Here is a 114,561-nt window from a genome sequence, read left to right on the forward strand (position 1 = left end):
CAAGGCCGAGGAGGGAAGGCGGCCTTTTGAGCGGAGCGGCCGTCGACCGACGAGAACGCCGCCAGCGTGCGTGCCGGGCGACTCTGAGGTCAGGCGTTGATGTCGGAGGGGTGAGTGGCCAGGGCCGTCACCTTGATCTCCATGTAGGGGAACAGCGGCAGCGCCGAGAGCATCGTGTGCAGCTCGTCGGCGTCGGCCACGTCGAGAATGGAGATGTTGGAGTACTCCCCCGCGATGCGCCAGATGTGCGGCCACTTGCCGGCCTGCTGGAGCTCCTGGGAGTAGGCCTTCTCACGGGCGACGATGTCGGCCCGGACGTCCGGATCCAGGTCGTGCGGGATCCGGACGTCCATGCGGGCGTGGAACAGGGCCATCAGGCGGGGTCCAGGACGAAGTCGTACGTCGTCTGGTTGCCGTTGCCGGACTCGGCGGGCTGGATGTCGAGCAGCAGCTCAGGCTTGACGGCGGAGGCGATGTCGTCGTCGTTGTGCGGGTCGCCCGGGAAGTAGAGTTGGGTGGTGATCAGCTGGTGCTCCGGCGCGGAGACCTTCAGGTGCAGGTGGGCCGGGCGCCAGGCGTGCCAGCCGGCCGCGCCGATCAGCTTCCCGCAGGAGCCGTCGGTGGGGATCTGGTACGGCGCGGGCTGCATCGTGTTGATCCAGTAGCGGCCCTCGTCGTCGGCGGTGATCGTGCCGCGCAGGTTCCACTCGGGGATGCCGGGGGCGAACTGGCTGTAGAAGCCCGCCTCGTCGGCGTGCCACAGCTCGACCTTGGCGTTGGGGACCGGCTCACCGGCCAGGTTGGTGACCTGGCCCTGGAAGAGCAGCGGGGTGCCCTGCTCGTCGTCGCGCATGGGCATCGTCGCCTCGGCGCCGAGCTCGGGTGCGCCGGGCACGTAGTAGGGGCCCTCGATGGTGCCCTTGGAGCCCTCGCGGTCGGCGTTGGCGACCTCTTCGACGACGTGCTCGACCCACACGTCGAGGAACAGCGGCCATTCGCCGTCCCGGCCGACGCCGATCAGCCACGCCTTGAGGGCGTTGAACTCGTCGTAGGTGACCTCGTGCTTGCGGATCGTCTCGTGGACGGCGTCGAGCACCTCGCGGGCGAGCAGGTCGACCCGCTCCTTGGGGGTGTTCGCGACGCCGGCGAGCTTGTCGGTCGTGAACCGCTCCGTGGCGGACGCACCCGAGGCGGCTGCGGTGGCGGTCTCAGTAGCGGCTGACATCTCTGTCTCCCTCTCGTTCGCTGTGCCGATGCGGTTCCGCCGGGAGTGACGGGCACCGGAAGTCCCTTCGAGGCTAGGCCCGAAAATTGATTCAGCACAAGGACTTGTTCTCGGAAGACAAAGAGGTACGACGTCTCAATGGCACCCTAGGCCAGACCTAGGGCTTTGCCGGGTGTGGCTCCGCTCACGACCTGTCAGTGTCGAGGGACACCACCGCCCCACGGCACCTTCGTCCCCGGGGCATCCACCGATCCGGAGGAACCCCATGAGCGAGACCTTGGCGCACGTGCGCGACACCCTCTCCAACGCGGTCGTCGATGACCGTGAGGCCGGCATCTACCGGGCCAACCGGAGCATCTTCACCGACGAGGAGATCTTCGAGCTCGAGATGAAGCACATCTTCGAGGGCAACTGGATCTACCTCGCCCACGAGAGCCAGGTGGCCGAGGCAGGTGACTACTTCACCACCTACATGGGCCGCCAGCCGGTCGTCATCACCCGCGACAAGGACGGCGAGCTCCACCTCCTGATCAACGCCTGCGCGCACCGCGGCGCGATGATCTGCCGCAAGAAGACCGACAACCGCACCACACTGACCTGCCCCTTCCACGGCTGGACCTTCCGCAACGATGGCAGCCTGCTCAAGGTGAAGGACCCCGACGGCGCCGGCTACCCCGAGACGTTCAACGTCAACGGCTCGCACAACATGACGAAGGTGCCGCGCTTCGAGAGCTACCGCGGCTTCCTCTTCGGCAGCCTGAACGACGACGTCAGCACGCTGGCCGAGCACCTGGGCGACACGACCAAGGTCATCGACATGCTCGTCGACCAGTCGCCCGAGGGCCTCGAGGTGCTGCGGGGCTCGTCGACGTACACCTATGACGGGAACTGGAAGGTCCAGGCCGAGAACGGCGCCGACGGCTACCACGTGACCGCGACGCACTGGAACTACGCGGCCACCACCTCACGCCGCGACACCGGCGAGTCCGCCAACGCGACGAAGACGCTGGACGCCGGCAGCTGGGGCAAGTCCGGCGGCGGCTACTGGTCCTACCCGAACGGCCACCTGTGCCTGTGGACCTGGGCCGGCAACCCGCAGGACCGACCGCTGTGGGACCAGATGGACGTGCTCAAGGAGAAGTACGGCGAGGCCAAGGGCGAGTTCATGGTGAAGGGCTCGCGCAACCTGTGCGTCTACCCGAACGTCTACCTGATGGACCAGTTCTCCACCCAGATCCGGCACTTCCGCCCGATCTCGACCGACCATACCGAGGTCACGATCTACTGCATCGCCCCGAAGGGCGAGAGCAAGGAGTCGCGGGCCTGGCGGATCCGGCAGTACGAGGACTTCTTCAACGCGTCCGGCATGGCCACCCCCGACGACCTCGAGGAGTTCCGCTCCTGCCAGCTCACCTTCCAGGCCACCAAGGCACCGTGGAACGACATGAGCCGGGGCGCCGAACACTGGCTGACCGGCCCGGACGACGTCGCCAAGGCCCTCGACATGCCCGGCGTCATCTCGGCCGGGTTGAAGAACGAGGACGAGGGCCTCTATCCCGTGCAGCACGGCTACTGGCGCGACGTGATGGTCGCCGCCGTCGAGGCCGAGGAAGCCGCAGCCGCCCGACGTACCGCCGACCAGGCCTGAGGAGCAACGCCATGACCACCACCGACACCGAGGGCACGAAGCTCATCACGCAGAACGCCATCGAGCAGTTCCTCTACCGCGAGGCGCGCTACCTCGACGACCGCGAGTTCGAGAAGTGGCTCGAGTGCTACGCCGACGACTGCGAGTACTGGATGCCCGCGTGGGACGACAACGACAACCTCACCGAGGACCCGCAGACCGACATCTCGCTGATCTACTACGCCAACAAGGGCGGCCTCGAGGACCGCGTGTTCCGGATCCGCACCGAACGCTCCAGCGCGACGTCGATTCCCGAGCCGCGCACGAGCCACAACATCAGCAACGTCGAGGTCATCGAGCGCCGCGGCGACATCGTCGACATCCGGTTCAACTGGCACACGATGTACTTCCGCTACAAGACGATCGACCCCTACTACGGGACCTCCTTCTACACGATCGACTTCTCCGGTGACCTGCCGTTGATCCGTCGCAAGACCGTGGTGCTGAAGAACGACTACATCCACCACGTGGTCGACGTCTACCACTTCTGAGAGGGAGCACCATGAGCCACCAGGTTGCCCTGAGCTTCGAGGACGGCGTCACCCGCTTCATCACCGTCGCGGACGACCAGACCGTCGCCGATGCGTCGTACCGCGCCCGCATCAACATCCCGCTGGACTGCCGCGACGGCGCCTGCGGGACGTGCAAGGCGTTCTGCGAGTCCGGCGAGTACGACGGCGGCGCCTACATCGACGACGCGCTCACCGCCGACGAGGCCGCCAAGGGCTACGTGCTGCCGTGCAGCATGAAGGCGAAGTCCGACCTGGTGCTCCAGATCGCCAGCACCTCAGCGGTCGCCAAGACCAGCGCGGCGACGTACACCGCGACGCTGACGCAGTTCGAGAGGCTCTCCGAGAGCACGGTGTCGTTCACCTTGGAGACGCCCGAGCGGAGCAAGCTCGCGTTCCTGCCCGGGCAGTACGTCAACCTGGCCGTGCCGGGCACGAACGAGACGCGTTCCTACTCGTTCTCCAACGCCCCCGACGGCGAGGGGCTCACCTTCCTGGTCAAGCTCGCCCCCGGCGGCCTGATGTCGGAGCACCTCGCGAACAAGGCCGCGGTCGGCGACGAGATGACCTTCACCGGGCCGAACGGCAGCTTCTTCCTGCGAGAGGCCGACCGGCCGCTGCTGCTGCTCGCCGGCGGCACCGGGCTGGCGCCGATCCTGTCGATCCTGCGCAAGCTGCGCGACTGCGGCACCGAGCGCGCGGTGCACCTGGTGTACGGCGTCAGCAACGACACCGACCTCGTCGAGCTGGAGACGCTGGAGGAGCTGGCCGGCCAGATCCCGACGCTGACCTGGGGGCACTGCGTCTCCGACCCGGAGACCAAGGCCGCCAACCAGGGCTACGTGATGAGCCTGATCGAGCCCGAGCACCTGCACGGCGGCGACGTCGCGGTCTACGTGTGCGGTCCGCCGCCCATGGTGGAGGCCGTGCGCACGCACTTCGCCGACGAGGGCGTCGAGCCGACCGGGTTCTACTACGAGAAGTTCGCGCTCTCCGGCACGCCGACCGCGAAGGCGGCCGACCCTGCTCCGGTGGTCGAGGCGGTTCGTCCCTCGACTCCTCAGGAACCGTCTCGGGACCAGGCCGAGGATGCCGCTGGTTTCGAGACAGGCGCTGGCGCGCCTTCCTCAATTCCGCTGGTGGAGGAGGTTGCGCAGCAACCGTCTCGAAACCAGGCCGACGAATCCCTTGGTCTCGAGACAGGCGCTGGCGCGCCTTCTTCAACCAGCGGACCGGCTGGCGCGTCGAATCGCCTTGCAGGGCAGGAGATCTTCCCGGCCCGCGAGGTGACCCCGCTCCACGCGACCGCTGCTCGGCGTACGCCGGACGAGGAGGCCGCGACCGCGCGCAGCATCGCCGGCCGACAGGTCGCCAAGGTCGGCTCGGACGCCGCGCCGACCCCCTTCGAGGCCACCGACGACGAGGACCTGCTGGTCACCGGAGGGCGCGGCATCGCCAAGCAGGAGATGTTCGCCGCCCGCGAGATCGCCCCGCTGCACGAACCCGTGCAGGAGGTGCCGGCCGCGGCCGCCGCGCCCCCCGGCACCTACGAGATCGGCGAGGAGCACCCGTCGGTGCACGAGTCCGACGCCCTCTTCGAGGCGCGTGCCGCACTCGAGCTCGGCGCCCTCGAGCTGGTCATCGGGCGGCTCTCCTCACGCCAGGTCACCGGCTACCGGCTGCTCGCCGAGGCCACCGTGCCGTACGTCGAGGGCGACCGCTTCGTCGACGCCGCGGCGTACACCGAGACCAACGCAGCCTTCCACGACTACCTGTTCACGCTGACCGGCAACGAGCACCTGCTGCAGGCCTACCAGGCACTCGGGGTCCAGGGGCACATGGAGGACGTGCTCCGGCACGCCACCTGGTGCCACCCGAGCTGCACCCAGGACCACCTCGACATCGTCGACGCCTTCGAGGCCGGCGACCGGGTGCGCGCCCGCGAGCTGATCACCGCGCACGCGGACCGCTCCAAGGAGACCACTCGACGCGCCATGGACGAGGCCCGCACCCGGGCGCTGCCGAAGTTCATCACTCCGGGCCGCTTCGCCGGCAAGGTCGTGGTGATCACCGGGGCCGCCCAGGGCATCGGCGAGCGCACTGCCCGCCGGGTCAGCGCCGAGGGCGGGTCCGTCGTGCTGGTTGACCGCTCCGACCTGGTCGGCGAGCTCGCCGCCGAGATCGGCAGCACCGCACGGCCGGCGCTCCCCGTCGTCGCCGACCTGGAGAGCTGGTCCGGCGCCGAATCCGTCGTCGCCGAGGCGCTGCGCCGCTTCGGCCGGATCGACGTGCTGATCAACAACGTCGGCGGCGCGATCAACTTCAAGCCGTTCACCGAGTTCACCGACCAGGAGATCCGCGCCGAGCTCGACCGCTCGCTGCTGACCACGCTCTTCACCTGCCGCGCCGTGCTGCCCGGCATGGTGGAGCGCGGCCGTGGCGTGATCATCAACGTCTCGTCGGCAGCCACCCGCGGCATCCACCGGATCCCCTACTCGGCAGCGAAGGGCGGCATCAACGCGATCACCGCCTCCCTGGCCGTGGAGTACGCCGAGGCCGGCATCCGCGTCGCAGCCACCGCACCCGGTGGCACGGAAGCCCCACCGCGCCGCATCTCGCGCGGCACCCCGGAGGCCACGAACGAGCAGGAGCAGGCATGGTTCCAGGCGCACATCGACCAGACCCTCGACTCCTCGCTGATGCGCCGCTACGGCACTCTGGACGAGCAGGCCGCAGCCATCACGTTCCTGGCCTCGGACGAGGCGTCGTACATCACCGGAAGCACGTTGCCTGTCGCCGGCGGCGACCTCGGCTGAGTCGGACTAGCGTGACGGGATGATCTCTCATCTTCCGGGGCACGTGTTCGTCGGACGGGAGGCCGAGCTCGAGGCACTGGGCCGGTTGCTCACCGCCGATCCCGGCCGTCCGGCCATCGTCGTGGTCGAGGGTCCTGCCGGCAGTGGGAAGACCACGCTGGTCGACGAGTTCCTGGCCCGCCAGCCGGGGCTGACGGTCGCGCACGCCGGTGCCACGGCCTGGGAGTCCGGCCACCCGTACGCCGTACTCGAGCAGCTCGGGGTCAGTGTCGACCCGGACGCCGACCCGGTCGTCGCGGCCCGCGCCCTCCTGCCCGAGCTCCGCGACCGTGCGGGTGACGGCCGGCTGATCGTGATGGTCGACGGTGCCGACAAGGCCGACGCCGGTTCGCTGATGGCACTGCACTCCGCCGCCCGCCGGTCCCCGACGACGGTGCGGGCGATCCTGACCGCACGGGGCCCGGTGCGTGCCGACCTGCCCGACCTGAGGCGGTTGCACATCTCCGAGCTCGACCGCACCGAGGTGCGCCAGATCGCCCTCCAGGCGGGGGTGGCGCTCACCGACCGCGACGCGAAGGCCCTCCGCGACCACACCCGCGGGAACCCGGCCCTGGTCATCGAGCTGCTCACCGAGGCACCGGATGCCGTGTGGACCGACTGGCAGCAGCCCCTGCCCGCCACCCGACGCCAGGTGACGGAGGTGCGCACACGACTCGAGGGTGCCCCGCCGTCCGCCCGCAGGTTGGTCGAGGCGGTCGCCGTGCTCGGCGACCGCTGCAGCGAGGGTGAGGCGACCCAGCTGGCCGAGGTCACCAACGACCCGGTCACCGCGCTCGACACCGCGGAGACGACCGGCCTGGTCCGGCGCGACCTGCAGCTGGGCGACCACGTGCTCCGCTTCGCGGACCCGATGACCCGCTCCGCCGTGCTCGAGACGATGCCCGTGCGTCGTACCCACCGGCTGCACGGCAAGGCCGCCGACCTGGTCGGCGACGAGTTCCGTGCCCTGTCCCACCGGGTGCTCTCCGGTCTCGCACCGGGCCAGGAGCTGCTGGGCGAGCTGCGCGCGTACGCCGACCGCCAAGCCGCCGAGGGCGCCTGGGGCCGGGCCGCCCATGCCCTGATCCGGGCCAGCCGGATCGAGCGCGACCCGGCCCGGCGAACCGCCCTGCTCGTCGACGGGGTCGACGCCCTGGTCGGTGCCGGCGAGCTGCCCGAGGCCAACCTGTTCACCGACGAGCTCGAGGCCGCGCCGCGGTCGGCCCGCATCGACGCCACCCTCGCCTACGTCTCGATCCTGCGCGGCCGCCCCGCCGAGGCCGACCTGCTCCTGGACCGCGCCTGGCAGGACTGGGACTCCGCGCAGCCGGAGGTGCGGGTCCTGGTCAGCGTGCGCCGGGTGCTGCACGCGCTCGGCATGTGGGACCCGCAGGCGCTGGTCGAGTGGTCGGACCGGGCGATCGACACCGGCGACCCCGACAGCCCGGCCGGGCTCGAGGCGGCCGCGATGCGCGGCATCGGCCTCGCCGCCTGCGGCCGGTGGGACGAGGCCCTCCGCGCGTACGACGAGCTGGTCCGGCGAGTGCCGACAGGTCCACAGTCACAACGGATCCGGATGGGACGCGGCTGGGTCGACCTGGCGCGCGGCGAGCAGGTCTCGGCGCGCCACGACTTCGAGGGTGCCGTGCCGACCCGGTTCCGGATGGGCTCGACGCGCATCTCGCTGTGGGCCCAGGCCTGGCTGGCCCGGAGCCTCTTCCAGCTCGGGGACTGGGACGAGGCCCTGGCCGTGGTGGCACGGGCCGGCCGTGAGGTCGCGGAGTCCGAGCACCACCTGATCCGCCCACTCGTGCACTGGACCGGCGTACAGGTCAATGCGCTGCGCGGCGACCAGGCCGCCGCCCGCGAGCACCTGCGCCGGGGCGCCGCCGCGTCGCAGGACTACCCGATCATGCAGATCCCGGCGGCGATCGCCCGCGCCAACTTCGCCGAGGTGGCCGCCGACTACGAGGGCGTCGTCCGGGCACTCGAGCCGCTGCTGGTCCTCTTCGCCGATCGCCCCGACGAGCCCGGCTTCTGGCCCTGGCGCGCCCTCTATGCGAACGCCCTCGTGCTCACCGACCGGGCCGACGCGGCGCGCGACTTCGTCGCCCACCACCTCGCCCTCGCCGTCGAGCGCAACCACCGGTCCGACCAGGCCGCCCTGTTGGCCGTCTCGGGCCGGATCCGCTGCGGCGACGGCGACATCGACGGGGGCGTCGGCGACTTCGAGTCCGCGCTCGAGCTGCTCTCCGGGATGCCCCTGCCCTTCGAGCGCGCCCGGGTCAACTTCAGCTACGGCCAGGCCCTGCGCCGCGCGGGACGACGACGCGAGTCGGCGATCATCATGCGCGCCGCCCGCGACTCCTACGCGACCCTCGGTGCGACGTCGTACGTCGAGCGCTGTGACCGCGAGCTGAACGCGGCCGGCCTCAACTCCCGGCGTACCGACGGCGTCACCGACCTCACGCCGCAGGAGACCGCCGTCGCCGACCTGGTCTCGCGTGGGCTGAGCAACCGCGAGGCCGCCGAGCAGCTCTACATCTCGGTGAAGACCGTGCAGTACCACCTGACCCGCATCTACACGAAGCTCGGCATCCGTTCCCGCGCCGAGCTCGCGGCCCGGCACCGGCCCCGAGACCCGGAAGACGACACGTGACCCAACCCACCGCTCCCCACCGCCACACTCGACCCGGTGGATCATGGCCCAGCCTGCGCGGGCTGCTCGACGACCTCGGGCCCACCCAGGCAGCCAACGGCCTGGTCGCGCTGATCTTCGCGGCCACCGGTCCGGTGGCGGTGATCCTGGCTGTCGGCACGGCCGGAGGACTCAGCCGCGTCGAGATCAGCTCGTGGATCTTCGCGGTGTTCTTCCTCAACGGCCTGCTGACCATCGTGGCCAGCTGGGCCTACCGGCAGCCGCTGTCGTTCTTCTGGACGATCCCCGGCACCGTCGTGGTCGGCAAGTCGCTGGACCACCTGACCTGGCCCGAGGTGCTCGGCGCGTTCCTCGTCACCGGAGCCGTGATCGCCGTGCTCGGACTGACCGGCTGGGTCGGCCGGGCGATGGCGGTGATCCCGTTGCCGCTCGTGATGGCCATGGTCGCGGGGGTCTTCCTGCGCTTCGGCACCGACCTCGTCGGCGCGGTCCGGTCGGACGCCGCCATCGCCGCGCCCATGGTGCTGGCCTTCGTCGTCCTGAGCCGGATGAGGTCACTGGGCCGCTGGATGCCGCCGGTCCTCGGGGCGCTGCTGGTCGGCGCGGCCGCGGTCGGGATCGCCGGGTCGTTCTCGCCGGCCTCGGGCCCGGCGCTCGCCGCCCCGACGTTCCAGGCACCGGTCTTCACGACGGGGGCGCTGCTCGAGCTCGTCGTGCCCCTCGCGATCACCGTGCTCGTCGTGCAGAACGGGCAGGGCGTCGCGGTGCTGAACCAGGCCGGCCACCGCCCACCGATCAACGTGGCCACGGTCCTGTGCGGCATCGGGTCGATCCTCAGCGCGACAATCGGCGGCATCTCCTCGTGCCTCACCGGCCCGACCAGCTCGCTGCTGGTCGCCTCCGGGAGGAAGGAACGCCACTACGCCGCGGCCGTCGTCTGCGGAGCACTCGCCCTCGTGGTCGGCCTGTTCGCCCCGCTGTTCGTGCGGTTGATGCTGGCCACCCCGCCGGCGTACGTCGCCACGCTCGGCGGGCTCGCCATGCTCCGCGCACTGCAGGGCGCGTTCGTCGCGTCGTTCGCGCACCGCTTCACCCTGGGCGCGCTGGTGACGTTCCTGGTCACCATCACCGACGTGACGATCTTCAACATCGGTGGAGCGTTCTGGGGCATCGTGCTCGGCCTGGCCACCTCATGGATCCTCGAGCCGGCCGACTTCGACGACCGGGAGTGACCCGGCCGGGCTCAGCGGTCCTGGCGGTAGCGCTCGAGCTTCTCGTCGTCGATCTCGATGCCGAGGCCGGGACCCTGGCGCACCAGGAGCTCGCCGTTGGTGATCTCGAGCGGCGTGGCCAGCAGGTCGTCGCTCATGTCGAGGAAGTTGGAGAGCTCGCCGGCCCGCCGCGAGGTGAGCTTGTACGCCGCCCCGAAGGCGGCGCTGCACAGGGAGCCGACCTGGCCGTCGATCTGGTTGCCCATCACGACCTCGACGCCGAGCGACTCGGCGAGGTGGTGCACGCGCTGCGACATCGTGAAGCCGGTGCGGGCGGTCTTGATGCTGACCATGGTGGCCGAGCCGCCGAGGATCTCGCGGGTGACCTCGGCGGGGGTGGCGACGGACTCGTCGGCCACGAACGGGATGTGGCACTGCTCGACGAGCCAGCGGCGGCCGAGCACGTCGTCGGCCGGGTTGAGCTCCTCGGCCATCGAGAGGTCGAGGTCTTCCATCAGGCGCAGGGCCCGGGCCGACTCCGACGCGGTCCAGCCGCGGTTGCCGTCGATGTAGAGCTCGATGCGATCGCCCAGGCGCTCCCGGATCGCCCGGCAGACGGCGATGTCCAGCTGGATCGGGGTGCGCCCCACCTTCACCTTGAAGGTGCTGATGCCGTAGGTCTCGAGCATCCGCTCGGCCTCGTCGGCCATCTTCACCGGGTCGTCGAAGCCGAGCATGTGGGAGACCTTCATGCGATCGGTGTAGCCGCCGAGCAGCTGTGACACCGAGACACCGGTGGACTGGCCGATGATGTCCCACAACGCCATGTCGACCGCGCCCTTCGCGGTCGGGTTGGCCACCGTGCGGCCGAGCCGGGCGTGGATCAGCTCGCGGTCGAACGGCGACTCGCCGTCCATCGCCGGCGCGAAGATCGAGTGGATGACCTCCTTGATCGAGGCCTGGGTCTCGCCGTAGGTGAACGGGCGGGGCGGGGCCTCGGCGGTGCCGACCAGCCCCTCGTCGGTGTGCACGCGCACCAGGATGTGCTCGGCCACCCGCACCTCACCGCTCGCGAAGACCAGGGGCTTGCGATAGGGGATGGCAAAGGGAATCGCCTCGACCTTGGTGATCTTCATCGTGGCTGCTCCTGGTGTGGCGGCGAATGTCGTCCCTCTCAGGCTAAGGCGCGGATTGATACAACACAAAGACTTTGTACGGCGCCATTAGGAGTCCCTGCATCTCGACGGAGCCTCAGGTCCAGGCTTCCTCTTGACCAATACGTTAGTCGTGGCTAACGTATTGCTCATGACCGACGCACTGTCCGCCGCTGCCGAGCCGAACCGGCGACGCATGCTGCAGCTGCTCGGCCGGGGACCCCGCACGGTCAGCGAGATCGCTGCGGAGTTCACCTCGACCAGGTCGGCCGTCTCCCAGCACCTGTTGCTGCTGGCGTCGGTCGGTCTCGTCGAGGCGGAGAAGGTCGGGCGCACGCGGATCTATCGCGTCGTGCCCTCGGGACTCCGCCAGCTCCAGGCCGAGATCGACCGGTTCTGGACCGACGAGCTCGACCAGCTCGTCGCCGACGCCCATGCCCACAACGCACGCAAGGAAAGCCCATGACCTACTCCAGGACCGTCCAGCTGCCCGTCACTCCCGACGAGGCCTTCGCCCTGATCACCGAGCCGGAGCGGCTGCGCCGCTGGCAGGCCGTCTCCGCATCCGTCGACCTGCGGGTCGGCGGCGACTACCGCTGGACGGTGACCCCCGGCCACCTCGCCGGCGGCACGTTCCGTGAGGTCGTGCCCGGCAAGCAGGTCGTCTTCGGGTGGGGATGGGACACCGACACCGACCTTCCCACCGACGCCTCCACGGTGACCATCACCCTCGAGCCCAACGCCGACGGCACCGCCGTCACGCTGGTCCACGAGGGCCTGAGCCCCGAACAGGAGGTCGGCCACGCCGAGGGCTGGAACCACTTCCTCGAGCGGCTCGAGACGGTGGCCGCCACCGGCGACGCCGGCCAGGACGAGTGGGCCTGGGCTCCGGAGAACCTCGACCCGTTCGTCGCGGCCGAGGCCGTCCTGGCCGCGATCCAGCCGGTGCTGCGCGGGCTCACCGCCGAGGACCAGCCCAAGCAGACGCCGTGCGCGGACTTCACCTGCCACGACCTCGCCGAGCACCTCTTCCACTCCCTCCAGCAGCTCGGCGGAATGGCCGGCGGCACGGTCACGAACCCGGAGGCCGGCTCCCTGGAGAACCGCGTCTCGGTGATGACCGACCAGGCGCTCACGGCCTGGCGGGCCCGCGGACTCGAGGGCACCGTCGCCGGACCCGGTGGCCGCGAGTTCCCCGCGTCGTTCTTCGCCGGCATCCTCCCGATCGAGCTGCTGCTGCACGGGTGGGACCTGGCCCAGGCCAGCGGCCAGGAGCTGAGGGTCTCTGACGAGCTGGTCGGCTACGTCCGCGAGCTGGCCGAGACCGTCGTGCCCGGCGGGCGCGGCTCCTCGTTCGGCGACGAGGTGGTCGCCGCCGAGGGCGCCTCCCCCGTCGACCGGCTGGCCGCGTTCGCCGGCCGTACGCCGATCGCCGCCTGAGCCATCCTGAGAACAGCAAGGAGATCGCCATGAGCAGGTTCGTCTTCATCTACCGGGCCGCCGGTCGTGGGCAGTCAGGGCTCGACCTCCCGGCCGAGCAGCTCGACGCCATCAACCAGGAGTGGCTCGCATGGTCACAGCGGGTCGGCGACCGCATGGTCGACTTCGGCAACCCACTGGCGTCGGGCACGCGGGTCACACCGGAGAGTGAGTCACCGAGCAGTTCGGACGTGGTCGGCTACACCATCGTCGAGGCCGACGACCTCGAAGCAGCGCTGGACCTGGCACGCGACCACCCCCACCTCAAGACGCCGGGCGACTGCACGATCGACGTGCAGGAGGCGCAGCCCGTGCCGGGCACCTGAGCCTCGGTCCCACCCAGGTCAGTGTCGTTCGCGCAACCGGGCGTTCGGCAGCGTCGGGGCCGGGATGGGCTGGAGGTGGTCGTCGACGACGATGCCGAATCGCCCGTCGGCGACCACTTGCCCATCCGGGACGACGGCACCCTCACGGGTGATCTGGGCCTGCCACTCCTCGCGGAACTGCACGATCTCCTCATGGGTGCGGCCGACGAAGTTCCACCACATCACGATCGCCTCACCCAGTGGCTCGCCGCCGAGCAAGAGCAGCCGCGAGTCGTCGTACGCCGTGAGCTCGATGCTGCTGCAACCGGGGGCCAGGTAGGCCAGCTCGGCCGGCTTGAGGTCCTGGCCGGCGACCGACAGGGAGCCCGAGTCGAGCAGGACGCCGTGCTCGAAGCCGGCCTCGACGTCGAGGGTGAGCGTGGTGCCCTGCGCGAGGAGCAGCTCCGCGCCGAGCAGCGGGGTGTGCGTCGGGACCGGCGAGGTGTCGCCGAGCAGGGAGCCCAGGAAGACGCGTGCCTCCCAGCCGGGCCCGGTGACCGGGGTCGGCGCGTGGTGGGCGAAGCCGGGCTCGGCGTCGCGAGTGGCCGACGGCAGGGCCACCCACAGCTGGGCACCGTGCAGCGTCGTGGTGTCGGGGGTGGAGACCTCGGAGTGGCTGATTCCCCGCCCGGCGGTCATCAGGTTCACCTCGCCGGGGCGCACCATCGCGTGGTTTCCCGCACTGTCGCGGTGCTCGATCTCGCCGGTGAACAGCCAGCTGACCGTCTGCAGGCCGGTGTGCGGGTGCGGGGCCACCGACATGCCGCCGGTGTCGGCGACCCGGTCGGGCCCGTAGTGGTCCACGAAGCACCAGGCCCCGATCAGGGACCGCTGTCGTTGCGGGAGCGTGCGTCGTACCGGCATCGCCCGAAGGCCGCCCAACGGCACCTCGCGGGGGGTCAGCACCTCGACCGGCGCGTCCGGTGCGGACTCCCGCAGGACGACTTCTCCCGGGTCGCGTTCCTGGTTGCTCATGTCTCCAGTCTTGCGCAGCCGTCAACCCGCCGCTCACACCCCGTTCACGGCCCCGGGGCATGGTGGCCACCATGCGGATCGCCCAGCTCGCCAACTTCGTCGGTCCGGCCTCAGGTGGCATGAAGACCGCGATCGCGGCCCTCGGAGCGGGCTACGCGGCGGCCGGCGCCGAGCGGCTCCTGCTGGTGCCCGGCCCGTACGACGCACGCGAGCACACGGACTCCGGTGAGGTCGTGCAGTTCCGGGCGCCGAAGGTCGGTGGCGGCTACCGGCTGATCCTCGAGCCCTGGCGGGTGATCAGCGAGCTCGAGGCGTTCGCGCCCACCTCGGTGGAGATCAACGACAAGTCCACCCTGCTGCCGGTCACCCGGTGGGCCCGGCGCAAGGGCGTCGGGTCGGTGCTGTTCTCCCACGAGCGTCTCGACGCGATGCTCGGCCTGCGCACCGGCTTCGAGACCTCGGCGAAGGTCTCGATCGGCCTCTACAACCGCCTGTTGGTGCGCCAGTTCGACACCGTCGTGGTCACGTCGCGCTACGCCGAGCACGAGTTCGGCTCGGCAGCCGCCGCGGTCGGGACACCGCTCGTGCGGGTGCCGCTCGGCGTGGACCTCGACCTCTTCACCCCCGGCCCGGGCACGACTGCCGGGCCGCTGCGCCTCGTCCACGTCGGCCGGCTCAGCCGCGAGAAGAGCCCGCACCTCGCCGTCGCCACGGCCGTGGAGCTGCACCGCCGCGGCGTACCCGTCCGGCTCGACGTGTACGGCGACGGCCCGCACCGCGACGAGCTCGAGGCACTCGCGGGCCGGGCGCCGGTGACCTTCCACGGCCACGTCGCCGACCGGGTGCGACTGGCGCAGCTGATCGGCGAGGCCGACATCGCCCTCTCGGCCTGTCCGGGCGAGACGTTCGGCCTGGCCGTGCTCGAGGCGCTGGCCTGTGGCACTCCAGTCGTGACGGCCTCCACGGGCGGCGCCAGCGAGCTCGTCGACACGAGGTCCGGCGAACACGGGGGCGCGGACCCGGCCAGCCTCGCGGACGCCGTGCAACGCCTGGCCGCCCGGGACCCGGCGACCCGGCGCACGGCGGCGCGCACGCGGGCCGAGTCGTTCCCGTGGCAGGCCGCGGTCGACCACATGCTCACCGTGCACGCGGGGCTGTCGGCGGATCGGTCGCTGGCCACGGCCTGAACGCGGGCGCAGTCGTGAGGTACTCCTCACGGAATAGTGGAGTCGGGGCGGCGAGTTGCCCCCACATGACGTCTTTGTTCGACCCCCTCGACCTCGGTGCCACCCGCACCGCCAACCGTGTCTTCATGGCGCCGCTGACCCGGATGCGCGCGACCGCTCCCGGCGACGTGCCCAACGACCTGATGCGCGACTACTACCTGCAGCGGGCCGGCGCCGGACTGGTGATCAGCGAGGGCACCCAGATCTCCCCCGAGGGCAAGGGGTACGCCGACACCCCGGGCATCCACAGCGCCGAGCAGGTGGCCGGCTGGCGCTCGATCACGGACGCCGTGCACGCGGCCGGTGGCCTGATGGCCGCCCAGCTGTGGCACACCGGCCGGGTCGGCCACGAGTCGCTGCACGACGGGGCCCTGCCGGTCTCGGCGAGCGCCCTCGAGTTCCGCAACCGCACCTCCCTGAAGGACGAGGACGGCAACGTCGTGCGCGCCAACTGCCCGACGCCCCGCGCGCTCGAGACCGACGAGCTGCCGCGCCTGGTCGACGACTACCGACGCTCGGCCCGCAACGCCCGCGACGCCGGCTTCGACCTCGTCGAGGTGCACGCCGCCCACGGCTACCTGCTCCACCAGTTCCTCGCCGAGGGCAGCAACCAGCGCACCGACGGCTACGGCGGCTCCCTGGAGAACCGGGCCCGACTGCTGCTCGAGGTCGTCGACGCGATCATCGACGAGGTGGGTGCCGACCGGGTCGGCGTACGCATCTCCCCCATCGGCAGCTTCAACGGCCTCGACTCCGACGACGACGGCGAGGGCGGGCTGTTCGTCGCCCGCGCACTCGCCGAGCGCGGCATCGCGTTCGTGCACCTCTCGGAGCCCGACTGGGCCGGAGGCCCGTCACTGGACGACCACTTCCGCAGCCAGCTGCGCGAGGCGTTCCCGGGAGTGATCGTCGGCGCCGGCAACTACGACCTGGCCAAGGCCCAGCGCCTGCTCGCCGCCGGGCTGGTCGACGCCGCCGCGTTCGGGCGCTCGTTCATCGCCAACCCCGACCTGCCGGCCCGGCTCGAGGCCGGCCTCCCTCTCAACGCGCCGGTGCTGGAGACGTTCTACGGCGGCGGCCACGAGGGCTACACCGACTACCCGGCCCTGGCCGACGCCTGATCCGTGAAGGGCCGTCCAGCGTCCCATGACCGGACACATGTGTCCGCTGTCACGGTCCTGCGCTAGCCTCCGAGCGTGTCCGACTCAACCGCTGTCCCCGTCCCACCGAACCTGTCCCCCGCCTTCACCGGACTGCTCGACGACGCCGCCATCTTCCCGCCCGGCAACAGCCCCCTGGAAGACGCAGTGCCGGCCTTCTTCGGCCGTCGCACCGAGCCCTGGGCCGACCTGGTCGGCTCGTTCGTGGTCAGCGACCACAAGATGCCCGACCTGCGGCCACTCGTCGGCGCCGAGGAGCTGCCGGTGAGCGTCGTGATCGGCGCGGGCGCCGGCGGCATCGCACCCGCGGCCAGCGCGGTGGACCGGCTCGACGGCCTCCGACTGGCCGGACTCGAGGTCGCCCTGCGCGACCCCTCCGACCTGGTCGGCAACGCGCGACGCGTGATCGCCGGCCTCGACCAGGCCCGCGACCTCGGCCTGGTCGACGACGAGGTGGTGGTCTGCGTCGAGCTCCCGCAGGAGGCACCGGGCGCCGGATGGCTGGCCGCTGCCGACGAGATCGCCGCCGCGGACCTGCACCTGAAGTTCCGCACCGGTGGCGTGGAGGCGCACCTCTTCCCGTCCCCCGACGTGCTCGGCGCGTGGATCACTGCGGCCCTCGACCGCGAGTGCGCGTTCAAGTGCACGGCCGGGCTGCACAACGCGGTGCGCCACACCGACCCCGAGACCGGCTTCGCCCACCACGGGTTCCTCAACGTGCTGCTGGCCACCCGCGCCTCACTCGACGGCGACGACCCGGTCGCCGTACTCACCGAGGACGACCCGGCGGCCCTCACGGCCCGCTTCCACGAGCACGGTCACGACACGATGGCCCGCACCCGACGCTGGTTCACCGGCTTCGGGTCGTGCAGCGTGGTCGAGCCCCTCGACGACCTGCACGCGCTGGGCCTTCTGACCAAGGAGTCCGCATGAAGACCTGGGTGCCCGGTGCCGCCGGCTCGGCGTACGACGTCGACAACCTGCCGTACGGCGTCTTCGTGGCCGCCGGCGAGCAGCCGAGGGTCGGCGTGCGCATCGGCGACCTCGTGCTCGACCTCGCACCCGTCGCTGCTGCGGCGATGCTCGAGGAGGCGCACGTCTTCGAGCAGTCGACGCTCAATCCCCTGATGGGGTTGGGGAAGGCCCGCAACGACGCGATTCGCCGGTGGATCGTGGGTCTGCTGGTCGAGCACGCGGGACGGGCAGACGTCGAACCGCATCTGGTACCTCTCGGCGACGTCGAGATGCGGATGCCGTTCGACGTCGGCGACTACGTCGACTTCTATGCCTCCGAGCACCACGCGTCGGCGGTCGGCAAGATCTTCCGCCCCGAACAGGAGCCACTGCTGCCGAACTGGAAGCACCTCCCGGTCGGCTACCACGGTCGCGCCGGCACCGTCGTGCCCAGCGGCACCGACATCGTCCGGCCGATGGGCCAACGGGTCTTGCCAGGCTCGACCACCGGCTCCGCACCCGCGCCGGTGTTCGGTCCCAGCGGCCGGCTCGACATCGAGGCCGAGCTGGGCTTCGTGGTCGGCACCGGTACGACACTCGGCGCGCGGGTGTCGACGGCTGCGTTCGCCGACCACGCGTTCGGCCTGGTCGGGGTCAACGACTGGTCCGCGCGCGACATCCAGGCCTGGGAGTACGTCCCCCTCGGCCCGTTCCTCGGCAAGTCGTTCGCGACCTCGATCTCCACGTGGGTCACTCCGCTGGCCGCCCTCGACGCGGCCTGGGTCGACCTGCCCGGCCAGGACCCCGAGCCGCTGCCGTACCTCCAGGTCGACGGCAGGGCCGGGCTCGACATCTCCATCGAGGTGTCGGTCAACGGCCACGTGGTCAGCCGGCCGCCGTATCGGTCGATGTACTGGTCCCCCGCGCAGATGCTGGCCCACCTGACCGTCAACGGTGCGTCAGTGCGCACCGGCGACCTGTGGGCCTCGGGCACCGTGTCCGGCCCGGTGCCCGAGGAGCGCGGATCGTTCCTGGAGCTCAGCTGGGGTTGGCGCGAGCCGTTCGCGGTCGGCGACCAGGAGCGCCTCGCGCTCGAGGACGGCGACGAGGTCACGCTCACCTACACGGCCCCCGGCACGCTCGGCGGCCGGATCGCGCTCGGCGAGGTGACCGGCCGGATCGTGCCCGCCCGCCCCTGACCCGGTCGGTCCGGGCGGTCGCGCCCGACCGAACCCAACCTGGCCGCCCCTAGGTAGTGCGGTCCGACTGGACCAACTCGCCTCGCCCACTCGGTCCGATCGGACGCAGTGCGAGGCCTACTCGGTCCAATCGGACCGAGTGAGGTCACCAGTTGGTCCGATCGGGCCCGAGCACCTAGCAGCGGCCGGGTCACTTCCTGGCCGACATTCCGTCGCACCGGACCTGCCATCGCCCGACCGGGCCGGCAGCGCTTGAGGCTTCGACCTGCCTGAAGCGCGGGGTCAGGTGCCGATGGTGGTGCGGACGGCGTACAGCTCGGGGAAGAACGTCAGCTCCAGGGCCTTCTTGAGGAACGGCGCGCCGCTCGAGCCGCCGGTGCCGGTCTTCATGCCGATGATCCGCTCGACGGTCTTGAGGTGCCGGAAGCGCCACAGCTGGAAGTTGTCCTCGAGGTCGACGAGCTCCTCGCAGGTCTCGTACGCCGACCAGTTGTGGGAGGCATCCGCGTAGATCGAGGCCAGGACAGGCACGAGGTCCTCGCGGAAGGTCCACGCCTTGGTGACGTCGCGCTCGAGGATGTCCGCCGGGATCGGGTAGCCGTGGCGCGCCAGGTAGCGCAGGAACTCGTCGTAGAGGGACGGCGCCTCGAGTGCCCGGCGGACGCCCTCCTGGGCGACGGGTTCGGCGTCGAAGACCTTGAGCATCGCCGCGTTCTTGTTGCCGAGGGTGAACTCGACCGCGCGGTACTGCCAGGACTGGAAGCCGCTGGAGTTGCCCAGCGCGTCACGGAACTCGGCGTACTCACTGGGTGTCAGGGTGGCCAGCACCGACCACTGCTCGGTGAGCGTCTTCTGGATGTGCTTGACCCGGGCCACGCTCTTGAGCGCCGGGGCCAGGTCGTCGTCGCGCAGCAGGGCGCAGGCCCGCTCGAGCTCGTGGAGCACCAGCTTGAGCCAGAGCTCGGTGGTCTGGTGCTGCACGATGAACAGCAGCTCGTCGGGGTGCACCGGATCGCTGACCGGGCGCTGCGCCGAGAGCAGGGTCGGCAGGTCGAGGTAGCCGCCGTAGCTCATCCGCTCGCTGAAGTCGGTGACGACGGTGTCCTCGATGGCGCGGGTGTTGGCGTCGACACCTCGGTCGGATTCAGTCATGTGGCTCCCTCCGCGAGCCACCGTAGCGGGTGGGAGCCCGGGCGTAGGCTGCCGAGCGTGAAGCCCCTCGGCCAGCACCCGGCACCCAGCCACGTGATCGCCCACCTCAGTGACCCGCAGATGCTCGCCGGCCGGCCGCTCTACGGCAAGGTCGACACCGAGGCCCGGCTCCGTGAAGCCCTCGAGCGGCTGCCCGCGCTCGACCCGCCGCCGCAGGCGATCGTGTTCACCGGCGACCTCGCCGACCGCGGAGAGCCGAAGGCGTACGCCGCCCTGCGAGCGCTGGTCGAACCGGTCGCGCAGCAGTGTGGCGCGCAGGTGATCTGGGTGATGGGCAACCACGACGAGCGGGCGGCGTATGCCGAAGGGCTGCTCGACCGCGCGCCCACCGACGAGACCCAGGACGAGGTGCACGACGTCGACGGGCTGCGGGTCATCTCTCTCGACACCAGCGTGCCGGGCTACCACCACGGCGAGATCAGCGCCGAACAGCTCGCCTGGCTGGCCGACGTGCTCGCCACTCCGGCGCGCCACGGAACCCTGCTCGCCCTGCACCACCCGCCGATCCCGGTGCCGATGCTGGAGGCGGCGGCGCTGATCGAGCTGCACGACCAGGCGGCCCTGGCCGAGGTCATCCGTGGCACCGACGTCCGCGGCATCATCGGCGGGCACTTCCACTACACCTCGTGGTCGACGTTCGCCGGCGTACCGGTCTCGGTCGCGTCGTCCACCTGCTACACCGAGGACCCGGCGGCGGTCGACCGGTTGACCTCCGGTGTCGACGGCCACCAGGCGTTCACGATGCTGCACCTCTATGAGGACGCCGTGGTGCACAGCGTGGTGCCGGTTCCGGGGGCACCCGAGATCGTCGGGCACCCCGCCGAGCTCGCCGAACAGCTCGAGGCGCTGGCCCCGGAGGAGCTGTTCGAGCTGGTGTCGAGCAAGCAGTCAGCGCTCTACGCCGACGGGCTCTGACGCCTCGGTCCGGACCGCCACACGGGTCCGTGCGAGGAGCAGCACCAGCGCCAGGGCGGCCCACAGGTAGGCGTTGCCGACCGCCCGCTGCAGAGGCGACCACGCCAGCTCGAGGTCGTCGCGGTGCGGTGGCCACCAGATGCAGCCGGACACGAACACGAGCGACCACGAGGCGGCCGCCCAGCTGCGACCCGATCGGGCCAGCACGATCGCGGTCGGCACGGCCCAGGCCCAGTGGTGGCTCCACGAGATCGGTGAGGCCAACAGCATCGCGATCGCCGCGACACAGGTGGCCAGGGCCGGGTCCCCGCGACGCCACGTGCGGGCGGCCAGCAGCAGGATCGGTCCCGCGATCGCGCCGGCGACCAGGAACCACACGGCGGTCGACGGCTCCCCGCCGGCCAGCCGGGTGAGCCCACCCATGACCGACTGATTGCTGGAGTAGGGCACCCCGCCGACCCGGCCCGGGTCCCACAGCACGTGGCTCCAGTACGCCGAGGACGCGAGCGGCAGCAGGGCGAATCCGAGTGCGACGGTGACCAGGAAGGTCAGCCCGGCGATCGCGGCCTGGTGCCGCCGCCCGATGAGCACGAGGAACACGACGAACACCAACGGGGTCAGCTTGATGCCGGCGACCAGCCCGATCAGGGCCCCGCTCCACCGACGCCCCGGGCCGAGCAGGTCGACCAGGATCGCGGCCATCAGCAGCAGGTTGACCTGGCCGAAAAGCAGGTTCGCCCAGATCGGCTCGAACGCCAAGGCGCCCAGCAACAGCCCCGGGACGACGTACGACGACCGCGGTCGACCGTGCGACGCAAGCACGAGGGTGATCGTGACGGAGAGGGCCAACACGCTGATGCTGGTCCACAGACCGACCGCGAGCGGGAACGGCAGCAGTGCCGGCCCGGTCATCAGCAGCGCGGCGAACGGCGGGTAGGTGAACGGCAGGCCGGTGCCGGCCTCGCCCAGCTCGTAGAGCGGCAGGTCGTCGAGCACGGAGAGCCCGCCGAAGCGGTAGACGGCCAGGTCGACGAAGCCACCGTGCTCCGCCGCGACCATGGCGACCATCCCGGCGAGCCAGGCCAGGCTGCCGACGAGCACCAGCGACCGCCGCTGCTGGACACCGAGGCCGGACCGCGCCGTCATGGGACCGGCAGCCACTCGGCGTCGGCGATCTTCTCGAGGCGCTCACGGGCCCGCCTGGTGAGGAGCAGGAGCGGCACCAGCAGCGCGACGTACGAGCAGCCCATCACGATCGCCAGGTAGGCGCCGTGCAGCGAGGAGTCGAGCGGGGCGACCAGGCCGAGGATCACCGAGACCGCGAGCAGCACGGTGGTGGCCAGCCGGGAGAGCTTGAGGCAGGCCAGGAAAGGCACCAGCCAGAGGAAGTACCACAGGTGCACGACCGGACTGAGCAGGATCGTGGCCGAGACCAGCACGACGACGGCCTGCACGGCCCCCTTGCGCCCGCCGGTCGGGGCCCGGAGGGCGACCCACGCGAAGGCGACGAGACTGAGCAGGGTGGCCAGGTGGCGCACCCGGTCCAGGAACCAGGCGGGCTCGAGGCCGAGTCCGAGTTGCTGCGCCGACCAGTCGAGGAAGCCGCCGAGCACGGTCGGTGCCGACAGCGGCGTGTTCACGGTGCCGGGCACCGAGAGCGAGTCGACCCAGCCGGCGCCCAGGCCCCAGACCGCACCGAGGCCGAACAGCACGCCGAGCGAGATCGCACCGACCCCGGCGAACCGACGCAGCCGGGCGACCATCGATGCGGCCACCGGCAGCGAGACCAGCACGACCGCGATGCAGACCAGGCCACCGGGCAGCTTGACCGCAGCGGCCAGACCACCCAGCAGGGCGCCCCACTGCCAACCGCGCTCGACGGTAACGACCAGGGCGGCGGCCATCAGGCCCACCATCAGCAGGTCGTTGTGCAGGCCGCCGACTCCGTTGGCGACCATCAGCGGCGAGGCCAGCACGACGACACTGGCCAGTGCCGGGTTGGCGCCGCACCACGAGGCCAGGCGCGGCACGGCCCAGGCCAGCAGCACGAGACCGATGACGGCGATGCCGCGGTGGGCGACGACCAGCAGCCACGGGTTGCCGGTGAACCGGGCGGCCAGATCGCCGAGGATCAGGGGCAGCGGGCCGTACGGCGTGGGCGTGTCCATCCAGCGCGGGTCGACGGCGTTCACGATCGGGCCGCGCAACAGCGAGGGCCCGTGGTCGTACGGCGACACGTCGAGCGCGGTCAGCATGCCCTGTGCGGCATAGCTCCACCCGTCACGGGAGAAGAGTGGCGGCGCGATCATCAACGGGGTCGCCCACATCAGGCCGGCGTACCGGACCAGGCCGAGGGCGCCCTCACGCTCGACACCCTCGGCGTGGGCGACGTACCGGCACAGCGACAGCCAGGCCGCCGCGAGCAGGCCGAGTCCGGTCATGACGAGGGTGAGGCCGGCCATCCGGCCGAGCATGTGCTCGCGGAGCTCGACGACCACGTCGAGGTAGAGCAGCCGCGCCGTGTCCGGGAGCGGGGACACCAGCAGGCCACCGAGAAGGACCAGGAAGGACCCGGTCAGACCACGCGCGATCATGCGGCCGACGCTAGGGACGCTCCGCTACGGCACGGGGTCACCCGGGCGAACGACACTCCAACTTCGGGAGATCAGACGCCCTCGTTGTCGGCGAAGCCCGGGTGTACGAACGGCTCGCCGCGCTGCATCTTCTCGACCGCGCCGGGGTGGACCCGGTGGAGATGCGCGATCGCCTTGCGCCGGTAGCGCAGGATCTGCGAGGCGCCGCCGATCCAGAAGACGTACTGCGCGCACAGCGCGACCCGGAAGTCCCCCAGGTCGTACGCCGAGGCGCCGCGCGGTTCGCGCCAGTCGAGGATCACCCCGATCAGCGCCATGGTCAGCAGGGAGGCGAGGAACCCGCCGATGTTGACCAGGCTGGTGGCCCGGCCGAGCGACTCCTCGGGGGTGAAGCTGCGGGCCAGGTCGAAGCCGACCATCGAGGCCGGGCCTCCGGAGCCGGTCAGGCAGACCAGGACGACGAGCAGGGGCAGCGGCGCCGGACCGTTCCAGAGCAGGACGACGGTCCACACGGTCGCCATCGCCGCAACGATCGACAGCACGATCCAGGAGCGGTAGAACGGGTAGCGCGTCACCAGCTTGCCGAGCACGATGCCGCTGACCACGATCCAGCCGGTCATCACGGTCAGGAGGGTGCCCGCCATCTCGGCGGACAGTCCCTGGCCACGCACGAGGAACGGAAACCCCCACAACAGGGTGAACACCGTCACCGAGAACTGCGAGGTGAAGTGCGACCACATGCCCAACCGGGTGCCCGGGTTGCCCCACACCAGCTGCACCGAGCGCGCGAGCGCCCGGACCTTGATGCGCACCGGCTCGGACCGCTGGTAGGGCGAGTCCTTGACCACCACCAGCACGCCGACCAGCAGCACCACGCCCAACGACGAGGCGAAGGCGAAGGTCTTCGTCCAGCCGAGGCTGTGCAGGGCCAGGGTCAGCGGAGCCGCGGCGACGATGGAGCCCATCTGCCCGATCTGGCCGGTCAGCTGGGTGATCATCGCGCCCTGCCTGACCAGGAACCAGGCGGTGACCAGGCGCAGCACGCTGACGAACACCATCGCGTCGCCGGCGCCGAGGATCGCCCGGGCCACCACGGCCAGGCCGAACGAGGTGGTGAAGGCGAACAGCAGCTGGCCCAGGGTCATCGTGACCAGGCCCGCGATCAGCAGGACGCGGGACCCGTAGCGGTCGAGCAGCACGCCGACCGGGATCTGCATGCCCGCGTAGACGACCAGCTGCAGCACGGTGAAGAAGGCCAGCTGGGTGCCGCTGATGTCGAACCGCTCGGTCGCGATCAGCCCGGCCACGCCCAGCGAGCTGCGGTGGAAGACGGCGAGGACGTAGACCGCCACCGCCACCGCCCAGATGCACCAGGCCCGCCGTCGGCCGATGTCGTGCAGCTGGACGCGTTCGGGAGTCATGGCACCCATCGTCCTCCGCTGCGGAATCGGCGGTGAATCACCCTCTCGGATAAAGTGCAGAAAGTCACGTGAGTAACGTTATTTCAACCGAACCTCAATCCAGGAGTGCGACATGGGTGCCAACCGACGTCATCGACCGACCGTGGTGATCGCCGGGGGCGGTGCGGCCGGATCACTCGTGGCGCTGCACCTGGTGCGCAGCGCCAACCGGCGCTCGGCCGGCCTCGACCTGGTCATGGTCGACCCCGTCGACCGCTGGGGCCGCGGCGTCGCATTCGGCACCACCCACGACCAGCACCTGCTCAACGTGCCCGCCTCCGGGATGAGCGCGCTTCCGGAGGACCCGGGCCACTTCGTCAACTGGCGGCACCGCGACGACCCGGAGGCCCCGCGTGCGGCGTACGTCTTCGCGCCGCGCAAGCAGTTCGGCCGCTACCTCGACGAGACCCTCACCGAAGCCTTGCAGGCCTCGCTCGGCGAGACCACGCTGCGCCACGTCCGCAAGCCCGCCACCGCGATCAGGCGCACCACCCTGGGTGCTGCCCTGGTCACCGGCGACGGCTGCGAGCTGTCCGGCGACGCCGTCGTCATCGCGACCGGGCTCCCTGCCGCCGGCCACGCCTGGGCGCCCGACTCCCTGCGCGACTCGGCGTTCTTCGTGCCCGACCCGTGGGCCCCCGGCGCGTTGGACGTCGTACGGCGGTCCGCGAGCGGTCCGGCCGACGTCCTGCTCGTCGGCGCCGGCCTGACCATGGTCGACGTGGCCCTGTCGCTGACCGGACCGGGCAACCGCGACGACCGGGTGCTGCACGCCGTCTCGCGGCACGGGCGGCTGCCGTCACCGCACGCCGCGGAGCTGCAGCTGGCGGCGATCCCCGACATCTCCGACTGGGGCAGCTCGCTTGCCGACCTGCGTCGCGAGGTGGCCCGGCACCTGGCCGAGGTCAGCGACACGACCGGCGACTGGCGCCCGGCGATGGACGGGCTGCGGTTCCGCATCTCGGCGTTGTGGGAGCGGCTCAGCGAGGCCGAGCGTGAGGAGTTCCTGGCCGACGACGCGGGCGCCTGGAACGTGATGCGCCACCGCATGCCGCCGACCAGCGCCTCGCACCTCGACGTCCTGCAGGCCGACGGCCGGCTCCGCGTGGGCACCGGCCAGGTCGTCTCCGCCGAGGCGCTCCCGACCGGCGGGCTGCGGGTGGGCCTGGCCGACGACGGGGAGACGCGTTTCGTCGAGGTCGGCTGGGTGGTCAACTGCACCGGCCCCCAGGCCGACATCCGGCTGCTCGGCAACCCGCTGCTCGACGACCTGCTCCGCCCGCGCGGCGGTGGCGCCCTGGCGGTGGCGGCCACGGCGGGCATGGGCGTGCGCACCGAGCGCGGCCGGATCCTCGACTCCTCCGGCAACGCCGACGCGCCGCTGTGGACGCTCGGCGCGCTGCGCCGCGGCGAGCTCTGGGAGTCGACCGCGATCCCCGAGATCCGCACCCAGGCCCTGGCCGTGGCGACCGCCGTCCTCGACGCGATCGCGCCGCTCCCCCGCCGCCTGTCCGACGGACGCCTGGTCAGCGGGCACCACCCGGTGGCCCGCCCGCGCGACCCGCTCGGCCTCCCGCTGTCGACCACCGCCGAGGCGGCGACGGCGTACAACGCCGGCCTGGAGCGGGTGATGAAGGTGCAGTCCGGCGGCGAGGAGCTGATCCGTGAGGCCGCCCTGCTCGACCCCGACTTCGCGTTGGCGCACGCCGCGCTGGCCATGCTGGGCCACGAGGCCGGCGCCGACGCCGACGTGAAGGCGTCGCTGGAGGCGGCCCGGAAGGCGGTGCGCAAGCGCGGCGACGACCGTGAGCGCAGCCTCGTCGACGTGGTCGGCCTGCGGGTCAAGGACGTACGCCGCACCGGCGCGCAGGCGTTGATGGCCCACATCAGCGAGCACCCGCGCGACGTGCTGGCGGTGTCTGCCGCCGTGCCGACGATCGCGTTCTCCGGCGTCACCGACGTGCAGCAGGAGGCGTGGGATCTCGTCGATGGCCTCGCCCCCGCGTACGGCGACCACTGGTGGTACATCTCGCTGCTCGCGTTCACCCGACAGGACCAGTCGCGCTTCGACGAGGCCGGACTGCTCGCGGAGAGCGCCCTGTCGTGCGAGCCGTCGTCGGGCCACGCGGTGCACGCACAGACGCACGTGCTCTACGAGACCGGGCAGCACGAGACCGGTCGGGTCTGGCTCGACCACTGGGTCACCGAGAGCGGCCGGTCGGCCAGCCACGGCGCCCACTTCTCCTGGCACGCCGCGCTGCACGAGCTGGCCCTGGGCGACACCGAGGCGGTCCGGCGTCGCTACTACTCGCAGCTCGCACCGCCGACGGTGTGCGGCGTACGGTCCCTGATCGACGCGGCGTCCCTGCTCTGGCGCTGGCGGGTGACCACCACCGAATGGGACGCGGCGGTCGCCGCCGGGCTGCCCGACCGGGCGGGCTCGGCGTTCGCCGGCGAGGCCGCGCCGCCGCCGATCGAGCCAGTCCTCGAGGCGCTCGACCACGACCTGCTGGCGAAGCCCCAGACCCCGTTCGTGGCGCTGCACGCCGCCATCGCGTTGGCCGCCGCCGGCGAGCGCCAGCGTCTGGCCGACCTCGGACACCACTGCCGGCGCTCACGCGACAACACCGTCCGCACCATCGTGGTCGCGGTCTGCGACGCCCTCGGGGCAGCCGTGGAGGCGCGATGGGCCGAGGCCGCCTCGCTGATCGCCGACGTGCTGCCGGTGCTGGTCAAGGTCGGCGGCTCGGCGGCCCAGCGCGACGTGATCGAGGAGACCATGCTGCTGTGCCTGGTCAACGCCGGTGATGCGGCGCGGGCCACGTCGGTGCTGAGCGGCCGGCTGGACCGGCGTACGTCGCCGATCGACCAGCGCCGCCTCGACTCCCTCACCCTCCACCGACCCGTCGTGAGTTCCAGTTGACCTGTCGCCAGTTCTGATCGACCTGTCGCCAGTTCGCGAAACTCACGACGGGTCGCCAAGAACTGGCGACGGGTCGATCGGGCGTAGGCTCCGACGCTGCACCGCAAGACAGCAGGCCAACGAGAGGGCACACCATGGTCGCCAGCCGGGCAGCGCGTGAGAAGAAGGCCGCCGCACAGGCGGGCCCTCTCGCACGGGTGAAGATCGACCTCGACGACGACGACCAGTTCGTCTACAAGATCACCTGCACCGAGTGCACGGCAAAGGGCCACCGCAAGTGGGCGGCGTACCGACCCGGCGGCGACAACGGCTTCATGGCCGCGATGGACCGCTGGATCTTCCACCTGCGCGAGAAGCACCCGGACGAGGACGCGCCCTGCCTCGAGTTCCTGCCGGCGGCGCAGGAGCGCCTGCACCAACGCCGCGGCTGAACGTTTCGTGCGTCTGGAGCGCCCCTGTTGACACTGTGCACCCGGCCGGTGGGGTGCAAAGCGTCATGGACAGCGCGTTACATGGGGCGAAATGACGAGGGGCCCGCACCCTGCTTGCGCAGGACGCGGGCCCTCGTGCTCACGTGGCAGATGAAGGATTCGAACCTTCGAAGGCGTAAGCCGACGGATTTACAGTCCGCTCCCATTGGCCGCTCGGGCAATCTGCCATGCTTCCCCGACTTGGCCGGGGCGCAGCAAGACGAAAGAATAGCGCAGCACCCGCACAGACGAAAAATGCCGTCGACCCACTCAGACCGACGGCCAACAGAGGAGAAGTCATGGCCGACTCGTCGTTCGACATCGTCAGCAAGATCGACCGCCAGGAGGTCGACAACGCCCTGGGGCAGGCGGCGCGTGAGATCGCCACCCGCTTCGACTTCAAGGGGACCGGCGCCACCATCGAGTGGCAGGGCGACGAGGCCATCGAGATCACCGCCTCGGCCGACGACCGGGCCAGTGCCGTGCTCGACGTCTTCCAGGGCAAGCTGGTCAAGCGCAACCAGAGCCTGAAGATCCTCGACGCCGGCGAGGTGCGCCAGTCCGGCCAGACCTCGAAGATCTCGATCACGCTCAAGGAGGGCATCACCTCCGAGGACGCCAAGAAGATCTCCAAGCTGATCCGCGACGAGGGCCCCAAGGGTGTGAAGGCGCAGATCCAGGGCGACGAGCTCCGCGTCTCCTCCAAGAAGCGCGACGACCTCCAGGCCGTGCAGCAGCTCGTGAAGAGCCAGGACTTCGACTTCGCGGTGCAGTTCACCAACTACCGCTGAGATGAGCCGCAACCCGGAGGCGTCGGTCGAGATCAACGCCTCGCTCGACGTCGTGTGGCGGGTCATGCTCGACACCGCGTCGTACGCCGAGTGGAACCCGTTCGTCGTACGCGCCGACTGCGCCGAACCGCGCGTCGGCGAGCCCATCGTGCTGCACGTGCGGTGGGCCAACGGCAAGGGCACCCGGTCGCCCGAGCGGATCAGCGTCCTCGAGGCACCGTCGACGCAGGACGACGGCACCACCCGGGCCACGCTGGCCTACGTGTTCGAGGGCTGGCCGGCGAAGCTCGGCCTCGTGAGGGGCACCCGGTTCCAGCGCCTGACCCAACGACCCGGCGGCCCCACGACGTACGAAACCGTCGAGGAGTTCACCGGGCCGATGGTGAAGTACGCCGGGCCCGGTCGCGTCGCCGAGGGCTTCCGCAGGCACGCGCAGGCCCTGAAGGAGCGGGCAGAGTCGCTGACCACCTGAGCCCCAGCACCTCCACGACGGGGGCCGACGACTGCTAGGTTCGCAGGACCAGCGATGAGGAGGCCACGAGATGCACCTGACTCCTTCGGACATCGACAAGCTGTTGCTCAGCGTGGCCGGCATGGTGGCCCGCGACCGACGCGAACGTGGTGTCCTCCTGAACCATCCCGAGGCCACCGCCCTGCTGGCGTGCTGGGTGATGGAGCGTGCCCGCGAGGGCGCCCGGGTGGCCGACCTGATGAGCGACGGGCGTCACGTGCTGACTCGCGACGAGGTCATGGAGGGCGTTCCCGAGATGATCCGCGACGTGCAGGTCGAGGCGACCTTCCCCGACGGGCGCAAGCTCGTCACGATCACGGAGCCGATCCAGTGATCCCCGGAGAGGTCCGCGTCTCGGCGGAGCCGCTCGAGCTCAGCAGCGGCCGCGAGCAACGCACCCTGGTGATCGTCAACGACGGCGATCGCCCGATCCAGGTGGGCTCCCACATCCACCTGCCCGACACCAACCCGGCGCTCAGCTTCGACCGCGACCAGGCCCAGGGCTTCCGCCTCGATGTCCCCGCCGGTACGTCGATCCGCTTCGAGCCCGGCGTGAGCCGCACGGTCGACCTGATCGCACTCGGCGGCACCGCCACCGTGCCCGGTCTGCAGATCCGCGAGCTCGACGGCGAGCGGCCGACCCACGCCCGAGAGCCCAAGCAGGTCGTGCCCTTCGGCACGCCCGGCACCCCCGTGGACAGTCCGAGCCGCGCCGGCGGAGTCGGCGTACGCCTCAGCGACGAACCGCCCCACCCGGAGCCCGGTGCAGCGAACGATCAGGACGAGGAGACATCGTGAGCCGGATCGATCGCCGCGAATACGTCCAGCTCTACGGCCCGACCGTGGGCGACCAGATCCGGTTGGGCGACACCGACCTGTGGATCCAGGTCGAGCAGGACCTCACCTTCGGTGGTGACGAGTCGGTCTTCGGCGGCGGCAAGAGCATCCGCGAGTCGATGGGCCAGGGCCTGACCACCCGCGACGAGGGCGCCCTCGACCTGGTGATCACCAACGTGGTGGTGCTCGACCACGGCGGCATCATCCGTGGGGACGTCGGCATCCGCGACGGACGCATCGTCGCGGTCGGCAAGTCCGGCAACCCCGACATCATGGACGGCGTCCACCCGAGCCTGCACATCGGTCCGAGCACCGACGTGATCGCCGGCGAGGGCAAGATCCTCACCGCCGGGGCGATCGACACCCACGTGCACTACCTCAACGAGACCGAGATGCTCGAGGCGCTGGCCACCGGCACCACCACGGTCGTCGGCGGCGGCACCGGGCCGACCGAGGGGTCGAAGGCGACCACCGTCACGCCGGGCGCCTGGTCGCTGGCGATGATGCATCGCGCGTTCGACCACATCCCGCTCAACGTGCTGCTCTTCGGCAAGGGCAACACGGTCAGCGCCGCCGCCCTCGAGCAGGAGGCGCTCAGCGGTGCCGGCGGCTACAAGGTGCACGAGGACTGGGGCGCCACGCCCGCGGCGATCGACGCCTCCCTGCGGGCCGCCGACGCGTTCGGCCTCCAGGTCGCCCTGCACGCCGACAGCCTCAACGAGACCGGCTACGTGCAGCACACCCTCGACGCCATCGCCGGACGGGGCATCCACCTCTTCCACTCCGAGGGCGCCGGCGGCGGGCACGCCCCCGACATCATCGTGATGGCCAGCGAGCCCAACGTGCTGCCCGCCTCGACCAACCCGACCCTGCCGCACACCGTCAACACCGAGGCCGAGCACCTCGACATGCTGATGGTCGCGCACCACCTCAACCCGCGCGTGCCCGAGGACCTGGCGTTCGCCGAGTCGCGGATCCGGGGTACGACGATGGCCGCCGAGGACATCCTCCAGGACATGGGGGCCATCTCGATCACGTCGTCCGACGCCCAGGCGATGGGCCGCATCGGCGAGCTGATCTCGCGCACCTGGCAGGTCGCCCACGTCATGAAGGCGCAACGCGGGTCGCTCGGCACCTCGATGCCGGCCGACAACGAGAGGGCCCGTCGCTACGTGGCGAAGTACACCATCTGCCCCGCGGTGGCACACGGCGTCGACCACGAGATCGGCTCGGTCGAGGCCGGCAAGATGGCCGACCTGGTGCTGTGGGACCCGGTCTTCTTCGGCATCCGGCCCTCCGCGGTGATCAAGGGCGGCGCGATCGTGTGGGCGCCCATGGGCGACGTCAACGCGGCGATCCCGACACCACAGCCGGTATTCATGCGCCCCGCCATGGCCGCCTCGCCCGGTTCGGCACCGCACCTGTCCACGTCGTTCGTCTCACCCCTCGCGGTCGACAACGGGCTCCGCGACCGGCTGGGCCTGCGACGCCAGCTGACCGGCGTACGCCCGACCCGGCATCTCACCAAGGCCGACATGCCCAACAACACCGCGCTGCCCGCACTCGACGTCGACCCCGAGACGTTCGCGATCACCATCGACGGCGAGCTGGTCCGCCCGCAGCCCGTCGACGAGGTGCCCCTCGCCCAGCGCTACTCGTTGTTCTGAGTGGTGCCCGTGTCTGCTGAGCTCGGCGCGCTGCTCCTCACCGACGGCAGGCTGCCGACCGGCGGCCATGCGCACTCCGCCGGACTGGAGCCGGCACTCGCGGCGGGGCTGCGCGCCGACCAGGTGCCTGCCTACATCGACGCCCGGCTGCGCACGGTCGGCCTGGTCGAGGCCGCCGCGGCGGTGGTGGCCCTGCGCATCGCCGTCGACGCACCCGCCCGTCTCGGCGACGTGCAGGCCGAGCTGATGGCGCGGACGCCGAGTGCCCCGCTGCGCCACGCGTCGGAGCTGCTCGGCCGCGGCCTGGCCCGGTTGGCGCTGCGGCTCTGGCCCGACCACGCAGCGGTCGCGGCCCTGCACGGGCTCGGCCAACCCCCACTGCGCCCGGTCGCCCTCGGGGTGGTCGGCGCCGCGCTCGGCATGAGCGCCGCCGCGATCGCCCGGGCCAGCCTGTACGACGACGCGCAGACCGTGGCCGCTGCCTCACTCAAGCTGTTGCCCGTCGACCCCGCCGACGCGACCGGCTGGTTGCTGGCCTCCGCGTCCACCATCGAGGCAGTCGTCTCACGGGCCCTGGCCACCACCGGCCCCGACGACCTTCCTGCCCTGACCGCACCCATGGTCGAGCTGTGGTCGCTCGACCACCACCACTCCACGAGGAGGATCTTTGTTTCCTGAATCAGGATTTCCTGAAGCATCAGCACCCGGCCCCGCCCGCCCCCTGCGCCTGGGCGTTGCCGGCCCGGTCGGCACCGGCAAGAGCACGATCATCGCGACCCTGTGCCGCGGGTTGTCCGCGCAGCTGGAGATCGCGGTGGTCACCAACGACATCTACACCGACGAGGACGCCCGCCAGCTGCGCGCGGCCGGCGTACTGCCCGTCGAGCGCATCCGGGCGGTCGAGACCGGGGCCTGCCCGCACACCGCGATCCGCGACGACGTGACCGCCAACCTGCTCGCCGTCGAAGACCTCGAGCGCGACTTCGCACCGCTCGACCTGGTGATCGTCGAGAGTGGCGGCGACAACCTGACGGCCACCTTCAGCCCGGCCCTGGTCGACGCCCAGATCTTCTGCCTCGACGTGGCCGGCGGCGGCGACGTGGCGCGCAAGGGCGGCCCGGGCATCGAACGCGCGGACCTGCTGGTGATCAACAAGACCGACCTGGCGCCGTACGTCGGGGTCGACGCGGAGCAGATGGTCACCGATGCCGGCGCCGTTCGCGACGGCCTGCCGGTGCTGCCGGTGAGCCAGCACGACCAGGCGTCGGTCGACGCCCTGTGTGCCTGGGTCAGCGCGCTGGCCGTCGCCCACCAGCAGGGCCAGCACGTGCCACAGGACCCGGGCCCGATGGCTCCGCACTTCCACGCGCCCGACCACGACCACGCGCACGGGTGACCACTGACGCACCGCTCCGGATCCTGGTGGAGCGCACTCCCACCCACCACCGGATCACCCGGCTCGACGCCAGCAGGTTCGTCCGCCCGCGTGCCGTGCACACCGAGCCGGACCGGGTGCGGGTGGCCCTGGTGGCCGCCTGCGCCAGCCTGCTCTCCGGCGATGACGTGCGCCTGGAGATCGAGGTGGGCCCGGGCGCGCACCTCGAGCTGGTCGAGCCTTCGGCCACCGTCGCCTACAACGCCCGCGGCGGCTCGTGCACGTGGTCGGCGGCGATCCGGGTGGCCGAGGGCGGCAGCCTGGTCTGGGGCGGCGCCCCGTTCGTGGTGTCGCACGGCGCCGACGTCGAGCGCCGCACCACGATCGAGCTGGACGCCGGCGCCGCGTTGCTGCACCGCGAGACACTCGTGCTCGGCCGGAGCGCGGAGGACGGCGGCAAGGTGCGCTCGACGCTGCGGGCGACGTACGACCGTCGGCCGTTGCTGGTCGAGGACGTCGACCTGCGCGACCTGGCCCTGCGGTCGGCGCCCGGAGTGCTGGGCGGACACCGCGTCGTCGCGACGACCACACTGCTCGGGCTGAGGCCCGGTCCGGAGCCGGCGCTGCACGAGACCCTGCTCGCCGGGCCCGGAGCCCTGGCCCGCTCGGTGGCCGACGAGGCGCACCTGACCGAGCAGGCGCTGGAGCCGACCTGGCAGCGGTGGCGGGCCGTCATGGACGAACACCGCACACCGCTGCCGGCCTGAGCCCGGTTGACCTCAGATCGCCGGGACTGCCCGCAGCGACGGCACGGTCAGGGCACCCTGCGCCGCACGCACCCACACCGTCTGGCCGGCCTGCAGCCCGAGGTGACGCGCGTGCGAGCGGGTCAGGACGACGGTGACCTCCTCGCCGTTGTCGGTGAGGACCTGGACACGCGCCTCGAAGCCGATCCGGAGCGAGCGCGACACCACGGCCTGGACCGCGTCGTCGTGCTGCGGCATGACGGTGATCTCGATGTCGTGCGGCCGGATCAGCTGGCCCTCGAGCGTGGTGACCTCGCCGAGGAAGCTCATCACGAAGTCGTTGGCCGGCTCGTCGTACAGCTGGTCGGGCGTGCCGATCTGCTCGACCCGCCCCTCGTTGATCACCACGATCTCGTCGGCGACCTCGAGGGCCTCCTCCTGGTCGTGGGTCACGAACACCGTGGTCACGTGCACCTCGTCGTGCAGCCGTCGCAGCCAGTCGCGCAGCTCCTTGCGCACCTTCGCGTCGAGCGCGCCGAACGGCTCGTCCAGCAGAAGCACCGAGGGCTCGACGGCCAGTGCCCGGGCCAGGGCGAGCCGCTGGCGCTGGCCACCGGAGAGCTGCGAGGGAAGCCGGTGTGCGAACTGGGAGAGGTGCACCAGCTTGAGGAGCTCGTCGACGCGCTCAGCGACCTCGGCCTTGGGACGCTTGCGGATCTCCAGGCCGAAGGCGACGTTCTTCGCGACGGTCATGTGCTTGAAGACCGCGTAGTGCTGGAAGACGAAGCCGACGTTGCGCTTCTGCGCGGGCAGCCTCGTGGCGTCGACGCCCTCGATGCTGACCGTGCCCGAGTCGGCGGTGTCGAGCCCGGCAATGATCCGCAGCAGGGTCGACTTGCCGCCACCCGACGGTCCGAGCAGCGCCGTCAACTGACCGGTCGGGAGCGAGACGTTGATGTTCTCCAGGGCGACGAAGTCGCCGTACTGCTTGTTGATTCCCTTGACTTCGATGCTCATGTTCGGTCCTCCGGACGGCGAATGAAGGTCACCACGACCAGTGCGAGGACAGCGGCGAGCACCAGCACGAAGGCTGCTGCGTAGGCCGTCGACTCGTCGTAGTTGTTGTAACGGTTCTGGATGAGGAGGGTGGCGGTCTCGCCGCGGAACTCGGCGCCTGGACTGACGATCTTGACCGCGCCGAACTCGCCGAGCGACCGGGCCAGGCTGAGCACCACTCCGTAGGCGAGGGCCCACTTGATGCTGGGCAACGTGATCCGGCGGAAGCTCTGCCAGGCGTTGGCCCCGAGGCTGCTGGCTGCCATCTCGGCATCGGTGCCGATCTCCTCCAGCACCGGGATGATCTCCCGGATCACCAGGGGCAGGCTGACGAACGCGGTCGCCATCACCATGCCCGGAGTCGAGCCGATGATGAAGATGCCGACCGACTCAAGCGACTCGCCGAACCATCCCGACCCGCTCGAGTAGGCGAGCACGAGCGCGAGGCCCACGACCACCGGCGAGACGGACATCGGCAGGTCGACCAGCACCGAGAGGATGCGTCGGCCGGGGAACTCGTAGCGCACCAGGAGCAACGAGATGCCCAGGCCGAACACGGTGTTGATCAGCACGGCCCAGAACGCGCAGGTCACCGTCAGCCCGAAGGCGTAGGTCACGCTGGGGTCCTGCAGTCGTTCGAGGAACGCGCCGAAACCACCGGCGGCGTTCGCCTCGACCGGCGCGAACGTGCGTTGCACGACCTCGCTCAGCGGCCACACCACCAGCACGAACAGGTAGCCGATCACGAAGAACCGCAACAGGTAGGTCACGACGCTCTTGTGCTGGCGAATCTCCTTGACCTCAGGCACGGCGAGCCACCCGCCTCGAGAGGATGTCGAGCGCCACGATCACCACGACCGCCACCAGGAGGAGCAGTACGGCGACCGCCGCGGCCCCGGCCTGGTTGTCGCCCTCGAGGAACTTGAGGATCTTCAACGAGGCCACCTCGGTCTGGTAGGGCGTGTTGCCGGAGATCAGCACGAGTGAGCCGAACTCCGAGATCGCGCGGGCGAAGCCGAGCGAGGATCCGGCGGTGATGGCCGGCACCAGGCTGGGCAGGATCACCCGCCGGAAGGTGGTGAAGCGGGAGGCGCCCAGCGATGCGGCGGCCTCCTCGGCCTCCACCTCGATCTCCAGCAGCACGGGCTGCACGGTGCGTACGACGAACGGAAGGGTCACGAACAACAGCGCGAGGAAGATTCCGGTGCGCGTGTTGACGATGTTGAACCCGACAGGACTGTCGGGGCCGTAGAGGCTCAGCAGCACGAGACCGGCCACGATCGTCGGTAGGGCGAACGGGATGTCGATGACGACGTCCAGCAGTCGCTTGCCGACGAAGTCGTCGCGGACCAGCACCCACGCGACGATCGTGCCGATCACCGCATTGACCACGGTCACCAGGACCGCCTCGACGACGGTCAGCCGCAGTGCGGCGAAGGTCTGAGGGTCGGTGAGCGTGCCGGCGAAGGCCGACCAGCCCCCTGCCGCGGCTGCACCCACCACGGCAGAGAGAGGCAGCAGCACCAGGACGCTGAACCAGACCAGGCCGATGCCGAGTCCGATGCCCGATGCCGTGGAGAGCCTGAACAAACCCCCGGAGGGCCGGCGCGTGCGCGCCGGCCCCGCGGATGGAGCGATGACGTTGGTCACTTCTTGGTGGCCGCGTCGTACAGCTTGTCGAAGCGGAGCTTCTTGCCGTCCTTGCCGAACCACTCGTCGCTGACCGCCGGCCAGCCTCCGAGGTCGGCGATGGTGTCGAGCGAGCTGGGCACCGGGAACGGGTTGGCCGGGTCGTTGGCGCCCTGGACCTCGATGCCGCTGATGTCCACGTCGCCGACCGGACGGAAGCCCTTCTTGACGAACTCCTTCTGGCCCTCGTCGCTGAGCACGAAGTCGAGCCAGTCGGTGGCGATGCTGTCGGCGTCCTTGAGCACGGCGCCGGGGTTCTCGATCAGGAACGAGTGGTCGGGCACGATGTAGTCGAGCTCCTCACCGTTCTGCTTGGCGAGGATCGCCTCGTTCTCGTAGGTGATCAACACGTTGCCGACACCCTTCTTGAAGGCCTCGGTCGCCTCGCGGCCGCTGGCGGCCCACGTCACGACGTTTCCGAAGACCTGCTTGAGGTAGGCGTCGGCCTCCGCCTCGGTCTTTCCCTGCGACTTGGCGTAGGTGTAGAGGGCCAGGACGTTCCAGCGGGCCGCACCGGACGAGGCCGGGTCGGCGGTAATGACCTTGACGTCCTTGCGGGTCAGGTCGCTCCAGTCCTTGATGCCGAGCGGGTTGCCCTTCTCGACCGCGATGACCGCGATGGAGGAGGAGACGATGCCCTTGTTGGGGCCCTTGTTCCAGTCCTCGGCGACCAGGCCGGCGTCGACCAGCCGGGTCACGTCGCCCTCGAGCGAGAAGTGGACGTAGTCGACGTCCTTGCCGTTGGTGTCGGCCACCTTGCGGCTCTGGTCGCCGGAGGCGCCGTACGAACCGGAGAGCCTGGCGCCGTCACCGGCGTCCGTCTCGGCGAACTTGTCGGCGATGGCGTCGTTGGCCGCCTCCGGAACCGCGAAGCCGACCAGGTTGATCGTCTTGTCGTCACCACTGCCGCCTGCACTGCTGCACCCAGACAAGGCCAGCACCCCGACCACTGAAGCGATCGCCAGAGCCTTGAACTTGTTCCTCATTGCCACTCTTTCCCCGCCCTCACGAGAAGGCGTGTATCTAAGTAATGTCGAGCAGTTTAGGCGAGATACTGTAAGAAGTGGGCATTTAGCCCGAATTGCGGGATGGTGAGGTGACTCACGAGCCTCCGGATGACCAGTCAGGGAGACGTGACGCGGGCTCTGCGACAGCGGACTAAGGTGGGGTGCGGCAGGCGTGTCCTCTCACCACGCGCCGGATTTCTGGAACGTGTTCCAGTTCTGGCATACGGTGAGTACGGACCCCACAAGACACAGGAAGCAGGTAGGTGAGGTGGCCAAGCAGGTCAGGCAGTTGGACCGGGTGATCATCCGGTTCGCGGGTGACTCCGGTGACGGCATGCAGCTCACCGGTGACCGGTTCACCCAGGAGTCGGCCGCGTTCGGGAACGACCTGGTCACCCTGCCGAACTTCCCCGCCGAGATCCGCGCCCCTCAGGGCACCATTCCCGGTGTCTCGTCGTTCCAGGTGCACTTCGCCGACCACGACATCCTCACCGCCGGGGACTCCCCCGACGTGCTGGTGGCGATGAACCCCGCCGCCCTGAAGGCCAACCTGGGTGACCTCAACAAGGGCGCCGCGATCATCGTGGACACCCACGACTTCACCGCCCGCAACCTCACCAAGGCCGGGTACGCCGAGAACCCGCTGGAGGACGACTCCCTGGCCGAGTTCGACCTCCACAAGGTGGACCTCACCGGCATGACGGTCGAGGCGGTCAAGGAGTTCGGGCTCTCCCGCAAGGACGCCGCCCGCGCGAAGAACATGTTCGCCCTCGGCCTGCTGTCGTGGATGTACGGCCGCCCCACCGAGACCACGGTGGAGTTCCTGTCGAAGAAGTTCGCCAAGGTGCCCGACATCCGCGACGCCAACATCACCGCGTTCAAGATGGGCTGGAACTTCGGCGAGACCACCGAGACCTTCATCGTCCAGTACGAAGTGAAGCCGGCCGCGATGCCGCCGGGGGTCTACCGCAACATCTCCGGCAACCTGGCCCTGGCCTACGGGCTGGTCGCCGCGTCGGTGCAGTCCGGGCTCCCGGTCTTCCTGGGCTCCTACCCGATCACCCCGGCCTCCGACATCCTCCACGAGCTCTCCAAGCACAAGAGCTTCGGCGTCACCACCTTCCAGGCCGAGGACGAGATCGCCGGTGTCGGTGCCGCCATCGGCGCCTCCTTCGCCGGCCACCTCGGCGTCACCACCACCTCGGGCCCGGGCATCGCGCTCAAGGGTGAGGCGATCGGCCTGGCGGTGATGACCGAGCTGCCCCTGCTGGTGGTCAACGTCCAGCGCGGCGGCCCCTCGACCGGCCTGCCCACCAAGACCGAGCAGTCCGACCTGCTCCAGGCGATGTTCGGCCGCAACGGTGAGGCCCCCGTCCCGATCGTGGCGCCGCAGTCGCCCGGTGACTGCTTCAACGCGGCGGTCGAGGCTGCCCGGATCGCGATCACCTACCGCACCCCGGTCATGCTGCTCAGTGACGGCTACCTCGCCAACGGCTCCGAGCCGTGGTCGATACCCGACGTCGCCGACCTGCCGGTCATCGAACCCAACTTCGCCACGGCCGACGACCTGGCCGAGGGCGAGGAGTTCGCTCCCTACAAGCGGGACGAGGCCACCCTGGCCCGTCCGTGGGCGATCCCCGGCACGCCGGGACTCGAGCACCGCATCGGCGGCCTCGAGAAGGGCGACGGGCACGGCAACATCTCCTACGACCCGGCCAACCACGACCTGATGGTCCGCACCCGGCAGGCCAAGGTCGACGCGATCGCCGATTCCCTGCCCCCGCTCGAGGTCGACGACCCCAGTGGCGCCGCGAAGGTCCTGGTCATCGGCTGGGGTTCGACGTACGGACCGATCGGGGCCGGCATCCGCCGGGTCCGCAAGGCCGGCTACCACGTCGCCCAGGTGCACCTGCGCCACCTCAACCCGTTCCCCAAGGACCTCGGCGACATCCTCGCCCGCTACGACAAGGTCCTGGTCCCCGAGATGAACCTCGGACAGCTCTCCCTGCTGCTGCGCGGCGAGTACCTCGTCGACGCCATCGGCTACAACCAGGTCCGCGGCCTCCCCCTCAAGGCAGCCGAGCTCGCCGGCGTCATCGGCGACCTCGTCTCCGAGGCAGAGGGCATCGAAGTGAACCTGACCCCCGTCCCCCAGGAGGCATCAAAGTGAGCACCGTCGAACTGCCCTTCCCCGGACTCCAGGGCGTCCCCACCACCGACGAGAAGCAGACCGGCAAGGACTTCACCTCCGACCAGGAGGTCCGCTGGTGCCCCGGCTGCGGCGACTACGCCGTGCTCAAGGCCGTGCAGAACTTCCTGCCCGAGCTCTCCATCAAGCGCGAGAACGTCGTCTTCATCTCCGGCATCGGCTGCTCCAGCCGCTTCCCGTACTACCTCGACACCTACGGCATGCACTCGATCCACGGCCGCGCGCCGTCGATCGCGACCGGCCTGGCCACCGCCCGCGAGGACCTCTCCGTCTTCGTGGTCACCGGCGACGGCGACGCCCTCTCCATCGGCGGCAACCACCTCATCCACGCGTTGCGCCGCAACGTCAACATGACGATCCTGCTGTTCAACAACCGCATCTACGGCCTCACCAAGGGCCAGTACTCCCCCACGAGCGAGACCGGCAAGGTCACCAAGTCCACGCCGATGGGCTCGCTCGACCACCCGTTCAACCCGGTCTCCCTGGCCCTGGGCGCCGAAGGCTCGTTCGTGGCCCGCACCATCGACTCCGACCGCAAGCACCTCACCTCGGTGCTGTCCGCCGCCGCGGCCCACCGCGGCACCTCGTTCGTGGAGATCTACCAGAACTGCCCGATCTTCAACGACGGCGCCTTCGACGCCATCAAGAACCCCGACACCAAGGCCGACGCGATCATCCCGCTGGTCCACGGTGAACCGATCACCTTCGGCGCCCGCGACGAGACCACCGGCCTCGGCGACAAGGCCCTGGTCCGCGCCGCGTCCGGTGGCGTCGAGGTCGTCCCGATCGCGTCCGTGGCAGCCGACCAGGTGCTGGTCCACGACGCCCACAACCCGGACCCGTCGACCGCCTTCGCGATCAGTCGGCTCACCGACTCCGGCTACCTCAACCAGTCCCCCATCGGCATCTTCCGGCAGGTCGAACGACCGGCGTACGACGACCAGGCCCGCGACCAGATCCGCACCGCCTCGCAAGCCGCCACCACGCCCGCGGCCGAACGACTCGCCGGCCTGATCAACGGCGGCGACACCTGGACCGTGGTCTGAGCGGACCCGGTCCGCTGCGAGCCGTTCGACATACAGTTCGCCATTCACTGGCCCGAGCCCACGCTCAGCGAGCACGACGTACCGCGAACTGCATGTCGAAACGAACATAGGCCTTCATGGCCAAAGAGATCGGCCCCCAGCCACTGTGGCTGGGGGCCGATCTCGTTGTGTGCTGCGCTCAGATCAGTGCTGGGTCAGATCAGCGCTGGTAGGTACGCCAGACACCGGTGACGGTGACGGCCCAACGCGGCGCAGTGGCCGGAACCACGGCGCGGTAGTACCAGTAGCCGGTGCTCGGCGCGGGGAGGCGCAGCTTGAAGCCGCCGTACCGGTTCGTGCGGGCGTAGCTCCAGACGCGGAAGGAGCCGCTCTTGCTGGCCTTGCGCTGGATGATGACGCGCTTACCGCCCCAGCCCGGGTCGATGTTGCCCTGCATGTAGACGCGACCGCGGCTGGAGTAGACGCGGGTGTGCGGGTGACGCGAGCCCTTGATCGTCTTGCCGGAGGACGCGGCCGGAACGCTGCCGACACCGCTCCAGACCACCTTGTAGGCCGCGGTGCCGAGGGACGGCGTCGAGAAGACGAAGTGCGACGACGAGTCCGTGGCGCGGTTGGAGACCAGCTGGTACGACGAGGTGCCGCCGATGCGACGGTAGAGCTTCACGCTGGTCTGACCGACGTGGCACCACTCGACGTCGCAGCTCGGGTTGGCGCTGTCGTGGGCCTGGACCTGGCCCGAGATGCGGATGCTGGTCTTGTACTTGTAGATGCCGAGGGCCTGGCGGGCCACCGAGAGGCGGCTGGTGTAGGCCTGGGCGGAACGGGCGTTGACGGTCGAGACCGTGATGCCGGTCGTGGCGTCGGAGGCCAGGTCCGTGCTCCGGGCGGCCGGGGCCTCGGACACCTCGGAGGCACGGTCGCGAGGAGCGTCCTGTGCCTGGGCAGTCGTGGAGAGTGCCAGCGGAGTGGCGACCACGAGGGCCGTTCCGATGGCGCCGACGAGAAGTCGCTTGATGCGCATGAGTGGGTAACCCCCAGGAAGATGAAAAGTGGATGAGTACTACGGGCACCTTCGTACCCCGGGACATTGTGCGGGAAACATCCGCCTCCTGCTCACGCGCCCTATTGTTTGACGCATGACTCGCGCATCCATGACGGAGTCGCGACTCGGCTTTCTCCTGGGCGTCGCGGCGTACGGCCTCTGGGGGGCATTCCCGCTCTACTGGCCGCTGCTCGAGCCGGCCGGCGCGATCGAGATCCTGGCCCACCGGGTGCTCTGGTCGATGATCACGATGGGGGTCCTCGTCGTGCTCCTGCGCAAGGGCACGCAGCTGGTCACGATCTTCCGCACACCACGCACCCGGCGTCTCCTCACCGTCGGGGCCGCCGTCATCGCAGTGAACTGGGCGACCTACATCTGGGGGGTCAACAACGGCCACGTCGTCGAGGCGGCGCTGGGCTACTTCATCAACCCGCTGGTGACGGTGCTGATGGGCGTGCTGCTCCTGCGCGAGACGTTGCGGCCCTTGCAGTGGATGGCGACCGGCGTCGCGGCCGTCGCGGTCGTCGTACTCACCATCGACTACGGCCGCCCGCCCTGGGTGGCACTCGTGCTGGCCTTCTCGTTCGGCACCTACGGGTTGGCGAAGAAGCAGGCGAACACCGGTGCCGTGGAGAGCCTCACCTTCGAGACCATCGTGCTGGCCCCGGTCGCGGCGGCGTACATCGCCTTCCTGGTGGCGACCGGGAACTCCGAGTTCGGTGCGCACGGCGTCGGGCACGCGCTCCTGCTGACCACCACGGGCGCGGTGACCGCGGTTCCCCTGATCTGCTTCGGGGCCGCGGCGATCCGGCTGCCGATGGTGACGCTCGGGCTGTTGCAGTACCTCGCCCCGATCATCCAGTTCGCCCTCGGTGTCCTGCTCTTCCACGAGGACATGCCGGTCGGCCGCTGGATCGGCTTCGCGCTGGTCTGGCTGGCGCTGTCCGTGTTCACCGTCGAGGCGATCCGCCACCGGCACCGCCAGCTCCGTCTGACCGCCGAGGCCTGCGCGGTCTGAGCCGGCCGGACAGCGTTCGCTGTCCGCCCACTGACCCCGCCTGCTCACCTGTCGTACGGTCCGCCAGCCTTGTCACGCGATACGTTGCTGTGGTGACCCCCGAGGAGACTGCCCGCAGGTCCGCGGACGCGATGTGGGCCGGCGACCGGGCCAGCCAGGCGCTCGGCATGACGATCACCGACGTCGGGCCCGGGCGGGCCACGGTCTCGATGCCACTCCGCGCCGACATGGTCAACGGCCACGCCATCGGCCACGGCGGCTTCACGTTCACCCTGGCCGACACCGCGTTCGCGTTCGCCTGCAACTCCTACAACCGCTCCACGGTCGCGGCCGGGGCCAGCATCAGGTTCCGGGCCCCGACTTGCGAAGGGGACCTGCTGGTGGCCGAGGCGGTCGAGCGGGAGCGCAGCGGTCGCGACGGGACGTACGACGTCACGGTGCGCCGCGGCGACACGGTGGTCGCCGAGTTCGAAGGACGCAGCAAGGAGATCGGCGGCACCCTGTTCGAGGAGGAGTCATGACCGGCGAAGTCCCCGAGATCGACCGGGCGGCACTCGAGGCACTCCAGCTGGAGAGGCTGCGCGAGACCCTCGAGCGCGCGTGGGCGCATGTCCCCCACCACCGTCGCGCCTTCGAGGCCGCGGGGGTGCAGCCGCGTGACCTGACCAGCCTGGCCGACCTGGCCCGGTTCCCGTTCACCACGAAGGCCGACCTGCGGGCCAACTATCCGTTCGGGATGTTCGCCGTGCCACGCGAGGAGGTGAACCGGATCCACGCCTCGAGCGGCACCACCGGCAAGCCCACCGTGGTCGGCTACACCAGCGACGACATCGAGACGTGGGCCGAGCTGATGGCGCGGTCCATCCGGGCCGCGGGTGGTAGACCGGGCGACGTGGTCCACGTGGCCTACGGCTACGGGCTGTTCACCGGTGGACTGGGCGCCCACTACGGCGCCGAGCGACTCGGCTGCACCGTCGTGCCGGTCAGTGGCGGCATGACCCCGCGCCAGGTGCAGCTGATCACCGACTTCGAGCCGCGCATCATCATGGTCACGCCGTCGTACTTCCTCGCCCTCCTCGACGAGATGGAGGCCCAGGGCATCGACCCGCGCAGCACCAGCCTCGAGATCGGCATCTTCGGGGCCGAGCCCTGGACCGACGAGATGCGCCGCGCCATCGAGGAGCGGGCCGGCATCAGGGCCGTGGACATCTACGGGCTGAGTGAGGTGATGGGTCCGGGCGTCAGCCAGGAGGCGGTGGCCACCCAGGACGGCCTGCACGTCTGGGAGGACCACTTCCTGCCGGAGGTGATCGACCCGGTCACCCACGAGGTGCTGCCCGACGGGAGCGAGGGCGAGCTGGTCTTCACCAGCCTCACCAAGCAGGCGATGCCGGTGATCCGCTACCGCACCCGCGACCTGACCACGCTGCTGCCCGGTACGGCATACCCGGCGTTCCGGCGGATGCGCAAGGTCACCGGTCGCACCGACGACATGATGATCGTGCGCGGGGTCAACGTCTTCCCCACCCAGGTCGAGGAGCAGATCCTTGCCGTGCCCGGACTGGCGCCGCACTACCTCTGCGTGCTGACCCGGCCGGGGAACCTCGACGAGCTGACGGTGCGGGTAGAGGCCGAGGGCGCCGTCGACCCGGCGCTGGGTGTGGCGCTGGGCGACCGGATCAAGCAGCACATGGGCGTCAGCGCGCGCGTGGAGGTGGTCGAGCGGCACGCCCTGGAACGGTCGCTCGGCAAGGCGAAGCGCATCGACGACCAGCGGCGGAAGTAGCTCGAGTCAGGCGGTGCGGGTGGCGACCACGTCGGCGAAGGCCTCGAGCGCGGTGCGCACCGGGCCCTCGGGGAGCACCTTGAGGAGGTCCTTGGCCTCGGTGGCCCGGGCCACGACGTAGGCACGGGCCTCGCCCATCGCCGGGTGCGCGCGCAGCAGCTCGAGCGCCTCGGCGAGCCGGGCGTCGTCGTCGAGGTCGCTGGCGAGGAGCTCCTGGAGCCGGGCGTCGGCGGGGTCGGTCGAACGCTGCACGAGCAGCACCGGCAGGGTCGGCACGCCCTCGCGCAGGTCGGTGCCCGGCGTCTTGCCGGACTCGTCGCTCTCGGAGGCGATGTCGAGGATGTCGTCGGAGAGCTGGAAGGCTGCGCCGACGATCTCGCCGTACGCCGCCAGGGCATCCTCGATCTCGCGTGGTGCACCGCCGAAGCGGGCGCCGTACAAGGCAGACGTGGCGATCAGCGAGCCGGTCTTGCCGGCCACGACGCGCAGGTGGTGCTCGATCGGGTCGGCATCGGGGGCCGGCTCGACGGTCTCGAGGATCTGGCCCTCGACGAGCTTGGTGAAGGTGCGGGCCTGGATGCGCACGGCGTCGGCACCGAGCTCGGCGGTCAGCTCGGACGACTTGGAGAACAGGAAGTCGCCGGTCAGGATCGCGACGTGGTTGTCCCAGCGGGCGTTCGCCGAGTCGGCGCCGCGGCGCAGGTCGGCCTCGTCCATCACGTCGTCGTGGTAGAGCGAGGCCAGGTGGGTCAGCTCGACCACACAGGCCGCGGTGACGACCTCGTCGGACCCGGCGTCAGGCCCCGTCTCGGCGGCCAGCAGCACCAGCAACGGGCGGAACCGCTTGCCGCCGGCATCCATCAGGTGGCGGGCCGCGGTCGTGACGAACTCGGCCTCGCTCCTGATGTGCCCGGTCAGGGCGGTCTCCACCTCGAGCATGCGGGCGCGGAGCCGGTCGGCGAGCTCCTCGTCGAGGACGGGGAGGGCGAGGGCCGGCGCGTTCTGGGCGGTCACCTGATGAATTCTCCCGCATGGGCCGCGAGATCGAGAACCGGGCCGGGTACGACGCCGAGCACGACCGTCGCGACGGCACCCAGGCCGATCGCCGTGGCGGTCATGAAGCTGGGCAGCGTGACCGCCGGACCGTCGCCGATCGGCTCGTAGAAGTACATCAGCACGATGACCCGGATGTAGAAGAACGCGGCCAGCGCACTGGTCAGCACCGCGATCACCACGACCGGCCACGCGCCGGCCGACATGGCCGACGCGAAGACCGCCCACTTGCCGACGAAACCGGCTGTCAGCGGGATGCCGGCGAAGCCCAGCAGGAACAGGGCGAACACCCCGGCGACCAGTGGCGACTGCTTGCCCAGGCCGGTCCACCGGGACAGGTGCGTCGCCTCGCCGCCGGCGTCACGGACCAGCGTCACGATCGCGAACGCGCCGACGGTCATCAGGCCGTAGGTGACGAGGTAGAACAGCACGGCCTGGGTCGAGGAGAGCTCGCCCTTGGCCAGGTCGGAGGCCGAACGGGCGCCGATCAGGCCGGTGATGATGAAGCCGGTGTGGGTGATCGAGGAGTAGGCCAGCATGCGCTTGATGTCGCTCTGCGCGATCGCCAGGACAGCGCCGACGACCATGGACAGCACGGCGATGACCCACAGCATCGGGGCCCAGCTCCAGCGCTCGGAGCCGAAGGCCACGTAGAAGAGCCGCATCATCGCGCCGAACGCCGCGACCTTGGTGGCCGCGGCCATGAAGGCCGTGACCTGGGTGGGCGCGCCCTGGTAGACGTCGGGCGTCCACGACTGGAACGGCACCGCGCCGACCTTGAACAGCAGGCCCACCGAGATCATGCCGATGCCGATCAGCAGCATCGTGCGGCTGCCGGTGGAGTTGGCGATCGCCTCGTTGATGCCGCCGAAGTCCATCGTGCCGGCGTACCCGTAGACCAAGGCGATGCCGTAGATCACGAAGCCGGAGGAGAACGCACCGAGCAGGAAGTACTTGAGCGCGGCCTCCTGGCTGAGCAGGCGGCGTCGACGGGCCAGCCCGGAGAGCAGGTAGAGCGGCAGCGAGAGCACCTCGAGGCCGACGAAGAGCGTGAGCAGGTCGTTGGACGCGGGGAACAGCATCATGCCGCCGACCGCGAACATCATCAGCGGGAAGACCTCGGTGTGGTCGAGACCCTTGGTCGACGCCTCCCGCTCGGCGTCGGTGCCGGGCAGCGCCGCGGCCTGTCCGGCGAACGCGGAGACGCCGCCTTCGAGGCGTCGCTCGGCGAAGAGCAGGATGCCGGCCAGCGTGATCACCAGCAGCAGTCCCCAGAGGAAGACCGTGGGTCCGTCGACGGCCAGCGCGCCCATGGCCACGATCTCGCCGCGGGCAGGTCCGTGGTCGTCGAGGTTGACCCCGACGTAGATGACGCCGCCGAGGGCGGCCGCCGTGCCGGCCAGGGCCAGCACGGTCTGCACGAGGTAGCGGCGGGCGCGCGGCAGGAAGGCCTCGACGAGTACGCCGGCGCAGGCGACGCCGAAGACCAGCAGCAGCGGCCAGAGGAGGTCGTATTCAAGCGTGGGCTTGGAGAACTCGATCACTTGTGGTCCTCCTCGGTCGCCTGGTCGTCATGGGTCTGGTCGGCATCGACCGGTGCCACGACCGGATCGTCGTCACTCACCCCGACATGGATCATGGTCGCCTCGACAGCCGGGTTGATGATGTCGAGCACCGGCTTGGGATAGAAGCCGAACAGCAGCATCGCCGCCACCAGCGGGGCGACCGCGGCGATCTCGCGCACGTTGAGGTCCTTCATGCCGCTGACTGCGGGGTTGGTCGGCCCGGTCATCAGCTTCTGGTACATCCAGAGGACGTAGATCGCGGCCAGCACGATGCCGGTCACCGCGAACGCGCCGGCCACCCAGTGGTGGGCGAACCCGCCGACCAGCACCAGGAACTCGGACACGAACGGCGAGAGGCCGGGCAGTCCGAGGGTGCCGAGACCGCCGACGAGGAACAGCCCGGCGAGCACGGGCGCGACCTTCTCGACGCCGCCGTGGTCGCTGATCAACGTCGACCCGCGGCGCCTGATCAGGTAGCCGGCGACCAGGAACATCACCGCCGTGGCCAGCCCGTGGTTGAACATGTAGAACGTCGAGCCGGTCAGGCCCTGGCTGTTCATCACGAAGATGCCCAGCACGATGAAGCCGAAGTGCGACAGCGAGGTGAGCCCGATCAGCCGGAGCATGTCGTCCTGGCCGATCGCGATCAGCGCGCCGTAGACGATCGAGATGATCGCCAGCACGACCACGACCGGAGTCGCCCACTTCGACGCCTCCGGGAAGATGCCGAGGCAGAAGCGCAGCATGCCGTAGGTGCCGATCTTGTCGAGCACGCAGATCAGCAGCACGCTGGTGCCCGGGGTGGCGGCTGCCGTGGTGTCGGGCAGCCAGGTGTGCACCGGGAAGAGCGGCGCCTTGATCGCGAACGCGATGAAGAAGCCGAGGAACAGCCAGCGCCCGGTCTCCTTGTCCATCTCGATGCCGGCCAGGTCGCCGATGAGGTACGACGGGTTGCCGGCCTGCGCGGAGACGGCGTACAGCCCGACCACGGAGGCCAGCATGATGAGCCCGCCGGCCAGCATGTAGAGCAGGAACTTCACCGCGGCCTTGGAGCGCTGGGCCCGGTCGACGTGGCCGAAGCTGCCGATCAGGAAGTACGCCGGGATCAGCGTGGCCTCGAAGACGAAGTAGAACAGGAAGACGTCCTGGGCCATGAAGACGGCCAGGGCCAGGCCCTCGAGGGCCAGCATCCAGCCGAAGTACGCCGAGGGCGACGTGTCGTCGGCGTCGTTCCACGACGCGAGGACCACGACCGGCACCAGTAGCGTGGTCAGCAGCACCAGGGTCAGGCCGATGCCGTCGACGCCGAGCGCGTAGTGGGCGCCGAACGCGGGGATCCAGTCGTGCAGCTCGATGAACTGCATGCCGTCGCCCGCGTCGTACTGGAAGGCGACGACCACCGACAGCACGAACGTGAGCGCGGCCGTGCCGACCGCCACCTGCTTGGGCAGCTCGGAGCCACCCTTCGAGGGCAGCAGGGCGGTGACCGCTCCGCCGACCAGCGGCACGGCGATCAGCAGGGTGAGCCAGGGGAAGTCGTTCATCCGAGGTTCACCGCCAGCAGGGCCAGGATGACCAGCAGGGCGCCGACCAGGACGGACAGCGCGTAGGAGCGGACGAAGCCGTTCTGCACCTTGCGGAAGACTCCGGCGAGACCACCCATGCCCGCAGCCTGTCCTTCGACGGCGCCGTCGATCACGGCTGCGTCGAAGGTCATCAGGCCGCCGACGAGCTGGCGTCCGGGGTTGACGACCAGGCCGTCGTTGATCGCGTCGCCGTAGAGGTCGGCGCGGGCAGCGCGGGTGAGGACGTTGACGTCAGTGGGTGCGGTGCGGGGCACCTCGGTCCTTCCGATCGTGAACCAGGCAAGGGCAACGCCGGCCGCGACGACCAGCACCACGATCGCGGTCATGGCCAGGGCGGGGAGCGGCGGCTCCTCGTGGGCGTGGTGGCCGACGACCGGTGCGAGCCAGTCGACGATCCAGTTGCTCAGCAGCAGGAAGCCGCCGAGCACGGAGAGCGCGGCCAGCACCATCAGCGGCACCGTCATCACCTTGGGCGACTCGTGCGGGTGCACCTCGGGCTCCCAGCGCTTCTGGGTGAAGAAGGTCATCAGCATCAGTCGCGTCATGTAGAACGCGGTGACGCCGGCGCCGACCAGCGCGCACAGGCCGACGAAGATGTTCTCGGTGAAGGCGACCTCGATGATCTTGTCCTTCGACCAGAACCCGGAGAACCCGGGGAAGCCGATGATCGCGAGGTAGCCCATCGCGAACGTCAGGAACGTGACCGGCACGGCCTTCTGCAGGGCACCGTAGTGGCGCATGTCGACGTCGTCGTCCATCGCGTGCATGACCGACCCGGCACCCAGGAACATGTTGGCCTTGAAGAAGCCGTGGGTGATCAGGTGGAAGATCGCGAACGCGTAGCCGGCGACACCGAGGCCGGCACCGAGCATCATGTAGCCGATCTGGCTCATCGTGGAGCCGGCCAGCACCTTCTTGATGTCGTCCTTGGCGCACCCGATGACCGCGCCCCACAGGAGCGTGACCACCGCGACGACCACGACCGTGGTCTGCGCGATCGGTGCGTTCTCGAAGATGAAGTTGGAGCGGGTGACCAGGTAGACGCCGGCGGTCACCATGGTGGCCGCGTGGATCAGGGCAGAGACCGGGGTCGGGCCCTCCATCGCGTCGAGGAGCCAGGCCTGCAGCGGCACCTGGGCGCTCTTGCCGCACGCGCCGAGCAGGAGCAGCAGGCCGATCACGTTCATCGTGGCCTCGTCGGCACCGCTCGCCGCGGCACTGACACCAGCGAACGCGGTGGTGCCGAAGGTGACGAAGATCAGCATGATCGCCAGCGACATGCCGATGTCGCCGACCCGGTTGATCACGAACGCCTTCTTGGCGGCCGCGGCCGCGGTGGGCTTGTGCTGCCAGAAGCCGATCAGCAGGTACGACGCCAGGCCGACGCCTTCCCAGCCGAGGAAGATGCCGAGGTAGTCGGCGGCCAGCACCAGCATCGTCATCGCGGCGATGAAGAGGTTGAGGTAGCCGAAGAAGCGGCGACGGCGACCGTCGTGCTCCATGTAGCCGATCGAGTAGATGTGGATCAGCGAGCCGACACCGGTGATCAGCAGCACGAACAGGATCGAGAGCGGGTCGACCAGGAGGTCCATCCCCACCTTGAACCCGCCGGCCTCGATCCAGGTGAACAGCTCGCGTCCGACACTGCGGTCACCGGAGTCGCGGCCCAGCAGGGCGATGAACATCGCCAGGCCGATCGCGAAGGACCCGAGGGAGGTCGCCGTACCGAGCAGGTGGCCCCAGCGGTCGGTACGTCGTCCGCCGAGCAGCAGGATCGCGGCACCGGCCAGCGGCAGCACGATCACCAGCCAGGCCAGCGAGAAGACACCGTCGGCGGCAGCGGGGTCGACCACGGGGATGTGGCTCTCCGCCGCGAGCCCCGAGAGCATGGCGATGTTGGAACTCAATGCAGTCACCTCAGTACTTCAGCAGGCTCGCGTCGTCGACCGAGGCCGAGCGTCGGGTACGGAAGATGGTCATGATGATGGCCAGGCCGACCACCACTTCTGCGGCGGCCACGACCATCACGAAGAAGGCCGCGATCTGGCCGTCGAGATTGCCGTTGGCCTTGGCGAACGTCACCAGCGCCAGGTTCGAGGCGTTGAGCATCAGCTCGACGCACATGAACACCACGATCGCGTTGCGACGCACGAGGACGCCGACGCAGCCGATCGTGAAGAGGAGCGCGGAGAGGATGATGTAGGGCTCGGTGCTCACTCTTCCTCCTCCCCGTCGGTGGTCGAGGCGGTGTTCTGTTCCTCGGTGGAAGCCGCGGCACCGGACTTGCCGGACACCTCGGGCGCCTTCTCGGGCGCCTGCCCCAGCTGGCGCTTGATCTCCTCGATGTCGTCGGCCAGCGCCGGCGCCGACCGCACGGTGCCGCGGGCGGCCAGCACGCGTGAGATCGAGTCCTGGGCGACGGTGCCGTCGGGCAGGAGGGCCGGGGTGTCGACCGCGTTGTGCCGGGCGAAGACTCCGGGGGCCGGCAGGGGGCCGGGGTGGCGGCCGGTCTCGGCGTACTCGCGCATGCGGCGGGCGGCGGCGTCGGCCTGCGACTCCTTGGGCTCGAGCCGCTCGCGGTGGGCCAGCACCATCGCGCCGATGGCCGCGGTGATCAGCAGCGCCGAGGTGGTCTCGAAGGCGAAGACGTACTTGGAGAACAGCAGGTTGGCCAGGGCCGGGACGTTGCCGCCCTCGTTGGCGTCGTCGAGGCCGATCACCGTGCCGAAGCTGATCTGCGAGATGCCGATGACCAGGGTCAGGCCGAGCAGCAGGCCGAACACGGTGGCCAGCACCCGCTGGCCGCGGATCGTCTCGACCACCGAGTCGGAGGCGTCGACGCCGACCAGCATCAGCACGAACAGGAAGAGCATCAGGATCGCGCCGGTGTAGACGATGATCTGCACCGCGAAGAGGAACGGCGCGTCGAGTACGGCGTACAGGACGGCCAGCGAGATCATCACGACCGCCAGCAGGAGCGCGGCGTGCACGGCCTTGCGGACGAACAGGATGCCGAGTGCGGCCAGCACCATGATCGGTGCGAGGATCCAGAACGCGGTCACCGGGCGTCCCCCTCGTTCGTGCGGGCCTTGAAGTCGCCGCGGTAGTAGTCGCCGTCGTCGTCACCGAGCAGCATGGCGTGGGGCGGCTGCTCCATGCCGGGCAGCAGCGGCGCCAGCAGGTCGGACTTCTCGTAGATCAGGTCGGCGCGGTTGTCGTCGGCCAGCTCGTACTCGTTGGTCATCGTCAGCGCGCGGGTCGGGCAGGCCTCGATGCAGAGGCCGCACAGGATGCAGCGCAGGTAGTTGATCTGGTAGACGCGGCCGTAGCGCTCGCCGGGGCTGAACCGCCCCTCACCGTTGGCGCTCTCGTCGTTGGAGGCACCCTCGACGTAGATCGCGTCGGCCGGGCAGGCCCACGCGCACAGCTCGCAGCCGATGCACTTCTCCAGGCCGTCGGGCCAGCGGTTCAGCTGGTGCCGGCCGTGGAAGCGGGGCGCGGTGGGCAGCTTCTCGAAGGGGTACTGCTCGGTGACCACCTTCTTGAACATGGTCCGGAAGGTCACCCCGAACCCCGCGATGGGGTCCCAGAACTGCTCCTTGAACCCGCGAGACTCCTCGCTGGGCCGATCATTCGGGGCCATCAGATCTCCTCACGAAAGACCAAGGGTTCGGCGGCGCCGCGGACGGCGCCTCCGGCAGGCATGGGCGGGACGGGGTAGCCACCGGCGGGCGGCTCGACCACCGGCTCCTCGGCGGCGTCCTTCTTCGTCTCCGGGATGAAGAGCACCACCAGGAAGGCGACCAGGAAGACCCCGATCACGATCATCAGCTGGCTGCGGTCGAGACCGTCGTCGAGGGTCAGCGCCCGCATCGTGGCGACGGCGACGATCCAGATCAGCGAGATCGGGATGAGCCGCTTCCAGCCGAACGCCATGAACTGGTCATAGCGCAGGCGGGGCAGCGAACCGCGCAGCCAGATGAAGAAGAAGATGAAGAGCATGACCTTGCCGAAGAACCAGATCAGCGGCACGTAGCCCTCGTTGGCGCCTTCCCAGATCGCCGAGATCGGCCACGGGGCGCGCCAGCCGCCGAGGAACAGCGTGGTGGCCAGCGCCGAGACGGTCGCCATGTTGATGTACTCGGCGAGGAAGAACAGCGCGAACTTCAGGCTGGAGTACTCGGTGTGGAACCCACCGACGAGCTCGCCCTCGGCCTCGGGCAGGTCGAACGGCGCCCGGTTGGTCTCGCCGACCATCGAGATCACGTAGATCACGAACGACGGCAGCAGGATCAGGGCGAACCAGCCGGGCACGGGCACGTCGAGGCCGAGCACGTCGAACGACTTGGGGCTGGCCTGTGCCGCGACGATCTCGGAGGTCGACATCGAGCCGGCGTAGAGGAAGACCGCGACCAGGGCCAGGCCCATCGCGACCTCGTAGGAGATCATCTGGGCCGACGAGCGGATCCCGCCGATCAGGGAGTACGTCGACCCGGAGGACCAGCCGCCGAGCACGATGCCGTAGATGCCGATCGAGGCGACCGCCATCACGAAGAGCACGGCCACCGGCATGTCGGTCAGCTGGAGCGGGGTGCGCTCGCCGAAGAAGTTGACCTCGGGGCCGAACGGGATCACCGAGAACGTGATGAACGCCGGGATCACCGCCAGCACGGGCGCGAGGACGTAGACGACCTTGTCGGCCGCCTTGGGGATGATGTCTTCCTTCAACGCCAGCTTCACGCCGTCGGCCAGCGACTGCAGCAGCCCGAAGGGACCGTGCACGTTGGGGCCGATGCGGTGCTGCATGCGGGCCACGACCCGGCGCTCCCACCAGATGTTGAACAGGGTCAGCAGCACCAGCACGACGAAGATGAGCACGGCCTTGACCAGCACCACCCACCAGGCGTCGTGCCCGAAGCCGCTGAGCTCGTCGGTCGCCATCGCGATCATGCCTTCACCGCCTTCACCGTCACCGCGGAGCCCGGCGAGGCGAGGTCCGCGAGCACTCCGTTGCCGTCGTTGTTGGCCGGCACCCAGACCGTGTCGTCGGGCAGGTCGGCGGCCTCCACCGGCAGGGTGACCTCGCCACGGTCACCGGCCAGCGTGACGTGGGTGGCTCCGGCTAGGACGTCGTACGTCGCGTGCGGGACGCGCGCCACGGCGGGACGTGCGGTGGCCGACAACGCGGTGTCGCCGTCGAGCATGGCGCCGTTGTCGAGCATCTGCTTCCAGGTGGCCAGCCAGAACTTGTTGCGGGCCAGCCGGCGCTGCTTGATCTTCGGTGCGGCTGCGGCGGGCGCGCGTGCGCCGTCCCACGGGCCGACCTCGTTCATCTGGCGCCGGGCCTCCTCGACGGTCCGGAAGCCGAGCGGGACACCTGACTCCTCGGCGATGCCGGAGAGGATGCGCAGGTCGGGCAGCGAGCCGGGGTTGCTGAACACCGCGTCGAAGGTGCGCGGGCGCCCTTCCCACGTGACGAACAGGCCGGCCTTGTCGGAGACCGGGGCGACCGGGAAGACCACGTCGGCGGCCCGGGTCACCTCGTTCTCGCGCAGCTCGAGGCTGACCACGAACTCCGCGGCGGCCAGGGCCTGACGTGCGGCCTCGGGGTCGGGCAGGTCGTCGAGCGCGACGCCACCGACGACGAGTCCGGTGAGCTCACCGGCGTTGAGCGCGGCGACGATGCCGTCGCCGTCACGGCCGGGCTGCTCGGGCAGGGACGTGACGCCCCAGGCGGCCGCGGCGTCGACGCGGGCGGTCGGGTCGGCGACCGGACGTCCACCGGGCAGCAGGTTGGGCAGGCATCCGGTCTCGACGGCGCCGCGGTCACCGGCACGGCGAGGCACCCAGGCCAGCCGGGCTCCCGTCGTACGGGCCAGGTCGACGGCGGCGGTGAGGGCACCGGGCACGGCGGCCAGGCGCTCGCCGACGAGGATCACCGCGCCGGCGTCGAGTGCCGCGTCGGCGTCGGCAGCGAGAGCGGCGAGGGCCTCGCGCTCGTCGCCGGCCGAGGTCGCGACCAGACGCCCCTTCAGCTTGCGCAGGCCGCGCGAGGAGTACGGCGCGACGGCGACGACCCGGGTGCCCGCGGCGACGGCCTTGCGCAGTCGCAGGAAGATCGACCCGGCCTCGTCCTCGGGCTCGAGGCCCGCGAGCACGACCACGGAGGCCTTCTCGAGGTCGGCGTAGGTCACCGGCATGCGCAGCACGACCTCGGAGGCCAGGAAGGCGGCCTCCTCGGCGGAGTGCGGCCGTGCCCGGAAGTCGATGTCGTTGGTGCCGAGCACCACACGGGCGAACTTGCTGTAGGCGTAGGCGTCCTCGGCGATCAGGCGACCACCGGTCAGCACGCCCACGCCACCCGACGTACGCGCTGCAGCGAGGCCGCGGGCCGCGACGGCGAACGCCTCGGGCCACGAGGCCGGGCGCAGCTCACCCGACGTGGTGTCGCGCACCAGCGGGTGCGTCAGCCGGTCGGCCTGGCGGGCGTAGTGGAAGCCGAAGCGGTCCTTGTCGGTGATCCACTCCTCGTTGACCTCGGGGTCGTTGCCGGCGAGGCGACGCATCACCTTGCCGCGACGGTGGTCCACCCGGATCGCCGAGCCGCACGCGTCGTGCTCGGCGATCGACGGCGTGGAAACCAGGTCGAACGGGCGCGAGCGGAAGCGGTAGTCGGCACTGGTCAGCGCGCCCACCGGGCAGATCTGGATCGTGTTGCCGGAGAAGTAGGACAGGAACGGGGCGTTGTCGGCGATGCCGATCTGCTGCTGCGCACCGCGCTCGACGAGTGCGATGAACGGGTCGCCGGCGATCTCGGAGGCGAAGCGCGTGCAGCGTTGGCACACGATGCAGCGCTCCCGGTCGAGCAGGATCTGCGCGGAGATGTTGATCGGCTTCGGGAACGTGCGCTTGACGCCGCCCGTGGCGGAGAAGCGGGACTCGCCGCGGCCGTTGGACATCGCCTGGTTCTGCAGGGGGCACTCGCCACCCTTGTCGCACACCGGGCAGTCGAGCGGGTGGTTGATCAGCAGGAACTCCATCTGGCCCTGCTGTGCCTTGTCGGCCACCGGCGAGGTGACCTGCGTGTTGACCACCATGCCCTCGGCGACCGGGATGGTGCACGAGGCCTGGGGCTTCGGCATGCCGCGGCCGTTGCCGGCGTCGGGGATCTCGACCAGGCACTGGCGGCAGGCACCGACCGGTGCCAGCAGCGGGTGGTCGCAGAACCGCGGGATCTGGACTCCGACCTGCTCGGCGGCCCGGATCACCAGGGTGTCCTTGGGGACGCTGACCTGGATGCCGTCGATGGTCAGCGTGACGACGTCTGTCTTCTCAGGAGTCGTGGTCATGCCAGGGCTCCTTCCTGCGCGAAGGCCGTCGAGGCGGCCGGGTCGAAGGGGCACCCACCGTGGGTGAGGTGCGCCAGGTACTCGTCACGGAAGTGCTGGATGGACGACGAGATCGGGCTGGTGGCGCCGTCACCGAGCGCGCAGAACGACCGGCCGAGGATGTTCTCGCACTGGTCGAGCAGGACGTCGAGGTCCTCCTCGCTGCCCTGCCCCTTCTCGAGGCGGGTGAGGACCTGCACCAGCCACCACGTGCCCTCGCGGCAGGGCGTGCACTTGCCGCAGGACTCGTGCTTGTAGAACTCGGTCCAGCGGAGCACGGCCCGCACCACGCAGGTCGTCTCGTCGAAGATCTGCAGTGCGCGGGTGCCCAGCATCGAGCCGGCCGCACCCACGGCCTCGTAGTCGAGCGGCATGTCGAGCTGCTCGGCGGTGAGCAGCGGCGTGCTCGACCCACCAGGGGTCCAGAACTTCAGCTCGTGGCCCGCGCGCATTCCGCCGCCGAGGTCGATCAGCTCGCGCAGCGTGATGCCGAGTGGGGCTTCGTACTGGCCGGGCGTCTTCACGTGTCCGGAGAGCGAGTAGATGACGTAGCCCTTGGACTTCTCGGTGCCCATGCTGGCGAACCAGTCGGCGCCCTTGTCGATGATGCTGGGCACGGACGCGATCGACTCGACGTTGTTGATCACGGTCGGGCTGGCGTAGAGGCCGGCCACCGCGGGGAACGGCGGGCGCAGGCGCGGTTGGCCGCGACGCCCCTCGAGCGAGTCGAGCAGCGCGGTCTCCTCGCCACAGATGTAGGCACCGGCACCGGCGTGGATGACCAGGTCGAGGTCATAGCCGGAGCCGTGGATGTTCTTGCCCAGGTGACCGGCCGCGTAGGCCTCCTGCACGGCGCGCTGCAGTCGTCGTACGACGTGGAGCACCTCGCCGCGCACGTAGATGAACGCGTGGTTGGCCCGGATCGCGTAGGAGGAGATGATCACGCCCTCGACCAGGGTGTGCGGGCTGGCCATCATCAGCGGGATGTCCTTGCAGGTGCCCGGCTCCGACTCGTCGGCGTTGACCACGAGGTACTTCGGGTTCGGGTTGTCCTGCGGGATGAAGCTCCACTTCATGCCGGTCGGGAAGCCGGCGCCGCCACGGCCGCGGAGACCGGAGTCCTTGACCGCGGTGATCACGTCGTCCTGCTTCATCTTCAGGGCCTTGGGCAGCGCGGCGTACCCGCCCTGCGCCTCGTAGGCCTCGAGGGTCCAGCTGCGGTCGGTGCCCCAGTTGGCGGTGAGCACCGGCGTCAACATGTCGGTCACGACTTGCCCTCCTCGGCCTGGTCTGACGAGGCCGCTCGGTCGCTCGCTCGTTCCTCGCTCGTCTCGGTCGCGACCGAGGTCTCGGACTCGGCACGCGACGTGGAGGCCTCGACCGACGGCGCGGTCCAGCCCATCGTGCGGGCGATCTGGACACCGGCCAGCGACGCCGGACCCGCGGAGGGGCCCTCGTCGGCGCGGTCGTCGGGGAATCCGGCCAGCACCCGCTCGGCCTCACGCCACGTGCACAGACGCGGACCGCGGGTGGAGTGGACCTCGTTGCCGGCCCGCAGGTCGTCGACCAGTCGTACGGCGGACTCCGGCGTCTGGTTGTCCATGAACTCCCAGTTGACCATCATCACTGGCGCGAAGTCGCAGGCCGCGTTGCACTCGATGTGCTCCAGCGAGACCTTGCCGTCGGGGGTCGTCTCGTCGTTGCCGACCTCGAGGTGCTCCTTGAGCCGCTCGAAGATCAGGTCGCCGCCCATCACCGCGCAGAGCGTGTTGGTGCAGACACCGACGTGGTAGTCGCCGACCGGGCGACGCTTGTACATCGTGTAGAACGTCGCGACACCCGACACCTCGGCCGGGCTGATGTCGAGGATCTCCGCGCAGGCCTGGATGCCCTCGGGGGTCACCTTGCCCTCGACGGACTGCACCAGGTGCAGCATCGGCAGCAGTCCGGAGCGCCCCTGCGGGTAGCGCGCGGCGATCTCCCTGAGCTCGTCGAGTGTCTTGTCGTTCATCGCGTCACTCCTGAGCTTGCGAAGGTGTGAGTCTCGCGAGGAGATCGAGTAGCCGCGCGGGCGACGGAGGAGCCCGCGACCGGCGTATCGAGATTCATCGGTCAACGCCTCCCATCACCGGGTCGATGCTGGCGATGGCGACGATGACGTCGGCGACCATGCCGCCCTCACTCATCACGCTGGTTGCCTGCAGGTTCGTGAACGACGGGTCGCGGAAGTGCGCCCGGAACGGCTTGGTCCCGCCGTCGGAGACGACGTGGGCGCCGAGCTCGCCGCGCGGCGACTCGACCGGCACGTAGGCCTGGCCGGGCGGCACCCGGAAGCCCTCGGTGACCAGCTTGAAGTGGTGGATCAGGGCCTCCATCGACTCACCCATGATGTGGCGGATGTGGTCGAGGCTGTTGCCCATGCCGTCGCTGCCGATCGCGAGCTGGCTGGGCCAGGCGATCTTCTTGTCGGCGACCATGACCGGTGCGCCCTCGAGGCCGGCCAGGCGCTCGGCGGCCTGCTCGATGATCTTGAGCGACTCCCACATCTCGTTGAGCCGGATCCGGAACCGGCCGTAGGAGTCGCAGGTGTCCCAGGTCTGTACGTCGAAGTCGTACTCGTCGTAGCCGGAGTAGGGCTGGGTCTTGCGGAGGTCCCAGGCGTAGCCGGTGGAGCGCAGCACGGGCCCGGTGATGCCGAGAGCCAGACAGCCGGCCAGGTCGAGGTGACCGACATTCTCCAGGCGGGCCTTGAAGATCGGGTTCGCGTTGCACAGGTCGGCGTACTCGGGGAGGCGCTTCTTCATCAGGGCGACGAAGTCGCGGATCTCGTCGAGCGCACCCGGGGGCAGGTCCTGGGCGACGCCGCCGGGACGGAAGAACGCATGGTTCATGCGCAGGCCGGTGATCAGCTCGAAGAGGTCGAGCACGAGCTCACGCTCGCGGAACCCGATCGTCATCACGGTCAGGGCGCCGATCTCCATGCCACCGGTGGCGATCGCGACCAGGTGTGAGGAGATGCGGTTCAGCTCGGAGAGCAGGACCCGCATGACGTTGGCCTTCTCGGGGATCTGGTCCTCGATGTCGAGGAGTCGTTCGACGCCCAGGCAGTAGGTCAGCTCGTTGTGGAACGGCGCGAGGTAGTCCATGCGCGTGCAGAACGTGACGCCCTGCACCCAGGAGCGGAACTCCATGTTCTTCTCGATGCCGGTGTGCAGGTAGCCGATGCCGCACCGTGCCTCGGTGACCGTCTCGCCCTCGAGCTCGAGGATCAGCCGCAGCACGCCGTGCGTCGAGGGGTGCTGCGGGCCCATGTTGACCACGATGCGCTCGTCGGCGCCCGCGTCGGAGCCGATGCTCTCGACCAGCGAGTCCCAGTCCTGGCCGGTGACCGTGAAGACCCGGCCCTCGGTGGTGTCGGACGCGCCGGCGTACAGGTCTTGTTCCGTCGTCATCAGTTGTACGACCTCCGCTGGTCGGGGGGCGGGATGGTCGCGCCCTTGTACTCCACGGGAATGCCGCCCAAGGGGTAGTCCTTGCGCTGCGGGTGGCCCGGCCAGTCGTCGGGCATCTGGATGCGGGTCAGGGCCGGGTGGCCGTCGAAGATGATGCCGAAGAAGTCCCACGTCTCGCGTTCGTGCCAGTCGGCCGTGGGGTACGTCGCGATCAGGCTCGGCAGGTGCGGGTCGGCATCGGGCACCGAGACCTCGACCCGCACGCGGCGGTTCCAGGTCATCGACAGCAGGTGGTAGACCGCGTGCAGCTCGCGGCCGTGGTCGTCGGGGTAGTGCACCCCGCTCACGCCGGAGAGCAGCTCGAAGCGCAGTGCCGGGTCGTCGCGCAGCTTCTTCGCCACCGCGGTGAGGTTGTCACGATGCACGTGGAAGGTGATCTCGCCGCGATGGATCACGACCTTCTCGATCAGCCCGTCGAGGCCGTCGGCGACCAGGTCGAACCAACCGCCGAACGGGCGCTGGGCCGCGGCAGGGAAGGCGACCGGGCTGACCAGGCCGCCGTAGCCGGAGGTGTCGCCGGTGCCCTTGACGCCGAACATGCCGGTGCGTACGCCGACCGTCTCGACCTGGCCGGATCCAGTCGGACCGGTCGGTGCCGGAAGGTTCTCCGGCGACTGCTCGACCGCTGGCTGGTCGGGCTTCTTCTCGTCGGTCATCGAAGCTGGCCCCTCATCTCGGAGGTCGGCAGCGCGTTGAGCGCCTCGGTCTCGAGGTCGACGATCTGCGCGGCACGGTTGGCGCCGAGCTTGGTGTTCTGCACCTGGTCGTGGAGCTTGAGGATCGCGTCGATCAGCATCTCGGGCCTCGGCGGGCAGCCGGGGAGGTACATGTCGACCGGGACGACGTGGTCGACGCCCTGCACGATGGCGTAGTTGTTGAACATGCCGCCGCTCGACGCGCAGACGCCCATCGCGAGCACCCACTTGGGCTCGGCCATCTGGTCGTAGATCTGGCGCAGCACCGGGGCCATCTTCTGGCTGACCCGGCCGGCCACGATCATCAGGTCGGCCTGGCGCGGGCTGGCCCGGAAGACCTCCATGCCGAAGCGGGCGAGGTCGTACTTCGGGCCGCCGCTGGTCATCATCTCGATGGCGCAGCAGGCCAGGCCGAACGTGGCCGGCCAGAACGACGCCTTGCGCATGTAGCCCGCGACGCCCTCGACGGTGGTGAGCAGGACCCCGCTCGGAAGCTTCTCTTCAATGCCCATGTCAGATCTCTCCCTCAAGCTGTGAGCGTCGTGCGCGCATGACGGCGGTCAATCCCACTCGAGACCACCCCTGCGCCATACGTATGCGTAGGCGATGAAGACAGTGGCGATGAAGATGACCATCTCGGCGAGCCCGAAGAAGGCCATCGCGTCGAAGTGCACCGCCCACGGGTAGAGGAAGATGATCTCGATGTCGAAGACGATGAAGAGCATCGCGGTGATGTAGTACTTCACCGGGAACCGGCCACCGCCGACGGGCTGCGGGGTCGGCTCGATGCCGCACTCGTAGGAGTCGAGCTTGGCGCGGTTGTAGCGGGCCGGGCCGGTCAGCGAGCTGACCACGATCGAGAAGATCGCGAAGCCGGCGGCCAGGGCTCCCAACACGAGCACCGGGGTGTAGAGCTCCATCAGTGCGCTCCTTCGCGCTCGTTGATCTCAAGCATTCGGCGCCACCTTGCTCAGGGCGTTGATGATGCGGTCCATCGCGTCGCCGTCACGCGGGTCGGTGAGGTTTGCCATCAGCTTCAGGGTGAAGCGCATCAGGCCGGGCCTCGGCAGGCCGTACTTCGTGGCCTGCTTCATGAAGGTCGGGTTGCCGACGAGGTGGGCGAACGCACGACCGAGCGTGAAGTAGCCGCCGTACGCCGCGTCGAGGGCGGCCGGGTAGCTCTCGAGCACCCGCTCGCGGTTCGCTCCGGGCAGCCGTCCGAGGGCCTGCACGACGATCTCGGCGGCCATCTTGCCGGCCTCGAGGGCGTAGTCGATGCCCTCGCCGTTGAACGGGTTGACCATGCCGCCGGAGTCGCCGACCAGCAGCATGCCGCGGCGGTAGTGCGGCTTGCGGTTGAAGCCCATCGGCAGGGCCGCGGACCTGATCGGCGCGGTGAGGTTCTCGTCCCTGAAACCGAGCTCTTCGGGAGTGTGCGCGAGCCAGCGGCGCATCGACTCCTTGTAGTCCATGTTCTGGAAGGCCGCACTGGTGTTGAGGATGCCGAGTCCGACGTTCGCCGTACCGTCGCCGAGCGGGAAGATCCAGCCGTAGCCCGGCAGCTTGTTGCTCTGGTTGGGCTTGCCGTCCCACAGCTCGAGCCACGACTCCATGTAGTCGTCGTCGTGCATCGGCGTCTCGTAGTAGGCGCGGCAGGCCACGGCCATCGGCCGGTTCTCGCGGCGCTCGATGCCCAGGGCGGTGGCCATGCGGGCGCTGACGCCGTCACAGGCGATCACGATCGGGGCGCGGAACTCGAGCTCGTCGCCGTACTTGCGGCCGCGCTCGTCGACCGACCTCGCGGTCACGCCGACCACCTGGCCGGTGCGTTCGTCGAAGACCGGGCCGGTGACCGACGTGCTCTCACGCAGCCGGGCGCCGGCCTTCTGCGCGTGCCGGGCCAGCAGCTCGTCGAGGTCCATGCGGGCGCGGGCCATGCCGAACGGCGGGTACGTCGTGAGGTCGGGCCACGGCAGCTCGACGCGGTGGCCGGCGCCGATGATGCGCAGACCCTTGTTCTTCTGCCAGCCGGGCTCGTCGAGGTCGAAGCCCATCGCCAGAAGCTGCTTGACCGCGCGCGGGGTCAGGCCGTCACCGCAGATCTTGTCGCGCGGGAAGGACGACTTCTCCAGCACCAGGACGTCGATGCCGGCCGCGGCCAGGTGGTACGCCGTCGCGGCGCCGGCCGGACCCGCGCCGACCACGATCACCTGTGCCTGGCGATCCGCTCCGGGCGTCATCGCGGCGGCGGTCATCGGATGTCTCCCTCACGTGCTGTAGCGCTGTCGGAAGCCGACGCATGTGAGATTGTGAAACACTTCACATGGTGGCGTGCGCCACAGTCTAGGACTCCCGTCCCGCCAGCGAAACCCGGGGGTGAGTTGCTCCGAAACCCCACCTGACCTGCGGAATTACGTCACATTTCCATGCCCTATTTCCGCGAACCGTGGATCGTTGATGCGCGAACCGTGGATCGTTGATGCGCGAACCGTGGATCAGGCGGTGGCGCGGTGCAGTGCCACGATGCCACCGCTGAGGTTGCGGATCTCGCAGCCGCCCCAGCCGGCCTCGGCGATCCAGCGGGCCAGGCCCTGCTGGTCGGGCCAGGCCCGGATCGACTCGGCGAGGTAGACGTAGGCGTCGGGCGCGGAGGAGACCGTGCGGGCGATCGCCGGGAGCGCCTTCATCAGGTACTCCATGTAGACCGTGCGGAACGGCTTGTTCGTGGGGTGGCTGAACTCGCAGACCACGAGGCGTCCGCCCGGCCTGGTGACCCGGCGCAGCTCACGCAGCCCCGCCTTCGGGTCGACGATGTTGCGCAGCCCGAACGAGATCGTCACCGCGTCGAAGGTGTTGTCGGCGAACGGCAGCTTCGTGCCGTCACCCGCCGTGAAGGGCAGGTGCGGCTTGGCCTTCTTGCCCACCTGGAGCATCCCGATCGAGAAGTCGCACGGCACGACCGTGGCCCCGAGGTCGGCGAACGGCTGGCTCGACGTACCCGTGCCGGCGGCGAGGTCGAGCACGAGCTCGCCCGGCTGCGGGTCGACCGCACGGATGACGTCCTTGCGCCAGCGACGGTCCTGCCCCATGGACAGCACGTCGTTGGTGAGGTCGTAGCGCCGCGCCACCGCGTCGAACATGCGGCGTACGTCGTGCGGGTCCTTGTCGAGTTCGGCTCGGGTCACGCGACAAACCCTATGCGGCCCCGGGTCCAGAGCCGCTTCCGAGGTCACGAGGTGGTGACGCCGAACAGATGACCGGAGAAGTTTCGGCAACCAAATGCCGAGTGAATGCGTCAACCCTTGTGACACTGGAAACTTCTCGGACCTTGGAGGACAGCATGAGGGCCCTGCGCATCATCTTGCTCACCGCACTGACCCTGGTGCTCATGTCGGCAACCGCGTACGGCGCCGGCATGGCCGTGCGCCACCTGAACAACGACGACCCCACCTCGAGCGCGAAGTCGCAGACCGGCCGCGAGGGAGCCTCCACCGACGACGGAAGCGAGGCACCGGTTGACGAACCTTCCGAGGACCCGTCCGAGGAGCCCTCCGAGACGGAGACCCCCGAGCCGCCGGCCGACGTGCTCTCCCCCGGAGACAAGGGCGAGCAGGTGCGCGAGCTGCAGCACCGCCTCTTCCAGATGCAGTGGCTCCCGGAGAAGACCACCGGGGTCTACGACAAGACCACGAAGGACGCGGTCGCCGGCTGGCAGGCCAAGCGCGGCCTCAAGGCGACCGGCGTGGTCGACCAGAAGACGTGGAACAAGCTGGTCAAGATGACCAAGCCCCCCACGCACGACCAGTTGTTCAACATCCTCAAGCCCGGCCCGGCGATCCTGGCCAGCGGCGCGACCGGCGACGACGTCCGCGACCTTCAGGCCCGCCTCAAGGCGATCCAGTGGTACGCCGGCCTGGTCACCGGCACCTACGACGCCAACACGGTCTCGGCGGTGAAGGGCTTCCAGGAGAAGCGCGAGATCCCCGTGACCGGCGAGGTCGACCAGCGCACCATGGACCGGCTGCACGCGATGACCAGCACGCCGACCCACGACGCGAAGCACAACGTCGCCCCCGACCCCGGCACCGCCACCAGCGCCGCGCTGGACCCGCGCTGCGCCACCGGGCGAGTGATGTGCATCGACAAGACCAGCAAGACGCTGCGTTGGGTCGTGGACGGCAAGGTGCTCAAGACCCTCGAGGTCCGGTTCGGGTCCACGCTCAACGACACACCCACCCGCGAAGGCGCCTTCAACGTCGGTTGGAAGGACATCGACCACGTGTCGAACGAGTTCGGCTCGGCGATGCCCTTCTCGATGTTCTTCTCCGGTGGCCAGGCGGTGCACTACTCCTCCGACTTCGCGGCCAACGGCTACGGCGGAGCCAGCCACGGATGCGTCAACGTCCGTGACTACAACGGCCTCGCGTGGCTCTACGACCAGGTCAACGTCGGCGACAAGGTCATCGTCTACTGGTCCTGACCCCGGGACCGGGTAGGCACTGTCAAGGAGTGGTGGTCGCGAGGTTCGGCGTAGGCTGACGCCTCGTGACCACCACTTCGACCGCGGCCGAGCGCATCGTCGTACGCACTTCACTCCTCGAGAAGGACGCGGTCGGGGCCCTGCTCGACGTCGTCCCGCCCGAGTCGCCGGTGAGCTGGATCCGCCGCCGCGAGGGCCTCGTCGGCTGGGGAGTCGCCGCCGAGGTGCGCACCTCCGGGCCGACCCGCTTCTCCGACGCCGCCAAGTGGTGGTCCGAGATGGTGGCCCGCGCCGACATCCGCGACGAGGTCAACGAGCCGGGCACCGGACCGGTCAGCTTCGGCAGCTTCGGCTTCGCCGACGATCCCGGCGACTCGGTGCTGGTGCTCCCCCGCGTCGTGGTCGGTCGCCGCGGCGACCTGGCCTGGGTGACCACGGTCGACTGCGAGATCCCCGACCTGGCGCCTGCCGAGCCCGCTCGCGCACCCGTGGTCAGCTTCGCCGACGGTGCCCGCAACGGCGACGAGTGGATGTCCGTGGTGGCCGACGCCGTCTCGCGCATCAACCGCGGGGACCTCGAGAAGGTCGTGCTGGCGCGTGACCTGATCGCCACCTCCGACGTCGACGTCGACGTGCGCTGGCCGCTGCGCCAGCTCTCCGAGACCTACCCGATGTGCTGGACCTTCCATGTCGACGGCCTCTTCGGCGCCACCCCCGAGATGCTCGTCCGCCGCGAGCGCGGCCTGGTCACCTCGAGGGTGCTGGCCGGCACCATCCGGCGGACCGGCGACGACGAGCGCGACCTCGCGCTGGCCGCCACCCTGGCCCGCTCCTCGAAGGACCTCGAGGAGCACGAGTACGCCGTCCGCTCGGTCGCCGAGGCACTGGAGCCGCACTGCTCGTCGATGAACGTGCCCGAGGCGCCCTTCGTGCTGCACCTGCCGAACGTCATGCACCTGGCCACCGACGTTGCCGGTGTGGTTCACGACGCCGAGAGCGTCTCGTCGCTCGACCTGGCCGAGGCGCTGCACCCCTCCGCCGCCGTGGGCGGTACGCCGACCGACGTGGCCACGGACCTGATCGCCGAGATCGAGGGCATGGACCGCGCCCGCTACGCCGGGCCGGTCGGCTGGATCGACGCGACCGGCGACGGCGAGTGGGGCATCGCGCTGCGGTCGGCCCACGTCGCGGGGCCGACGGTGCGCCTCTTCGCCGGGTGCGGCATCGTCGGCGACTCCGACCCCGAGGCCGAGCTGGCCGAGTCGCAGGCCAAGTTCGTGCCCGTGCGCGACGCGCTCACCGCCTCACGCTGAGGTTGAGTGCTGAGGTGGTTGCCCGGGCAGCCACCTCAGCACTCAACCCGGATCAACAGGAGTTCGCGCTGGCGACCCTGACGTTGCCGATCACCGCACGGTGGTCGGAGTGCCGCAGCGGCGCCACCCACGAGCTGACCTTGGTGACCCGTCGCGTGTAGAGGAAGTCGATGCGCGCGGTGCCGCGCTTGTTGGTGTCGCCGTCGCCAGTGCCGACTGCCTTCCAGAGATCGACCAGGTGGGTGTCGAGGACGTTGTGCTCCTGCTGCTCCGGGCCGGCGTTGAAGTCGCCGCCGAGCACCGTCGCGCACCGCGGCGTGCCGATGCGGTCCCGCACCGCCCGGGCCTGCATCAGCCGACCACGACCGGGCTGCAGGTGCGTCACCCAGACGTTGAGCTTCTTGGTGCCGACCTTGACCCGCGCGATCATCAGTCCGCGCCTCTCGGTGCCCTCGGGCTGCGGCAGGGTGAAGCGGTTGGTCGCCACGATCGGGTACTTCGAGATGACCGCGTTGCCCCTCCACCCGAAGGACTTGCGGCTGTTGGCGTCGTACGCCACGTGCCAGCCCAGGCGTCGGGCCAGGTTCTTGGCCTGGTGCACGCCGCCGCTCGCGGTGCGGTTGTCGACCTCCTGCAGGACCGCGATGCTCGCGCCGGTCTTGCGGATGTCGGAGGCCAGGTTGGCCAGGCCGAACTCGCCGAACCGGATGTTGTAGGTGATCACCCGCAGGCTGGTCGCAGCGGCACGAGCCTGCTGGACGGGTGCGGCGGCCTGCGTGACCTCGGCCGGGGTGGCCGGAGCCGCTCCCAGCTGAAGCGGTACGACGAGTGCGGCGGCGACAGCGGCGCCGGCGAAGGAACGAACGCGCATGGGAGCTCCTCGAGAAGGGGTTCGGTGCATCTCGTCGTACCCGCTGCGGACCGGCGTACACACATATCGTCCCAACGGGCTCGAGTGCTGAAGTGGTTCCCCGGGCAGCCACCTGAGCACTCGACTCCCGTCAGTGGGCCAGCAGCTGCTGCACGCAGGCGACTGCGGCCAGCTGACCTGCGGCCGCGGCGGCCAGCACGGAGGCCATCGGCATCGGGAACGACGACCGATGGGCCAGGTCGCCGGCCGCGTGGACACCCGGGAGCGACGTACGCCCGAAGTCGTCGACCGCGATGCAGCCGCTGTCCTGCAGGTCGAGGCCGAGCTGCTCGGCGAACGGGGCCGACTGCACGAGCCTGCCGGTGCCGACGAACAGTCCGGCGACGGTGAGGTCGTCGGCGCCGTCGAGCTCGACGCGCACCTCGTCGTCGGTGCGGGTCACGCCGAGCACGGGTTCCGCGTGCACGGTGGCGCCGAGGCTGTCGAGCAGAGCGGCGTCATCGGCCGACAGCTCGGCACCCTCGGTGAAGACGGTCACCGACGACCCGATCGGGGCGAGCAGCCCGACCAGGTGGAGCACGGCGGGCGGCCCGGCGAGCACGCCGATCGCGCGGCCGCTCAGCTCGTGGCCGTGACAGAACGGGCAGCCGTAGGCCAGCTCGCCCCAGATGTCGTCGAGGCCGGGGGTGGCCGGCAGCTCGTCGCGGACGCCGGTGGCGAGGATGACCAGCCGGCTCTCGAGCACGCCGCCACCCGTGGTCACGACGAACCGCTCGCCGTCACGGGCGACCGCGTCGACCGTCTCGTCGCGCACCTCCACGGTGTCGTACGCCGACAGCTCGGCGCGCGCCTGCTCGCGGAACTTCTCGGGCGGCGTTCCGTCGTTGGTGACGAAGTTGTGCATGTGGGAGACCCGGCCGTTGCGGTAGGAGCCGGAGTCGAGGAGCAGCACGGACTTGTGCATGCGGCCCAGGGTCAGGGCGGCCTGCAGGCCGGCGGGTCCGCCGCCGACAACGATCACGTCATACATGGTGTGGGTGCCTTTCTCTTGACGATGCACCAAGCCTGTGACTTCATGTCAACATGAAGTCAAGCCCTCACTCGAACGGACCCTGGTCCGTCGGCCAGGTCGCCGAACGGTTCGACCTCCCGACCAACGTGCTCCGGCACTGGGAGACGGTCGGCCTGCTCACCCCCGAACGCGATTCGGCGGACCGGCGTCGCTACGGCCGGGAGGACGTCGTACGCATCGCGGTGATCCAGCGCAGCAAGTCCGCCGGCATGAGCCTCGAGCAGATCTCGACCCTCCTCGACAGCGAGACACCCGACCGGCACAAGGTGCTCGAAGGGCACATCGCCGACATCGACCGGACCATCGAGGAGATGCAGATCTCGCGCGCCATGACCGAGCACGCGCTGCGCTGCCAGGCCCACGACATCGCCCAGTGCCCGCGCTTTCGTAGCCACATCGACGACCTGCTGGCAGGGTTCTGACCATGACCCGCACACGTGAAGCGATCGTCGTCGGCGCCGGCCTGGGTGGCATCGGCATCGCCATCCAGCTCAAGCGCCTGGGCATCGAGGACTTCGAGATCCTCGAGCGCAACGACGACCTGGGCGGCACCTGGCACGTCAACCACTACCCCGGCCTGGCCGTCGACATCCCCTCGGTGACCTACTCGTTCTCCTTCGAGCCCAACCCGCACTGGTCGCGGTGGTACGCACCCGGTGCGGAGCTGAAGAAGTACTGCGAGCACGTCGCCGAGAAGTACGACGTACGCCGGCACATGCGCTTCGACACCGGCGTCGAGAGCGCGCGCTGGGACGACGACTCGGGTGAGTGGCACGTTCAGCTGGCCGACGGCAGCACCGAGCGTTCGACGTACCTCATCGTGGCGACGGGCTTCCTGTCCCAGCCGAAGGTGCCCGACATCGAGGGCATCGAGACGTTCACCGGCAAGGTCATCCACAGCACCGAGTGGGACCACGACTACGACTTCACCGGCAAGCGGGCCGGGCTGATCGGCACCGGCGCGACCGGCGTGCAGCTGATTCCCGAGGTGGCCGAGCGGGCCGCCGAGCTGACCGTCTACCAGCGCACCGCGATCTGGGTGACACCCAAGCTCGACTTCGCGATGCCCGGCCTGGCCAGGCGCGCCTTCGGTGCGGTTCCCCTGACCCAGCGGGCGGCGCGGCTGTGGAACTCCACCGTGCTCGAGGCGCTGCTCGCCGGGGTGGTCAACTTCCGCCGCCTCAGGCCTGCGGTGAAGGCGGCCGAGCGGATCGGGCGGCGACACCTGGCCCGCAGCATCAGCGACCCCGAGCTGCGCCGCAGGCTGACACCCGACTACGACTTCGGGTGCAAGCGGCCGACGTTCTCCAACTCCTACTACCCGACGTTCAACAAGCCGCACGTGCACCTGGAGACCGGCGGCATCGCCCGCGTCGACGGCGACTCGATCATCACCGAGGACGGCACCCGCACCGAGATCGACGTGCTGGTGCTGGCCACCGGCTTCAGCCTCTGGCAGACGAACTTCCCGGCGTTCGAGGTGATCGGGCGTGACGGGGTGAACCTCGGCAAGCACTGGCGCAACACCAGGTTCGCGTCCTACCAAGGCATCACGGTGGCGAAGTTCCCCAACTACCTGCACCTCGCGGCGCCGTACTCCTATGCGGGCCTGTCGTTCTTCACCACGATCGAGGCCCAGATGAAGCACGTCGACCGGCTCTTCGGCGAGCTGCGACGTCGTCAGGCGACCCGCTTCGAGGTGACCGAGTCCGCCGCCGACGCGTTCACCGACAGGATGCAGCGTCGCATCGACGACTCCGTCTGGACGCTGGGCGACTGCGCCACCTCGCGCAGCTACTACTTCAACGAGCAGGGCGAGGCGACTCTGGCCCGGCCGACCACGACCTGGCAGAACCACCGCGAGCAGGAGACGTTCCCTCTCGACGACTACGACTACGCCTGACCGGCGCCGTCACACCCTAGGGATACCGCCGGTCAGCGAACGGGACGATCTTCGCCTGGCTCGGACCGAACTTGAGGTATTCGATGTTGTAGCCCCACCACCCCTCCGCGTTGCGGGTTTCCCTGGGCCCGACTCCTCGGTCGAGCTGCACGTTGGCGAGGGCCGAGTTGTAGTCGATGACGATCTCGTTGTCGCCATCGACCAGATATTCACTGATGTCCGCGACGGGGTCCATCCAGTTCACACCGCCAGTGAACTGGTTCTCGCCCACCAACGGGACCTGCCGTCCGGTGCCGTCGTCGATGGTCGACTTGCCGACTCCGCCGACGTCTCGCTTCACCTTCGTGGGGTTGGTGCTGACACGTCCGCCGACCTTGCGACCGTTGATCCAGACGTCCATGCTCTCCTCGAGCGAGTCACCGAAGTCGAGGTAGGCACCGCTGGCCGCATCCGCGTCCCAGTCGAATGTGGCCTCGTAGTGGCCGGTTCCTGAGACCGCCTTGCCCACCTCGGGAATGTCGTTCCAGGTCTTCAAGGTGTCCAACTCCACATTGATCGGGGTGGTGACCGTCGAGGTCTTCCGGTTGGTCGTCGTCACGCCGTCGACGGTCTCGGTGCGGACCAGGTCGCCGACGGTGGGGCTCGGTCTCCACGAGTTCACGGTGAGGTCCCAGTCGGTGATGTCGTAGGAATCCGGGACGATCACGGTGTCGCGATAGGTCTTGCCGTTGCTGAGCTCCGTGGTGACCTCGCCGCTCTTCGTTGCCCGCACAGTCACGCCCTTCGCAACGGCGTACGACGAGTCCGCGTCAGTGGAGACGATGTGGAGCTTCTCCTTGCTGACCTTCTCGAAGGCCATCAGGGCGATGTTGTTGTAGTCGAGGTCGACCGGAACGACAGTCTTGCCGTCCTGCCAGCGATACCCGGCCAACTCGGTGGCCTCGCCCGTCCACGCGTCGATCGTGTAGGGAACGAACGTGCCCTGCATCTCGATGTCGGTCTTGATGTTGGTGCCGGGGTTGGGAGAGTCCCGCACCTCGGGACGCAGACTCTTGTCCCGGTAGGAACCGTCGTCGTAGTTGTAGACATACAGATACCGGTTGCCCTCCTTGTCCTCGCGCGTCTGGCTGAGCAGCTGCTCATTGGGCTCCGAATATCCCGCGTACGGCGAGACACCGAGCTCCTGCAACTTCTCGAGGACGTTGTCGCTGTAGCCGCCGGGAGTGGTGCTGAAGTAGTCGATGTCGTCGTCGACCGTCGCCTGCCTGACCGTCGGCAGCTCCAACATCTCGTCCATGACCTTTTTCAGGGCGCGGTCCAAGCCATCGTTGAACGGCGTCCGCGATGCGGCGTCATCAAGGACGACGACCTTGAGACCCCTCTTGGCCCAGTTGAGCAGCCGCCTGGCCCCGTCCATGTCGAGCCAGTCCTGATAGAGCACGACGGCCTTGTAGCCGGCCTTCTCGATGGTCTTGGTCCGCTGATCGAAGTGGACGTCGTCGTCGAACAGGAACCTCGGGCTGAAGTAGTCATAGGTGTAGCCGTTGTCCTGCAGTTCCGTCGAGCGATAGTGGATGCCTTGGTGCGCACGCTGCCAGTTCATCGCCTGGTTGTTGCTCCCGGTGCCTCCACCAAATGCCAAGCCGTGAACGAACTTCTGCGTCACGAAACCGACGTCGGCGCGAGACTTGCCCGTCTGCATGAGCTGCTGGACGCGCCCAAGGTGCGCATTGAGCTCGTCGTAGTTCGCCGACGACGGCGCCCGTGTCGACACCAGGGTGAAGTCGCCACGAGTCACGTAGCCCGGCCACTGGTAGTTGCCGTACCCGAAACCGGAAGTCCAGATGTGCCAGATGGTCCGCTGCATGCCAGCGGCGAACTGCGAGTAGGCATCCTCGAGACGCAGCTGATGCGTGCCGTTCCACGCGAACTGCAGGGCAGTGGTCTCCGACGAGAGCACCTTGTTCTCCAACTTGGCGCCGCCCGTCCAATAGCGGAACATGTCGACCTGGTTGTACTGGTTCCGGTTCTCAGCCTCGGGATAGTCCACATCCATCGCCGGCTCTGACATCTCGATCGGCTGGCCGTACGAGATCTGCGCTCGGGTCTCGATGCCCACCGAGTTCAGCCACTCCTTCATGGGCTGCAGCATCCGCTCGCGGTAGAGCTGGGTCATGACGTCCTGCCAGTCGTTGATGATCCGCTGGCGGCGGTCTTCGTCGCCGTCCAGCTTGTAGGTTCCAGCGGTCGCGACCCGGTGGTAGGGGTTGCTCCAGACATTGCCCACACCGTTGACGAGGAACAGGTAGGGCGTGATGTCGTAACCCTTACGTTCCTTGAACTCCGCGGCCATGTCCTCGGCCCACCAGGTGAACCCGTCGCCCGTGCTCATCTCGAGCGAGTCCATGAACAGCTGCACGTCGCCGTCCAGGATCTTGCGCCGCAGTGCGGGGTCGGCGAGATAGGGCTCTTCCCAGAACCTCCGCAGGGCATCCACCCCTCGCTCGTCGAAGTAGTTGGTGGCATAACTGGGCTCCGCGGACGGGCTGGAGGACTGGTAGGTCCCCTGGGTCCACAGGCCGAAGACCCGGTAGGTGCCGTCGGGGGGAGCGGTCCAGTCGAGATTCTGCGTCCACACATCGGCGCCCTGGGTGAGCTCGGGCACCAGGTCGATGAAGCTGTCCGGGTCGACAGTGTTTCCGTTCACGACCTTGTATGCGTAGGCACTGACGAACGTGGCGCCGGCCTTTCGCGCGTTCTGCCCCGGCGCCGGTAGCGCCGTCAACTTCTGGCCGGGGGCGACCGTGCCGGTTCCGAGGGTCAGGTTCTGCATGGCCGACTGGCTGGCCGGGTCCATCCCGGGCACGTTCGAGGTTGACCAGTTCGTGCCGGACGTGAGGTAGACACCCATGCCCAGGTCGAGGAGCTTGTTCATCATCAAGTTCCACTTGTGGGTCCACATCTCGGTGCCGTACGCATACACGTCGTTCGGCGCGGCGGTGTCGTCCTGCATGCACAGTTCGACACCCCTGAACCCCGCGTCATAGAGGGCCTGGATCTCTTCGAGCAGGGTCTCGTCGGTGGCCGAGGCGTCGCCCAACCACCAGCGCACGTCGGTGCTGAACACCCGGTCAGGGTCGACGTACTTGCCCTCGAGTTGCTGCTCGAACGAACGGTCCCCGGCGGCTACCGAGGCACCCGCTGGTTGTCCACCATACGGCTGCGACACCGCCGCGGACGTTCGCTGCGGTTCCAGGGCGGTGGCAGTCAGGGGCGTCACCACCGTCAGCGCCAGTGCGGCGGCGAGGAGCCACCTGGACGCTGATGCCGGCCTCGTGTCGGGTGTCCTCATGATGGCTGACCACTGACCCTTCTTCTGCTGGTGGAATGTCTACGAAATGATTCGTTTCAATTCACCGGCACAGTAGGCACTGGTGGATGTCGACCACAAGCAGTTGGCCGACATCGGTCACCTACGTCGATCGTTTCAAGACCGACGACCACGCCTGACCCGGCGCCGTCACGGACAGGCGGAGGAGGAGGCCCGTGGCAGCGCCGGTCGGTCAGACGAGAACTTCCACCGGCGCGACCGACAGCGCGTGGCCGAACCCGTCTATCACCGCGGTGAGGCCGGGGAGTGCCTCGCCGCTGATCGTGGTCACGCCGTCGCGGTCGGCCTCGATGAACGAGTCGACCACCAGGAACCCTTGTACGACGTGGCGGGNCGCCCATCGACTGGAGCACCGGCCGCAGCGCGTAGTCGAGGGCGAGGGCGTGCGCCAGCGAGCCACCGGTGGCCAGCGGCAGCACCACCTTGCCGGCCAGTGCGAACTGCGGGAGCAGGTCCAGCCAGGCCTTGAGCAGACCCGTGTAGGCCGCCTTGTAGACCGGCGTCGCGATCACCACGCCGTCCGCCCAGGCCAGCTGCGCGATCGACTCGGCGATCTCCGGGTCCTCGGTGTTGCCGGCCAGCAGGGCATCCGCCGGCAGGTCGAGGACGCGCAGGTCACGAAGCTCGTGGCCGTCCTCCTCGACGGCAGCCGCGACGTGCGAGAGCAGCCGGGCCGACCGCGAGACCACCTTGGGTGAGCCGCTGACGGTGAGGATGCGGCTCATCGGGCTCCCCGCCCTTCCGGCCGGCGCCGCAAGGAGGCATCGGTGATCGCCGGGTGCTGCCAACCCTCGTCGGCCACGTTGTACGTCGTACCCGGCGGGACGATCTCGTCGATCCGGTCGAGGATGTCGTCGGTCAGCGTGATCTTGTCGGCGCCGAGCGCGGCCTCGAGGTGCTCGTGGGTGCGCGGTCCGATGATCGCCGACGTGACCGCCGGGTGCTGCAGCACGAAGGCGAGTGCCAGGTGGATCAACGTCAGTCCGTTCTCCTCCGCCAGGTCGGTCAGGTCGAGCACCGTCTCGAGCTTGCGGGCGTTGTCTGCCCGCGTCGGGTCGTGGCGGGCCGGCTGGCGACCGGCGCGCGTCGAGGTGGGTGCGGTGATCGCGTCGCGGTTGTAGCGGCCAGACAACCAGCCACCGGCCAGCGGGCTCCACGGCAGCACGCCCAGGCCGTACTGCTCGGCGACCGGCAGCACCTCGCGCTCGACGTGTCGCACCAGCAGGGAGTACGGCGGCTGCTCGGTCACGGGACGTTCCCTGCCCCGGGCGTGTGCGACGTGCTGCGCCTCGACGATCTGGGACGGCTGGAAGGTCGACGTACCGACGTAGCGGATCTTGCCCTGGTGCACGAGGTCGCTCAGCGCCCCGAGCGTCTCGTCGATGTCAGTGTCGGGCTCCGGGCGGTGCACCTGGTAGAGGTCGATCCAGTCCGTCTGCAGCCGGCGCAGGCTGTTCTCCACCTCACGGATGATCCAACGGCGCGAGTTGCCGAACTCGTTGACGTCCTCCCCCAGCCGGCCGTGGAACTTGGTGGCGAGGACGACGTTGTCGCGGCGACCCTTCAGCGCCTTGCCGACGATCTCCTCGGACTCGCCCTGGGAGTAGACGTCGGCGGTGTCGACGAGATTGATGCCCGAGTCCAGGGCCCGGTGGATGATCGCGATCGAGTCGTCGTGGTCGGGATTGCCGTGGCCGCCGAACATCATGGTTCCCAGCGTCAGCGGGCTGACCTTGAGGCCGGTGCGGCCCAGCGGTCGGTAGTCGGTCATGCGAGGTTCCTCTCGAGTGCTGTCTCAGCGGTGTAGAGGCTGTCCGGTCGGGACAGCCCGTAGTGGTCGCGCAGGGTGGTGCCGGCGTACTCACTGCGGAACAGGCCACGCTCGACCAGGATCGGCACGACGTGGTCGACGAAGGCCTCCAGCCCGGAGGGCAGGACGGCCGGCATGATGTTGAAGCCGTCGGCGGCGCCGGCGTCGAACCAGCCCTGGATCGCGTCGGCGACCTGCTCGGGAGTGCCGGTGAAGGTGCGGTGTCCGCGGCCTCCGCCGAGTCGCCCGATCAGCTGCCGCACGGTGAGGTTCTCACTGCGGGCCAGGGTGACGATCAGCGTGTAGCGGCTCTTCGCGCCCTCGATCTCGTCCTCGCCGGGGAGGTCGGCGGGCAACGGCCTGTCGAGCTGCAGTTGCTCCGGTGAGACGCGGAGGGTGCGGGCCAGCTGCGCGACGGCGTACTCGGGCACGATCAGCTCGTCGAGCTGCAACTCCTGGGCCAGCGCCTCGGCCTCGGTGGACCCGATCACCGGCACGATGCCGGGCAGGATCTTGATCGTGTCGGGGTCTCGGCCGGCGGCGGTGGTGCGCTGCTTGAGGTCGGCGTAGAACGCCTGCGCCTCCGAAAGGGACTGTTGCGCGGTGAAGACCGCTTCGGCGTACTTCGCGGCCAGCCCCTTGCCGTCCTCCGACGACCCGGCCTGCACGATCAGCGGGTGGCCCTGCGGGGAACGCGGGGTGTTCAGCGGCCCGCGCACCTTGAAGAACCGCCCCTCGTGGTCGATCGGGCGCACCTTCGCCTGGTCGCCCCAGACACCGGCCGCCTTGTCGAGCACGGCCGCGTCGTCGTCCCAGCTGTCCCACAGCTTGCGGGCGACGTCCAGGAACTCCGCGGCCCTTTCGTAGCGCTCGCTGTGCACCGGCTGGTCGTCGAGACCGAAGTTCTTCGCCGCCTCCGGCCCCGCGGTGGTCACCACGTTCCACCCGGCCCGGCCACCACTGGCGTGGTCGACCGAGGCGAAGCGACGGGCCAGGTTGTAGGGGTCGTTGTACGTCGTGGAGGCGGTGGCGATCAGGCCGATCCGCTCGGTGGCCGCAGCGATGGCGGTCAGCAGGACGGTCGGCTCGAGGGTGCCGCTCGGTCGTCGTCCGACCTGACCCCAGAGCACCGGTGAGTCGGCGAAGAAGATCGAGTCGAGCTTGCCGCGCTCGGCGATCTGCGCCAGCCGCTGGAAGTGCGCGATGTCGGTGTTGGACGTCGGGTCGCTCTCCGGCAGCCGCCATGACGCCTCGTGGTGGCCGGTGCTCATCAGGAAGGCGTTGAGGTGGAGCTGTCTTCTGGTCTGGCGGGTCATGCCGATTCCCTTCTCAGGTCGGACGCGGTGGTCTCGCCGACCCCGAGGGTGGCGAGCAGTTCCTTGCGGATCGCGGCGAACCGCGGGTCGGACGGGTCCCGGTCGCCGTCGAGGTCGATGACCTGCTCGACGGCGATGCGTCCGTGGTCGAGGACGACGACCCGGTCGGCGAGCTTGATCGCCTCGTCGACGTCGTGGGTGACCAGCAGCACGGAGGGCTGGTGGGCGCGGTGCAGCTTGCGCAGCAGCTCGTGCATCTTCAACCTGGTAAGGGCATCGAGGGCGCCGAACGGCTCGTCGGCGAGCAACAGCTTGGGGTCGCGCACCAGGGACCTGGCCAGTGCCGCGCGTTGCTGCTCGCCTCCGGAGAGCTCGTGAGGCCAGGCCCCCTCCCGCCCTTCCAGGCCGACCTCGCGGAGCGCCGTTCGACCGGCGTCACGGGCCGCCTTGCCGCGTTGGCCGAGGGTAGTGTTGTCGAGCACCCGGGCCCACGGCAGCAGACGGGAGTCCTGGAAGACCACGGCCCGCTCCGCCGGCACGACGATCCGGCCGCTGCCGGAGACCGCGCGGTCGAGGCCGGCCAGGGCTCGCAGCAACGTGCTCTTGCCGCAGCCGCTGGGGCCGAGGAGCGCGACGAACTCGCCCTCCTCGATGGTCAGGTCGACGCCGTTGAGCACGCCCTTCGGGCCGAAGCCGCGGACCAGGCTCTCGACGACCACGGGTGCGGTGGTGGGCCTCAGCCCAGAGTGCGCTGCCATCGCAGGGCCCTCCTCTCGATCAGGCGGACGGCGCCGTCGGAGAGCAGGCCCAGCAGTCCGTAGACGACGAGACCGACGACGATGATCTCGGTCTGTCCGTAGGTGCGGGCGAGCTCCATCATGTAGCCGATGCCGCTGGTGGCGTTGATCTGTTCGACGACGACCAGGGAGATCCAGGCGCCGGTGACCGCGAAGCGAAGGCCGAGCAGGAAGCCGGGCAGCGCACCGGGCAGGACCACACGTCGCAGGAAGTCGGTCCGCGACAGGTCCACGGTCTGGGCCAGCTCGACGTACCGCAGGTCGATCTTGCGCAACGCAGAGTGGGTCTGGAGATAGATCGGCACGAAGGCGCCGAGGGCGATCGTGTAGATCTTCATGTTCTCGCCGATGCCGAACCACAGGACCAGCAAGGGGATCAGGGCCAGCGACGGAATGGCTCGCTTGATCTGCACGGGCCCGTCGATGACCGCCTCGCCGAACCGGCTGAGCCCGCTCACGAGGGCGAGCAGCAGTCCGACGACCACCCCGAGGGCGAGGCCGTACGTCGCCCGCTCGGCCGAGACCTTGAGGTTGTCCTGGAGCCGGCCGTCGGCGATCAGCTCGCGAGCCGTCGACCAGACCGTCCACGGCTCGGAGAGGATGCGCGGGTCGAGGACGCCGGACCACGAGGCCAGGAACCACGCGCCCAGGAGGAGCAGCGGGCCGATCAGGCCCGAGAGCCTGATCGGAGCGCCGGGGCCCAGCTTGCGGGCGAGTGGCCGCTGGTCGACGGTGAGCTCGACCGGCTTGCCCTCGGGTGGCGCCACCTCGGGCGGGGTGATCACCGCGGTCACGAGATCTTGCCCGTCTCGTAGGCGGTGCCGCCGAGCTTCTCGAAGCGCCGGTCCCAGAGCACGGCGGCGTCGAACTCCTTCTGGTCGGTCTCGCGGGCCAGGAGGTCGACGGTGGCCTGGTGGTCCGTGATGTGCTGGCTCCAGTCCGTCGGGATCTCCGGGTGGCCGGTCGCCTTGATGAGGTACTCGCCGTCCTCCTTCGACAGGCCCTGGTCCTTCTCGTAGTAGCCCTCGAGCCATTCCTTGGGGTGCTCGTCGATCCACTTCTGCGCAATCGCCCACCGCTGCACGTACTCACGGATCGCGGCGGCCTTGTACTCGTCCTCGAGCGAGCTCTTCAGGACGTAGAGGTGGCTGGGATCGTCGCGCAGGCCATGGCGGATCGTGGTCGCGCCGTCCTTGCCGTAGTTGGCCAGGTAGCGCTTGATCTGGGTGCTGCCGAGCGGTGCCACGTCGACCTCGCCGGCGGCCAGCGCGGTCGCGTAGACGTCACCGGTGCTGGGCAGCTCGACGAGCTTCACGTCGTCCTGCTCGAGACCGGCCTTCTCCAGGACCCGCAGGATGAGCGCGCCCTGGGCCTGGCCCGGGCTGTAGGCGATCTTCTTGCCGCGCAGGTCCTCCAGCGTCTTCACGTCGGCGCCGGGCTTGATGCCGAGCTCGTAGATCGGGTGCTCGATGGGGTCCTGGCGGTACTTCGCGGCCACGATCTTCACGTCGAGGCCGGTCCAGTGGGCGTGGATCGGCGGGATGTCGGCCACCGCGCCGACGTCGAGCGCCTTGGCCCGGAAGGCCTCCGTGGTCTGCGGCCCGCCACTGATCTGGGCGAACTCGATGTCGAAGCTGAACTTGTCCTTCTGCCCGGACAGCTCGAAGGCGACCTCCGTGGTCGGGTCTCCGACGACCAGCTTGGTCTCCTTCGGCGCGCTGGTCGGCAGCGGCTCGTCGAGCCCGAGGTGCGGGCCGGCGGCGGCTTCGTCGCAGGCCCCGGTCAGTGCGAGCAGGGGGAAGAGTGCGGCCACGGCGATGAGGCGCCACGGGCGGATGGGTCGGGACATGGGTGTTCCTTTGCAGGTGCGTGCGGGAGAGGCGCCGTACGACGCCGGCGCGGGCGCCCTGCGTGAGTTCGCCCGTCGCCGGCGTACGGCGGAGAGAGGCCTGCGCCGCGACGGGTGCAGGCGGCCGGCTGACCAGTCGGAGTTGATGGTCAGCGGCGAGAGTGGACCGAGGGGTCAGCGACAGACCGCGCTGGCGACACCCATGAGGTCGACCGCGCGGCGCTGGGTGAGGAGAGCGCTGCGGTTCATGCCTCCATACAACAGTAAATTAGTAGTCTTTGTCGAGTTAAAGACCGGATCATGAGATCGACGTCCGGCATCCGACCCGGAATCCGTGCCGGACGGCGTACGTTGCACCGACATGACCACCCTCGCAGTGACCGGCTCGACCGGCGCCCTCGGCGGAACCGTCGCCCGCCTCCTCACCGATCTCGCACCGCGCCTGATCGTCCGCGACGCCTCACGGGCACCGACCCTCCCGGGCAGCACCGTCGCCGTGGCGTCGTACGACGACGCAGTGGCGGCCGAGACTGCGCTGCGCGGTGTCGACGTGCTCTTCATGGTCTCGGCGGCCGAGTCGTCCACTCGGCGCGCGGAGCACCGCACGTTCATCGCGGCGGCCGCAGCCGCCGGGGTGCGCCACATCGTCTACACGTCGTTCGCGGGTGCGGCAGCGGACGCCACGTTCACCCTGGGCCGCGACCACCACGACGCCGAGGCCGCGATTCGCGAGTCCGGCATGGACTTCACGCTGCTGCGCGACAACTTCTACCTCGACGTACTGCCATTCTTCGCCGACGATTCGGGCGCGATCCGCGGGCCCGCGGGGAACGGTCGAGTCGCCGCGGTGGCCCGCGCCGACGTGGCCGACGTCGCGGCCGTCGTGCTCCGCGCACCACACGAGCACCGCAACGTCGCGTACGAGCTGACCGGCCCGGAGGCGCTCACCCTCGACGAGGTCGCGGCCCGCGCCGGCATCGTGCTCGGCCGCGAGCTGCGTTACGAGGAGGAGACCCTCGGGGAGGCCTATGCCTCGCGGCGCGCGGCGTACGACGTCGGGCAGTGGCAGCTCGACGCCTGGGTGAGCACCTACACCGCGATCGCCGACGGCTCCACCTCACGTGTCACCGGCGATGTCGAACGGCTCACCGGCCACCCGGCCCGCACCCTCGAACAGGCACTCTCCTAGAGGTCCTCGCCGTCGGCGCGGCGCACGTAGCTGTGGCCGTCGGGCAGGAACTTCGCCATGTGTCCCTCGAGCATGCGGTGCGCGGCCTCGGTGTAGATGCGGTCGTGGATGGCCAGGTTGAGCGGCGCATCCACCGCGCGGGTGAAGTCGATCGCCTCGGACACCTTCAGCCACGGGGCACTCGACGGCACCAGCAGCACGTCGACCCGCTGGTCGGGCAGGGTCAGCGCGTCACCGGGGTGGTAGACCGACTGCCCCTCGGACTCCACGACGTAGCCCGAGTTGAAGAACCGCGGGAACTCCGGGTGGATCACCGCGTGCAGCTCCCCCACGGCGCGCACCGGCAGGCCGGCGTCGAACGACTGGCCGGGCTCCACCACGGTGACCCGCTCGGCGACATCGGGCGCGTGCTCACGGATCTGCGCGGCCACGGCCTCGATGGTGAAGATCGGCGCGTCGGTGGCCCTGAGCCGACTCGCGTCGTAGTGGTCGGCATGCTCGTGGGTGATCAGCACGGCGGTGGCTCCGTCGACCGCCGAGGGTTCGGTGAACATTCCGGGGTCGAACACCAGGGCCTGGCCGCCGGCCTCGAGACGGACGCAGGCATGACCGAACTTCGTGATGCGCATGGCCCCACATTACGACCGGCGGCGGCACGCTGACGGCCGAATCAATTTCGGCCCAGTGTCGATTTGCGCCGGGTTCGCGCGTCATCACGGTGACAGACTGACCAGCGGAGAGAGGATCACACCATGACCAGGTACGTCGTACTCCTGCCCGGCGACGAGGCCAGTTGGGAGAACGCCACCGAAGAGGCGCGCCAACAGGTCTACGGACTTCACGAGGAGTTCGCGAGGCAGCTGGCCGAGCGCGGGCACACGATCGTCTCCGGCGCCGAGCTGACGCACTCGCGGGAGGCCAAGGTCGTCCGCCGCAGCGGCGAGCAGGTCGAGATCACCGACGGTCCGTACGCCGAGAGCGTGGAGCAGCTGACCGGGTTCTACATGATCGACAGCGACGACCTCGACGACCTGCTCCAGGTGGTCGCAGTTCTCGCCCCGACCGGCGGCGACGAACCGGTCGACATGGCCCACGCGCCCATCGAGGTGCGGGCCACGACGCATGAGGCGTCGGAGTGAAGATCCTCGTGCTGCTCGCCGAGCGTGATCCCGATGCGTGGCTGACCGCCTCGGAGGCCGACCGCACGGCCGGCTTCGACGCGCATCGGGCGTTCGACAAGGCGATCAAGGAACGCGGCGAGATCGTCGCCGCGGCGGCACTCGACGCGACGTCCACGGCCCGCACACTGCGCGCCGGCGTGCTCACCGAGGGGCCGTACGCCGAGAGCGTGGAGCAGCTGACCGGCTTCTACCTGATCGACGTCCCGTCCGTGGAAGACGCCCTCGAGCTGACCCGCATCCTGCCGGAGAACTACACGATCGAGGTGCGGCCCGCCGTCAAGATCGAGGGCTACGACGAGGAGTGAACGACGTCCTGGCGCAGGTCTGGCGCGACGAGTGGGGCCGGTTGCTGGCCCTGCTCGTCACCCAGTACCGACGCCTCGACCTGGCCGAGGACGGTCTCGGCGACGCCTTCGAGGCCGCGGCACGCACCTGGCCGGGCGACGGCGTACCGACGAATCCGCCTGCCTGGCTGTTGACCGCAGCCCGTCGACGCATCCTCGACCGGCTGCGTGCGGAGGCCGTCGCGGCGCGCAAGCTGCCACTGCTGGCGGTCGATTCCGACGCGGAGGAGTTGGTGGACATGGACGAGGTGCCCGACGAGCGCCTGCGCCTCGTGTTGCTGTGCGCCCACCCCTCCCTGCCGCGCGAGGCGGCCGCCGCGCTGACCCTGCGGCTGGTGCTGGGCGTGTCGACCGCCGACATCGCCCGCCTCTTCCTGGTGAGTACGCCGACCATGGCCGCACGTCTCACGCGGGCAAGGAAACGGCTCGCGAACGAACGCTTCGAGGTGCCCGACGACCTGGCCGAGCGGGTCGGGGTCGTGGCCGACGTGGCCTACCTGGCGTTCACCGCCGGCTACGCGCCCGGGTCCGGCGCCGACGTGCTGCGCGCGGATGTGTCGGGTGAGGCGATCCGACTGGTGCGCGTGTTGCGCTCCCTGCTGCCGGGCTCGGGCGACTGGTCCGACCTCGACGCACTGCTGGCACTGATGCTGATCCAGCACTCGCGGCGCGACGCCCGGGTGGCCGACGGGGAGTTGGTGCTCCTGCCCGACCAGGACCGCACCCGATGGCACCGGGACGAGATCGCGGAGGCCCTGCAGCTGTTGCTCCCGTTGGCCATGCGGCCCGCCACCTCCTACCTGCTCCAGGGGTTGATCGCCGCCGAGCATGCGGTGGCGGCGACCGCGGCCGACACCGACTGGTCGCGGATCGCCGGCCACTACGCCGAGCTCGAGCACCTGACCGGGTCCCCCGTCGTACGCCTCAACCGGGCGATCGCCGTGGCCGAGGCGGACGGGCCGCTGGCCGGGTTGGCCGTGCTCGACGGGCTCGAGCTGCCCGGTCACCGCCTGCCGGGCGCGCGGGCCGAGCTGCTGTCCCGCGCGGGGCGGACCGAGGAGGCCCGCCAGGAGTTCGACCGGGCGATCGACCTGTGCGACAACGACGCCGAGCGCTCCCACCTCGTCGCACGTCGCGCAATGTCCGATACTCCCTGACGTTCCGGTCCACCGATCGGGATACTCCCTGACGTTTCGGTCCTCGCGTCAGGTGTGTCAGGCGGTGAGGCCACCGTCGACGACCAGCACCTGGCCGGTGATGTAGGTGTTGGCCGGGTCGGTCAGGAACAGCACGGCCCGCGCCACGTCGGAGGGCTCGCCGAGGCGGCCGGCCGGCGTACGACGCGTGATCTGGGTCAGCTGCGTCTCATCGAGGCCGTGGCTCATCTCGGTGCGCAGGTAGCCCGGCGCGACGCTGTTCACCGTGATGCCGCGCGAACCCAGCTCGCGGGCCAGGCCCCGGGTCATGCCGTCGAGGGCGGCCTTGGTCGCGCTGTACATCGAGAGCCCTCGGTAGCCCGACATCCCGACCACCGAGGACACGTTGACGATCGAGCCGGAGCGGCGGGCCAGCATCACGCGCGAGGCGGCGCGGGTGACGTACGCCGTGCCCTTGATGTTGAGGTCGACGACCTGGTCGATCTGGTCGTCGCTGAACAACGCGATCACGCCCTCGGGGGCGACACCGGCGTTGTTGACGAGCACGTCGATGCGCCCGCGGCGACGCGCGACGTCCTTCACCCAGGCGTCGGCGGCCGCGGAGTCGGAGACGTCGACCGAGGCGAAGCCGAAGTGGTCGGGGAACTCCTTGGCCCACAGGTCGACCTGGTCGGTGGCGGACCGCGAGCAGGTCTCGACGACGTACCCGGCGGCGAGGTAGGCCTCGACCAGCCCGGCGCCGAGGCCCTTGCTGCCGCCGGTGATCAGGGCGACGCGGGTCTCTTCGGGTGCGGTCACGGTTCCATCCTTCTCACTGTTTTCTGGCCCTGCGTGGCGATGGCCTCGACAAGGGTGATGCTGCGCGGGTGCCACGCGCGGGGCAGGTCGGCGACGGCGGCCTTGACCTGCCGTCGCAGTTCTTCCTCGTCGGTGCCGTTCACGGCGACGACCTCGGCCGCCACGATCGCACCGGTGAGCTTGTTGGCGCGACCGAACACCCGCGCCGCCGCCACCGAGGGCAGCGCGATGATCGCGTTCTCCACAGGCAGCGGGTGCACCTTGACCCCGCCGACGTTGATCACGTCGGAGTCGCGGCCACGGAACTCGACGCGGTCGCCGACGATCTCCACGAGGTCGCCGGTGGGCTTCCACGCGTCGTCGGCCGGGACGTCGGGGCGCCCCGCGTAGCCGAGCATTCCGGCCGTACGCCGGACGTGCAGCTCGCCGTCGACGATCTTCAGGTGGGCCTCGGGATTCTCGACGGAGACGAGCTTGTCGACGCCGAACCCGGCCCGGCCGTCACCGACCGAGACAATCGAGCCGAACTCGGTCGAGGCATAGACCTGCGAGATGCGCGCGGTCGGGAAGGTGCGCTCGAGGTCGGCCAGGAGGTCCGGTGGGATCGCCTCGCCGCCGAGGGTGATCTGCTCCAGCTCCGGGAGCTCGACGCCGCGGCTGCGAGCCTCGGTCAGCAGGAACCGCCAGTATGTCGGGGTGGCGCTCACACAGGTCACGTCGTGCTGCAGCAGCGCGTCGAGCCCGTCGCGCGGTTGACGCGGGAACGGCGCGACCAGGGTCGCCTGCGCGGCCACGACGTGCTGGAGCACCTGGATGCCGGCGAACTGCTGGGGCCCGTAGGCCAGCAGCCAGCGCTGGTGCGGTCGCGGGGCCACGGCCTCGACGGTGCGGGCCAGGATCTCCCAGTCGTGCCGGGCCGCCTTGGGCTCGCCGGTCGTGCCGGTCGTCCTGATCAACACCCGACCCGTCGCTTGTTTCGGTCGACCCGTCGCTTGTTCTGAAACTGGCGACGGGTCGATGAGAACTGGCGACGGGTCGATGAAGACTGGCGACGGGTCGGCGAGTTCGAGGAGGTCCGGGCGGCGGGTCACGACGAGCGTGTGGTCGAACGCGGCCAACTGGGGCAGGAGCTCACCGACAGGGGTGTCGGGCTGGTACTGGCAGGCCTCGACGCCGGCCAGCGCCGCGCCGGCCAGCAGCCGCAGGACCCACGCGGCGTCCGGCTCCACGATCGCGACCCGACGCACGCCTGCCAGACGAATTGGCGACGGGTCACCAACAACTGGCGACGGGTCGACACGAACTGGCGACGGGTCGGCGAAGGCGGCGGCCACGGCGTGGGCGTCACGCAGGAGCTCGGCATACGTCAGGGAACCCTCGGGCGTGACCACCGCGACCTGGTCGGGCGCGGCAGCCGCGGCACGCGAGAGGAGTCGGATCATGCGGGCGCAGCGACCTCGTAGAACGCCAGGATGTCGCCGACGGTCTGCGGCAGCTCATCACCGGAGGAGAACGGGTCGTTGCCGAACTCGTCCTCGAGCATGGCGGACAGCTCGGCCGCCTCGAGGGAGTCGAGCTCGAGCCCGTCGCCGTACAGGCCGGTGGTCGGGGAGACGTCGTCGGTGCTCTTGTCGGCACGCGTGAGGAACTGCGTGATCACCGCGAGGGTCTTGTCCTGATCGGTCACGGTCGGGCCTTCCTTCTGAGGGTCAAGTGTGTGGGTCACTGCGACGCCTTTGTCGCGGCGAGTATTCCGTAGCCGAGGGTGCCGTCGTTCCAGAACGCCTCGAGCACGTGCGTGGCCTGCACGAAGTCGGTGACGCCCTGTTCGCCGAGGAGGCCGGTGAGGGTGTCGGTGTGAGCGTCGACATTGGCACGCCACGCGGCGAAGGTGGGCAGGGTCTCGGCGGAGACGTCGGTCGCCTCCAGCACGGTCATGCCGAGCGCCTCGAGACGCGAGGCGTAGTCCTCGAGTGGCTCCATGTGCGCGTCGCCGAACGCGGCACGCAGGGTCGCGAAGTCGTGGCGCCGGTCGCGCACCTCGAGGAACGGGATCTCGCGCTTGCGGATGATGTCGCACAGCACCAGCCGACCCTCAGGGGCCAGCACGCGCACCGACTCCGACAGCAGGCCGGCCCGGTCACGCATCAGGTGCGAGGACTCCAGCGCCCACACCACGTCGTACGACGAGTCGGGCAGCCCGTTCGACGTCCCGTCACGCTGCTCGAAGCGGGCGTCGACACCGCGGGAGCGGGCCAGCGCGGTGGCCGCTGCGACTCCGCTGGCCGACGTCGTGATGCCGAGGACCTTCGCCCCGAGCTGCTCCGCCAGGTCGCACGACTGGCGGCCGGTGCCGCACCCGATGTCGAGCACGCGGTCGCCCTCGCCGATTCCGGCCAGCTCGAGCATCTCGGAGGTCAGCGCACCGGTCGCCACGTCGAGCGCGGTGGTCGGCGTCGCGAAGTGCCCGTAGTGGAACTCCTCGCCCATGATCAGCGTCCACGCCTCGTGCACGCGGTCATAGTGCGCGGCGGGCTGGGTGCTCATGCGGGTGCTCCTTGGCTGGTCGTGAGGCGGACTCTGGTTTCGAGATGGTCGCAGAACGACCCCCTCAACCAGCGGGGGTTTGTGGATATGGTGTCGCGGTGCGCCTCGCCCTTGCCGTCCTGATGATCGTGCTGCCCCAGCGCCTCAAGCACCTGCTGGCCCGTCATGTGCTGAAGTGGGACGTCGACCCCACGGCGTACATCGGGCGCAGCCTGGTCATGGTCCGCAAGGTCACCCTCGGGCCGGGCTCCAGCATCGGCCCGATGAACATCATCCGCGACCTCGAGGAGCTGCGGCTCGGGGAGGGCGCGAGCATCGCGACCCGCAACCGGATCGCCGGGATCCCGCTGGCCTCCACGGTGTTCAAGAAGCCGAACCGCAACCCGAGCCTGGTCCTCGGCGACTACGCGATGATCACGGTGGCCCACGAGCTCGACTGCTCCGACCTCATCGAGCTCAAGGAGTACGCCGTGGTGGCGGGCTTCCGCTGTTCGATCCTGACCCACAACCTGAACCTCGTGAAGGACCGCTTCGAGAGCAAGCCGGTGGTGCTCGGCGCGCGCAGCGTGGTGATGTCGAACTGCACCCTGCTCAGCAGCAGCGTGCCGGACCGCTCGATCATCTCGGCCGGCTCGGTCGTCACGACTCCGTTGACCACGAACCTGACGCTCTACCGCGGCAACCCGGCCGAGGCAGTCCGTTCGCTGCCGGAGAGCCTGAAGTTCTTCCACCGCGTGGGCCTGCAGGCGCAGATCGCCGACGAGGTCGCGGCGCTGAAGAAGGAGACGCTGCAGGGAGAGGTGTGAGTCAGCGGACAGCAAGCTGCAGGATCTCCTCGAACTTGTCGGCGCAGCCGTCGAGCGCGAACTCCTGCTCGGCCAGGAAGCGCGACTTCTCCCCGAGCTCGTCGCGCAGCTCCCGATCGGCGATGACCTCGCGCACCCACTCCGCAGCGGCCGGCAGCGACTCGGCATCGGGCGGCAGGACGCAGCCGTCGACCGACGCGATCATGCCGGCGGCCAGGTTCTCCGAGGGCATCAGGCCGAGCACCGGGCGTCCCGCACACAGGTAGGACAGCGTCTTGGAGGGTACCGAGAACGCGCCGGCGTCCTGCTCGAGCAGCACCACCAGAAGGTCGCCCGAGCCGAGCACCTCCGGCAGCCGGTCGTAGGGCTGGAACGGCAGCAGGGTCAGGGGGACGTCGAGGCGCGCCGCGGCGTCACGGAGCACGTCGACCGCGGGGCCCTCGTTGACCACCACGAGGCGCACCGGCTGGCCGCCGTCGATGACCTCACGGGCCAGGCCGACCAGCAACGCCGGGTTGTGCTTGAGGCCGAGCGTGCCGGAGTAGAGCAGCGTCTTCACGTCGTCGAGCTCGTGGTCGACGGCCCAGTCGTTCTTGCGGTCGACCGGGTAGATCTCGTCGAGCGGCGCCCAGTTGGGGATCACCGTCGTCTTGTCGGAGGTGCCCCACTGGCGGTGCACGTCGAGGAACGACTCGGCGATCACGACCACGGCTGCCGCGCGCCGGGAGCACCACTTCTCCCCGGCCTCAATCGCCTTGCCCACAAGGGCAAACCCACGCGAGAGCTGCTTGCCGGCGAACGACTTGATGGCCACCGCCTGCACGTCCTGGTGCCACAGCACCCACGGCGTGCGGCGTACGAGGAGGAACGCCGCGAAGACCACCAGGGTCGGGATGGGGGCGTTGGCCACCATCACCGTGTCGGGACGTTCGGCGCGGGCCAGCCGGGCCAGCTCGAGGCCGAACCGCAGCTCCTGGACGAGGCGGCGGGCGAAGGCGAGCTTCTCGATCTTCTCGCCCTGGCCGATCGGCCGGAACCGGAGCGTCTCCCCCGCCTCCGCGGCCAGGTGGCCCTTGCCCGAGCTGTAGGCGTCGCACCACGAGTGGGTCACGTCGTGGCCGCGCCCGGCCAGCTCGCGGCTGAGCTCGACCTGGAAGGGGTGTCCGGCGTAGTCGTGGACGAGGACGCGCATGATCAGCCGATCGAACGCTTCACCTGGTCGAAGACCCAGGCGTACGTCGAGGCGAGGCCGTCGGCCAGCGAGATCGACGGCGCCCAGCCGTAGGTCTCCTGGATCTGGGTGTTGTCACTGTTGCGGCCACGCACACCCTGCGGTGCGTCGAGCTTGTGGTTGCGCTCGCACCGGATGCCGGCGATGCCCTCGACGATGTCGACCAGCTGGTTGATCGAGACGAGCTCGTCGGAGCCGAGGTTGACCGGGGCGTTCGAGTCGCCGGCCAGGATCATCTGCGAGCCCTTGAGACAGTCGTCGATGTACATGAACGAGCGGGTCTGCTCGCCGTCGCCCCAGATCTCGATCTGGTGCTCGCCGGTGATCGCGGCGGTGGCGATCTTGCGGCACACGGCGGCCGGAGCCTTCTCGCGACCGCCCTCCCACGTGCCCTCGGGGCCGTAGACGTTGTGGTAGCGCGCGATCCGGGTGGTGAGCCCGAAGTCCTCTTCGAAGTGGCGGCACATCCGCTCGGTGAAGAGCTTCTCCCAGCCGTAGCCGTCCTCCGGCATGGCCGGGTAGGCGTCGGCCTCCTTGAGGGCGGTGATGTCGGTGTCGGTCTGCTTGTCCGCGGCGTACACGCAGGCGGACGACGAGTAGAAGTAGCGTTGCACGTCGTGCTCGCGGGCGGCCTGCAGCATGTGCGTGCTGGTCAGCACCGTCAGCATGCAGAGGGCCTTGTTGTTCTCGATGAAGCCCATGCCACCCATGTCGGCGGCCAGCATGTAGACCTCCTCGGCGCCCGCAGTCTGCGTCATCGCGGTGTCGAGCAGGGAGAGGTCGCCGACGACGTTCTCGGCGTCGGGGTGCACCTGGTACCACTCGGACTGCGGCTTCACGTCGACCGAGCGAACGGTCTTTCCCTGTCGCAACAGGTCGGCCACGAGGTGGCCTCCGATGAACCCGCCGCCACCGGCGACCAGGACATCCACGGGTTTCGACACGACAGCCCTCCAAGCGACTGGACAACGGTATGGAGAGGCCCCCGGCCCTCACGGAAGACTTCAACGACCCGGTTACCGGATGGTTATGCTTCTCGGGTTCACGAACCGGAAGGCTCCGTTCCCTGATGGCTGTCCAGACCTGCCCCGCCTGCCACTCGCGCGGACTGCACCCCTATCCGGTGTCCCGGCGCACCGGGCGACGCAACTTCCGCTGCACCTCCTGCGGCCTGGTCGGCTGGGGGCAGCGCGACGAGCTGGCGCCGGTCGAGACCGTCGGGCTCGACACGATCTCGGTCGAGCAACGCGAGGCGTGGTTCCAGCTCAAGCGCGACGGCGTCACCGCCGCCGCATGGGCCGAGACCCTCGACGAGCTGTCATCCCGCCTTGGTCTCGAGACAGGCGCCGGCCAGCCGAAGATCTACGACATCGGCGCCGGCGACGGAGCGTTCCTCGACTTCGCCAGGTCACGCGGGTACGACGTCGGGGGCAACGAGCTGCTCGAGGCGGCCATCGAGATCGCGCGTTCGAAGTTCGACATCGACCTCGACCTCGGCGACCTCTCGGCCCTCGACCTGCCTGCAGCGAACGACGCCGTGACCCTGTGGTGCGTGCTGGCCCACGTGCCCTCCCCCGACGAGCTCCTCGACGAGTGCTTCTCGCTGCTGAAGCCCGGCGGCGTGCTCTTCCTGCAGACGCCGTACCGCTGCACGATCGACGCGATGGCACTCGGCGCGCTCCGGGCCTCGCGCGGACGGGTCAGCCGCTGGGTCGACCGCCGCATCGCGCAGCACCACTGGCTCCTGCACACCCGCCGCAGCATGACCGTCGCGTTGGAACGCGCGGGCTTCGTCGACGTACAGGTCACGCCGCAGGCGCGCTACTCGCTGCAGGCCGCGCCCTACCTCGCCTCGCTCGGCCTCAAGGGACGCGGCGGCGAAGTCGTCTCCAAGGGCGTGGATCGCCTGCTGGACAAGGGATTGGCGCCACGCATCGTGCTCGACGTCTATGCCCGACGCCCGCTCGCGGCCACTCCCGGCCAGGCGCTGACCGCATGAAGCGGGCCTTCATCACCGGGATCACCGGCCAGGACGGCTCCTACCTCGCCGAGCTGCTCCTCGAGAAGGGGTACGACGTCCACGGGCTGGTGCGGCGCGCCTCGACGCTGAACCGCAGCCGCATCGACCACCTGCACGACAACCCGCACCTGACGCTGCACTACGGCGACCTGACCGACGGGGTCAGCCTGGTCAACCTGATCCACAAGATCGAGCCGCACGAGGTCTACAACCTGGGCGCGCAGAGCCACGTGAAGGTGTCCTTCGAGATGCCCGAGTACACCGCCTCGACCGACGCCGTCGGCACCCTCCGGTTGCTCGAGGCGATCCGCGCCGCCGGCATCGACTGTCGCTTCTACCAGGCCTCCACCTCAGAGATGTTCGGCGCGACGCCGCCTCCGCAGAGGGAGTCGTCGGCGTTCTACCCGCGGTCGCCGTACGGCGCGGCGAAGCTCTACTCGCACTGGGTGACGGTGAACTACCGCGAGGCCTACGACCTGTTCGCGGTCTCGGGAATCCTCTTCAACCACGAGTCCCCGCGGCGCGGTGAGTCCTTCGTGACCCGCAAGATCACGCTCGGCGCGGCCGCCATCAAGCTCGGCGTCAAGGACCGGCTCGACCTCGGCAACCTCGACGCGGTGCGCGACTGGGGCTACGCGCCGGAGTACGTCGAGGGCATGTGGCGGATGCTCCAGCGCGACGTGCCCGACGACTACGTCCTGGCCACGGGCGTCGGCACCTCGGTGCGCGAATTCTGCGCCGCCGCCTTCGCCCACGTCGGGCTCGACTGGGAGGAGCACGTCACCCACGACTCCCGCTACGAGCGCCCGACCGAGGTCGACGCGCTCATCGGCGACGCGTCGAAGGCCCAGTCGCTGTTGGGCTGGAAGGCCGCGACCCTGCCCGACGAGCTGGCGCGCATCATGGTTGACGCCGACCTGGAGAAGATGGCGCGGCTGATCGAGCGATGACCGGCCGCACGCACCTGGTCACCGGGGTCGGCGGGCAGGACGGCATCCTGCTGGCCCGGCACCTCCTTGCCGCGGGCGACCGGGTGATCGGCACGGTCACGACCCACGACGACCCTCGGCTGGCGGTCTACCTGCCCGGCGTCACCCTCGAGGAGCTCGACGTGCGATCGACCGCGTCCTTCGAGTCGCTGGTCCGCCAGCACCGCCCCGACGCCGTCCACAACCTGGCCGCACTGTCGTCGGTCGGCGCGTCCTGGGACTCCCCCGAGCTGACCGATGCGGTCAACCACCGGGCGGTGCTCGGGATGCTGTCGGTGATCAGCTCGTCCGGCATGGACTTCATCCAGGCCTCGTCGTCCGAGATCTTCGGCCCGGTCGAGGCCGGAGCCGTCACCGAGGACACTCCGCTCAACCCGGTCAGCCCGTACGGCGAGGCGAAGACACACGCCCACGTGGCCGTGGCCGAGGCGCGCACCGCCGGCGCCCGGGCCAGCAACCTGGTGCTCTTCGGGCACACCAGTCCCCTGCACGACGCGGGTTTCGTGCTGCCCACCATCGCCCGCCAGGCCGCCGAGGTCGCTCTGGGCCGGGCCGACGGGATCGCCCTGCGCGACCCGTCGGTGACCCGCGACTGGGGTGCCGCCGCCGACCACGTCCGGGCGTTCGCGCTGGCGGTGGGTGCGCCGTACGGCGAGTACGTGATCGCGACTGGTCGGACGCACCGCCTCGCCGACGTCGCGGCGTGGGCCCTCGAGGCAGCCCGCGCCGACCCGTCGCCAGTTCCGGACGACCCGTCGCCAGTTCCGGACGACCCGCAAAACTCACGACGGGTCGATCAGAACTCACGACGGGTCGTCCGGGCGTCGGGTGAACAGGCGCGACGAAACGACTTCGGCGGCGCGTACGGCGACTCGACGCGCGCCGCGACCAACCTGGGCTGGTGGCCGACGATCACCCTGCGCGAGACGATCGAGCAGATGGTGCGCGCCGAGCTGGCCAGACTCCGCACCGGAGTGGCCGACGCGGTGACCTACCTCGATCCGGTCTGACCGCCGAGCCATGCAACGAGGACGGCCGGTGGCTGGGTCAGGGGCGGTGGTTGGTGGCCTGGATCCCGAAGTCCGAGCGCAGGGCGCTCCTCTCGAGGAGGCGCTGCCACACGGGCCCCTGTGTCGACCAGTAGGTGAACACCTCGACGTGGAAACGCTCGGACAGCAGGTCCCGGATGGCTTCCTCGTCAACGCCCTGTCGCACGACGTGGTACTCGACCAGGTCGGACTCGACAGTCTCGTCGTACACCCCACGGAGCCGGCGGATCCGGGTGGCGAGGCCACGCGCGTAGTTGCCCTGCCCGAGCCGCCAGGCGAAGTAGGTGCCGCGGCTGGCCAGGTGGGAGGCGCGCGAGCGGCGCGGGTAGAACAGCGGGTCCTGGACGGAGAAGATCGCCCCGTCTGGAGCGATGAGGTCCTGGAGACGGTGGAAGAACTTGAGGTACTCGGGGATGTGGTGCACGACGCTGATCATCACCGCGAGGTCCCAGGTCTCGTCCTGGTCGAGCACGAACTCGCCGGTCTCGTCGTGGAACACCGACACCCGGTCATCGCCGGCGTACGACCTGCGCAGGTGGTCGGCGCTCGCCTCGCTGGCCTCGGTGACGGTCACCGTGGCACCGGCCGCCACGAGCACGTCGGTGAACGTGCCGTGCCCGGCACCGATCTCGAGCACCCGGCAGGCACCCGTGCGCGAGATGGCGTCGTGGACCAGGCCGGTCAGCCGTCCTTCGATGTCCTCGCGCAGCCGACGGTGCCGCAGGTGCGGCGATCCCTTGACGTAGTCATGCCCTGCCGCGTGCCCCGAATCCTGCGCACGAACGACACTGTCCCCGTTGTTCACGCCGTCAACAATTGCACATGCCAACCGCCGGGTACGCGGGAACCTGGAAACTCATACCCGTGAGTAGTCTTCCGCCATGAAGGAGCGCACCGCATGAGGGTCCTGGTCGACGCGCTGGCCGCCGACTTCGGTGGCATCCGGACCTACGTCGAGAACCTGCTGGCCAGCTGGGACGAACAGGCCGATGACTTGGGCGACCACCTGCTGGTGATGGTCCGGGAAGGCTCCGACCTCGACACCGGTCGGCACAGTCGTCACGAGGTGAGGATCCCGCGGCCCGGTCCGGTGGGCCGCCCGTTCAAGCAGTCCGTGGTCACCAGGAGACTGGTCACCGACTTCGGCGCGGACGCCGTCCTGGCGACGATGCCGTCCACCAGCCTCGTGCGCGTCGGCGTGCCCCTCGGCGTGGTCGTCCACGACCTCCGCCACGAGCTGCGCCCCGAGCAGTTCTCCCGCCCGCGCCGGCTGTTGCGCCGGGTCGCGTACGACCGGGCCTACGACCTGGCCGACGTGATCGTCTCGGTGTCGCAGCGGAGCCTCGACGACCTGTTCCGTCTGCACCCCGACCTGCGTACGACGACCGCGGCCGTCGTGCACCACGGAGCCGACCACGTGCTGGCGTGGCCCAGGCCCGAGCAGACGGGCCCCGCAGTCACGTTCGCGCACCACTCCAACAAGAACCCCGGCCTGGTCCTCGACGCCTGGGCCGACGGGCGACGTCGAGGGATGGCGATGCCGCCGCTGACCGTGCTCGGCACCGGCGGCCAGCGCACCGCCCTGGCCGCCCGGGTCGCCGAGCTGCGCCTGACCGACCTGGTCACCCTCGCGCCGTACCTGCCCGAGCCCGAGTTCCGCGCCACCATGGCCGGCGCGTCGATGATCGTCTTCCCCTCCGACTTCGAGGGCTTCGGACTACCGGTCGTCGAGGGCATGCTGCTCGGCATCCCGGTCGTGATCGGACCCGAGCCGGCCAGCCTCGAGGTCGCCGGCGGTCACGCCTCGGTGATGACGTCGTTCTCCGCACCTGCACTGGCCAATGCCGTCGTACGCGCCGCGGGCTTCGACGCCGACCGCCTCGAGGCGGCCCGCGCCCACGCCGCGGAGTTCACCTGGCGCCGCACCGTCCAGCAGACCCGCGCCGCCCTCCTAGCGTGCGGCGGCAGGTGACCCGGGCGTCGGGAACCAGCGCCACACCACGGCCGACTGGCCGCAGGTCCACATCGCGTTGACCACCCAGTAGACGAGCAGCGCCACCGGCACGACCCCGCCCGCGACGACCATGCCGACCGCGGACAACAGCGGCATCCACTGCTGCGCCTTGAGCATCGCCTCGGGCGCATCGGTCAGCACCGTGTTGGGCGCGACGAGGAACTTCTGGGTCACGAACGACAGGGCCGCCGCGGTGGCCGCGAGGCCAGCCACGACCAGCAGGTGCGTCGGCCCGCCACCGAGGTAGCCCCGGTCGGCCAGCGGCACGCCGACCAGCGTGGCCGCGCCCAGCGAGGCGACCAGACCGGAGCTCATCGCACCGACCGGCACACCGGCCGCGACGTCCGAGACGACCCGGTAGAGCGCGAACCAGATCGGCAGCTGCACCAGCAACGGCAGGCAGCCGAGACGTGAGACGCCGTGCTCGGCCGAGATCCGGCGCCGCTCGTCCAGGTAGGCCCGCATTCGTTCAGGGTCCTTGAGGTGGTCGCGATGCTGCTTGGCGAGCTCCTGCAGCTGAGGCCGGGCCCGCGCACCGGCGTGGGCCGTGCGCACGCCGTGCACCACCAGCGGCAGCAGGGCAAGGCGTACGACGACCACGACGGCGGCCAGGCAGACCAGCCAGGTGAGGCTGGACGTGGGTGCTGCGCCGAGGTGGGTGAGTGTGGTGTGGGCAGCGGCAACCACCGCTGCGAGGGCATGGGTCAACGGGTCGAGAAGAGACATGGAGTGCTCCAGGAGTTGGGATGGACGGACCTGACGGCTCGCGCGAGTGGCGAGGGTCAGGCGAGTCCGGGAGCACGTGGACGGATCGGGTGGTGGACGGGGTCGGTGACCCGGCCCAACGGCACGGGCGCGGCGTCACGACCGCGCGACGGCGAGGCGGCCAGCGCCCGGGCGGTGTGCCCGGCCATCGAGCTGCCGACGTGCGCGAGCGCCCCGACTGCGAGGGCGATGATGGCGAGCGCGACCGCCGCCAGGCCACCGTTCGACTCCGGCGTCGGGGCGAGCACGACAGGCGCCAGCAGGGCCAGGGCGGTGGCGACCAGCGACCCGATCAGCACGGAGGCACGCGCCCTGGCGTCGTCCTCCCGGTGGTTCATGCCGTCGAGCGTACGCCGGGGCGCAATCAGCCCCAGATGCCCGACTTGCCGACCAGCTTGCCCTTCATCGAGCTGGCCAGCTTCGGGAAGCGGCTGCGCAGCCGGCCGTACTCCTCCGGCAGGGCCAGCCGGGCACTCTTTGCCGCATCGCCCAGGAGCTCGCGGCTCTTCTTCTTCCACGACCTCCGTCGCCAGGCCGCAAAGGCCTCCGCGTCCGACGCGGCGAAGGCCGACGGCAGCGCCGAATCCTCGAGGCCCGCACTCGAGAGCCGGTAGGCCCGACGCAGCTGGCGAGAGATGCGCCTGCCCGACGAGTCGGTCCAGTAGGGGTACGCCGGCGCACCGCCGAGCGCCGAACGGTGCCGCAGCACCCGGTCGGCGTACTCACGGCACAGTGCGTCGACGGCCTCGCTCGAGCTGCGCAGCTCCGAGGTCGACCCGGTCTGGCGGGTCGACAGCTCGGTCGGGTTGTCAGGGTCGAACGCGTGGAAGTGGAAGAGCCGCAGCGGCTCGCCCGTGGTCAGCATGACGAGGCCGGACGAGTCGGCGCCGATCGGACGCTCGTGGAGGTTCACCACCGACACGTTGTAGCCGTAGTGGCGCAGGCTGCGGGCCTGGTAGAGCACGCTGCCGATGTCCATCCACTTCTGGTCGACGAACAGTCCCGAGAGGTAGTCGAAGAGGCACTCCTCCTTGAGGCGAGCCCACCACCAGTCGAGGAACTCCAGGGCCCGCCGGTCCCATGCGCCGAAGCCGAGGTTGTAGACGCCGACGGTGAGCAGGTGGCCCTGTGCGACCGGTCCCCCCTCGGGCAGCGGCTCGAGGAAGTGCGGGGTGAGCAGGATACCGCCGTCGCTGGCGTCGAGCTCCTTCGAGAGCTCCTCCATCGGCGCGGTGACGTAGGTGTCGGGATCGAGGTAGGCGACCTGCTCGGCCGTCTCGAGCACCCGCTTGAAGGCCAGCGGCTTGATCGCGGTGGCGAACTCGACGAGGTCGTAGATCATCGCCAGGTGGTCGACCTGCGCCTGGGGAAGGCCCAGGAACGCCGTGGAGACGAGGCGTACGCCGGGCAGGTCGGCGTGACTGATGTCGGGGAGCTCGGAGTCGTTCGCGCAGTCGATCAGCAGCACGACGAGCTCGGCGTCCGGGTGATGCTCGGCAAGGCTCTCGGCCAGCGACAACGCCTTCGGAAGGTAGTTGGTGGCGAGGATCGTGCAGTAGGTCAGGTCCGACATCGTGGCCTTCGCAGAAGAGTGGCGGTCGGCAGGTTCAACGACTGAGTCGAGGCCGGGATACGGGCATTTCGTGCGGCGTTCAACACGGTGATCCGGGCCACGTATGGGTGTTATGTTCCTGCGCGTGTCCACATCTGATGCAGTCCTCCGCGATCTCTACCTCGACCTCGTCAAGCGCAGCCTGACCGGCGCCCTGGCCGAGGACAACGACACGATTCTCGGTGGCGCACGCAGCGTCGGCACCGGCACTCTCGGTGAGCCGGGCCTCAACCGGGCAACCGCCACGCAGGTGCTCAAGCGTGGCGCGCACGCGGCCGGAAGGCTCGCGAACAGGTTCAACCTGGAAATCGCCTACAAGCGCCCGTACTCCCCCGAGCTGCGCGAGGTGGGGCAGGACTGGCCCTCGCGCTCGGAGTCGATGATCGGCCTGAAGCGGATGGACAACATCCAGGAGGCGATCGCCACGATCGAGGCCGAGGGTGTCCCCGGCGACCTGATCGAGACCGGCGTGTGGCGGGGCGGCGCGACGATCTTCATGCGCGCCAACCTCAAGGCGTGGGGCGACACCGCGCGCAAGGTGTGGGTGGCCGACTCGTTCCAGGGACTGCCCGAGCCGGATGCCGACCGGTATGCCGCGGACGCGGGCGACACCCACTACAAGTGGAGTGGTCTCGCGGTCGGCACCAAGATCGTCGAGCACAACTTCCGCAGGTACGACCTGCTCGACGACCAGGTCGAGTTCCTCGTCGGCTGGTTCAAGGACACCCTGCCGACCGCCCCGATCGACCAGCTCTCGCTCATGCGCCTCGACGGCGACATGTACGAGTCGACGATCCAGGCACTCGAGCCGCTCTACCCCAAGCTCGCCCCCGGCGGCTTCTGCATCATCGACGACTTCGGCAGCCACGCCTCCCAGGCCGGCCAGGCGGTGCTCGACTACCGCGCCCAGCACGGCATCACCGACGAGATCATCCAGATCGACGACTTCGGGGCCTACTGGCGCAAGAGCTGACTCCGGTCAGCCGCGACCGAGCCGCCGGTCGCGCTCTGCGGCGTGGGCGATGAACGCGTCGACGTCCTTGCCGGCGATCAGCGGGACGGCCTCGCGGACGTCCTCGTCGGGCCAGTCCCACCAGGCGATGTCGAGGAGCGCCTTGCGCTGCTCCTCGGGGAACCGGTAGGAGATCACCTTCGCCGGGTTGCCCCCGACGATCGCGTAGTCGGGCACGTCCTTGGTCACTACGGCGCCCGCGCCGATGATCGCGCCGTGGCCGATGCGGATGCCGGTGAGCACGATGGCGTTGTCGCACAGCCACACGTCCGAGCCGATCGACGAGTCCTCCGAAGGCATCGGGAAACCGTCCTTGCCGGCCCCCTCCATCTTCCAGAGGATGCGGTGCGGGTAGGTCGTCAACGCGTCCGTGGCGTGCCGTCCACCGAGCAGGATCAGCGCGTCACCGGAGATCGAGCAGTACTTCCCGATCGTCAGCTTCGTGTTGTCGTGGTCGAAGACCTTGATCATCGGCGGGCCGCCGTACGTGTGCTCCCCGACGGTCACCCGGCCGGCCTTGACCAGGCGGTTCAGGTTGGCGATGTTCTTGCCGATCACGGCGTCGCGGCCACGCAGCAGGGCGTATTTCACGAAGCGGAGGAAGTTCAGCACAGGTGGGGCCCCTTCACAGGTCGGTGTCTGTCTGGCCAACGAAGGCGGCCGGGGTGAGGTCACGCGTGCGTCGGGCGTGCCGCCCGCCCCGGGCACGACCCGTGTGGCCCCAGAAGACGGACCACCAGATTGCGGCGATCACGCCCTGACCGATCGCGCAGCCCCAGAACGCACCGACTGCCCCGTCGACCGCGGCGCCGGCCACCGTCAGCACCAGCAGGATCACTGTGCTGGCCACGTCGATCACCACGGTCTTCTGGATCGCGCGTACGCCGAGCAACCCGGAGCGCGGACCGGTGACCAGCGCCAGGAACACGATCTGCAGACCGGCCGGCAGCATCAACGGCTCGGTCACCTCCCAGGTCTCGCCGAGCACCGCACGACCCAGCCAGGTCGGCAGGAACAGCAGCACGAGCAGGTTCAGCACCGCCACCAGCACGGTGAGCACCGTCGTACGACGGGCATGGCGACGCAGCACGGCCCGACCGGCGTCGAGGTGCGCGATCTCGGCGATGCCGGCGGCCACCGACGCGGTCTGGAAGGTCATGAACGGCCGCACCAGCAGCAACGCGCCTCGCACGCCACCCAAGGCACGCGCTCCGGCGACGGCGGCGATCGCGACGGTCGTGGCCAGCGAGGCGCCGTACGTCGCGACGAACGAGAGCATGTAGCGCCAGGAGAAGCTCCACTTCGACCGGAGCCACGACAGGTTCGGGGTGATCCGGTGGTGGCGGTACTGCCAGAGGACCAGGAGCGCCGCGACGGCTCCGGTGCCGGCCCACGCCACCATGAACCAGGTGAGCGTCTGCCGGTCGAGCGCGAAGAGGGCCACGATCGCGGCGACGAGCAGGACCAGCCAGACCAGGTCGAGGGCCAGCGAGCGGGTCGGTCGGTGGGTCGCGAAGCCGAGATAGCGGCCGAGGTCGTGCAGCACGAGGAACGGCAGGCTCACCGCCAGGACCAGCAGGCCGTTGCGCAGGTCGGCGTCGAAGAAGTGCGCCACGAGGCCGCTGGCCAGCACCACCAGCGCGATCAAAGATCCGACCACGCTGGCCGACCCGATCACCGCTCCCGGACGCTCCACGGCCTCCTCGGGGTGCACCAGGACGGGCTCGCAGACCATCGCCCGGGCCAGCCCCTGGGCGGTCACGTAGACCATGAAGATGATGCCGAAGAGCCCGAAGGACGCGACGCCGAGGAAGCGTGCAGCCAGCACGGCGATCAGCAGGTTCGAGGCGCCCGAGACGACCTGGTCGATCGTGATCACGCTCAGTCGACGGCCCGCCGACCCCACCGACTGCTTGCTCTGACTCAAGCCATCCCTCGTTGTCCTCGGCCCCTGGCTGCGATCCTCCGGCAACGGACGGCCGCGGGTAGCGTAACCGAACACGTCTCCCGGACGTTTCCCTTACAACGCGCCTGATGCGGCGCGGCTACGCCCTTCACCATCGAGCACTGCCACCCGGAGGTTTCGCTTGTCGCCGTCAACACCCGAGGCGCGTGCCCACGACGGCGCAGTCCGCGAGTGGGCCACCCGGGCCGTCCAGTGGGATCCCGCCCGCAACACCATCAAGCGCGGCGTGCACCTTGCCGCCCGGGCGCGCGGCGTACGTCTGGAGCGCTCCGGCCGGGTGCCGGCGATCGCGAACCTCTACGCCGCCGGGTCGCCCAAGGCCGGCAGCCAGTGGATGAAGGCGCTCCTCGACCACCCCGTCGTACGCCGCCACACGGGGCTGTTCACGTTGCCCCAGCTCGACTACCAGCTGAAGCCCTCCAAGCCGTTCCCGGCGGGGACGTTCGTCCCGGGCCTCTACTTCAGCCACGACGAGTACCTCGCGATGACGCACCGCCACCCCTACCGCCTGATCTACATGTTCCGCGACCCGCGCGACCTCTTCGTCTCCGGCTACTTCTCCGCGATCGGCACGCATCGGCCGGTCGCCGGCTACGAGGACTTCCGTGAGGACCTGCGGTCGAAGCCGATCGAGGAGGGGCTGCTCGAGGTGATCCGCCTCGGCGGCTCGCGACTGCTCGAGATGGCCACCTGGCTCGATGTCGACGACCCGAATGTCGCGACGTTCAAGCTCGAGGAGGTCTCGGCCGATGCCCGCACCAACCTGTCCGCGATCTTCAAGCACTGCGAGATCGACCTCACGCCCGACGAGTTCGAGACCGTGCTGTCCGACGTCTCCCGCGAGGCGTTGCAGGTCAAGGACCTGGCCCAGCGCGACGCCGGGTCCGAGTCGCACTACCGCCTCGACCGCAAGACCTTCCGCGACCTGTTCAACGAGGAGCACTACGCGGCCGTCGAGGCCCTCTCGCCGGGCCTCGCCGAGCGACTGGGGTATCCCGCATGAACGGCCCCGGCATGACGACGTCCGAGCCCGCGGCGCCGCCCACGGCCGCGACCGGTGACGACCACTTGCAGCCCGGTGAGACGCTGGCCCGCCTCTATCCCGAGGCTGCGGTCGGCGGCTTCACCCGGCACGACGGCTTCGTCGACTTCTACACGCGGGTCAACGCCCTGCTGACGCCCGAGTCGGAGGTGCTCGACTTCGGCGCCGGCCGTGGCCAGTGGGCCCACGACCCGATGCCGGCCACCCATCTGGCGCTGCGGTCCTTCCACGAGCGGGTGCGCCGAGTGGTCGGCATCGACGTCGACACCGCCGTCATCTCCAACCCCACGCTCGAGGACGCCCTGGTCGTGCCCCCGGGCTCACCGATTCCGTACCCCGACCAGAGCTTCGACCTGGTGCTGGCCGACTACGTGCTCGAGCACGTCACCGAGGCCGACGCACCCGGTGTCGCCGCCGAGGTGCTGCGCGTGCTGAGGCCCGGCGGCTGGTTCGCCGCGCGTACGCCGAACAAGTGGGGACTGATCGGACTCGGCGCCCGGTCCGTGCCGAACCACCTGCACACCCGGGTGCTCTCCAGGCTCCAGCCCGGCCGCAAGGCGGAGGACGTGTTCCCGGTGGAGTACCACATGAACACCCGACGACACCTCGCACGGCTCTTCCCCGAGCCGAACCGGCTGGTCGTCTACGGCCACAGCTCCGAGCCGACCTACATGGGCAACTCCGTGCCGGCCTGGCGGGCCGCGCAGTTCCTCGACCGGCTCACCCCGCCCCGTCTGGCCTCCACCCTGATGGTGTTCGTCCAGAAGGCCTGACGCCGACAGGAGCGTGCTCCTAGAGCCGGGCCAGCGCCGCCAGCACCTGTTCCTTGCGCGGCGCCCCGGTCGCCCGGGTGACCTCCCGGCCGTGCGGGTCGAGGACCAGCGTGGTCGGCGTACGCAGGATGCCCACGCGGCGGACCAGCTCGAGGTGGTGCTCGGCGTCGACCTCGATGTGCTCCACCCCGGGGACGATACCGGCGATGTCGGACAGCACCCGCCGGGTGGCGCGGCACGGGGCGCAGAACGCGCTGGAGAACTGCAGGAGCGTGGCCTTCTCCCCCAGCGTGTGCTCGATGTCGGTGGCGTCGAGGATGCTCTCGACCCGCTCCTCCTCGACCTCGGGCGCGCCGTGCACCTTGTGCGTGCCGCGGAACCGGCCGTCGGCGTACGCCCGCCACACCCCGAACGCCAGGGCGAGGGGTACGACGACGAGCAGGACGATCTGGCCGGTGGTCACGTGAGCCTCAACCGACGTGCGCCGCCGGGTGTTCCCGGCTCAGCCACCGGCGAACGGCGGTAGGAACTCCACCGACTGGCCGGGTCGCACCCGCACGGTGTCCGGATCCTGCCTCCCCGCGGGCTCGTCGTCGACCAGCACCGAGCACACCCCGATGACCCGCTCGAGGGTGTCGGAATCGGGGTGCAGGGCCAGCGCGCGGGCCCGGACCTCGGTCAGCGTGAGCGGCCCTTCGACCGCGAGCACGTCCTCGTTCACGCCCGACGCAGCCCGCGCGGAGGCCCAGTAGCGCACGATGATCTGCGTCTCTCTCTGCGGCGACGCAGCGGAATCAGGGGTCATGACCGATATCCTTCCTTATCTGCGTCTGCGGATCACCACGTGGAAGGAGCGCCCGTGAGCACACTTCTCCTACTGACCAGCGCCCTCCAACCGTCAGCCGACGTGCTTCCGGGGTTGGCCCTGCTCAACCACCAGGTCCGCATCCTCCCCTCCGAGGGCAGCGCCCTGCTCGAGGCGCCCGACGCCGACCTGCTCCTGGTCGACGGGCGCCAGGAGCTGGCCCACGCGCGTGACCTCTGTCGCCTGATCCGCACGACCGGCTCCGACGCCCCTGTCCTGCTGATCACCACCGAGGGTGGCCTCGCGGTGGTCGCAGCCGACTGGGGCATGGACGACGTCGTGCTGCACACCTGCGGACCGGCCGAGCTCGAGGCCCGGATCAAGCTCGCCATCGGCAGGCTGGCCCAGCAGCGCGAGGCCGACGATCCCGACGCCCACGTGATCCGCAGCGGCGAGGTGGTCGTCGACGACGCGACGTACACCGCCAAGCTCGGCGGCCGCACGCTCGACCTGACGTTCAAGGAGTTCGAGCTGCTGAAGTTCCTGGCCCAGCACCCGGGTCGGGTCTTCTCGCGCCAGCAGCTGCTCCAGGAGGTCTGGGGCTACGACTACTTCGGCGGTACCCGCACCGTCGACGTGCACGTACGCCGCCTCCGCGCCAAGCTCGGACCGGAGCACGAGACGCTGATCGGCACCGTCCGCAACGTCGGCTACCGCTTCATGGTGCCGACCAAGGAGAAGGAAGACGCCGCACAATCGGCCCAGGAGTCCGCCGACTCCTGACCCGGGGTGGCTAGGGTCGCCCCATGACCTCCGCACTGCTGACCGAGATCACCGCGCTCGACGACGAGGTCCTGACCGCCCTGCAACGGATCCGCGCGGCGTGCGCGACCGGCGACCGGCAGGACCCGCTCGACGAGTCGGCCACCCTGCGCCTCAAGAACCGCGGACTCGAGGGCTCGCGCCTGTGGCTGATCGGCGACTCCGGCTTCGCCCTGCTGCACGACGAGGGCGTCGACCTCGCGGTGGCGCCCTCCGCACGCGGTGCCGGCTTCGGTACGACGCTCGCGGCCGAGGCCGCACCCCTGACACATTCGGCGTGGTCCCACGGCGACCACCCGGCGGCCGCCGTGCTCGCGAAGCGTCACGGCTTCGACCGCGCCCGCGAGCTGTGGGTGATGCGTCGTCCCGTCTCCAGCGAGCTGCCCGCATCCTCAAGCACGGTTGAGATCCGCGGGTTCCAGCCGGGCGACGAGGCCGAGCTCCTGCGGGTCAATGCGGCGGCCTTCGCGCACCACCCCGAGCAGGGTTCGATGGACGCCGAGAACCTCGCGGAGCGGATGGCCGAGCCGTGGTTCGACCCGGCCGGCCTGCTCGTCAGCTTCGACGGCGACCACATGCTGGGGTTCCACTGGACCAAGCGGCACTCCGCCTCCACCGGCGAGGTGTACGTCGTCGGCATCGCCCCGGAGGCGCAGGGGCGCGGCCTCGGGAAGGCGCTGACCCTGGCCGGCCTGGAGCACCTGGCCGACCGGCTCACGTCCGACGGAGAGGTCATCCTCTACGTCGAGTCCGACAACCTGCCTGCGCGGGCGGTCTACGAGGGGCTGGGCTTCACCCACGCGCCGAGCGACACGCACGTGCAGTACCGCCACCCGCACTAACGGAGGGCGATCGCCAGGCGCGAGGCGATGTCGGCGACCGCGGCCGGACCCGACGTACCGACCCCGACGGTGTTGAAGAACCCGTGCATCAGGCCCGGTTCGCGTCGGTGCGTGACCGCCACTCCTGCTGAGCGCAGGTGCTCGGCGTACGCCTCACCCTCGTCGCGCAGCGGGTCGAAGCCGGCGGTCACCACGTGGGCCGGGGCCACCCCGGCCGGGATCGTGCCGAGCAGCGGCGAGACCCGCGGGTCCTTGCGGTCCTCGTGGTCAGGCACGTAGCTCTCGAGCGCGAGCTCGATGAACTCGTCGGTGAGGAAGAACCCCTGGCCGAACATCCGCCGGCTCTCCGTGGTGCCGACACAGTCGGTCATCGGATAGACCAGCAGCTGCCACACGGGCGGAACGTCGTCGTCGACCGTGGCCAGTGCCACCGTCGCGGCCAGGTTGCCGCCGGCCGAGTCACCGCCGACCGCGATCCGGTCGAGGTCGACCTTGAGCGAGGACGCCCGCGAGACCACGGTGCGGAACGCGGCCACCGCGTCGTCGTACGCCGCGGGGAACGGCGCCTCGGGCGCCAGCCGGTAGTCGACGGAGATGAGCTGTACGCCGGACCGCTCGGCCAGGAAGCGGCAGGCCTGCTCGTGCGTGCTGTGCCCGCCGCCGTAGATGAAGCCTCCGCCGTGGAGGAAGACCAGCGTCGGTCGCTGCTCGGAGCCCAGCAGCGTCGTCGGGACGTAGACCCGCGCGGGGATCCCGGCGAGAGAGATGTGCGCGGTCGACCCGATCGGCTGGTTGCCGCCGACCAGGACGCTCTGCGCGGCCAGCCGCTCGCGGCCGTCGGGGATCGGCAGGGTCTCGGCGGCCGTCTCACGAGCCACCTTCTGCAGCCGCAGCAGCAGCTGCGTGTCGACGTCGAGGGTCGCTCCGTCGAGCACGACCGGCTTGCCGGCGAGCCGGCGCTTGACCCCTGCGGGGAGGCTCAGCGCACCGGCCACGGTCAGCTTCTTGAGGCGATCTTCCAGAGACATGTCGAGAAACCTACCCGCGGTACGCCGGATCCGTGCGTGACGCACACCACGCGGGACGTCCCCAGCCATTCCAGTCGCTCGTGGGTGGCTGGTGGCTCTTCATCGCGCTGCGAACAGCCACCAGCCACCAACCAAGCCCACCCCCGCTGGCCCTTCCTCCGTTCGGCCCTGTCCATCAGATCGGCGGAGGTCGCCGGTCCAGAATCTCATCAAGAGTCAGTTCGGGCGTGAGATGAAGCGGACGAACGAGGGTCCAGGCGCGCGGCATACGCGACGTTGCTGCCCGCGCACGGGCGGCATGCATGCGCGGCACCATGATCTTGGCCGCCAGTTCGCCCCGCACCGCGGCGAAGTACTCGAGTCCATGGTTGCGCAGTCGCTGCTCTCGCGTGTTGTCCCTTCCTCGCTGAGGATCCGCGTCGTGATGGATCCCGTCGTACTCCCCGACCACTCCGGCCACGCGGTCGAGCAGGTCGGGGCGGGCCAGGAATCTGCCGCTCGAGCTGTAGAGGGTCGGGTTGCACAGCGGCCGCGGCAACCCCGCGTCCACCTCCCAGATGAGACGCATCTGCACCTCTTGGCGCGATTGGGCACCCTCTGATGCCAGCTCCAGCGCGGCGCGGAGAGTCGGCATCCCCACTCGTCGGGGCGCGGCATCGACATAGACGCCGAAGCGGGCGAGCGAGGTGAACTGCGCGTGGCACGCCATGTCGATCACCTCGACCGCCAGGCGTACGTCGTCGCTGTGCCGCATCTCGTCCTGGATCGCTCGGTCAACGCTGGTGCAGCGGGCGCCCAGCCGGTGGACGATCTCATCTGGCCTGAATCCCTCGCGATGTACGCGCGCTCCTTCCAGCTCACGGCGATGGCGCCCGCGGGCAGCTACCACCGGTACAGGGAGTTCCCGCATGCGGTGGTCACGGCCGTCGAAGTACGGAGCACCGGCCAGGCGCAGGCTGGCCCATCCGGTGATCGCGGCGTCCGGGGGCAGCGCCGCCGCAACCTCGACGATGCGTTGGGTCGTCTCGTCGTAGATCGCGTCCGAGGGGACGAACCGGTTCGGCGACGTACGCCGCCAGTGCGGGCCACGCGACTGGCCGTATGTCGGGCCCCGCTGCCCCGACGGGTCCACGGCCACGGGTACGACGAATTGCGGGCGCGCGATCCGGGGCGGTGGATCGAGCATCCATGCGCCTTCGAGGGGATCCTTCGGCAAAGCCATGACGACGAGCATCTCCGAAGTCACGGGGTCGCGGGCCCGTCCTCCACAGGCCACGGTGGGCTGAGACTGCTCCACCGACAGATCCACCCCTTCGTTGGTGGCTGGTGGCTGTTCGCGGCGCCATGAAGAGCCACCAACCACCAACGAAGCCCGCGATCGCCCGACCGGGCGCTCGCCGACTGCCCGAGTGCGCGGGAATCCTTCGTCACCTGCCGTTCACCATGCGGTGCCACACTCGGTGGCATGACGCACGACAGCCTCCCCTCGCACACGGCCGGATCACTCGACGAGGGGCCTGTCGACGCCGGGCTCCGCGTGGTGGGAGGCAGTGAGACCTTTGACGTCGAGCCGCCGTACGTCCCCGGCAAGGGTGAGCTGCCCCTCGAGGACTTCCCCGACCGGTTCCTCGACCGCGAGCTCAGCTGGCTGCACTTCAACCAGCGGGTGCTGGAGCTCGCCGAGGACGAGGAGCAGCCGCTCCTCGAGCGGGCCCGGTTCCTGGCCATCTTCGCCAGCAACCTCGACGAGTTCTTCATGGTGCGGGTGGCCGGCCTCAAGCGCCGGATCGCCGCTGGAGTCGCCGTACGCGCGGCCAGCGGACACCTGCCGCGCGAGGTCCTCGACACCATCTGGGTCGGGACCAAGGAGCTGATGGCACGCCACGCGGCCGTCTTCGGCGACCAGATCGTGCCGGCGCTCAAGAACGAGGGCATCGAGCTGGTCCGCTGGGACGACCTCGACAAGGACGAGCAGAAGCAGTGCAAGCGGCTGTTCAAGGAGCGGGTCTTCCCGGTCCTGACGCCGCTGGCCGTCGACCCGGCCCACCCGTTCCCCTACATCTCGGGGCTCTCCCTCAACATCGCCGTGCTGGTGCGCAACCCGAAGACCAAGAAGGAGCACTTCGCCCGGGTCAAGGTGCCGCCGATCTTCAGCCGGTTCGTGCCCGTCGGCAACCAGCGGTTCGTGCCGCTCGAGGACGTCATCGGCGAGCACCTCAAGCGCCTCTTCCCCGGCATGGAGGTGCTCGAGGCGCACACCTTCCGGGTCACCCGCAACGAGGACCTCGAGGTCGAGGAGGACGACGCCGAGAACCTGCTCGCCGCCCTCGAGAAGGAGCTGCTGCGTCGCAAGTTCGGCCCGTCGGTGCGCCTCGAGGTCGAGGAATCGATCAACCCGCGAATCCTCGACCTGCTGATCTCCGAGCTCGGCGTCACCCCCGAGGAGGTCGTGCAGCTGCCCGGCCCGCTCGACCTGCGCGGACTCCACGACATCGCCGACCTCCCCCGCGAGGAGCTCAAGTACGCCGCGTTCGTGCCGAGCACCCACGAGCTGCTGGCCGAGGTCGAGTCCGCGAGCCCGGTCGACGTGTTCAAGGCCGCGCGCCGACACGACGTGCTCCTCCACCATCCCTACGACTCGTTCTCGACGTCGGTCCAGAGGTTCATCGAGCAGGCTGCCGCCGACCCGCACGTGCTGGCGATCAAGCAGACGCTCTACCGCACCTCAGGTGACTCGCCGATCATCGACGCCCTCGTCGACGCGGCCGAGTCCGGCAAGCAGGTGCTGGTGATCGTGGAGATCAAGGCCCGCTTCGACGAGTCCAACAACATCCGCTGGGCCCGCAAGCTCGAGCACGCCGGCTGCCACGTGGTCTACGGACTGGTCGGCCTCAAGACCCACTGCAAGCTGTCGATGGTGGTGCGCGACGAACCCGAGGGCATCCGCCGCTACACCCACATCGGCACCGGCAACTACAACCCGAAGACCGCCCGCCTCTACGAGGACTTCGGCCTGATCACCGCTGACCAGGCGATCGGCGAGGACGTCGCGCACCTGTTCAACAACCTGAGCGGCTTCTCGCGCAACGCGTCCTACGACCAGCTGCTGGTCGCGCCCGACAGCGTCCGCGAGGGCCTGATCGAGCAGATCCACGCCGAGATCGAGCACCACCTGGCCGGGCGCCCCGCGCGGATCCGGCTCAAGGCGAACTCGATCGTCGACGAGGCCACCATCGACGCGCTCTACCTGGCCTCGCAGGCCGGCGTACCCGTGCATCTCCTCGTGCGCGGCATCTGCGCCGCGCGCCCCGGCGTACCCGGCCTGTCGGAGACGATGGAGGTCCGTTCGATCCTCGGCCGGTTCCTCGAGCACAGCCGGGTCTTCGAGTTCGCCGGCGGCGGTACGCCGGTCGCCTGGATCGGCTCCGCCGACCTCATGCACCGCAACCTCGACCGACGGGTCGAGGTGCTGGTCAAGCTGCCCACCGAAGACCTGGTCACCCGCGTCGCCAACGTGCTCGACCTGGCGTTCGACGCCGACACGGCCGCCTGGACGCTCGGCTCCGACGCCGACTGGACCCGCACCGAGGGCACCCAGTCGCTGCACCAGATGCTGATCGCCCGCCAGCGCCGCAACAAGCGCTGAGCGTCTAGCAGGTGGCGAGCAGCACCGGCCCGGCGGCGAGGTTCGCCATCGGGTAGCCGTCGCGCAACGCCGTGGCGGTGAGTACGACGTCCGCGTCGTCGGCCTCCGTCGTGGGGTCGGAGAACACGTCGGAGTAGGCCACCATCTGACCTGGGTCCTCGGCCGTGGCCAGCGAGCCGCGTGAGGAAGCGTTGCGCTCGGCCTGGTCGTCGTCGGCGAATCGGAACACCACGGAGAGCTGCTCGTCGGCCGACAGCGCGACCAGGTAGCCCTTCAGTGGCGACACCCCGCCGGCGTCGTCGACCAGACCGTCGGCGACCGTCTGGGTCGCCTCGTCGGCCTGGCTCATCGAAAGCGCCTCGCAGGCGTAGTCCTCCAGGAACACTGTCGCGTCGAGCGGGTCGTCCTCGAGCGGGTCGGTGAGCGGGGTGACGTCGAGGCCGTCCTCGTCGCCCGTGACGGTCTTCATCGCGCTGCGCAGGTAGGTGGCCGAGTCGGAACCGACCAGGAGGCCCTCCTCCTCCACGAAGGCCACGCTCTGCAGCTCGTTGTTGGTGAGCCCGAGCGACGCGAGCACGTCGGGCCCGCCCTCCCACACGGCGCCGTCCATGCGCTTCGACGACGGCTCGGTGTAGCCGGCCCCCTTGAACGCGGAGGCGACGTCATCGAGATCACCGGGCAGCTTGACGACCACGACCATGCCCTCGCGGGAGTGGCCCAACAGCTCCCAGTCGGCGTCGAGCGGGTCGAAGCCGAGCTGTGCCTCGATGTCATCGGCCGACCCGGCGAGCGAGGAGACCGACAGGTCGCGGTCCGTGGCGGCGGTGTAGACGTCGGAGTCACCCACCTCGTCGCGCACCCGCTCCCAGTCGGTCCAGGTCACCCGCAGCGTGTCGTCCGGCAGCAGCGCGGCCGCCTTCTCGAAGTCGCTGTCCCGCGGCCACACGAACCAGCCGACCGCCGCCGCAACTGCGGCGATGACGACCACCACCACGGTGAACAGGGCGACACGTCGACGGGACATCCGGGAGAAACCACCTCACGCCTGGGCAACGGACGCGGACCGGTCCGCGCACAAGGACATACGCTAGCGGCATGCCGCAGGCCGACATCATTGCCGCCGGTGCCGTGATCGTCCGCAAGGGCGGGGACGTGCTCATGGTGCACCGCCCGAAGTACGACGACTGGTCCTTCGCCAAGGGGAAGGTCGACCGCGGGGAACACGTCACGGCGTGCGCCGTCCGCGAGGTGCGCGAGGAGACCGGACTCGACGTACGCCTGGGCCGGCCGCTGCCCGACCAGCACTACCGAGTCGGGACCCGCGACAAGGTCGTGCACTACTGGGTCGGCCGGGTCGTGGGCAGCGACGACGTGTCCGGCTACGCGCCGAACGACGAGATCGACGAGGTCCGCTGGGTCCCCGCCGACAAGGCCGAGCAGCTGCTGACCTATCCCCGCGACCGGGAGACGCTCGCGCTGGCCCGTGCCGCCAGGGGCCGTACGACGACCCTGGTGGTGCTGCGCCACGCCAAGGCCCGGGCTCGCTCCTACTGGCGCACCGACGACCGCCTGCGCCCGCTGCTCAAGGTGGGCGCGGCCCAGGCGGAGCGCATCGTGCCCGTGCTGGCGGCGTACGACGTCCGCAGGCTGGTGTCCTCCTCCTCCAACCGGTGCGTGCAGACGCTGCTGCCGTACGCCGACGCGACCGCACGCGACATCGACACCCGTGACGCCCTGAGCGAGGAGGACGCCACCGCCGAGGGCGTGCTCGACGTGGTCGACGCGCTCGTCGAGGGCGGCAAGCGCACGGTGCTGTGCACCCACCGACCGGTGCTGCCCGACGTCTTCTTCACCCTCGGCCTGGCCGATCCCGGGCTCGAACCCGGCCAGATGTTCGTCGTTCACCTGCGCGACGGCTCGGTGGTCGCCACCGAGTGTCATCTGGTGCGCTGAATCCGGGCTGAGTCAAGAGGCCCACGGGGCAGTTCACGTGATGGCCGTCTCTTCTCCGCCCACCGGCGACCAAAGGGCCGACCAGCGTTCACCGCTCGTTCACCGAGGCCGAGCAATCCGGTCACTTGGAGGGCTTTCACTCACTGGTGTCATCAACATCAAAACATCAGGAGCACTGAAGTGAAGCGCACTTCTTTCCGTAGCATCGCGGCACCCGCAATCGCGACGATCGCCGTCTTCTCCCTTGCTGCCTGCGGTGGGGGAAATGACAGCAACACCGACCTCGAGGGCGACGCCGGCGACACCTCCGTCTACGAAGGCCTGTCCGGCACCCTCGCCGGTGGTGGCGCTTCGTCCCAGGGCTCGGCCCAGGACGCCTGGATCGCTGGTTTCTCCACGGTCGCCAGCGGCGTGACGGTCACCTACGACCCGCAGGGCTCCGGCGCCGGCCGCGAGAACTTCATCTCCGGCGGCTACAAGTTCGCGGGCACCGACGCCTACCTCAGCGACGAGGAGGGCGAGCTGACCGAAGCCACCAAGACCTGCGGCACAGCGCCGATCCAGATCCCCAACTACGTCTCGCCGATCGCGGTCATCTTCAACGTCGACGGCGTCGAGAACCTCAACCTCGCGCCCGACGTGCTGGCCGACATCTTCGCCGGCAAGATCAAGAAGTGGAACGACCCGCGCATCGTCGCTGACAACAAGGACGAGAAGCTCCCGAACGCGGACATCCGCCCCGTGCACCGCTCCGACGAGTCGGGCACCACGGAGAACTTCACCGACTACCTCGACGCGGTCGCCAAGAAGAACTGGACGGCCGGTGTCGTCGAGACGTGGCCCAAGCAGTTCGGTGGCGAGGGTGCCAAGGGCACCGACGGTGTCGTGAAGTCCGTGACCGACGGTGAGAAGAACGCCATCGGCTACGCCGACGCCAGCAAGGCCGGCGACCTGGGCGTGGCCAAGATCAAGGTCGGCGACGCGTTCGTCGAGCCGTCCGCCGACGCTGCCGCCAAGATCCTCGAGGTCTCCCCCGAGGCCGAGGGCGCCGGCGACACCGCGATGATCTACGACCTCGACCACACCACCACCGAGGACGGCGTCTACCCGATCGTGCTCACGTCGTACCTCCTGGCCTGCCAGAAGTACGACGACGAGGCGACCGCCAAGCAGGTCAAGGGCTACCTGACCTACATCCTCTCCGACCAGGGCCAGACCATCGGCTCCGAAGAGGCCGGTTCGGCCCCGCTCTCCGACGACCTGCGCACCCGCGCCCAGGAAATCGTCGCCAAGATCGGATCCTGATCGCTCAACAGGCTCAGGGGGTCGGGCCCGAAGTCGGGTCCGGCCCCCAGTCTTGATTCCACCCCCCGTCCTGCAGTTCTTGGAGGTTCAGTGAGCACCATGGTCGACCCGGGCCCCGAGGCCCCCGAGGCCCCGCCGGTAGAGGCGAAACCGCCGACCCGCCTCGGCGACCTGCTGTTCAGCAAGGTCTCGCTGGTCTCCGGTCTCATCGTGATCCTCTTCCTGGCCGGGGTGGGCACCTTCCTGCTCATCCAGGGCCTACCCGCCCTCGACGCCTCCGGTGAGGCGACGTACGGCGAACCCGACATCTGGAAGTTCGTCGGGATGCTGCTCTACGGCACGATCTACGCGTCGTTGATCGCGATCGTGATCGTGACCCCGTTGGCCGTCGGCCTGGCGCTGGTCATCTCGCACTACGCACCCAAGGCGCTGGCCAAGCCGGTCGGCTACCTGGTCGACCTGCTGGCCGCCGTACCCTCGGTCGTCTTCGGCCTCTGGGGGCTCGAGGTGCTCGCCCCCAAGCTGCTCCCGGCGTACAAGTGGCTCAACGAGCACTTCAGCTGGATCCCGCTCTTCGACGGCTCGGTGAACTCGCGTTCGCTGCTGACCGCGTCGATCGTGCTGGCGCTGATGGCGCTGCCGATCGTGACCGCGCTGCTGCGTGAGATCTTCGCCCAGACCCCGCGGGCCCACGAGGAGGCCGCACTGGCCCTCGGCGCCACGCGGTGGGAGATGATCCGCCTCGCGGTCTTCCCCTACGCCCGCTCCGGCATGGTCGCCGCGATCCTGCTCGGCCTGGGCCGTGCCCTCGGCGAGACGATGGCGGTGGCCATGGTGCTCTCCGCGACCGGCACCGGCTACCTCACGCTGAGCATCATCTCGGCGGAGAACCCGAACACCATCGCCGCCTTCATCGCCAACAACTACGCGAACGCCTCGGGCGACAAGATCAACACGATGATCTTCGCCGGCCTCGCCCTGTTCCTCCTCACTTTCGTCGTCAACTTCGCGGGCCGCTGGATCGCCACCCGCGGCCAGAACAAGGGGTGAGGTCATGACCCACACCGAAATCGCCGCACCGCAGGAGATGGCCATCCGGGCCGGCCAGCTGCCGCGCGCCGCGACGCTGCTGACCGTGGTCTTCGCGGTCGCCATCGGTGGCGTCGCCGGAATGTTGCTCGGCTCCGGATTCGCCGTCATGGTGCTGCTGGCCTGGCTGGTGTTCCTGGTCAGCCTGACCGCCTGGTCCACGGCCGTCGAGGGACGCCGCAAGGCCACCGACCGCCTGGTCAACGCCCTGGTCTGGTCGACCTTCGCGGTCGCCATGATGCCGCTGCTCAGCCTGCTCTACACGGTGATCGTGAAGGGCGGCCCGGTGCTCACGCCGAGCTTCCTGCAGAGCGACATGACGGGCTTCGCCTCGCTCGGCCAGGGCGGTGGCATCTACCACGCGATCATGGGCACGATCATGGTCACCGCGATCGCCGCGATCATCGCGATCCCCGTTGGCCTGTTCACCGCGATCTACCTGGTCGAGTACAGCGCGGGCTCCCGCCTGGCGAAGGTGATCACCTTCCTGGTCGACGTGATGACCGGCATCCCCTCGATCGTGGCGGGCCTGTTCGCCCTGTCGCTGTTCATCGTGCTGACCGGCGACCCGCTGCCCCGCCTCGGGCTCGGTGGCGGTGTCGCCCTGTCGCTCCTGATGATCCCGACCGTGGTCCGCTCCGTCGAGGAGATGCTGAAGCTGGTGCCCGACGACCTGCGCGAGGCGTCGTACGCCCTGGGTGTGCCGAAGTGGCGCACCATCGTCAAGGTCGTGCTGCCCACCGCGGTGGCCGGCATCGTCACCGGCATCACCCTGGCCATCGCCCGCGTGGCCGGTGAGACCGCGCCGCTGCTGCTGATCTGCGGCACGTTCCCCGAGGCGAACTGGAACCCGTTCAGTGGTGCGGTCCAGACCCTGCCCGTCTACATCTACAGCTCGCTGAACGGCACCACCGACGCCAAGTACGGCGACATCTGGACCGACCGGGTCTGGGGCGCCGCCCT

At 69.8% G+C, this 114,561-nt stretch carries 107 protein-coding genes, 1 tRNA gene and 1 pseudogene (1 of these 109 running past the window's edge); 51 read left to right on the forward strand and 58 right to left on the reverse strand.

What is annotated here, in order from left to right:
* Positions 1-89: 89 nt before the first annotated feature.
* Positions 90-374 (reverse strand): muconolactone Delta-isomerase, encoded by a 285-nt coding sequence (gene catC / locus ASH02_RS20165; protein ID WP_056682502.1) that lies wholly within the window; start codon positions 372-374, stop codon positions 90-92.
* Positions 374-1,225 carry a catechol 1,2-dioxygenase gene (gene catA / locus ASH02_RS20170; protein WP_056682505.1) on the reverse strand — a complete coding sequence of 284 codons (852 nt, stop codon included), beginning with the start codon at positions 1,223-1,225 and terminating at the stop codon, positions 374-376. Before catA ends, catC begins: the two co-directional genes overlap by 1 nt.
* Positions 1,226-1,490: 265 nt before the next feature.
* On the opposite strand from catA, the gene benA reads away from it, so the two are divergent.
* From benA to ASH02_RS20195, 5 genes are read left to right on the forward strand one after another with little or no spacing between them, the layout of a single operon-like run.
* Complete coding sequence (gene benA, locus ASH02_RS20175; RefSeq protein ID WP_056682508.1) at positions 1,491-2,873, forward strand: benzoate 1,2-dioxygenase large subunit; 1,383 nt, start codon at positions 1,491-1,493, stop codon at positions 2,871-2,873.
* Between the two features lie 11 nt (positions 2,874-2,884).
* A complete protein-coding gene (gene benB, locus ASH02_RS20180; protein ID WP_056682512.1) occupies positions 2,885-3,403 on the forward strand; it encodes a benzoate 1,2-dioxygenase small subunit in 519 nt (172 codons plus the stop codon).
* 11 nt (positions 3,404-3,414) lie between these two features.
* Positions 3,415-6,237, forward strand: coding sequence for a benzoate 1,2-dioxygenase electron transfer component BenC (benC, locus tag ASH02_RS20185; RefSeq protein WP_056682515.1), 2,823 nt, complete (start codon positions 3,415-3,417; stop codon positions 6,235-6,237).
* A 19-nt stretch (positions 6,238-6,256) separates the two neighbouring features.
* Positions 6,257-8,935 carry a LuxR family transcriptional regulator gene (locus ASH02_RS20190; RefSeq protein ID WP_082563838.1) on the forward strand — a complete coding sequence of 893 codons (2,679 nt, stop codon included), beginning with the start codon at positions 6,257-6,259 and terminating at the stop codon, positions 8,933-8,935.
* Complete coding sequence (locus ASH02_RS20195) at positions 8,932-10,167, forward strand: benzoate/H(+) symporter BenE family transporter (protein ID WP_056682525.1); 1,236 nt, start codon at positions 8,932-8,934, stop codon at positions 10,165-10,167. Before ASH02_RS20190 ends, ASH02_RS20195 begins: the two co-directional genes overlap by 4 nt.
* Positions 10,168-10,178: 11 nt before the next feature.
* Here ASH02_RS20195 and ASH02_RS20200 read toward each other — a convergent pair whose 3' ends face one another.
* A complete protein-coding gene (locus ASH02_RS20200; RefSeq protein WP_056682528.1) occupies positions 10,179-11,282 on the reverse strand; it encodes a mandelate racemase/muconate lactonizing enzyme family protein in 1,104 nt (367 codons plus the stop codon).
* A gap of 169 nt (positions 11,283-11,451) precedes the next feature.
* Between ASH02_RS20200 and ASH02_RS26220 the strand changes: the two genes are divergently transcribed.
* The 3 genes from ASH02_RS26220 to ASH02_RS20215 are packed head-to-tail and all read left to right on the forward strand — an operon-like array spanning position 11,452 to position 13,105.
* Positions 11,452-11,766, forward strand: a complete 315-nt coding sequence (locus tag ASH02_RS26220; RefSeq protein WP_156388790.1) for an ArsR/SmtB family transcription factor — start codon at positions 11,452-11,454, stop codon at positions 11,764-11,766.
* Positions 11,763-12,740: a TIGR03086 family metal-binding protein gene (locus ASH02_RS20210; protein WP_056682534.1), complete on the forward strand. Its 978-nt coding sequence runs from the start codon at positions 11,763-11,765 to the stop codon at positions 12,738-12,740. The genes ASH02_RS26220 and ASH02_RS20210 overlap by 4 nt, the downstream gene beginning before the upstream one ends.
* A 29-nt stretch (positions 12,741-12,769) precedes the next feature.
* Positions 12,770-13,105: a YciI family protein gene (locus tag ASH02_RS20215; protein ID WP_056682536.1), complete on the forward strand. Its 336-nt coding sequence runs from the start codon at positions 12,770-12,772 to the stop codon at positions 13,103-13,105.
* 18 nt (positions 13,106-13,123) lie between these two features.
* On the opposite strand, the gene ASH02_RS20220 is transcribed toward ASH02_RS20215, so the two are convergent.
* Positions 13,124-14,119: a pirin family protein gene (locus ASH02_RS20220; protein ID WP_056682540.1), complete on the reverse strand. Its 996-nt coding sequence runs from the start codon at positions 14,117-14,119 to the stop codon at positions 13,124-13,126.
* A 71-nt stretch (positions 14,120-14,190) separates the two neighbouring features.
* On the opposite strand from ASH02_RS20220, the gene ASH02_RS20225 reads away from it, so the two are divergent.
* The 4 genes from ASH02_RS20225 to fahA all read left to right on the forward strand — a co-directional run bounded on the left by ASH02_RS20225 (position 14,191) and on the right by fahA (position 18,658).
* Complete coding sequence (locus tag ASH02_RS20225) at positions 14,191-15,306, forward strand: glycosyltransferase (RefSeq protein ID WP_056684990.1); 1,116 nt, start codon at positions 14,191-14,193, stop codon at positions 15,304-15,306.
* A 65-nt stretch (positions 15,307-15,371) separates the two neighbouring features.
* A complete protein-coding gene (gene nemA / locus ASH02_RS20230) occupies positions 15,372-16,466 on the forward strand; it encodes an N-ethylmaleimide reductase (protein WP_056682543.1) in 1,095 nt (364 codons plus the stop codon).
* Positions 16,467-16,541: 75 nt separating this feature from the next.
* Positions 16,542-17,438 (forward strand): hypothetical protein, encoded by an 897-nt coding sequence (locus ASH02_RS20235; protein ID WP_082563839.1) that lies wholly within the window; start codon positions 16,542-16,544, stop codon positions 17,436-17,438.
* Entirely contained in the window at positions 17,435-18,658 is a 1,224-nt protein-coding gene (fahA, locus tag ASH02_RS20240) for a fumarylacetoacetase (RefSeq protein ID WP_056682546.1), read from the forward strand. Before ASH02_RS20235 ends, fahA begins: the two co-directional genes overlap by 4 nt.
* 282 nt (positions 18,659-18,940) lie before the next feature.
* Here fahA and kynA read toward each other — a convergent pair whose 3' ends face one another.
* Positions 18,941-19,810, reverse strand: coding sequence for a tryptophan 2,3-dioxygenase (gene kynA, locus ASH02_RS20245; RefSeq protein WP_056682550.1), 870 nt, complete (start codon positions 19,808-19,810; stop codon positions 18,941-18,943).
* Positions 19,811-19,867: 57 nt separating this feature from the next.
* Here kynA and ASH02_RS20250 point away from each other — a divergent pair, with 57 nt between their 5' ends.
* Positions 19,868-20,785 (forward strand): phosphodiesterase, encoded by a 918-nt coding sequence (locus tag ASH02_RS20250; protein ID WP_057295370.1) that lies wholly within the window; start codon positions 19,868-19,870, stop codon positions 20,783-20,785.
* On the opposite strand, the gene ASH02_RS20255 is transcribed toward ASH02_RS20250, so the two are convergent.
* From ASH02_RS20255 to ASH02_RS20265, 3 genes are all read right to left on the reverse strand, one after another.
* Positions 20,759-21,931 carry a glycosyltransferase 87 family protein gene (locus ASH02_RS20255; RefSeq protein WP_057295371.1) on the reverse strand — a complete coding sequence of 391 codons (1,173 nt, stop codon included), beginning with the start codon at positions 21,929-21,931 and terminating at the stop codon, positions 20,759-20,761. The two genes, ASH02_RS20250 and ASH02_RS20255, sit on opposite strands and share 27 nt — an antisense overlap.
* Complete coding sequence (gene mptB / locus ASH02_RS20260) at positions 21,928-23,379, reverse strand: polyprenol phosphomannose-dependent alpha 1,6 mannosyltransferase MptB (protein ID WP_057295372.1); 1,452 nt, start codon at positions 23,377-23,379, stop codon at positions 21,928-21,930. Before mptB ends, ASH02_RS20255 begins: the two co-directional genes overlap by 4 nt.
* 71 nt (positions 23,380-23,450) lie before the next feature.
* On the reverse strand, positions 23,451-24,800 hold the full coding sequence (locus ASH02_RS20265; protein ID WP_057295373.1) for an MFS transporter: 1,350 nt from the start codon (positions 24,798-24,800) through the stop codon (positions 23,451-23,453).
* Positions 24,801-24,912: 112 nt separating this feature from the next.
* Between ASH02_RS20265 and ASH02_RS20270 the strand changes: the two genes are divergently transcribed.
* Together ASH02_RS20270 and ASH02_RS20275 are read left to right on the forward strand one after the other, a co-directional pair.
* Positions 24,913-27,762 carry an FAD/NAD(P)-binding protein gene (locus tag ASH02_RS20270; RefSeq protein ID WP_057295374.1) on the forward strand — a complete coding sequence of 950 codons (2,850 nt, stop codon included), beginning with the start codon at positions 24,913-24,915 and terminating at the stop codon, positions 27,760-27,762.
* A gap of 134 nt (positions 27,763-27,896) precedes the next feature.
* Positions 27,897-28,193, forward strand: coding sequence for a hypothetical protein (locus tag ASH02_RS20275; RefSeq protein WP_056682564.1), 297 nt, complete (start codon positions 27,897-27,899; stop codon positions 28,191-28,193).
* A 144-nt stretch (positions 28,194-28,337) separates the two neighbouring features.
* Here ASH02_RS20275 and ASH02_RS20280 read toward each other — a convergent pair.
* Positions 28,338-28,420, reverse strand: a tRNA-Tyr gene (locus ASH02_RS20280).
* Positions 28,421-28,531: 111 nt separating this feature from the next.
* On the opposite strand from ASH02_RS20280, the gene ASH02_RS20285 reads away from it, so the two are divergent.
* The 8 genes from ASH02_RS20285 to ASH02_RS20320 all read left to right on the forward strand — a co-directional run bounded on the left by ASH02_RS20285 (position 28,532) and on the right by ASH02_RS20320 (position 34,180).
* Positions 28,532-29,023: a YajQ family cyclic di-GMP-binding protein gene (locus ASH02_RS20285; RefSeq protein ID WP_056682569.1), complete on the forward strand. Its 492-nt coding sequence runs from the start codon at positions 28,532-28,534 to the stop codon at positions 29,021-29,023.
* A 1-nt stretch (position 29,024) separates the two neighbouring features.
* Positions 29,025-29,495, forward strand: coding sequence for an SRPBCC domain-containing protein (locus ASH02_RS20290; protein ID WP_056682574.1), 471 nt, complete (start codon positions 29,025-29,027; stop codon positions 29,493-29,495).
* Between the two features lie 70 nt (positions 29,496-29,565).
* Positions 29,566-29,868 carry an urease subunit gamma gene (locus tag ASH02_RS20295; protein WP_056682576.1) on the forward strand — a complete coding sequence of 101 codons (303 nt, stop codon included), beginning with the start codon at positions 29,566-29,568 and terminating at the stop codon, positions 29,866-29,868.
* Entirely contained in the window at positions 29,865-30,332 is a 468-nt protein-coding gene (locus tag ASH02_RS20300; protein WP_056682579.1) for an urease subunit beta, read from the forward strand. Before ASH02_RS20295 ends, ASH02_RS20300 begins: the two co-directional genes overlap by 4 nt.
* Positions 30,329-32,038 (forward strand): urease subunit alpha, encoded by a 1,710-nt coding sequence (locus ASH02_RS20305; protein ID WP_056682582.1) that lies wholly within the window; start codon positions 30,329-30,331, stop codon positions 32,036-32,038. The genes ASH02_RS20300 and ASH02_RS20305 overlap by 4 nt, the downstream gene beginning before the upstream one ends.
* 9 nt (positions 32,039-32,047) lie before the next feature.
* Positions 32,048-32,716 (forward strand): urease accessory protein UreF, encoded by a 669-nt coding sequence (locus ASH02_RS20310; protein WP_056684999.1) that lies wholly within the window; start codon positions 32,048-32,050, stop codon positions 32,714-32,716.
* Complete coding sequence (ureG, locus tag ASH02_RS20315; RefSeq protein ID WP_056682585.1) at positions 32,706-33,434, forward strand: urease accessory protein UreG; 729 nt, start codon at positions 32,706-32,708, stop codon at positions 33,432-33,434. Before ASH02_RS20310 ends, ureG begins: the two co-directional genes overlap by 11 nt.
* Positions 33,431-34,180, forward strand: coding sequence for an urease accessory protein UreD (locus ASH02_RS20320; RefSeq protein ID WP_056682588.1), 750 nt, complete (start codon positions 33,431-33,433; stop codon positions 34,178-34,180). Before ureG ends, ASH02_RS20320 begins: the two co-directional genes overlap by 4 nt.
* Positions 34,181-34,192: 12 nt before the next feature.
* On the opposite strand, the gene ASH02_RS20325 is transcribed toward ASH02_RS20320, so the two are convergent.
* From ASH02_RS20325 to ASH02_RS20340, 4 genes are read right to left on the reverse strand one after another with little or no spacing between them, the layout of a single operon-like run.
* Positions 34,193-35,176 (reverse strand): sulfate/molybdate ABC transporter ATP-binding protein, encoded by a 984-nt coding sequence (locus ASH02_RS20325; RefSeq protein ID WP_056682591.1) that lies wholly within the window; start codon positions 35,174-35,176, stop codon positions 34,193-34,195.
* Positions 35,173-36,024 carry a sulfate ABC transporter permease gene (locus ASH02_RS20330; RefSeq protein WP_082599607.1) on the reverse strand — a complete coding sequence of 284 codons (852 nt, stop codon included), beginning with the start codon at positions 36,022-36,024 and terminating at the stop codon, positions 35,173-35,175. Before ASH02_RS20330 ends, ASH02_RS20325 begins: the two co-directional genes overlap by 4 nt.
* Positions 36,017-36,865 (reverse strand): sulfate ABC transporter permease subunit CysT, encoded by an 849-nt coding sequence (cysT, locus tag ASH02_RS20335; RefSeq protein ID WP_156409816.1) that lies wholly within the window; start codon positions 36,863-36,865, stop codon positions 36,017-36,019. The genes ASH02_RS20330 and cysT overlap by 8 nt, the downstream gene beginning before the upstream one ends.
* Positions 36,862-37,890, reverse strand: a complete 1,029-nt coding sequence (locus ASH02_RS20340) for an extracellular solute-binding protein (RefSeq protein ID WP_056682597.1) — start codon at positions 37,888-37,890, stop codon at positions 36,862-36,864. Before ASH02_RS20340 ends, cysT begins: the two co-directional genes overlap by 4 nt.
* 247 nt (positions 37,891-38,137) lie before the next feature.
* Between ASH02_RS20340 and ASH02_RS20345 the strand changes: the two genes are divergently transcribed.
* Both ASH02_RS20345 and ASH02_RS20350 read left to right on the forward strand, forming a co-directional pair.
* Positions 38,138-40,081: a 2-oxoacid:acceptor oxidoreductase subunit alpha gene (locus tag ASH02_RS20345; protein WP_442938418.1), complete on the forward strand. Its 1,944-nt coding sequence runs from the start codon at positions 38,138-38,140 to the stop codon at positions 40,079-40,081.
* The gene (locus ASH02_RS20350) at positions 40,078-41,166 is read left to right on the forward strand and encodes a 2-oxoacid:ferredoxin oxidoreductase subunit beta (RefSeq protein ID WP_057295376.1); all 1,089 of its coding nucleotides are present in this window, start codon (positions 40,078-40,080) and stop codon (positions 41,164-41,166) included. The genes ASH02_RS20345 and ASH02_RS20350 overlap by 4 nt, the downstream gene beginning before the upstream one ends.
* 199 nt (positions 41,167-41,365) lie before the next feature.
* On the opposite strand, the gene ASH02_RS20355 is transcribed toward ASH02_RS20350, so the two are convergent.
* Positions 41,366-42,187 (reverse strand): hypothetical protein, encoded by an 822-nt coding sequence (locus ASH02_RS20355; protein WP_056682604.1) that lies wholly within the window; start codon positions 42,185-42,187, stop codon positions 41,366-41,368.
* A 115-nt stretch (positions 42,188-42,302) separates the two neighbouring features.
* Between ASH02_RS20355 and rarD the strand changes: the two genes are divergently transcribed.
* From rarD to paaK, 3 genes are all read left to right on the forward strand, one after another.
* Complete coding sequence (gene rarD / locus ASH02_RS20360; protein ID WP_056891847.1) at positions 42,303-43,226, forward strand: EamA family transporter RarD; 924 nt, start codon at positions 42,303-42,305, stop codon at positions 43,224-43,226.
* Between the two features lie 92 nt (positions 43,227-43,318).
* Positions 43,319-43,747 (forward strand): hydroxyphenylacetyl-CoA thioesterase PaaI, encoded by a 429-nt coding sequence (gene paaI, locus ASH02_RS20365; protein ID WP_235532588.1) that lies wholly within the window; start codon positions 43,319-43,321, stop codon positions 43,745-43,747.
* Complete coding sequence (paaK, locus tag ASH02_RS20370; RefSeq protein WP_200951153.1) at positions 43,744-45,012, forward strand: phenylacetate--CoA ligase PaaK; 1,269 nt, start codon at positions 43,744-43,746, stop codon at positions 45,010-45,012. Before paaI ends, paaK begins: the two co-directional genes overlap by 4 nt.
* Before the next feature lie 6 nt (positions 45,013-45,018).
* Here paaK and ASH02_RS20375 read toward each other — a convergent pair whose 3' ends face one another.
* The 17 genes from ASH02_RS20375 to ASH02_RS20455 all read right to left on the reverse strand — a co-directional run bounded on the left by ASH02_RS20375 (position 45,019) and on the right by ASH02_RS20455 (position 63,996).
* Positions 45,019-45,951: a polyprenyl synthetase family protein gene (locus ASH02_RS20375; RefSeq protein ID WP_082563964.1), complete on the reverse strand. Its 933-nt coding sequence runs from the start codon at positions 45,949-45,951 to the stop codon at positions 45,019-45,021.
* 71 nt (positions 45,952-46,022) lie between these two features.
* Positions 46,023-47,606: an NADH-quinone oxidoreductase subunit NuoN gene (gene nuoN / locus ASH02_RS20380; protein WP_056685007.1), complete on the reverse strand. Its 1,584-nt coding sequence runs from the start codon at positions 47,604-47,606 to the stop codon at positions 46,023-46,025.
* Positions 47,606-49,174 carry an NADH-quinone oxidoreductase subunit M gene (locus ASH02_RS20385; RefSeq protein WP_056682614.1) on the reverse strand — a complete coding sequence of 523 codons (1,569 nt, stop codon included), beginning with the start codon at positions 49,172-49,174 and terminating at the stop codon, positions 47,606-47,608. The genes nuoN and ASH02_RS20385 overlap by 1 nt, the downstream gene beginning before the upstream one ends.
* Complete coding sequence (gene nuoL / locus ASH02_RS20390) at positions 49,171-51,105, reverse strand: NADH-quinone oxidoreductase subunit L (RefSeq protein WP_082563841.1); 1,935 nt, start codon at positions 51,103-51,105, stop codon at positions 49,171-49,173. Before nuoL ends, ASH02_RS20385 begins: the two co-directional genes overlap by 4 nt.
* Positions 51,106-51,133: 28 nt before the next feature.
* The gene (gene nuoK / locus ASH02_RS20395) at positions 51,134-51,433 is read right to left on the reverse strand and encodes an NADH-quinone oxidoreductase subunit NuoK (RefSeq protein WP_056682617.1); all 300 of its coding nucleotides are present in this window, start codon (positions 51,431-51,433) and stop codon (positions 51,134-51,136) included.
* Complete coding sequence (locus ASH02_RS20400; protein WP_056682620.1) at positions 51,430-52,278, reverse strand: NADH-quinone oxidoreductase subunit J; 849 nt, start codon at positions 52,276-52,278, stop codon at positions 51,430-51,432. The genes nuoK and ASH02_RS20400 overlap by 4 nt, the downstream gene beginning before the upstream one ends.
* Positions 52,275-52,859 (reverse strand): NADH-quinone oxidoreductase subunit NuoI, encoded by a 585-nt coding sequence (nuoI, locus tag ASH02_RS20405; protein ID WP_056682622.1) that lies wholly within the window; start codon positions 52,857-52,859, stop codon positions 52,275-52,277. The genes ASH02_RS20400 and nuoI overlap by 4 nt, the downstream gene beginning before the upstream one ends.
* Positions 52,859-54,166 carry an NADH-quinone oxidoreductase subunit NuoH gene (nuoH, locus tag ASH02_RS20410; protein ID WP_156388789.1) on the reverse strand — a complete coding sequence of 436 codons (1,308 nt, stop codon included), beginning with the start codon at positions 54,164-54,166 and terminating at the stop codon, positions 52,859-52,861. The genes nuoI and nuoH overlap by 1 nt, the downstream gene beginning before the upstream one ends.
* Complete coding sequence (locus ASH02_RS20415) at positions 54,163-56,565, reverse strand: NADH-quinone oxidoreductase subunit G (RefSeq protein WP_056682624.1); 2,403 nt, start codon at positions 56,563-56,565, stop codon at positions 54,163-54,165. Before ASH02_RS20415 ends, nuoH begins: the two co-directional genes overlap by 4 nt.
* Positions 56,562-57,872, reverse strand: a complete 1,311-nt coding sequence (nuoF, locus tag ASH02_RS20420) for an NADH-quinone oxidoreductase subunit NuoF (RefSeq protein WP_235530159.1) — start codon at positions 57,870-57,872, stop codon at positions 56,562-56,564. Before nuoF ends, ASH02_RS20415 begins: the two co-directional genes overlap by 4 nt.
* Positions 57,869-58,615, reverse strand: a complete 747-nt coding sequence (gene nuoE, locus ASH02_RS20425) for an NADH-quinone oxidoreductase subunit NuoE (RefSeq protein ID WP_057295377.1) — start codon at positions 58,613-58,615, stop codon at positions 57,869-57,871. The genes nuoF and nuoE overlap by 4 nt, the downstream gene beginning before the upstream one ends.
* Positions 58,616-58,709: 94 nt before the next feature.
* Positions 58,710-60,056, reverse strand: a complete 1,347-nt coding sequence (locus ASH02_RS20430) for an NADH-quinone oxidoreductase subunit D (RefSeq protein WP_056682628.1) — start codon at positions 60,054-60,056, stop codon at positions 58,710-58,712.
* Positions 60,056-60,772, reverse strand: a complete 717-nt coding sequence (locus ASH02_RS20435; RefSeq protein WP_057295378.1) for an NADH-quinone oxidoreductase subunit C — start codon at positions 60,770-60,772, stop codon at positions 60,056-60,058. The genes ASH02_RS20430 and ASH02_RS20435 overlap by 1 nt, the downstream gene beginning before the upstream one ends.
* A complete protein-coding gene (locus tag ASH02_RS20440) occupies positions 60,769-61,323 on the reverse strand; it encodes a NuoB/complex I 20 kDa subunit family protein (protein ID WP_056682632.1) in 555 nt (184 codons plus the stop codon). The genes ASH02_RS20435 and ASH02_RS20440 overlap by 4 nt, the downstream gene beginning before the upstream one ends.
* A 48-nt stretch (positions 61,324-61,371) precedes the next feature.
* Entirely contained in the window at positions 61,372-61,731 is a 360-nt protein-coding gene (locus ASH02_RS20445; protein ID WP_056682635.1) for an NADH-quinone oxidoreductase subunit A, read from the reverse strand.
* 27 nt (positions 61,732-61,758) lie between these two features.
* Positions 61,759-63,066, reverse strand: a complete 1,308-nt coding sequence (locus ASH02_RS20450) for a geranylgeranyl reductase family protein (RefSeq protein WP_057295379.1) — start codon at positions 63,064-63,066, stop codon at positions 61,759-61,761.
* A gap of 240 nt (positions 63,067-63,306) precedes the next feature.
* Positions 63,307-63,996 carry a demethylmenaquinone methyltransferase gene (locus ASH02_RS20455; RefSeq protein WP_056682642.1) on the reverse strand — a complete coding sequence of 230 codons (690 nt, stop codon included), beginning with the start codon at positions 63,994-63,996 and terminating at the stop codon, positions 63,307-63,309.
* Positions 63,997-64,151: 155 nt separating this feature from the next.
* Here ASH02_RS20455 and ASH02_RS20460 point away from each other — a divergent pair, with 155 nt between their 5' ends.
* Both ASH02_RS20460 and ASH02_RS20465 read left to right on the forward strand, forming a co-directional pair.
* Positions 64,152-65,291: a L,D-transpeptidase family protein gene (locus ASH02_RS20460; RefSeq protein WP_057295380.1), complete on the forward strand. Its 1,140-nt coding sequence runs from the start codon at positions 64,152-64,154 to the stop codon at positions 65,289-65,291.
* 65 nt (positions 65,292-65,356) lie between these two features.
* Positions 65,357-66,604, forward strand: a complete 1,248-nt coding sequence (locus tag ASH02_RS20465; RefSeq protein ID WP_056682644.1) for an isochorismate synthase — start codon at positions 65,357-65,359, stop codon at positions 66,602-66,604.
* A 52-nt stretch (positions 66,605-66,656) separates the two neighbouring features.
* Here the strand turns inward: ASH02_RS20465 and ASH02_RS20470 are convergent, their stop codons facing one another.
* The gene (locus tag ASH02_RS20470) at positions 66,657-67,475 is read right to left on the reverse strand and encodes an endonuclease/exonuclease/phosphatase family protein (RefSeq protein WP_056682647.1); all 819 of its coding nucleotides are present in this window, start codon (positions 67,473-67,475) and stop codon (positions 66,657-66,659) included.
* Positions 67,476-67,605: 130 nt separating this feature from the next.
* Complete coding sequence (locus ASH02_RS20475) at positions 67,606-68,496, reverse strand: NAD(P)/FAD-dependent oxidoreductase (RefSeq protein WP_200951154.1); 891 nt, start codon at positions 68,494-68,496, stop codon at positions 67,606-67,608.
* A gap of 62 nt (positions 68,497-68,558) precedes the next feature.
* Here ASH02_RS20475 and ASH02_RS20480 point away from each other — a divergent pair, with 62 nt between their 5' ends.
* On the forward strand, positions 68,559-68,969 hold the full coding sequence (locus ASH02_RS20480) for a MerR family transcriptional regulator (RefSeq protein ID WP_056682654.1): 411 nt from the start codon (positions 68,559-68,561) through the stop codon (positions 68,967-68,969).
* A gap of 2 nt (positions 68,970-68,971) precedes the next feature.
* Positions 68,972-70,450, forward strand: a complete 1,479-nt coding sequence (locus ASH02_RS20485) for a flavin-containing monooxygenase (protein WP_056682657.1) — start codon at positions 68,972-68,974, stop codon at positions 70,448-70,450.
* Positions 70,451-70,466: 16 nt separating this feature from the next.
* On the opposite strand, the gene ASH02_RS20490 is transcribed toward ASH02_RS20485, so the two are convergent.
* From ASH02_RS20490 to ASH02_RS20520, 7 genes and pseudogenes are all read right to left on the reverse strand, one after another.
* A complete protein-coding gene (locus ASH02_RS20490) occupies positions 70,467-73,577 on the reverse strand; it encodes a glycosyl hydrolase (protein ID WP_200959208.1) in 3,111 nt (1,036 codons plus the stop codon).
* Positions 73,578-74,175: 598 nt separating this feature from the next.
* Positions 74,176-74,566 (reverse strand): annotated as a pseudogene (ssuE, locus tag ASH02_RS27605) (NADPH-dependent FMN reductase); the annotation flags it as partial.
* Positions 74,563-75,612: an aldo/keto reductase gene (locus tag ASH02_RS20500; protein WP_056682667.1), complete on the reverse strand. Its 1,050-nt coding sequence runs from the start codon at positions 75,610-75,612 to the stop codon at positions 74,563-74,565. The pseudogene ssuE and the gene ASH02_RS20500, both read right to left, overlap by 4 nt.
* Positions 75,609-76,967 (reverse strand): LLM class flavin-dependent oxidoreductase, encoded by a 1,359-nt coding sequence (locus ASH02_RS20505; RefSeq protein WP_056682670.1) that lies wholly within the window; start codon positions 76,965-76,967, stop codon positions 75,609-75,611. Before ASH02_RS20505 ends, ASH02_RS20500 begins: the two co-directional genes overlap by 4 nt.
* The gene (locus ASH02_RS20510; RefSeq protein WP_056682673.1) at positions 76,964-77,725 is read right to left on the reverse strand and encodes an ABC transporter ATP-binding protein; all 762 of its coding nucleotides are present in this window, start codon (positions 77,723-77,725) and stop codon (positions 76,964-76,966) included. Before ASH02_RS20510 ends, ASH02_RS20505 begins: the two co-directional genes overlap by 4 nt.
* Positions 77,704-78,558: an ABC transporter permease gene (locus ASH02_RS20515; protein ID WP_082563843.1), complete on the reverse strand. Its 855-nt coding sequence runs from the start codon at positions 78,556-78,558 to the stop codon at positions 77,704-77,706. The genes ASH02_RS20510 and ASH02_RS20515 overlap by 22 nt, the downstream gene beginning before the upstream one ends.
* Positions 78,555-79,613, reverse strand: coding sequence for an ABC transporter substrate-binding protein (locus ASH02_RS20520; protein ID WP_056682676.1), 1,059 nt, complete (start codon positions 79,611-79,613; stop codon positions 78,555-78,557). Before ASH02_RS20520 ends, ASH02_RS20515 begins: the two co-directional genes overlap by 4 nt.
* A 361-nt stretch (positions 79,614-79,974) precedes the next feature.
* Between ASH02_RS20520 and ASH02_RS20525 the strand changes: the two genes are divergently transcribed.
* Positions 79,975-80,802: an NAD(P)H-binding protein gene (locus tag ASH02_RS20525; protein WP_056685025.1), complete on the forward strand. Its 828-nt coding sequence runs from the start codon at positions 79,975-79,977 to the stop codon at positions 80,800-80,802.
* On the opposite strand, the gene ASH02_RS20530 is transcribed toward ASH02_RS20525, so the two are convergent.
* Entirely contained in the window at positions 80,799-81,431 is a 633-nt protein-coding gene (locus tag ASH02_RS20530; RefSeq protein WP_056682679.1) for an MBL fold metallo-hydrolase, read from the reverse strand. The two genes, ASH02_RS20525 and ASH02_RS20530, sit on opposite strands and share 4 nt — an antisense overlap.
* Positions 81,432-81,554: 123 nt before the next feature.
* On the opposite strand from ASH02_RS20530, the gene ASH02_RS20535 reads away from it, so the two are divergent.
* Genes ASH02_RS20535 through ASH02_RS20545 form a run of 3 tightly spaced genes read left to right on the forward strand, consistent with a single transcriptional unit; the run spans position 81,555 to position 83,484 of the window.
* A complete protein-coding gene (locus tag ASH02_RS20535; protein ID WP_082563844.1) occupies positions 81,555-81,941 on the forward strand; it encodes a YciI family protein in 387 nt (128 codons plus the stop codon).
* Entirely contained in the window at positions 81,938-82,288 is a 351-nt protein-coding gene (locus ASH02_RS20540; RefSeq protein ID WP_056682681.1) for a YciI family protein, read from the forward strand. The genes ASH02_RS20535 and ASH02_RS20540 overlap by 4 nt, the downstream gene beginning before the upstream one ends.
* Positions 82,285-83,484 (forward strand): RNA polymerase sigma factor, encoded by a 1,200-nt coding sequence (locus tag ASH02_RS20545; protein WP_056682683.1) that lies wholly within the window; start codon positions 82,285-82,287, stop codon positions 83,482-83,484. The genes ASH02_RS20540 and ASH02_RS20545 overlap by 4 nt, the downstream gene beginning before the upstream one ends.
* A gap of 57 nt (positions 83,485-83,541) precedes the next feature.
* On the opposite strand, the gene ASH02_RS20550 is transcribed toward ASH02_RS20545, so the two are convergent.
* Genes ASH02_RS20550 through ASH02_RS20565 form a run of 4 tightly spaced genes read right to left on the reverse strand, consistent with a single transcriptional unit; the run spans position 83,542 to position 86,829 of the window.
* Entirely contained in the window at positions 83,542-84,282 is a 741-nt protein-coding gene (locus tag ASH02_RS20550; RefSeq protein WP_056682689.1) for an SDR family NAD(P)-dependent oxidoreductase, read from the reverse strand.
* Entirely contained in the window at positions 84,279-85,724 is a 1,446-nt protein-coding gene (locus ASH02_RS20555; RefSeq protein WP_057295382.1) for an AMP-binding protein, read from the reverse strand. The genes ASH02_RS20550 and ASH02_RS20555 overlap by 4 nt, the downstream gene beginning before the upstream one ends.
* A complete protein-coding gene (locus ASH02_RS26465; RefSeq protein WP_056682699.1) occupies positions 85,721-85,969 on the reverse strand; it encodes a phosphopantetheine-binding protein in 249 nt (82 codons plus the stop codon). The genes ASH02_RS20555 and ASH02_RS26465 overlap by 4 nt, the downstream gene beginning before the upstream one ends.
* 35 nt (positions 85,970-86,004) lie before the next feature.
* Entirely contained in the window at positions 86,005-86,829 is an 825-nt protein-coding gene (locus ASH02_RS20565; RefSeq protein WP_056682703.1) for an SAM-dependent methyltransferase, read from the reverse strand.
* Between the two features lie 98 nt (positions 86,830-86,927).
* Between ASH02_RS20565 and ASH02_RS20570 the strand changes: the two genes are divergently transcribed.
* Positions 86,928-87,635, forward strand: a complete 708-nt coding sequence (locus ASH02_RS20570) for a hypothetical protein (protein ID WP_056682705.1) — start codon at positions 86,928-86,930, stop codon at positions 87,633-87,635.
* Between the two features lies 1 nt (position 87,636).
* On the opposite strand, the gene ASH02_RS20575 is transcribed toward ASH02_RS20570, so the two are convergent.
* Positions 87,637-88,827, reverse strand: coding sequence for a glycosyltransferase family 4 protein (locus ASH02_RS20575; protein ID WP_056682706.1), 1,191 nt, complete (start codon positions 88,825-88,827; stop codon positions 87,637-87,639).
* Between the two features lie 2 nt (positions 88,828-88,829).
* Complete coding sequence (locus ASH02_RS20580; protein ID WP_056682707.1) at positions 88,830-89,810, reverse strand: NAD-dependent epimerase/dehydratase family protein; 981 nt, start codon at positions 89,808-89,810, stop codon at positions 88,830-88,832.
* A gap of 125 nt (positions 89,811-89,935) precedes the next feature.
* On the opposite strand from ASH02_RS20580, the gene ASH02_RS20585 reads away from it, so the two are divergent.
* From ASH02_RS20585 to ASH02_RS20595, 3 genes are read left to right on the forward strand one after another with little or no spacing between them, the layout of a single operon-like run.
* Entirely contained in the window at positions 89,936-90,865 is a 930-nt protein-coding gene (locus ASH02_RS20585; RefSeq protein WP_056682710.1) for a class I SAM-dependent methyltransferase, read from the forward strand.
* Positions 90,862-91,836, forward strand: a complete 975-nt coding sequence (gmd, locus tag ASH02_RS20590) for a GDP-mannose 4,6-dehydratase (protein ID WP_056682715.1) — start codon at positions 90,862-90,864, stop codon at positions 91,834-91,836. The genes ASH02_RS20585 and gmd overlap by 4 nt, the downstream gene beginning before the upstream one ends.
* On the forward strand, positions 91,833-92,885 hold the full coding sequence (locus ASH02_RS20595; RefSeq protein WP_056682718.1) for a GDP-mannose 4,6-dehydratase: 1,053 nt from the start codon (positions 91,833-91,835) through the stop codon (positions 92,883-92,885). The genes gmd and ASH02_RS20595 overlap by 4 nt, the downstream gene beginning before the upstream one ends.
* 37 nt (positions 92,886-92,922) lie before the next feature.
* On the opposite strand, the gene ASH02_RS20600 is transcribed toward ASH02_RS20595, so the two are convergent.
* On the reverse strand, positions 92,923-93,729 hold the full coding sequence (locus tag ASH02_RS20600) for a class I SAM-dependent methyltransferase (protein WP_200951155.1): 807 nt from the start codon (positions 93,727-93,729) through the stop codon (positions 92,923-92,925).
* Positions 93,730-93,822: 93 nt separating this feature from the next.
* Between ASH02_RS20600 and ASH02_RS20605 the strand changes: the two genes are divergently transcribed.
* Complete coding sequence (locus ASH02_RS20605) at positions 93,823-94,896, forward strand: glycosyltransferase (RefSeq protein WP_056682721.1); 1,074 nt, start codon at positions 93,823-93,825, stop codon at positions 94,894-94,896.
* On the opposite strand, the gene yidC is transcribed toward ASH02_RS20605, so the two are convergent.
* From yidC to ASH02_RS20620, 3 genes are read right to left on the reverse strand one after another with little or no spacing between them, the layout of a single operon-like run.
* Positions 94,876-95,664, reverse strand: coding sequence for a membrane protein insertase YidC (yidC, locus tag ASH02_RS20610; protein WP_056682724.1), 789 nt, complete (start codon positions 95,662-95,664; stop codon positions 94,876-94,878). The two genes, ASH02_RS20605 and yidC, sit on opposite strands and share 21 nt — an antisense overlap.
* Positions 95,665-95,720: 56 nt before the next feature.
* On the reverse strand, positions 95,721-96,041 hold the full coding sequence (locus tag ASH02_RS20615; RefSeq protein WP_056682728.1) for a hypothetical protein: 321 nt from the start codon (positions 96,039-96,041) through the stop codon (positions 95,721-95,723).
* A 26-nt stretch (positions 96,042-96,067) separates the two neighbouring features.
* Complete coding sequence (locus ASH02_RS20620; protein ID WP_056682731.1) at positions 96,068-97,276, reverse strand: hypothetical protein; 1,209 nt, start codon at positions 97,274-97,276, stop codon at positions 96,068-96,070.
* 124 nt (positions 97,277-97,400) lie between these two features.
* Here ASH02_RS20620 and ASH02_RS20625 point away from each other — a divergent pair, with 124 nt between their 5' ends.
* Positions 97,401-98,288 carry a TylF/MycF/NovP-related O-methyltransferase gene (locus ASH02_RS20625; RefSeq protein ID WP_200950123.1) on the forward strand — a complete coding sequence of 296 codons (888 nt, stop codon included), beginning with the start codon at positions 97,401-97,403 and terminating at the stop codon, positions 98,286-98,288.
* Positions 98,289-98,294: 6 nt separating this feature from the next.
* Here the strand turns inward: ASH02_RS20625 and ASH02_RS20630 are convergent, their stop codons facing one another.
* A complete protein-coding gene (locus tag ASH02_RS20630) occupies positions 98,295-98,939 on the reverse strand; it encodes a CatB-related O-acetyltransferase (protein ID WP_056682734.1) in 645 nt (214 codons plus the stop codon).
* A gap of 13 nt (positions 98,940-98,952) precedes the next feature.
* The gene (locus ASH02_RS20635; RefSeq protein ID WP_162250973.1) at positions 98,953-100,254 is read right to left on the reverse strand and encodes an oligosaccharide flippase family protein; all 1,302 of its coding nucleotides are present in this window, start codon (positions 100,252-100,254) and stop codon (positions 98,953-98,955) included.
* A 160-nt stretch (positions 100,255-100,414) separates the two neighbouring features.
* On the opposite strand from ASH02_RS20635, the gene ASH02_RS20640 reads away from it, so the two are divergent.
* A complete protein-coding gene (locus tag ASH02_RS20640; protein ID WP_056682742.1) occupies positions 100,415-101,296 on the forward strand; it encodes a sulfotransferase domain-containing protein in 882 nt (293 codons plus the stop codon).
* An 11-nt stretch (positions 101,297-101,307) separates the two neighbouring features.
* Positions 101,308-102,108 (forward strand): class I SAM-dependent methyltransferase, encoded by an 801-nt coding sequence (locus tag ASH02_RS20645; protein WP_162262609.1) that lies wholly within the window; start codon positions 101,308-101,310, stop codon positions 102,106-102,108.
* Between the two features lie 19 nt (positions 102,109-102,127).
* Here the strand turns inward: ASH02_RS20645 and ASH02_RS20650 are convergent, their stop codons facing one another.
* On the reverse strand, positions 102,128-102,571 hold the full coding sequence (locus ASH02_RS20650) for a TlpA family protein disulfide reductase (protein WP_056682745.1): 444 nt from the start codon (positions 102,569-102,571) through the stop codon (positions 102,128-102,130).
* A 39-nt stretch (positions 102,572-102,610) separates the two neighbouring features.
* Entirely contained in the window at positions 102,611-102,913 is a 303-nt protein-coding gene (locus ASH02_RS20655; RefSeq protein ID WP_056682747.1) for a MoaD/ThiS family protein, read from the reverse strand.
* Positions 102,914-102,967: 54 nt separating this feature from the next.
* Between ASH02_RS20655 and ASH02_RS20660 the strand changes: the two genes are divergently transcribed.
* Together ASH02_RS20660 and mshD are read left to right on the forward strand one after the other, a co-directional pair.
* A complete protein-coding gene (locus ASH02_RS20660) occupies positions 102,968-103,696 on the forward strand; it encodes a response regulator transcription factor (RefSeq protein WP_056682750.1) in 729 nt (242 codons plus the stop codon).
* Between the two features lie 23 nt (positions 103,697-103,719).
* Entirely contained in the window at positions 103,720-104,577 is an 858-nt protein-coding gene (gene mshD, locus ASH02_RS20665; RefSeq protein WP_056682753.1) for a mycothiol synthase, read from the forward strand.
* On the opposite strand, the gene ASH02_RS20670 is transcribed toward mshD, so the two are convergent.
* Together ASH02_RS20670 and ASH02_RS20675 are read right to left on the reverse strand one after the other, a co-directional pair.
* Positions 104,574-105,605 carry an alpha/beta hydrolase gene (locus ASH02_RS20670; RefSeq protein ID WP_056682756.1) on the reverse strand — a complete coding sequence of 344 codons (1,032 nt, stop codon included), beginning with the start codon at positions 105,603-105,605 and terminating at the stop codon, positions 104,574-104,576. The two genes, mshD and ASH02_RS20670, sit on opposite strands and share 4 nt — an antisense overlap.
* A gap of 175 nt (positions 105,606-105,780) precedes the next feature.
* Positions 105,781-106,839, reverse strand: coding sequence for a hypothetical protein (locus ASH02_RS20675; RefSeq protein ID WP_156393655.1), 1,059 nt, complete (start codon positions 106,837-106,839; stop codon positions 105,781-105,783).
* 231 nt (positions 106,840-107,070) lie between these two features.
* Here ASH02_RS20675 and ASH02_RS20680 point away from each other — a divergent pair, with 231 nt between their 5' ends.
* On the forward strand, positions 107,071-109,251 hold the full coding sequence (locus ASH02_RS20680; RefSeq protein ID WP_082599602.1) for an RNA degradosome polyphosphate kinase: 2,181 nt from the start codon (positions 107,071-107,073) through the stop codon (positions 109,249-109,251).
* Between the two features lie 4 nt (positions 109,252-109,255).
* Here the strand turns inward: ASH02_RS20680 and ASH02_RS20685 are convergent, their stop codons facing one another.
* A complete protein-coding gene (locus tag ASH02_RS20685; RefSeq protein ID WP_056682764.1) occupies positions 109,256-110,275 on the reverse strand; it encodes a hypothetical protein in 1,020 nt (339 codons plus the stop codon).
* Between the two features lie 71 nt (positions 110,276-110,346).
* Here ASH02_RS20685 and ASH02_RS20690 point away from each other — a divergent pair, with 71 nt between their 5' ends.
* The 4 genes from ASH02_RS20690 to pstA all read left to right on the forward strand — a co-directional run.
* Positions 110,347-111,204 carry an NUDIX hydrolase gene (locus ASH02_RS20690; protein ID WP_056682766.1) on the forward strand — a complete coding sequence of 286 codons (858 nt, stop codon included), beginning with the start codon at positions 110,347-110,349 and terminating at the stop codon, positions 111,202-111,204.
* Between the two features lie 180 nt (positions 111,205-111,384).
* On the forward strand, positions 111,385-112,509 hold the full coding sequence (pstS, locus tag ASH02_RS20695) for a phosphate ABC transporter substrate-binding protein PstS (protein WP_056682769.1): 1,125 nt from the start codon (positions 111,385-111,387) through the stop codon (positions 112,507-112,509).
* 99 nt (positions 112,510-112,608) lie between these two features.
* The gene (gene pstC, locus ASH02_RS20700) at positions 112,609-113,559 is read left to right on the forward strand and encodes a phosphate ABC transporter permease subunit PstC (protein ID WP_056685040.1); all 951 of its coding nucleotides are present in this window, start codon (positions 112,609-112,611) and stop codon (positions 113,557-113,559) included.
* Positions 113,560-113,563: 4 nt separating this feature from the next.
* Positions 113,564-114,561: the 5' portion of a phosphate ABC transporter permease PstA gene (gene pstA / locus ASH02_RS20705; RefSeq protein ID WP_056682772.1), read on the forward strand. It continues 82 nt past the right edge of the window; the window shows 998 of its 1,080 coding nt (coding positions 1-998); it begins with the start codon at positions 113,564-113,566; the stop codon falls past the right edge of the window.

Origin of the sequence: Nocardioides sp. Soil796, assembly GCF_001429525.1 — a bacterium.
Classification (GTDB): Bacteria; Actinomycetota; Actinomycetes; order Propionibacteriales; family Nocardioidaceae; genus Nocardioides.

Coding starts and splice junctions, on each gene's coding strand:
- catC (WP_056682502.1), bottom strand. CDS start 374: ATGGCCCTGTTCCACGCCCGCATGGACGTCCGGATCCCGCACGACCTG.
- catA (WP_056682505.1), bottom strand. CDS start 1,225: ATGTCAGCCGCTACTGAGACCGCCACCGCAGCCGCCTCGGGTGCGTCC.
- benA (WP_056682508.1), top strand. CDS start 1,491: ATGAGCGAGACCTTGGCGCACGTGCGCGACACCCTCTCCAACGCGGTC.
- benB (WP_056682512.1), top strand. CDS start 2,885: ATGACCACCACCGACACCGAGGGCACGAAGCTCATCACGCAGAACGCC.
- benC (WP_056682515.1), top strand. CDS start 3,415: ATGAGCCACCAGGTTGCCCTGAGCTTCGAGGACGGCGTCACCCGCTTC.
- ASH02_RS20190 (WP_082563838.1), top strand. CDS start 6,257: ATGATCTCTCATCTTCCGGGGCACGTGTTCGTCGGACGGGAGGCCGAG.
- ASH02_RS20200 (WP_056682528.1), bottom strand. CDS start 11,282: ATGAAGATCACCAAGGTCGAGGCGATTCCCTTTGCCATCCCCTATCGC.
- ASH02_RS26220 (WP_156388790.1), top strand. CDS start 11,452: ATGACCGACGCACTGTCCGCCGCTGCCGAGCCGAACCGGCGACGCATG.
- ASH02_RS20210 (WP_056682534.1), top strand. CDS start 11,763: ATGACCTACTCCAGGACCGTCCAGCTGCCCGTCACTCCCGACGAGGCC.
- ASH02_RS20215 (WP_056682536.1), top strand. CDS start 12,770: ATGAGCAGGTTCGTCTTCATCTACCGGGCCGCCGGTCGTGGGCAGTCA.
- ASH02_RS20220 (WP_056682540.1), bottom strand. CDS start 14,119: ATGAGCAACCAGGAACGCGACCCGGGAGAAGTCGTCCTGCGGGAGTCC.
- ASH02_RS20225 (WP_056684990.1), top strand. CDS start 14,191: ATGCGGATCGCCCAGCTCGCCAACTTCGTCGGTCCGGCCTCAGGTGGC.
- nemA (WP_056682543.1), top strand. CDS start 15,372: ATGACGTCTTTGTTCGACCCCCTCGACCTCGGTGCCACCCGCACCGCC.
- fahA (WP_056682546.1), top strand. CDS start 17,435: ATGAAGACCTGGGTGCCCGGTGCCGCCGGCTCGGCGTACGACGTCGAC.
- kynA (WP_056682550.1), bottom strand. CDS start 19,810: ATGACTGAATCCGACCGAGGTGTCGACGCCAACACCCGCGCCATCGAG.
- ASH02_RS20255 (WP_057295371.1), bottom strand. CDS start 21,931: ATGACGGCGCGGTCCGGCCTCGGTGTCCAGCAGCGGCGGTCGCTGGTG.
- mptB (WP_057295372.1), bottom strand. CDS start 23,379: ATGATCGCGCGTGGTCTGACCGGGTCCTTCCTGGTCCTTCTCGGTGGC.
- ASH02_RS20265 (WP_057295373.1), bottom strand. CDS start 24,800: ATGACTCCCGAACGCGTCCAGCTGCACGACATCGGCCGACGGCGGGCC.
- ASH02_RS20270 (WP_057295374.1), top strand. CDS start 24,913: ATGGGTGCCAACCGACGTCATCGACCGACCGTGGTGATCGCCGGGGGC.
- ASH02_RS20275 (WP_056682564.1), top strand. CDS start 27,897: ATGGTCGCCAGCCGGGCAGCGCGTGAGAAGAAGGCCGCCGCACAGGCG.
- ASH02_RS20285 (WP_056682569.1), top strand. CDS start 28,532: ATGGCCGACTCGTCGTTCGACATCGTCAGCAAGATCGACCGCCAGGAG.
- ASH02_RS20290 (WP_056682574.1), top strand. CDS start 29,025: ATGAGCCGCAACCCGGAGGCGTCGGTCGAGATCAACGCCTCGCTCGAC.
- ASH02_RS20295 (WP_056682576.1), top strand. CDS start 29,566: ATGCACCTGACTCCTTCGGACATCGACAAGCTGTTGCTCAGCGTGGCC.
- ASH02_RS20325 (WP_056682591.1), bottom strand. CDS start 35,176: ATGAGCATCGAAGTCAAGGGAATCAACAAGCAGTACGGCGACTTCGTC.
- ASH02_RS20340 (WP_056682597.1), bottom strand. CDS start 37,890: ATGAGGAACAAGTTCAAGGCTCTGGCGATCGCTTCAGTGGTCGGGGTG.
- ASH02_RS20355 (WP_056682604.1), bottom strand. CDS start 42,187: ATGCGCATCAAGCGACTTCTCGTCGGCGCCATCGGAACGGCCCTCGTG.
- rarD (WP_056891847.1), top strand. CDS start 42,303: ATGACTCGCGCATCCATGACGGAGTCGCGACTCGGCTTTCTCCTGGGC.
- paaK (WP_200951153.1), top strand. CDS start 43,744: ATGACCGGCGAAGTCCCCGAGATCGACCGGGCGGCACTCGAGGCACTC.
- ASH02_RS20375 (WP_082563964.1), bottom strand. CDS start 45,951: ATGCTCGAGGTGGAGACCGCCCTGACCGGGCACATCAGGAGCGAGGCC.
- ASH02_RS20385 (WP_056682614.1), bottom strand. CDS start 49,174: ATGAACGACTTCCCCTGGCTCACCCTGCTGATCGCCGTGCCGCTGGTC.
- nuoL (WP_082563841.1), bottom strand. CDS start 51,105: ATGCTCTCGGGGCTCGCGGCGGAGAGCCACATCCCCGTGGTCGACCCC.
- nuoI (WP_056682622.1), bottom strand. CDS start 52,859: ATGGCCCCGAATGATCGGCCCAGCGAGGAGTCTCGCGGGTTCAAGGAG.
- nuoH (WP_156388789.1), bottom strand. CDS start 54,166: ATGATCGCGATGGCGACCGACGAGCTCAGCGGCTTCGGGCACGACGCC.
- ASH02_RS20415 (WP_056682624.1), bottom strand. CDS start 56,565: ATGACCACGACTCCTGAGAAGACAGACGTCGTCACGCTGACCATCGAC.
- nuoE (WP_057295377.1), bottom strand. CDS start 58,615: ATGAACGACAAGACACTCGACGAGCTCAGGGAGATCGCCGCGCGCTAC.
- ASH02_RS20430 (WP_056682628.1), bottom strand. CDS start 60,056: ATGACGACGGAACAAGACCTGTACGCCGGCGCGTCCGACACCACCGAG.
- ASH02_RS20435 (WP_057295378.1), bottom strand. CDS start 60,772: ATGACCGACGAGAAGAAGCCCGACCAGCCAGCGGTCGAGCAGTCGCCG.
- ASH02_RS20440 (WP_056682632.1), bottom strand. CDS start 61,323: ATGGGCATTGAAGAGAAGCTTCCGAGCGGGGTCCTGCTCACCACCGTC.
- ASH02_RS20445 (WP_056682635.1), bottom strand. CDS start 61,731: ATGGAGCTCTACACCCCGGTGCTCGTGTTGGGAGCCCTGGCCGCCGGC.
- ASH02_RS20450 (WP_057295379.1), bottom strand. CDS start 63,066: ATGACCGCCGCCGCGATGACGCCCGGAGCGGATCGCCAGGCACAGGTG.
- ASH02_RS20460 (WP_057295380.1), top strand. CDS start 64,152: ATGAGGGCCCTGCGCATCATCTTGCTCACCGCACTGACCCTGGTGCTC.
- ASH02_RS20470 (WP_056682647.1), bottom strand. CDS start 67,475: ATGCGCGTTCGTTCCTTCGCCGGCGCCGCTGTCGCCGCCGCACTCGTC.
- ASH02_RS20480 (WP_056682654.1), top strand. CDS start 68,559: ATGAAGTCAAGCCCTCACTCGAACGGACCCTGGTCCGTCGGCCAGGTC.
- ASH02_RS20485 (WP_056682657.1), top strand. CDS start 68,972: ATGACCCGCACACGTGAAGCGATCGTCGTCGGCGCCGGCCTGGGTGGC.
- ASH02_RS20500 (WP_056682667.1), bottom strand. CDS start 75,612: ATGACCGACTACCGACCGCTGGGCCGCACCGGCCTCAAGGTCAGCCCG.
- ASH02_RS20505 (WP_056682670.1), bottom strand. CDS start 76,967: ATGACCCGCCAGACCAGAAGACAGCTCCACCTCAACGCCTTCCTGATG.
- ASH02_RS20510 (WP_056682673.1), bottom strand. CDS start 77,725: ATGGCAGCGCACTCTGGGCTGAGGCCCACCACCGCACCCGTGGTCGTC.
- ASH02_RS20520 (WP_056682676.1), bottom strand. CDS start 79,613: ATGTCCCGACCCATCCGCCCGTGGCGCCTCATCGCCGTGGCCGCACTC.
- ASH02_RS20525 (WP_056685025.1), top strand. CDS start 79,975: ATGACCACCCTCGCAGTGACCGGCTCGACCGGCGCCCTCGGCGGAACC.
- ASH02_RS20530 (WP_056682679.1), bottom strand. CDS start 81,431: ATGCGCATCACGAAGTTCGGTCATGCCTGCGTCCGTCTCGAGGCCGGC.
- ASH02_RS20535 (WP_082563844.1), top strand. CDS start 81,555: ATGACCAGGTACGTCGTACTCCTGCCCGGCGACGAGGCCAGTTGGGAG.
- ASH02_RS20555 (WP_057295382.1), bottom strand. CDS start 85,724: ATGATCCGACTCCTCTCGCGTGCCGCGGCTGCCGCGCCCGACCAGGTC.
- ASH02_RS20565 (WP_056682703.1), bottom strand. CDS start 86,829: ATGAGCACCCAGCCCGCCGCGCACTATGACCGCGTGCACGAGGCGTGG.
- ASH02_RS20575 (WP_056682706.1), bottom strand. CDS start 88,827: ATGCGCGTCCTCGTCCACGACTACGCCGGACACCCCTTCCAGGTCGAG.
- ASH02_RS20585 (WP_056682710.1), top strand. CDS start 89,936: ATGGCTGTCCAGACCTGCCCCGCCTGCCACTCGCGCGGACTGCACCCC.
- gmd (WP_056682715.1), top strand. CDS start 90,862: ATGAAGCGGGCCTTCATCACCGGGATCACCGGCCAGGACGGCTCCTAC.
- ASH02_RS20595 (WP_056682718.1), top strand. CDS start 91,833: ATGACCGGCCGCACGCACCTGGTCACCGGGGTCGGCGGGCAGGACGGC.
- ASH02_RS20605 (WP_056682721.1), top strand. CDS start 93,823: ATGAGGGTCCTGGTCGACGCGCTGGCCGCCGACTTCGGTGGCATCCGG.
- yidC (WP_056682724.1), bottom strand. CDS start 95,664: ATGTCTCTTCTCGACCCGTTGACCCATGCCCTCGCAGCGGTGGTTGCC.
- ASH02_RS20615 (WP_056682728.1), bottom strand. CDS start 96,041: ATGAACCACCGGGAGGACGACGCCAGGGCGCGTGCCTCCGTGCTGATC.
- ASH02_RS20620 (WP_056682731.1), bottom strand. CDS start 97,276: ATGTCGGACCTGACCTACTGCACGATCCTCGCCACCAACTACCTTCCG.
- ASH02_RS20645 (WP_162262609.1), top strand. CDS start 101,308: ATGACGACGTCCGAGCCCGCGGCGCCGCCCACGGCCGCGACCGGTGAC.
- ASH02_RS20655 (WP_056682747.1), bottom strand. CDS start 102,913: ATGACCCCTGATTCCGCTGCGTCGCCGCAGAGAGAGACGCAGATCATC.
- mshD (WP_056682753.1), top strand. CDS start 103,720: ATGACCTCCGCACTGCTGACCGAGATCACCGCGCTCGACGACGAGGTC.
- ASH02_RS20670 (WP_056682756.1), bottom strand. CDS start 105,605: ATGTCTCTGGAAGATCGCCTCAAGAAGCTGACCGTGGCCGGTGCGCTG.
- ASH02_RS20675 (WP_156393655.1), bottom strand. CDS start 106,839: ATGCTCGTCGTCATGGCTTTGCCGAAGGATCCCCTCGAAGGCGCATGG.
- ASH02_RS20680 (WP_082599602.1), top strand. CDS start 107,071: ATGACGCACGACAGCCTCCCCTCGCACACGGCCGGATCACTCGACGAG.
- ASH02_RS20685 (WP_056682764.1), bottom strand. CDS start 110,275: ATGTCCCGTCGACGTGTCGCCCTGTTCACCGTGGTGGTGGTCGTCATC.
- ASH02_RS20690 (WP_056682766.1), top strand. CDS start 110,347: ATGCCGCAGGCCGACATCATTGCCGCCGGTGCCGTGATCGTCCGCAAG.
- pstC (WP_056685040.1), top strand. CDS start 112,609: ATGGTCGACCCGGGCCCCGAGGCCCCCGAGGCCCCGCCGGTAGAGGCG.